Source organism: Nonomuraea sp. ZG12 (assembly GCF_052068115.1).
Taxonomy (GTDB): domain Bacteria; phylum Actinomycetota; class Actinomycetes; order Streptosporangiales; family Streptosporangiaceae; genus Nonomuraea.
The window spans coordinates 959,311-1,042,062 of the sequence record NZ_JBQHCW010000002.1; the positions used below are offsets into that span (position 1 = coordinate 959,311).

The 82,752-nt window shown below is 71.4% G+C and carries 67 protein-coding genes (1 of these 67 only partly in view); 35 read left to right on the forward strand and 32 right to left on the reverse strand.

Features of this window, described 5'->3' with window-relative positions:
- Nucleotides 1-767, reverse strand: the 5' portion of a protein-coding gene (locus ACTMTF_RS11490; RefSeq protein WP_441110574.1) for an alpha/beta fold hydrolase. 469 nt of this gene lie to the left of the window's left edge; 767 of the gene's 1,236 nt are visible here — the first part of the coding sequence; it begins with the start codon at nucleotides 765-767; its stop codon lies beyond the left edge, outside the window.
- A gap of 128 nt (nucleotides 768-895) precedes the next feature.
- Between ACTMTF_RS11490 and ACTMTF_RS11495 the strand changes: the two genes are divergently transcribed.
- The 4 genes from ACTMTF_RS11495 (at nucleotide 896) to ACTMTF_RS11510 (ending at nucleotide 5,722) form a co-directional block, all read left to right on the forward strand.
- Nucleotides 896-1,990, forward strand: a complete 1,095-nt coding sequence (locus ACTMTF_RS11495) for a M20 family metallopeptidase (RefSeq protein WP_441110642.1) — start codon at nucleotides 896-898, stop codon at nucleotides 1,988-1,990.
- Between the two features lie 73 nt (nucleotides 1,991-2,063).
- Complete coding sequence (locus ACTMTF_RS11500) at nucleotides 2,064-3,038, forward strand: aldo/keto reductase (protein WP_441110575.1); 975 nt, start codon at nucleotides 2,064-2,066, stop codon at nucleotides 3,036-3,038.
- A 103-nt stretch (nucleotides 3,039-3,141) separates the two neighbouring features.
- Nucleotides 3,142-4,197, forward strand: a complete 1,056-nt coding sequence (locus ACTMTF_RS11505) for an LLM class flavin-dependent oxidoreductase (RefSeq protein ID WP_397008974.1) — start codon at nucleotides 3,142-3,144, stop codon at nucleotides 4,195-4,197.
- 16 nt (nucleotides 4,198-4,213) lie between these two features.
- The gene (locus ACTMTF_RS11510; RefSeq protein ID WP_441110576.1) at nucleotides 4,214-5,722 is read left to right on the forward strand and encodes an AMP-binding protein; all 1,509 of its coding nucleotides are present in this window, start codon (nucleotides 4,214-4,216) and stop codon (nucleotides 5,720-5,722) included.
- 49 nt (nucleotides 5,723-5,771) lie between these two features.
- Here ACTMTF_RS11510 and ACTMTF_RS11515 read toward each other — a convergent pair whose 3' ends face one another.
- Genes ACTMTF_RS11515 through ACTMTF_RS11535 form a run of 5 tightly spaced genes read right to left on the reverse strand, consistent with a single transcriptional unit; the run spans nucleotide 5,772 to nucleotide 11,564 of the window.
- Complete coding sequence (locus ACTMTF_RS11515) at nucleotides 5,772-7,364, reverse strand: class I adenylate-forming enzyme family protein (protein WP_441110577.1); 1,593 nt, start codon at nucleotides 7,362-7,364, stop codon at nucleotides 5,772-5,774.
- Nucleotides 7,361-8,593 (reverse strand): cytochrome P450 family protein, encoded by a 1,233-nt coding sequence (locus ACTMTF_RS11520; RefSeq protein ID WP_441110578.1) that lies wholly within the window; start codon nucleotides 8,591-8,593, stop codon nucleotides 7,361-7,363. Before ACTMTF_RS11520 ends, ACTMTF_RS11515 begins: the two co-directional genes overlap by 4 nt.
- Entirely contained in the window at nucleotides 8,590-9,666 is a 1,077-nt protein-coding gene (locus ACTMTF_RS11525) for an NAD(P)/FAD-dependent oxidoreductase (protein WP_441110579.1), read from the reverse strand. Before ACTMTF_RS11525 ends, ACTMTF_RS11520 begins: the two co-directional genes overlap by 4 nt.
- Nucleotides 9,663-10,607 (reverse strand): hypothetical protein, encoded by a 945-nt coding sequence (locus tag ACTMTF_RS11530; protein ID WP_441110580.1) that lies wholly within the window; start codon nucleotides 10,605-10,607, stop codon nucleotides 9,663-9,665. Before ACTMTF_RS11530 ends, ACTMTF_RS11525 begins: the two co-directional genes overlap by 4 nt.
- A gap of 45 nt (nucleotides 10,608-10,652) precedes the next feature.
- Nucleotides 10,653-11,564 carry a cyclase family protein gene (locus tag ACTMTF_RS11535; protein ID WP_441110643.1) on the reverse strand — a complete coding sequence of 304 codons (912 nt, stop codon included), beginning with the start codon at nucleotides 11,562-11,564 and terminating at the stop codon, nucleotides 10,653-10,655.
- Nucleotides 11,565-11,913: 349 nt separating this feature from the next.
- On the opposite strand from ACTMTF_RS11535, the gene ACTMTF_RS11540 reads away from it, so the two are divergent.
- Nucleotides 11,914-13,128, forward strand: a complete 1,215-nt coding sequence (locus tag ACTMTF_RS11540) for a serine hydrolase domain-containing protein (RefSeq protein ID WP_441110581.1) — start codon at nucleotides 11,914-11,916, stop codon at nucleotides 13,126-13,128.
- A 13-nt stretch (nucleotides 13,129-13,141) separates the two neighbouring features.
- Here ACTMTF_RS11540 and ACTMTF_RS11545 read toward each other — a convergent pair whose 3' ends face one another.
- Complete coding sequence (locus tag ACTMTF_RS11545; RefSeq protein WP_441110582.1) at nucleotides 13,142-13,870, reverse strand: SDR family NAD(P)-dependent oxidoreductase; 729 nt, start codon at nucleotides 13,868-13,870, stop codon at nucleotides 13,142-13,144.
- Between the two features lie 89 nt (nucleotides 13,871-13,959).
- Nucleotides 13,960-14,565 carry an isochorismatase family cysteine hydrolase gene (locus tag ACTMTF_RS11550; protein ID WP_441110583.1) on the reverse strand — a complete coding sequence of 202 codons (606 nt, stop codon included), beginning with the start codon at nucleotides 14,563-14,565 and terminating at the stop codon, nucleotides 13,960-13,962.
- Nucleotides 14,566-14,763: 198 nt separating this feature from the next.
- Between ACTMTF_RS11550 and ACTMTF_RS11555 the strand changes: the two genes are divergently transcribed.
- The 6 genes from ACTMTF_RS11555 to ACTMTF_RS11580 are packed head-to-tail and all read left to right on the forward strand — an operon-like array spanning nucleotide 14,764 to nucleotide 21,975.
- Nucleotides 14,764-16,770 (forward strand): protein kinase domain-containing protein, encoded by a 2,007-nt coding sequence (locus tag ACTMTF_RS11555; protein ID WP_441110584.1) that lies wholly within the window; start codon nucleotides 14,764-14,766, stop codon nucleotides 16,768-16,770.
- Nucleotides 16,771-16,796: 26 nt separating this feature from the next.
- Nucleotides 16,797-17,159: a Zn-ribbon domain-containing OB-fold protein gene (locus tag ACTMTF_RS11560; protein ID WP_441110585.1), complete on the forward strand. Its 363-nt coding sequence runs from the start codon at nucleotides 16,797-16,799 to the stop codon at nucleotides 17,157-17,159.
- Nucleotides 17,156-17,479: a VOC family protein gene (locus ACTMTF_RS11565; RefSeq protein WP_397008952.1), complete on the forward strand. Its 324-nt coding sequence runs from the start codon at nucleotides 17,156-17,158 to the stop codon at nucleotides 17,477-17,479. Before ACTMTF_RS11560 ends, ACTMTF_RS11565 begins: the two co-directional genes overlap by 4 nt.
- 13 nt (nucleotides 17,480-17,492) lie before the next feature.
- Nucleotides 17,493-19,061 (forward strand): class I adenylate-forming enzyme family protein, encoded by a 1,569-nt coding sequence (locus ACTMTF_RS11570; protein WP_441110586.1) that lies wholly within the window; start codon nucleotides 17,493-17,495, stop codon nucleotides 19,059-19,061.
- 36 nt (nucleotides 19,062-19,097) lie between these two features.
- On the forward strand, nucleotides 19,098-21,239 hold the full coding sequence (locus tag ACTMTF_RS11575) for an acetate--CoA ligase family protein (protein WP_441110587.1): 2,142 nt from the start codon (nucleotides 19,098-19,100) through the stop codon (nucleotides 21,237-21,239).
- Nucleotides 21,226-21,975, forward strand: coding sequence for a glucose 1-dehydrogenase (locus ACTMTF_RS11580; RefSeq protein ID WP_441110588.1), 750 nt, complete (start codon nucleotides 21,226-21,228; stop codon nucleotides 21,973-21,975). The genes ACTMTF_RS11575 and ACTMTF_RS11580 overlap by 14 nt, the downstream gene beginning before the upstream one ends.
- A gap of 29 nt (nucleotides 21,976-22,004) precedes the next feature.
- On the opposite strand, the gene ACTMTF_RS11585 is transcribed toward ACTMTF_RS11580, so the two are convergent.
- Nucleotides 22,005-22,664, reverse strand: coding sequence for a PaaI family thioesterase (locus ACTMTF_RS11585; protein WP_441110589.1), 660 nt, complete (start codon nucleotides 22,662-22,664; stop codon nucleotides 22,005-22,007).
- 354 nt (nucleotides 22,665-23,018) lie between these two features.
- On the opposite strand from ACTMTF_RS11585, the gene ACTMTF_RS11590 reads away from it, so the two are divergent.
- Complete coding sequence (locus tag ACTMTF_RS11590) at nucleotides 23,019-25,097, forward strand: CHAP domain-containing protein (protein ID WP_441110590.1); 2,079 nt, start codon at nucleotides 23,019-23,021, stop codon at nucleotides 25,095-25,097.
- Between the two features lie 49 nt (nucleotides 25,098-25,146).
- Here ACTMTF_RS11590 and ACTMTF_RS11595 read toward each other — a convergent pair whose 3' ends face one another.
- On the reverse strand, nucleotides 25,147-25,977 hold the full coding sequence (locus ACTMTF_RS11595) for a TIGR03619 family F420-dependent LLM class oxidoreductase (RefSeq protein WP_441110591.1): 831 nt from the start codon (nucleotides 25,975-25,977) through the stop codon (nucleotides 25,147-25,149).
- A gap of 32 nt (nucleotides 25,978-26,009) precedes the next feature.
- Entirely contained in the window at nucleotides 26,010-26,666 is a 657-nt protein-coding gene (locus tag ACTMTF_RS11600) for a type 1 glutamine amidotransferase domain-containing protein (protein ID WP_441110592.1), read from the reverse strand.
- Between the two features lie 72 nt (nucleotides 26,667-26,738).
- On the opposite strand from ACTMTF_RS11600, the gene ACTMTF_RS11605 reads away from it, so the two are divergent.
- The gene (locus ACTMTF_RS11605; protein WP_441110593.1) at nucleotides 26,739-27,611 is read left to right on the forward strand and encodes a LysR family transcriptional regulator; all 873 of its coding nucleotides are present in this window, start codon (nucleotides 26,739-26,741) and stop codon (nucleotides 27,609-27,611) included.
- A gap of 3 nt (nucleotides 27,612-27,614) precedes the next feature.
- On the opposite strand, the gene ACTMTF_RS11610 is transcribed toward ACTMTF_RS11605, so the two are convergent.
- From ACTMTF_RS11610 to ACTMTF_RS11620, 3 genes are read right to left on the reverse strand one after another with little or no spacing between them, the layout of a single operon-like run.
- The gene (locus ACTMTF_RS11610) at nucleotides 27,615-28,331 is read right to left on the reverse strand and encodes an ABC transporter ATP-binding protein (RefSeq protein WP_441110594.1); all 717 of its coding nucleotides are present in this window, start codon (nucleotides 28,329-28,331) and stop codon (nucleotides 27,615-27,617) included.
- A gap of 23 nt (nucleotides 28,332-28,354) precedes the next feature.
- The gene (locus ACTMTF_RS11615; protein WP_441110595.1) at nucleotides 28,355-31,075 is read right to left on the reverse strand and encodes an ABC transporter permease subunit; all 2,721 of its coding nucleotides are present in this window, start codon (nucleotides 31,073-31,075) and stop codon (nucleotides 28,355-28,357) included.
- Nucleotides 31,072-32,334 carry an ABC transporter substrate-binding protein gene (locus tag ACTMTF_RS11620; RefSeq protein ID WP_441110596.1) on the reverse strand — a complete coding sequence of 421 codons (1,263 nt, stop codon included), beginning with the start codon at nucleotides 32,332-32,334 and terminating at the stop codon, nucleotides 31,072-31,074. The genes ACTMTF_RS11615 and ACTMTF_RS11620 overlap by 4 nt, the downstream gene beginning before the upstream one ends.
- Before the next feature lie 148 nt (nucleotides 32,335-32,482).
- Between ACTMTF_RS11620 and ACTMTF_RS11625 the strand changes: the two genes are divergently transcribed.
- From ACTMTF_RS11625 to ACTMTF_RS11640, 4 genes are read left to right on the forward strand one after another with little or no spacing between them, the layout of a single operon-like run.
- Nucleotides 32,483-33,571, forward strand: a complete 1,089-nt coding sequence (locus ACTMTF_RS11625) for an alcohol dehydrogenase catalytic domain-containing protein (RefSeq protein WP_441110597.1) — start codon at nucleotides 32,483-32,485, stop codon at nucleotides 33,569-33,571.
- A 58-nt stretch (nucleotides 33,572-33,629) separates the two neighbouring features.
- The gene (locus tag ACTMTF_RS11630; protein WP_441110598.1) at nucleotides 33,630-35,123 is read left to right on the forward strand and encodes an ATP-binding protein; all 1,494 of its coding nucleotides are present in this window, start codon (nucleotides 33,630-33,632) and stop codon (nucleotides 35,121-35,123) included.
- A gap of 33 nt (nucleotides 35,124-35,156) precedes the next feature.
- Nucleotides 35,157-35,651, forward strand: a complete 495-nt coding sequence (locus tag ACTMTF_RS11635; RefSeq protein WP_441110599.1) for a cupin domain-containing protein — start codon at nucleotides 35,157-35,159, stop codon at nucleotides 35,649-35,651.
- The gene (locus ACTMTF_RS11640; RefSeq protein ID WP_441110600.1) at nucleotides 35,651-36,304 is read left to right on the forward strand and encodes an ArsR/SmtB family transcription factor; all 654 of its coding nucleotides are present in this window, start codon (nucleotides 35,651-35,653) and stop codon (nucleotides 36,302-36,304) included. The genes ACTMTF_RS11635 and ACTMTF_RS11640 overlap by 1 nt, the downstream gene beginning before the upstream one ends.
- Nucleotides 36,305-36,313: 9 nt before the next feature.
- On the opposite strand, the gene gdhA is transcribed toward ACTMTF_RS11640, so the two are convergent.
- A complete protein-coding gene (gene gdhA / locus ACTMTF_RS11645; RefSeq protein ID WP_397008921.1) occupies nucleotides 36,314-37,657 on the reverse strand; it encodes an NADP-specific glutamate dehydrogenase in 1,344 nt (447 codons plus the stop codon).
- Nucleotides 37,658-37,804: 147 nt separating this feature from the next.
- Between gdhA and ACTMTF_RS11650 the strand changes: the two genes are divergently transcribed.
- A complete protein-coding gene (locus ACTMTF_RS11650) occupies nucleotides 37,805-38,977 on the forward strand; it encodes an OmpA family protein (protein WP_441110601.1) in 1,173 nt (390 codons plus the stop codon).
- Here ACTMTF_RS11650 and ACTMTF_RS11655 read toward each other — a convergent pair.
- Nucleotides 38,958-41,162 carry an MMPL family transporter gene (locus tag ACTMTF_RS11655; RefSeq protein WP_441110602.1) on the reverse strand — a complete coding sequence of 735 codons (2,205 nt, stop codon included), beginning with the start codon at nucleotides 41,160-41,162 and terminating at the stop codon, nucleotides 38,958-38,960. The two genes, ACTMTF_RS11650 and ACTMTF_RS11655, sit on opposite strands and share 20 nt — an antisense overlap.
- 102 nt (nucleotides 41,163-41,264) lie before the next feature.
- Between ACTMTF_RS11655 and ACTMTF_RS11660 the strand changes: the two genes are divergently transcribed.
- Nucleotides 41,265-41,798 (forward strand): TetR/AcrR family transcriptional regulator, encoded by a 534-nt coding sequence (locus ACTMTF_RS11660; protein WP_397008915.1) that lies wholly within the window; start codon nucleotides 41,265-41,267, stop codon nucleotides 41,796-41,798.
- An 86-nt stretch (nucleotides 41,799-41,884) separates the two neighbouring features.
- Complete coding sequence (locus ACTMTF_RS11665) at nucleotides 41,885-42,901, forward strand: hypothetical protein (RefSeq protein WP_441110603.1); 1,017 nt, start codon at nucleotides 41,885-41,887, stop codon at nucleotides 42,899-42,901.
- A 12-nt stretch (nucleotides 42,902-42,913) separates the two neighbouring features.
- On the opposite strand, the gene ACTMTF_RS11670 is transcribed toward ACTMTF_RS11665, so the two are convergent.
- From ACTMTF_RS11670 to ACTMTF_RS11685, 4 genes are all read right to left on the reverse strand, one after another.
- On the reverse strand, nucleotides 42,914-43,600 hold the full coding sequence (locus ACTMTF_RS11670; RefSeq protein ID WP_441110604.1) for a TetR/AcrR family transcriptional regulator: 687 nt from the start codon (nucleotides 43,598-43,600) through the stop codon (nucleotides 42,914-42,916).
- 44 nt (nucleotides 43,601-43,644) lie between these two features.
- On the reverse strand, nucleotides 43,645-45,714 hold the full coding sequence (locus ACTMTF_RS11675) for a protein kinase domain-containing protein (RefSeq protein WP_441110605.1): 2,070 nt from the start codon (nucleotides 45,712-45,714) through the stop codon (nucleotides 43,645-43,647).
- A gap of 107 nt (nucleotides 45,715-45,821) precedes the next feature.
- Nucleotides 45,822-47,435 carry a protein kinase domain-containing protein gene (locus tag ACTMTF_RS11680; protein WP_441110606.1) on the reverse strand — a complete coding sequence of 538 codons (1,614 nt, stop codon included), beginning with the start codon at nucleotides 47,433-47,435 and terminating at the stop codon, nucleotides 45,822-45,824.
- Nucleotides 47,436-47,455: 20 nt separating this feature from the next.
- Nucleotides 47,456-48,265, reverse strand: coding sequence for a TIGR03619 family F420-dependent LLM class oxidoreductase (locus ACTMTF_RS11685; RefSeq protein WP_441110607.1), 810 nt, complete (start codon nucleotides 48,263-48,265; stop codon nucleotides 47,456-47,458).
- A 90-nt stretch (nucleotides 48,266-48,355) separates the two neighbouring features.
- Between ACTMTF_RS11685 and ACTMTF_RS11690 the strand changes: the two genes are divergently transcribed.
- From ACTMTF_RS11690 to ACTMTF_RS11705, 4 genes are read left to right on the forward strand one after another with little or no spacing between them, the layout of a single operon-like run.
- Nucleotides 48,356-49,603, forward strand: a complete 1,248-nt coding sequence (locus ACTMTF_RS11690) for an LLM class flavin-dependent oxidoreductase (RefSeq protein WP_397008903.1) — start codon at nucleotides 48,356-48,358, stop codon at nucleotides 49,601-49,603.
- Nucleotides 49,600-50,469 (forward strand): TIGR03619 family F420-dependent LLM class oxidoreductase, encoded by an 870-nt coding sequence (locus ACTMTF_RS11695; protein WP_441110608.1) that lies wholly within the window; start codon nucleotides 49,600-49,602, stop codon nucleotides 50,467-50,469. Before ACTMTF_RS11690 ends, ACTMTF_RS11695 begins: the two co-directional genes overlap by 4 nt.
- Before the next feature lie 16 nt (nucleotides 50,470-50,485).
- Nucleotides 50,486-51,295 carry a HipA family kinase gene (locus ACTMTF_RS11700; protein WP_441110609.1) on the forward strand — a complete coding sequence of 270 codons (810 nt, stop codon included), beginning with the start codon at nucleotides 50,486-50,488 and terminating at the stop codon, nucleotides 51,293-51,295.
- Complete coding sequence (locus ACTMTF_RS11705; protein WP_441110610.1) at nucleotides 51,292-51,669, forward strand: DUF3037 domain-containing protein; 378 nt, start codon at nucleotides 51,292-51,294, stop codon at nucleotides 51,667-51,669. The genes ACTMTF_RS11700 and ACTMTF_RS11705 overlap by 4 nt, the downstream gene beginning before the upstream one ends.
- A 6-nt stretch (nucleotides 51,670-51,675) precedes the next feature.
- Here the strand turns inward: ACTMTF_RS11705 and ACTMTF_RS11710 are convergent, their stop codons facing one another.
- The 4 genes from ACTMTF_RS11710 to dxr form a co-directional block, all read right to left on the reverse strand.
- Nucleotides 51,676-52,518, reverse strand: coding sequence for a GNAT family N-acetyltransferase (locus ACTMTF_RS11710; protein ID WP_397009786.1), 843 nt, complete (start codon nucleotides 52,516-52,518; stop codon nucleotides 51,676-51,678).
- Between the two features lie 36 nt (nucleotides 52,519-52,554).
- Nucleotides 52,555-54,144 carry an alpha/beta hydrolase gene (locus ACTMTF_RS11715; RefSeq protein ID WP_441110611.1) on the reverse strand — a complete coding sequence of 530 codons (1,590 nt, stop codon included), beginning with the start codon at nucleotides 54,142-54,144 and terminating at the stop codon, nucleotides 52,555-52,557.
- 343 nt (nucleotides 54,145-54,487) lie between these two features.
- Nucleotides 54,488-55,657, reverse strand: a complete 1,170-nt coding sequence (gene ispG, locus ACTMTF_RS11720) for a flavodoxin-dependent (E)-4-hydroxy-3-methylbut-2-enyl-diphosphate synthase (protein ID WP_397008893.1) — start codon at nucleotides 55,655-55,657, stop codon at nucleotides 54,488-54,490.
- A 39-nt stretch (nucleotides 55,658-55,696) separates the two neighbouring features.
- Entirely contained in the window at nucleotides 55,697-56,887 is a 1,191-nt protein-coding gene (gene dxr / locus ACTMTF_RS11725) for a 1-deoxy-D-xylulose-5-phosphate reductoisomerase (protein WP_397008891.1), read from the reverse strand.
- 187 nt (nucleotides 56,888-57,074) lie between these two features.
- Between dxr and ACTMTF_RS11730 the strand changes: the two genes are divergently transcribed.
- The gene (locus ACTMTF_RS11730) at nucleotides 57,075-58,100 is read left to right on the forward strand and encodes a peptidase (protein WP_441110612.1); all 1,026 of its coding nucleotides are present in this window, start codon (nucleotides 57,075-57,077) and stop codon (nucleotides 58,098-58,100) included.
- Between the two features lie 55 nt (nucleotides 58,101-58,155).
- Entirely contained in the window at nucleotides 58,156-59,415 is a 1,260-nt protein-coding gene (locus ACTMTF_RS11735; protein WP_441110613.1) for a trypsin-like serine peptidase, read from the forward strand.
- Nucleotides 59,416-59,426: 11 nt separating this feature from the next.
- On the opposite strand, the gene ACTMTF_RS11740 is transcribed toward ACTMTF_RS11735, so the two are convergent.
- On the reverse strand, nucleotides 59,427-62,015 hold the full coding sequence (locus tag ACTMTF_RS11740) for an NACHT domain-containing protein (protein ID WP_441110614.1): 2,589 nt from the start codon (nucleotides 62,013-62,015) through the stop codon (nucleotides 59,427-59,429).
- Nucleotides 62,016-62,049: 34 nt separating this feature from the next.
- Nucleotides 62,050-63,477, reverse strand: coding sequence for an aldehyde dehydrogenase family protein (locus tag ACTMTF_RS11745; protein WP_441110615.1), 1,428 nt, complete (start codon nucleotides 63,475-63,477; stop codon nucleotides 62,050-62,052).
- A 232-nt stretch (nucleotides 63,478-63,709) separates the two neighbouring features.
- Between ACTMTF_RS11745 and ACTMTF_RS11750 the strand changes: the two genes are divergently transcribed.
- Nucleotides 63,710-64,336, forward strand: a complete 627-nt coding sequence (locus tag ACTMTF_RS11750; protein WP_397008881.1) for a TetR/AcrR family transcriptional regulator — start codon at nucleotides 63,710-63,712, stop codon at nucleotides 64,334-64,336.
- 75 nt (nucleotides 64,337-64,411) lie between these two features.
- Here ACTMTF_RS11750 and ACTMTF_RS11755 read toward each other — a convergent pair whose 3' ends face one another.
- Nucleotides 64,412-66,355 (reverse strand): PucR family transcriptional regulator ligand-binding domain-containing protein, encoded by a 1,944-nt coding sequence (locus ACTMTF_RS11755; RefSeq protein ID WP_441110616.1) that lies wholly within the window; start codon nucleotides 66,353-66,355, stop codon nucleotides 64,412-64,414.
- A 91-nt stretch (nucleotides 66,356-66,446) separates the two neighbouring features.
- Here ACTMTF_RS11755 and gabT point away from each other — a divergent pair, with 91 nt between their 5' ends.
- Together gabT and ACTMTF_RS11765 are read left to right on the forward strand one after the other, a co-directional pair.
- Nucleotides 66,447-67,775, forward strand: a complete 1,329-nt coding sequence (gabT, locus tag ACTMTF_RS11760) for a 4-aminobutyrate--2-oxoglutarate transaminase (RefSeq protein ID WP_441110617.1) — start codon at nucleotides 66,447-66,449, stop codon at nucleotides 67,773-67,775.
- A gap of 231 nt (nucleotides 67,776-68,006) precedes the next feature.
- The gene (locus ACTMTF_RS11765) at nucleotides 68,007-68,183 is read left to right on the forward strand and encodes a hypothetical protein (RefSeq protein ID WP_397008875.1); all 177 of its coding nucleotides are present in this window, start codon (nucleotides 68,007-68,009) and stop codon (nucleotides 68,181-68,183) included.
- A gap of 134 nt (nucleotides 68,184-68,317) precedes the next feature.
- Here ACTMTF_RS11765 and ACTMTF_RS11770 read toward each other — a convergent pair whose 3' ends face one another.
- Genes ACTMTF_RS11770 through ACTMTF_RS11780 form a run of 3 tightly spaced genes read right to left on the reverse strand, consistent with a single transcriptional unit; the run spans nucleotide 68,318 to nucleotide 72,278 of the window.
- Nucleotides 68,318-69,442: a hypothetical protein gene (locus ACTMTF_RS11770; RefSeq protein WP_441110618.1), complete on the reverse strand. Its 1,125-nt coding sequence runs from the start codon at nucleotides 69,440-69,442 to the stop codon at nucleotides 68,318-68,320.
- Nucleotides 69,443-69,498: 56 nt separating this feature from the next.
- A complete protein-coding gene (locus ACTMTF_RS11775; RefSeq protein WP_441110619.1) occupies nucleotides 69,499-71,004 on the reverse strand; it encodes a CoA-acylating methylmalonate-semialdehyde dehydrogenase in 1,506 nt (501 codons plus the stop codon).
- A complete protein-coding gene (locus ACTMTF_RS11780; protein ID WP_441110620.1) occupies nucleotides 71,001-72,278 on the reverse strand; it encodes an aspartate aminotransferase family protein in 1,278 nt (425 codons plus the stop codon). Before ACTMTF_RS11780 ends, ACTMTF_RS11775 begins: the two co-directional genes overlap by 4 nt.
- Nucleotides 72,279-72,582: 304 nt before the next feature.
- Here ACTMTF_RS11780 and ACTMTF_RS11785 point away from each other — a divergent pair, with 304 nt between their 5' ends.
- Nucleotides 72,583-72,852 carry a WGxxGxxG family protein gene (locus ACTMTF_RS11785; RefSeq protein ID WP_441110621.1) on the forward strand — a complete coding sequence of 90 codons (270 nt, stop codon included), beginning with the start codon at nucleotides 72,583-72,585 and terminating at the stop codon, nucleotides 72,850-72,852.
- 214 nt (nucleotides 72,853-73,066) lie between these two features.
- The gene (locus ACTMTF_RS11790; protein ID WP_397008865.1) at nucleotides 73,067-73,777 is read left to right on the forward strand and encodes an alternative oxidase; all 711 of its coding nucleotides are present in this window, start codon (nucleotides 73,067-73,069) and stop codon (nucleotides 73,775-73,777) included.
- Between the two features lie 6 nt (nucleotides 73,778-73,783).
- On the opposite strand, the gene ACTMTF_RS11795 is transcribed toward ACTMTF_RS11790, so the two are convergent.
- A complete protein-coding gene (locus ACTMTF_RS11795; RefSeq protein ID WP_441110622.1) occupies nucleotides 73,784-75,235 on the reverse strand; it encodes an MFS transporter in 1,452 nt (483 codons plus the stop codon).
- Between the two features lie 55 nt (nucleotides 75,236-75,290).
- Here ACTMTF_RS11795 and ACTMTF_RS11800 point away from each other — a divergent pair, with 55 nt between their 5' ends.
- From ACTMTF_RS11800 to ACTMTF_RS11810, 3 genes are all read left to right on the forward strand, one after another.
- A complete protein-coding gene (locus tag ACTMTF_RS11800; protein WP_441110623.1) occupies nucleotides 75,291-75,992 on the forward strand; it encodes a TetR/AcrR family transcriptional regulator in 702 nt (233 codons plus the stop codon).
- Nucleotides 75,993-76,005: 13 nt separating this feature from the next.
- On the forward strand, nucleotides 76,006-77,625 hold the full coding sequence (locus tag ACTMTF_RS11805; protein ID WP_441110624.1) for an AMP-binding protein: 1,620 nt from the start codon (nucleotides 76,006-76,008) through the stop codon (nucleotides 77,623-77,625).
- A gap of 65 nt (nucleotides 77,626-77,690) precedes the next feature.
- A complete protein-coding gene (locus ACTMTF_RS11810) occupies nucleotides 77,691-79,310 on the forward strand; it encodes a PucR family transcriptional regulator (protein ID WP_441110625.1) in 1,620 nt (539 codons plus the stop codon).
- Here ACTMTF_RS11810 and trpS read toward each other — a convergent pair.
- Nucleotides 79,307-80,269 (reverse strand): tryptophan--tRNA ligase, encoded by a 963-nt coding sequence (gene trpS, locus ACTMTF_RS11815; RefSeq protein WP_441110626.1) that lies wholly within the window; start codon nucleotides 80,267-80,269, stop codon nucleotides 79,307-79,309. The two genes, ACTMTF_RS11810 and trpS, sit on opposite strands and share 4 nt — an antisense overlap.
- A gap of 299 nt (nucleotides 80,270-80,568) precedes the next feature.
- Between trpS and ACTMTF_RS11820 the strand changes: the two genes are divergently transcribed.
- On the forward strand, nucleotides 80,569-82,047 hold the full coding sequence (locus ACTMTF_RS11820) for a phosphodiester glycosidase family protein (RefSeq protein ID WP_441110627.1): 1,479 nt from the start codon (nucleotides 80,569-80,571) through the stop codon (nucleotides 82,045-82,047).
- Nucleotides 82,048-82,752 lie beyond the last annotated feature (705 nt).

The window sequence follows — 82,752 nt, forward strand, 5'->3', positions numbered from 1 at the left end:
GCGTCGGTGAGGCGGTCTCCGCGCCACGCCTCCTCCAGCTGCCAGTGCAGGCGCTCGGATCCGTCGCCGGTGCCCAGCTTCTGGCCCAGCATCCGGAACCGTTCGACGGTGAGGCGGTCGCCGTCGGGCAGCGGCACCTCCTCCGCCGCCAGGTGCTCGGCGATCCGCGTGGCCGTGGCCTCGTCGCCCGGATAGCGGTGGTAGTGGCGCCGGACCTTGGCGCGGACCCGGTCGTAGGTGCGGATGTAGACGTCGTCGGCCGTGGCGTCGAGGCCGGGCAGTCCGCCGGTGATGTGGCAGGCCTTGAGGCCCTCCGGCGCCTGGGAGAGGTAGGTGAGGGTGACGAAGCCGCCGTAGCTCTGGCCCCAGGTCTCCCATGTCCGGACGCCGAGCGCCTTCCTGATGAGCTCGCAGTCGGCCACGATGGCGTCGGCGCGGAAGTGGCGCAGGTAGGCGGCCAGCTCGGCGTCGCTCCCCGTCGCCGTGGCGGCGGTGATCGGGGTGCTGCGGCCGGTGCCCCGCTGGTCGAGCAGGAGCACCCGGTGCGTCTTCAGCAGGTGCCGCCAGCGCCCGGGGCCGGTCAGCCGGGGCGACGGGTGACCGGGGCCGCCCTCCAGGTAGAGCGCCCACGGCAGGTCCCCGCGCACGGCGGGGTCGCGCACCTCGCGGGCGAACACCTCGATGGTGCGGCCGCCGGGGTCGGCGTGGTCGAGCGGCACGGTGAACACATGGTCGGCGACCGTCAGGCCGGGCATCGTGACTTTCACCTTGAGGACCTTACGCGGTCGGCCCGGTCCGCCGAGGGTTCGTATCCTGGGAGTTCAGCACATCGCTCGGCCCCCCCGGAAGGATCCTCGTGTCAATCACCGACTGGACCCGGCAGGCACTGCCCGCCATGCTGGACGACCTCAAGGCCCTGGTGGAGCTGGAGACCCACAGCTATGACAAGGCCGCGCTCGTCCAGGGACTGCGCGGGGTGCGCACGCTGGCGGCGGAGCGGCTCGGCACGCCGGACGACGAGGTCCTGCACGACGGCGGCCAGTACGGTGACGTACTCGAGCTCACCTACCACGGGACCGCGCCCGGCACGGTGCTTATGATGTGCCACTACGACACGGTCTGGCCCATCGGCACGCTCGCCGGGTGGCCGTTCACGGTGGCGGACGGCAAGGTGTCCGGCCCCGGCGCGTTCGACATGAAGTCGGGCCTGGTGCAGGCCGTCTGGGCGCTGCGCGGGCTGCGCGAGCTCGGGCTGCCGCATCCCGGGGTGCGGTTCCTGTTCAACGGCGACGAGGAGATCGGCAGCCTGGTCTCCCGGCCGCACATCGAGGCCGCCTGCGCGGACGCCCTGGCCTGCCTGGTGTTCGAGGCGTCGGCGCACGGCGCGTTGAAGACCGCGCGCAAGGGCGTGGGCATCTTCGACGTGACCGTCACCGGCGTCGAGGCGCACGCCGGGCTCGACCCGACGGCGGGCGCCAGCGCGATCCACGCGCTGGCCGAGCTCGTCACCCGGATCGCCGCCGCGGGCGCGCCTGAGCTCGGCACCACCGTCAACGTGGGCCTGATCAGCGGCGGCACCGGGCGTAACGTGGCGGCGGGCATCGCCACCTGCGGCGTCGACGTGCGGGTCACGGACTTCGCCGAGATGGGCCGCATCGACGAGATGTTCGCGAGCCTGCGGGCCGCCGACCCGCGCGTGACGGTCACCGTCAACGGCGACTGGAACCGGCCGCCCATGACGCCCAACCCGCTGTCCCAGCGGCTGTTCAAGGAGGCGCAGGCCACCGCGGCCGGGCTCGGCTGGACGCTGGAGGAGACGGCGGTAGGCGGCGCCAGCGACGGCAACTTCGTCTCGGCGCTGGGCCGGCCGGTGCTCGACGGGATGGGCGCGGTGGGCGACGGCGCGCACGCGCGGCACGAGCACGTGCTGGTCGAGCACATCCCCGACCGCACGGCGCTGACCATCGGGCTGATCTCGGCGCTCGCCTAGCCCTGGCGTCGGGCAGCCCTGGGCGACGGGGCAGTATGTCACCCAGTACAACGCGTCGTTGAAGGGGCATTTCTTGAGATACGAACGCCAGCCGTACCGCAGGTGTGGCCGTAGTGGTCTGCTGCTCCCGGCGGTCTCACTCGGTCTGTGGCACAACTTCGGCGAGGGCAAGCCGCTCGAAACCCAGCGTGCGATCATGCACAAGGCACTCGACCTGGGCATCACGCACTTCGACATCGCCGACCGCTACGGCCCGCCGATCGGCGCGGCCGAGGCCGCGTTCGGGCGGATCTTCCCCACGTCGCTGCGCGACGAGGCGGTGATCACCACCAAGGGCAGTAACCCCATGTGGGACGGCCCTTACGGCAAGGGCAACTCCCGCAAGCACCTGCTGGCCACCCTCGACCGGTCGCTGGCCCGGCTCCAGCTCGACTACGTCGACATCTTCTACCTGCACCGCGACGACGAGGACACGCCGCTGCAGGAGCAGGTGGCCACGCTCGACCACATGGTCCGCACCGGCCGCGCCCTGTACGTCGGCGTGTCGAACTTCTCCCCCGAACGCACCGCCGAGGCCGCCTCGCTGCTGCGCGAGCTGGGCACACCACTGCTCGTGCACCAGCCCCCCTACTCGATGCTCAACCGGCGCATCGAGGACTCTCTGCTGGACGTGCTCGAACAGGAGGGCATGGGCTGCGTCGTCTACTCGCCGCTCGCGCAGGGCCTGCTGACCGACCGCTACGTGAACGGCATCCCCGCCGACTCGCGCGCCGCCGAAGGGCGTTTCCTCACCGCCGACCGGGTCACGCCGGAGGTGCTGGCCTTCGTCGGTGAGCTCTCCCGGATCGCCGCCGCACGCGGCCAGTCCGTGGCCCAGCTCGCCCTGGCCTGGGCGTTGCGCGACCCCCGCGTCACCTCGGTGCTCGTCGGCGCCTCCAGCCCCGAGCAGCTGGAGACCAACGTGGCCGCCGTCGACCGCCTCGACTTCACCGCCGAGGAGCTCGTGGCCATCGAGCAGGCCGCCAAGAAGGCGGGCGTCCCGGCGTAGGGCGTGCCCGGCCGCGCAGCCGGCCGGGCGCTCCTAGGAAAGGCCGCGAAGCGCGTGGTAATGTCCCAAGCGAGCGCTTGGTTCCCCGCTGAGAGGCCGCCGCATGAAGTTCTCCACCTTCCACCTGTTCCACCGGTTCGACGGGCAGAGCTTCAAGGACGTCTACGACTACCACCTGGAGCTCATCGAGCTCGCGGAGGAGCTGGGCTTCGACGGGGTACGGCTGGCCGAGCACCACTTCCGTGACTACGGAGTGGTGCCCAACCTGTTCACCATGCTCGCCCACGCCGCCGCCCGCACCTCCCGGCTCCGCCTCGGCACCGGCATCGTGGTCCTCCCCCTGCACGACCCGATCCACGTCGCCGAGGAGGCCGCCCTGGTCGACGTGCTCTCCGGCGGGCGGCTCGACCTGGGGATCGGGCGGGGATACCAGAGCTTCGAGTTCGAGGGGTTCGGCATCGACCTGGCCGAGGCCCGGGACCGGTGCAACGAGGCCCTGGAGGTCATCCTCGGGCTCTGGACGCGGGAGACGTACCAGCACGAAGGGAAGTTCTACCGGACCGGCGCCGAGGTGTCGCTCGCGCCCCGGCCCGTGCAGGACCCCCACCCGCCCGTCCACGTCGCGGCGGTCTCCCCCGAGACCGTCACCCTGTACGCCGAACGCGGGCTGCCCATCCTCGCCGACCCGGCGGCGCCCTTCCGCAAGGTCGTCCAGGCGGCGCGGACCTGGCAGGAGACGGCGGCGCGCGCCGGGCACCCGCCGGGCGCGGAGCTCGTCGTCGCGCGCAGCGTGTACGTGGCGCCGAGCGTGGAGGAGGCCCGGCGGGACCAGGCCAGGTTCGAGGCGGCCTTCGACCGCTCGCGCATCTTCAACGAGCGCAGCGCCCCCATCGACCCCGCCACCGGCCGGGCCGCGCAGGGCTTCGAGTACTACCAGGACCGCTACCTCAAGGGCGGCACCGTCTCCGCGGACTTCCGCTGGGAGCAGCTGGAGGTCATCGGGGATCCGGCGCGGGTCATCGACCAGATCACCCTGCTGCGCGACGCCGGGTTCGCCAACCTGCTGTGCGACTTCGGCAGCACCAGGCCGATGCCGGTGGAGGAGATGAAGAAGGTCATGCGGTTCTTCGCCGCCGAGGTCATGCCTGCGTTCGCCTGAGCCCCTTGGAGGAGAGATGCCGCACAGCTTGTCCCTCTCGGACGTCCTCGCCGAGCACGCCCGCAGCCGCCCCCAGGTGACGGCCGCCGTGGACGGCGACGTACGGCTCACCTACCCCGACCTCGACGCCCGCGTCACCCGCCTCGCGGACGCCCTGTCCACCCGCGGCGTCGCCGCCGGCGACCGCGTCCTGTGGCTCGGCCAGAACTCCCACGCCGTCCTCGAACTCCTCCTCGCCTGCTCCCGACTGGGCGCCGTCTTCTGCCCGGCCAACTGGCGCCAGTCCGAGGACGAACTCCGCTTCATCCTCGACGACCTCGCCCCCGCCGCCGTCATCTGGCAACCCTCCGAATCCACCACCCCCCTCCACACCGCAGCGACCGGCGCACCCGGTGCGGCGGTTTGGGTTCGGGCCGGGGAGGAGTATGAGGCGCTGGTCGCCGGTGGGGCATTGCGGGACTTTCCGCAGGTGGAGGACGGGGAGCCGACGCTGGCCCTCTATACGGCGGCCTTCGGGGGGCGGCCGAACGCCGCCCTGCTCAGCAGCGCGGCGCTCCTGGCGCACAGCATGTCGCTGATGGTCGTCCGGCAGATGGAGCCCGGCTTCATTTTCCTCAACAACGGGCCCCTGTTCCACGTGGGCACGATGATGTTCTGCCTGGCGACCTTCCAGATCGGCGGCACGAACGTGTTCACCCCGGCGTTCGAGGCCGAGGAGGTGTGCCGGTTGATCGACGCCGAGCGGGTGACGCAGGCGTTCCTGTTCGGCCAGATGATCGACGCGGTGGCGGCGGCGAACGCGGCGGGCAAGTACGACCTGTCGTCGCTGAGGTTCGTCTCCCATTCCAGGGAGTGGGACGAGATGATCACCGTGGACGACTCTCCGTGGTGCCGCTCCAAGATGGGCGGGTACGGCCAGACGGAGGCGGGCGGGATGCTGACCTTCCTGGGGCTGGCTCCCGGCGCGGCGGGGTTCGCGGGCCGGCCCTCGCCGCTGGTCCAGGTTCGCATCCTGGGGCCGGACGGGGTGGAGGTGCCGCCGGGCGAGGTGGGCGAGATCTGCGCCCGCGGCAAGACCCTCTTTTCCGGATATTTCGCCCGGCCCGAGCTAAATGCCGTTAAGTCGGCGCACGGCTGGCACCACACCGGCGACCTGGGCCGCCGCGAGCCCGACGGCACCATCACCTTCATCGGCCCCCGCCTCCGCATGATCAAGTCCGGTGCCGAGAACATCTACCCGGCAGAGGTCGAACGCGCGCTCAAGACCCATCCCGGGGTCGCCGACGCCGCCGTCATCGGCGTCCCCGATCCCACCTGGCGCCAGGCGGTCAAGGCCGTGATAGCCCTCGTCCCCGGCGCCGAGGCCACCCCCGAGGACATCGTGGCCCACGTCAGGTCCCAGCTCGCGTCGTACAAGAAACCCACCCACATCGCCTTCGTGGACTCCATCCCCAAACACGGCTTCACCCCCGACTACGACACCCTGGACGCCGCCCACGGCGGCGGCAACTACCCCGGCACCTGATCCGGCCAGGAGCACCGCCGCCGCAGGTCAGGAGCGGCGCCGCCGCAGGTCAGGCAGGCCCGGCGGCAGAGGCGCCGGGCACGTGCTGCGCCACGAGCGGCTGGAAGTGCGCCAGCAACGCCGCCTTGTCCGGCTTGCCGGCGGAGGTGCGCGGTAGCTCTTCGACCACCCACAGGTGTCCGGGCTCGCAGGACGGGCCGAGCGAGCGGCGGACCAGGTCGCACAGCTCCCGCGCGTCCACGGCAGGAGTCCCCGACCCCACGCGCGGAGATCGCGGCTCCTCCCCCTGTGCGGGCGACGACGCGTCCCGGTCCCGCGCCTCCGGGGTCGCCGGAGGGCGGGTGTCCACCTGAACCACCGCGCCGGTCACCGGGTGGCCGTCCGGGCCGTGCAGGGCGATGACGGCCGCGTCGGTGACGGACGGGTGACCGGTCAGGGCGTGTTCGATCGGGTAGGCGTGGACGCCGGGCGGCAGCCCGCTCTCCACCCGGTCGACGAGGAACAGGTAGCCGCCGTCGAGCCGGCCCAGGTCGCCGGTGCGGACCCAGCCGCCCCGCAGGGCCTCGGCGGTGCGCCGGGGATCGTTCACGTATCCGGTCATGACCTGCGGCGAGCGCACCCACACCTCGCCGACCTCACCGGCCGGGACCGGCACCGAGGCCGCGTCGCGGACCTGTAGCTCCACGCCGGGCACGGCGCGGCCGACGGAGGTGAGCAGGCCGGGGTTGGCGTGGTCGGCGGGCGGGAGGGCGGTGACGAATCCGGCCTCGGTCAGCCCGTAGGTCTGCATGAGCGCCGGGCCGAGCCGCCGGGCCGCCTCCCAGGTGCGCGCCGGGACCGCCGCCGCGCCGCCGTACAGCATGAGAGGCACGCTGCCCGGTTCGTCCGGGATGCGGCGGGTGAGGGTGTAGAAGGGGAACGGCGGGCCGGCGAGCACGTGCGTGGCCCGCTCGCGGGCGATCACCTCCCATTCGCGCCCGATCTCCCCTTCGTCCACGAGCAGCGCGGTGCCGGCGGCGGCGAGAGTCCACTGGGCCATCAGGCCGGGCAGGTGGTGGCCGGGCCACACCAGCAGCCGCCACGGCCAGGTGCCGAACATGGCGCGGGCCGCGTCGAGATGGGCCACCTCGGCGCGGTGGCTGTACGCGACGGCCTTGCGGTCGCCGGTGGTGCCGTTGGTGAAGGTCACCGACGACAGGTCCTCGGGCCGGGTCGCCGGCAGGGTCACCGGCCGGTCGCCCGTGGCGGCCAGCAGGTCGTCGAAGGAGCGGTGGACGGGCACCGGACAGGCGGCGAGCAGCCGCTCGGCCTCCTCCTGGCGGTCAGGCTCGTACAGCAGGGCCGTGGCGCCGAGCGCGCGCATGGCCTCGGCCGCGACCTCCACGGGGAGTCCGGGCAGCACCTGGACGGCGGGGCAGTCGAGCGCGAACGCCACGAGCCGGCCGATGACGGACTCGGGCCCCCTGCCGTTCAGGAAGGCGATGGCGTCGCCGGGCCGCACGCCGTGGGCTTCCAGCGCGCGTGCGGCGCCGGACACCATCGCCAGCACGTCCTGTCCGGTCAGCCGCCGCGAGCCGCGCACGAGCACCTCGCGCGGGCCCGCAGCGCGCAGGCCGTCGATGATCGCCTGGCCGAAGCTCATCCGGACCTCTCACCGAGCAGTACGGGCAGGCTCCTGGTGCTGTTGCCCACGACCGTGCCGAGTGGGCGGGTGCCGCTGTCCGGCCCGGCCAGCGTCATCCCGGGATAGGCGTCGAACAGCGCGGCCAGGGCCACCTCGCCTTCCAGCCTGGCCAGTGGCGCGCCCAGGCAGAAGTGGGTGCCGTGGCCGAAGGACAGGTGTCCCGGCTGCGGGGCGGCCACGTCGAAGCGGTCGGCCCGTTCGCCGTACTGGTCCGGATCGCGGCCGGCCGAGGCGAAGCAGGCCACGACCGCCTCGCCCTTGCGCAGCCGGACCCCGTCGATCTCCAGGTCCCGCACCGCGTAGCGCATCGGGAAGTGCGCGACGGGCGAGTCCCAGCGGAGCGTCTCCTCGACCACCGCGCTCCACGGCCGCTCACCGCGCAGGACGAGGGCGAGCTGGTCGGGCCGCGTCAGCATGGCGCGGGTGGCGTTGGTGAGCAGGTTGACGGTCGTCACGTGCCCGGCGATGAACAGCAGCTCGATCGTGTCGAGCAGCTCGGATCTGCTGAGCCGCTCGCCGTCCTGCTCGCGGACCGCGATCAGGTCGCTGATCAGGTCCTCGTCCGGGGTGCCGCGGCGCACCTCGATGACCTCGTCGAGCAGCTCGTACAGGGCGGCCCGGTGACCGCTCACGTCGTCGGGGCCGTCGCCGACCCTGGCGGCCACGTCGGTGAGCTCGTGCAGCTGCTCCCGCATGCTCTCCGGGATGCCCATGAGCTCGGAGATGACGTCGCGCGGCAGTGGGTAGGCGAAGTGCTGCCGGATGTCGACGGGCCCCGGCGGCAGCTCCGCGAGCGCGTTGACCACGTCCGCGGCCATCTTGACGACCCTCGGGCGCAGCTCCTGCACCCGGCGGGCGGTGAACGCCCTGATCAGCGGGGTGCGCAGCCGCCGGTGCGCCTCGCCCTCGGAGTTCAGCATGGACGTGTCCGAGGTGATCTTGCCGACGGCGGTGGCCATGGAGACGGCGGCCCGTCCCTCCGGGTCCCAGTGGCTCACATCCCTGGACAGGTCCGGGTGGGCGAGCACGGCCGCCAGCGTGGCGTAGCGGGTGGCCGCCCAGGCGCGTACCCCGTCGACCTCCACCGGGACCAGTGGCCCGAGCTCGCGCAGCCGCCTGTTGTCGGCGTGCACGTCGGGAGTGGCGGGGTCGAGAGTGAATTCGGCGTGCCGGCAGTCCATGGTCATCCCACCCTTTCCGGCGTCGCGGCCAGTGTGGCGATGTCGAGCCACGGGTCCTGGCCGAGGTAGAGGTCGCGGACCAGCTCACCGGCCGCGGGCGCGTTGCACAGGCCGTGCCCGGAGAACCCGGCCGCGTACAGGAACGCGGGCGGCCCCTGGCGGTGGCCGATGAAGGCGGTGCGATCGGGGCTGGCGTCGCGCGCGCCGGTGAACGCCGTGTGCAGCCCCGCTTGTGCCAGGCTCGGGTACGTGGCCGCCAGCTGAGCGGCCACGCCGGCGCGCCAGGCGTCCCTGTCGGGACCCGGGTAGCCCATGCCGATCAGCATCCGGTCTCCGCGCAGCCGCATCAGCAGACCGCTGGCGGCGTGCAGGGTGACCGGTATGTCGGGCATGGGCGGCAGCGGGTCGGTGAGGAGCAGTTCCTGGATGATCGGCTCGGGGAGCGGCAGGTCCACGCCCGCCGAGCGGGCCAGAGGAGCCGACCAGGCGCCGGCGGCGCAGACCACGGCATCGGCCGTGAGCGCGCCGGACCCGGTCTCCACCCGGCCCCTGTCCGCGTCGATGGCGGTGACCGGGCAGCCGGTGCGCAGCCGCGCCCCCGCCCGCCTGGCCGCCTCCGCGTAGCCGCTGACGATCGCGGCGGTGTCGGAGATGTACGCCTGGGCCGACCAGGCGGCGGCCAGCAGCGGCAGGTCGCCCCCGATGAGCGGGTTGAGCCGCCTGGCCTCGTCCGTGTCGATGAGCTCGACCTCCACCCCGGCGGCGCGCTGGGCGGGCAGGTCGGCCTCGAACGCCGTCACCTGGTCCTGCTCGGTGAACAGCACGAGGTAGCCGACCTGGCGCAGCGGCAGCCCGGGGAAGTCGTGGTAGGCCCGCAGGCTGCGTACGGCCAGGGCCGAGCTCACCGGGTTGCCCGCGAAATAGGCGCGCACCACGTCGGCGGTTGCCCGCGACGCTCCGGAACCGAGCGTGCCGCGTTCGAGCAGCACGGTGTCGACGCCGGCCTCGGCCAGGTGGCAGGCGATCGACAGGCCGATCACCCCGCCACCGACGACCACGACCCGGCCCTGACCGGTCACGCGAACGCTCGCACGCGCCGCAGGTGGTCACCCACCTGCCAGGGGAACAGATGCAGGTTCCACCCACCGAGGCAGTTGAGGTAGAGCGCCATGTGCGCCATGAGCGCGATGAAGTCGTCCCGGTCGTCGATCCGGTCGAGGCAGTCGAACAGCCTGCCGGTGAAGGCCCACAGCGTCTGCAGGCCGCAGTAGCCGAGGAACTCCGCGGGCGTCTTGGCCAGGATGCGGGCCATCTGACGCAGCGACTCCATCGGCATGTCCTCGTAGGCCGCCCTGACCAGGCCGCCGTAGCAGGCGTAGCCGAGCGGGCGGGTCTCGCCGTTGACGAACAGCAGGGTCGTCAGGACGGTCTCGTAGCTGCCCGCGCAGGACGGGATGCGACCTTCGTGCAGGTCGACCAGCTCCTCGGGCGGCGCGAGCCAGATCCGCTCCGTCTCGGCGTGCACGTCGGCGATCAGGGCGTCGACCTCCGGGTCGGCCACGCTCAGCCGGGGCAGGCGGTGGCCGCTGTCCTCGCCCGCGCGCCTGACCTCGGCGATGACGGGCTTCTTGGTCCGGTAGACGGCTTCCCAGACCGCACGACCGGCCTCTCCCAGCACGTCGAGGTCCGCCTCGACGATCTGGCCGATCGGGGTGGCGGGCATGGGCTCGGTCAGCTCGCCGTACTTGATGCCGAGGTGCTGCAGGCGCGAGGCGAAGATCGTGCCGTCGGGCACCGTGCGGCGGTCCACCGCGTAGGTGGACGGCCGGTGCAGGAGGTCGTGGATCGGAGCGACGTGGTAGAGGTGGTGGCCCGCCACGAGGGCGTGGCCCTGCAGGCTGCGGTACGGCAGTGCGTCCCACAGGCTCTGCGCGAGAGCGGCATTGCGCTCGTCCAGCTCAGCGGTGACGGCCATGCCCAGGCCGGGCCAGCCGATTTCTACGCGTCTCGAAGTAGTCACAGTATGTGATGCTACCAACGCAAATTGTGACAATCGGCAGGGGGGTCACAATATGACCAGCGGATTCACCGGACTGCCTGTGCCACCTTCGATCCGGAGCGGCGCCACCACGAAGACGAAGTCCGTACGGCCCGAGGCGCTCAGCTCGTCCAGCCAGAGCATCTCGATCAGGTGGATGCCGTGCCGGTGCAGCAGGATGAGGTGCAGGTCGTCCGCGAGCGGCTCGGTGGCGAGTTGACGGGCGTCGAGGCCGCCGATCGCGGCGTTGTCGGAGGCCACCACGGCGACGTCGCGCGCGGCCAGCCAGCGGCCCGCGGCCGGTGACAGCCCCGGCTGCCCGGACCAGTACTCCTCCGGCGAGCGCTCCCAGACGCCCGGCCAGCCGGTGCGCACGATCGCCACGTCCCCCGGCCCCGGCTCGGGGCCCACCTCCTGGAGGAGCTCAGCCGTGATGCGGAAGTCGGCGGGCAGGTGCTCCAGCCCCAGGTGGCGGGGCACGTCGAAGAGCACGCCCCGGGCCACCACCCCGCCCACCCGCTCGATGCCGCACCGGCCCGCGCCGTAGGAGCGTACGCGGGCGGCCGGATGGGCGTTGTAGAGTTCGTCGCCCGACCACATGTGGCACAGCGCGTCCATGTGCGTGGTCGTGCCGTGGTGGGTGACGATCAGCGCGTCGTCGGCCACCCGCAGGCCGGCGCCCACCGGCTTGGTCCCGGCCGCGTAGTCGCCGCCGTCCACGGACATGAAGTGCTGCGGCAGCGGGCGGCCGCGCAGGTGCGGCACGGTCGTGGGGGCCGGTGACGAGGTCGAGCCCCTGATCGGCATGGCGAGGCTGAGCACCCGTCCCTCGGTCGCGCTCGCCAGCGCGGCCAGCACCACCGGCGGGGTGAGCAGGTTCAGCGTCCCGCGCTGGTCCTCCGGGCCGAACCGGCCCCAGTTGTTCGGCTCGCCGCTGATCACAGTCCGACTCTCGCACCCCATGGACCCGGCGACCAGCCCTGAACGCGACAAAGGCCCCTGATCGCCTGTCGCGGCGACCAGGAGCGCGTTGCCGCCTAGTCCTGCACCTGGACGGTCCCGATCCGTGGTGGCTTGGCGGTGAACAGCACGTCATCGCAGTCGCAGTTGCCGCAGCCTGGAGTCATCACACCTCCTTCCCGAGCGAGCTTCCCGAGCGAGGCCACACCCAGCGTAAGCCCGCATATCACGCCCTGGAGGGCCACACTTCACAGACCAGACGTGGCCTTCTGTGCGGATATGGCCGGAATTGTTAGGCTCGGCAGCCCAGTGAGTTTCCGGAGGTTCCATGTACTGCGATCCCCGTTTCTCCCGCGTGCGCGAGGTCTTCGCACGGCAGTTCGCCGAAGGGCTCGAACTGGGCGCCGCGTTCGCGGTCCACCTGAACGGCGAGCTCGTCGTGGACCTGTGGGACGGGGTCGCCGACGGGCGCACCGAGCGCCGCTGGCAGCACGACACCCCGGCGTTCGCCTACTCCTGCACCAAGGCGCTCACCGCGACGGTCCTGCTGCAGCTCGTCGAGCGGGGACTGGTGGACGTCTCGGCGCCGGTGGCGGACGTCTGGCCGGAGTTCGCCGCCGAGGGCAAGGCGTCGATCACCGTCGAGCACCTGCTCACCCACCAGGCCGGGCTGCCGGTGCTCGAGGAGCCGGTGCCGGTGGAGGAGTTCGAGGACCAGCCGGCCATCGCGGCCAGGATCGCGGGCCAGGCGCCGATCTGGGAGCCGGGGTCCGCGCACGGCTATCACGCGCTGACGTACGGGTTCCTCGTCGGCGAGGTGGTGCGCCGGGTGACCGGCAAGTCCGTCGGCGACCTGGTGGCGGCGGAGATCGCCGGGCCGCTGGGGCTGGATCTGTGGGTAGGGGCGCCGGACGACGTGATCGAACGCGCCGCCCGGATCAAGGGCCCCGACCGCCGCTCCGGCACGGTCACCGCGGTGCCGGAACAGGCCGCCGAGAAAGCCGCCCAGGCCGCCACCGGGGACACCGCTGGTGACGCTGCTGGTGAAGCCGCCGGTGACGTGTTCACCCGGATGGCCGCCGCCGGGCGCGACCCGCAGAGCCTCATGAACCGCGCCCTCGGCAACCCCAGCATGCGGCTGCTCGACGGCGGCGCCAACAACCCGGTCATCCTGCGCGCGGGCTGGCCGGCCGCCGGTGTCGTCACCACGGCCGCCGGCCTCGCCGGCTTCTACCGCGCGCTGGTCGCCGGCGAGCTCCTGCGCCCCGAGACGCTGCGCGAGGCCATCCGCCCGCGCGCGACCGGCCCCGACAGGGTCCTGTACGTGGACAGCTCGTTCGGGTTGGGCTACATGCGCCCGGCGATGACGTTCCTGTCGCCGTCCCCGAGCGCGTTCGGCCACAGCGGCGCGGGCGGATCCCTCGGCCTGGGCGACGTCGAGCACGGGCTGGCCGCCGGCTACGTGATGAACCGGATGGCCGACGCCGTCTCCGGCAGCATGCGCGCCTACCACCTGATCCAGGCCGTGTACGAGTCGCTGTAGTCGGTGCCTGCCGTCAGTGCATGGTCACGCCGCCGCTCACCGACAGGGTCTGGCCGGTGAGGTAGGCGGCGCGATCGGTGCACAGGTAGGCGACGAGCCCGGCCACGTCGGCGGGGGTGCCGAGGCGGCGCAGCGGGACGCCTCGGGTGATCTTCTCGACCAGGCCGGGCCGGTCGGCGCTCACCTGGCGCAGCATGGGGGTGTCGGTGGGACCGGGGCAGACCACGTTGGAGGTGACGTTCGCCCGCGCGGCCTCCCGGGCGAGCGTCTTGGCCAGGCCGAACAGACCCGACTTGGTCGCCGCGTAGGCCGCCTCGCCACCGGAGCCCGCCCTCGCGCCGTCGGAGGAGACGAACACCAGCCGCCCCCACCCCGCCGCCAGCATGCCGGGGAGCAGGAGCTGGGTGAGCAGCATCGGGCCGCGCAGGTTCACCTGCCACATCAGGTCCCAGCCGGCCGGGTCGCTGGTCGTGAACGGCTCCACGATGGAGACGCCCGCGTTGTGCACGAGGATGTCCACCTGGCCGGCGGCGGCGGCGAAGCCCTCGATGGAGGGAGGCGAGGTGAGGTCCACGGCCAGCGCCGACGCGCCCGCGAGCCCGGCCGCGACCTTCTCCGCGCCCGGCAGGTCCACGTCGGCGACGATCACCCGCGCGCCGAGCGACGCCAGGTCGGCGGCGATGGCCGAGCCGATACCACCCGCTCCCCCGGTCACCACGGCCACCCGCCCACCCAGCCCCATCCCACCCAGTCTCATCCCACCCGACCCCGTACCACCCGGCTCAGTACCACCCGGCTCCGTCCCGCCCAGCCCCATTTCACCTGGCCCCGTCATCGGGTGGCTCCCGCTTTCCACTCCTCGACGAGGGTCGCGGTGGTGGTGCGGGTGGCCAGGAGGCTGATCGTGTGCTTCAGTACGGCCTGCGCGTAGTCCTCCGGGATGCCCGCGACCGCGTCGGTGACCACCGTGACCCGGTAACCCAGGTTGACCGCCTCCAGGGCCAGGCCGGGGATGCCGAGGTTGAGCGAGACCCCCGCCGCGACCACGGCCGAGACGCCGAGGGAGCGCAGGGTGGTGTCGAGCGCGGTTCCGGTGAACGGGGAGAACCCGTGGTGACGCCTGCTCTCCAGGTCACCCTCGCCGCGCAGCTCCGGCAGCACCTCCACCGGTGGAGTGCCGTCGAGCAGGTGGGCGGGGTCCTTGAGCAGGGCGACGATGAACGGGCAGTTGCCCGTGTGGGAGCCGGCCCGGTCGGGGCGGAAGGCGGCGGTGCAGTGGATCACCGGCATCCCGGCCGCCCTGGCCGCCTGGAGCAGGGTCGCGGTGTTGGCGATCACGTCGTGACGCCGGCACGCCTCCACCAGGTCCGGAAATTTCGTCAGATCGCCGACAACGCCCCTCTGCATCTCCATGACCAGCACAGCGGTCTTCCCCACCCGAAGTCCCCCTTAGCCGAGCGCTTGCTTGGTCATGAGCGTACGCGCGAGGACCACCGTCCGGCTATATCCCGATTACTTCGTACGAAATATCCGCAGTCGTGACAACCGGAACCCCGGGTGAGACCGTCGAATGCATGAGGCGCCGGCAACTGGTCCCTGGTCGACGCAAGAGGCGCCATCAACGGGGGGTTCGGATTGGTCCCTGGTTACCGCGACGTACGCCAGCTCGGGGAGGGCCGCACCGGCCGCGTGTTCCTCTCCACCTACCAGGCGACCGGCGCCTACGTGGCCGTCAAGTACCTCAACGCCACCCTGCGCAGGGACGCCGAGTTCATGCGCCGCTACCGCGCGGACGCCGCCGCCTTGGTAGAGCTCGACGACCCGGCGGCGGTCAAGCTGCACGAGTACGTCGAGACGTCCTCACGTGCGGCCGTGGTGATGGAGCTGGTCGACGGGGTGTCGCTGCGCGCGCTCCTGGCCGAGCACGGCCCGGTCAGCCCCGAGGCGGGGCTCGCGCTGCTCAAGACGGTCCTCAACGGCCTGGCCGCCGCCCACGAGAAGGGCGTGGCGCACCGCGACGTCCGGCCGGAGAACGTGTTCGTCCAGGCGGACGGCGCCTGCAAGCTGTCGGACTTCGGGATCGTGGTGCACGTGGAGGAGCCGGGCGTGCCCGCGGGCAGCCCGGCGTACATGTCGCCCGAGCTGTGGACGCTCGGCGCCGCCGGGCCGCCCGCCGACCTGTACGCGGCCGCCTGCCTGCTGTTCGAGGCCGTCCGGGGGCGGCCGCCCTACCAGGCCGACGACGTCCCCGGCCTGCGTGACCGGCACCTGGTGGAGCCGGTGCCGGTGGAGATCGTCCCCGACCCGCTGCGCGGGCTGCTCAGTCGCGGGCTGGCCAAGGACCCGACCGCCAGGTACGCCTCGGCCCGGCAGTTCGCCGCCGAGCTGGAGCGGGACGCCGAAGCGGGGTACGGACCGGACTGGGAGAAGCGGGGACGGCGGAACCTCGCCGAGCCGGCCACGCTGCTCGCCCTGCACTTCCCCCTGGCCAGGCCGGACTCGGCGGGCCGGACGGATCCAGTGGCGGGCCGGACGGGCCGGACGGGATCGGTGGCGGGCCGGGCGGGCTCGGTGGCGCGCGGCGCCTCCCGCCTGCGCCGCGTGCCGCGGTGGGTGCCCATCTGGCCGCCGTACCTGTGGGTGGCGTGGGCCACGGTCGCGGCGCTGGCCGCCACGCTGATGATGTCGGGCGGCCGGCTGCCGCCGAGTCCGGGCACGGTGCTGCTGCCGCCGCCGGAGAGCACGACGGAGCCCACCGACCCCGAGCCCGACGACCCGGCGCAAACCTCGGCGGACTCCAGGCCCGACACCCCGGCGAGAACCTCGGGAGAGGACGAGCCCGGCACCCCCGCCGATGCCTCGACCGACTCCATGCCGCCCGATCCCACGGGAGCCGCCCCCACCCCCGGCTCCCCCACCACGCCCCCGGCGACGAGCGCCTCCGCGACGCCGACCGGGCGGCGGAGTGCCGGGGCGACGCCGCGTCCGGCCGTTCAGGCGGCGGGCATCCTGTCCTGGAGCGGCTCCGAGGGCTCGGTGCGCGTCACCGCCGACGGCCCAGGACAGGTACGCCTGCGCATCTCGTACATGCGACGTGACGGCGACGGCCCGGCCCGTGAGATGGCGAGCGAGACACGCACGCTCACCGGCCGGACGAGCTACACCAGCGCGGTGCGGCGCGACCTGGGCGCGGTGGCGTGCGGCGAGCGGGCGCACCTGGCCATCGTGGCGATGACCGAACCGGCGGCGGCCAACGGCCCGCAGATCAGCGAGGTGACCGTGACCGGCCCGGACTGCGCCACACCGAGCGCCACCGGCCACCCCACGTCCGGCCACCCCACCCCCGGCGGCCAGAGCCCCACCGGCACCCCACCCGCGTCCCAGGCCCCCGCCCACCGCCCGGCCACCGAAGCGCCTCCCGCCACCCGCCCTTCTGCGGCCCCGATCCCCGCCCGGCAGCACTACCCCACCACCGCGCAGTCCTCGCTCAACCCGATTCCCCATGGGGATCCCCTCACGGCCTCCACCCGACAGCCGTCCCCGACCGCCGAAGCGCCCCCGCCGCGCAGCCCTTGTCCGGACCCGATTCCCGACGCCCCGGACCCGGCCGGGGAAGTCGCTTCCCCGGAGCTTGTCGGGTAACCAAGCGTGCGCTAGCTTGGCAAGCGATGAGCGGTGACATCTCGGCCTACCGGGCCGCCTGCGCGCGCGGCGAGCTGCTCGTCCAGCGCTGCACCTCCTGCGCCCGCCGGGTGCACCTGCCGGAGCCGCGCTGCCCCTGGTGCGACGGCGACGAGCTGGCCTTCGAGCCGGTGTCCGGCCGGGGCGTGGTGCACACGTTCACCGTCGTGCACCGCTCCTTCGTGCCCGCCTACCGGGGCCGCGAGCCGTACGTGCCCGCGTGGGTGGACCTGCCCGAGGGGGCCCGCGTGTTCGGGCACGTCGTAGGGTGCCCGCCCCAGCAGGTCCGGATCGGGATGCCGGTGCGGGTGACGTTCGTGGACGACCTACCGCACTGGAGGCCCCTGTGAGGCTCGGCAACGTGCTCATCCCCGTCACCGACCTGGACCAGGCCATCGCGTTCTACGGGCTGCCGGTGAAGTTCCGCGACGGTGACAGGTTCGCCGCGCTGGACGCGGGCGGGGTGACGGTGGCGCTGGCCGGGCCCGCCGAGCACGTCACCGCCTCGGCCGCGCCCTCGTACAAGGTGGACGACGTGCCGCTGGCCGTACAGGAGCTGGAGGCGCGTGGCGGCGAGGTGGTGCGCGCGCCCGAGAGCGGGCCGCACGAGACGCGCGCCGTGCTGCGTGACCCCTCAGGAAACGTCTTCGTGCTCTATTCGCCCCTCTGACCTGGAGGCCCCCATGGCGCGATCACCGTACGGCAACTACGGGCACGCGATCCTGACCGCCGGCGCGATGCGCGCGCCCGGCCAGGTGGCGCTCACCTACTGCGGCGAGCGGAGCTTCACCTACGGCGAGCTCGACCGGATCGTGAACCGGCGCGCCCACGCCCTGCTCACCGCGGGCGTCGTCCCCGGCCGGCGGGTCGCGGCCCTGCTGAACGAGACCCTGCACGTGGCCGAGGTCTACCTGGCCCAGGCCAAGATCGGCGCGATCACCGCCGCGCTGAACCCGTACTGGCCGGCGGACACGCTGCGCGCCGTCGTCGAGCACTCCCGGTGCACGGCCTTCGTGTACGACTCCACGGTGGAGCGGGTGGTGGCCGAGATCAGGCCGTCGCTGCCGGGCGTGACCACCTGGATCAAGGTGGGCGGCCCCGACGCGGACGCGGTCGACCTGGACGCCCTGTCGGCGACGGCCTCGGCGGAGCCGCCGCCCCTGGGAGGCGGCCACGACGACCCGCTCGCCCTGTACTACACCTCCGGCACCACCGGGCTGCCCAAGGCGGTCGTCCACACGCACGCCTCGTGCCTGGCGACGGCCCAGATCTGGCTCGACGTGCCGCGCTCGGCCGAGTCGGTGTTCGGCACCGGCGCCATCATCTGGGGCATCGGCTTCCCCGCCATCGTGGGGCCCGCCCTGTACGCCGGGATGCGGCTCGTGCTGGAGCAGGACTGGGGTCCGGCCAACTTCCTCACGGTGGTGCCGAGGGAACGGGTCACGCATGTCTCGCAGATCCCGTCGTTCTACGCGGCCCTGCTCGGCTCGCCCGGCCACGAGGGCGTGGACCTGTCGTCCCTCCGGGTCATCATGCTGGGCGGCGAACCGCTCACGCCGGCCATGCTGGAACGGATCAAGCATCGCCTCCCCGACGCCGCCGTCTACGCCTACTACGGCCAGACCGAGGCCCCGTACACCTGCATGGGCCGGGTGGACGACGGCTCCACCCCGCTCGGCTCGTCCGGCCGGGCCCGCACCGGCAACGCGGTCCGGGTGACGGACCCGGCGGGCGAGCGGGTCATCGGCGAGGCGGGCGAGATCAACCTCGCCGGTCCGCACCGGATGGCCGGCTACGACGGGCTGCCGGACAAGACCGCGGAGGTGCTGCGCGGCGACTGGTACGTCGGCGGTGACCTCGGCACCCTTTCCCCGGACGGGGTGCTGCGGGTGCTCGGGCGGCGCGAGGACGCCATCCTCAAGGGCGGGGCGTGGACGCAGCCGGCGGAGATCGAGGACGCGGTCACCGCCCTCGACGGCGTCGCCGAGGCGGGAGCGGTGGGCGTGCCCGCGCACGCCGAGGGCCAGGAGGCGGCGGAGCAGCGCATCCTGCTGGCGGTCGTGGCGCGCGCCGGGCACACCCTGGACGCCGCCAAGCTGGCCCTGTCCCTGGCCGACACCCTCCCTGCGCACCAGCGGCCCGACCACATCGTGATCGCCGACGCCCTCCCGCACTTCGAGGACGCCTCCGGCGGCCCCGGCAAGCTGCTCCGCCGGGAGATCCGCGACCAGCACGGCCACCTGCTCGGCTGACCCGGCCCCGCGGTTTCCGGCCGGCAAGGAGGTTCCATGAGGGAGCACGAGGTCAAGGCACTGCTCCGGAGGGCAGGGGTACGAGTTCCGCGCGGGATCGTGGTGGCCGACGTCGGTGCTGACTTCGCTTTCCAGGATGCGACGGACCTGGCGGAGCCGCTGGTGCTCAAGGCGTTCGGGCCGGGGCTGACGCACAAGTCGGATGCGGGCGCGGTGGTGCTCGGGCTCGGCAGAGGGCAGGTGGCCGGGGCCGCCGCCGCGATGGCCGCGCGGCTGGACGAGCAGGGGATCGCCGCCGACGGGTTCCTGGTGGAGGAGCAGGCGGGCGCGGGCGTGGAGCTGATCGTGGGGCTGGTGCGCGATCCCGGGTTCGGACCGGTGCTGCTCGTGGGGCTGGGCGGGGTGCTGGCGGAGGTGCTGCGGGACACCGCGTTGCGCCTGTGCCCGGTGTCGGAGAAGGACGTGCGGCACATGATGGCGTCCCTGCGCGGCGCCGCGCTGCTGCACGGTCACCGGGGCGAGCGGCCGGTGGACCTGGAGGCGGTGGTCACGCTCCTCATGACGATCGGCGGGCCCGGCGGGCTGTGGGAGCGCCTGGACCTCGGCGAGTTCGAGCTGAACCCGGTCATCGCCACGGCGTCCGGCGTCACAGCGGTGGACGCCCGCTATCTCCCGGCCCGCAACGCTTCGCCCGCACCCCCGGTCCACCGCTCGGGTGCCGCACACGTCCCGCCGTGGGCGTCTGAGTCCGCGCCGGTCGACGGCGGGTTCGAGGCGCTTTTCGAGCCGGCGGCGGTGGCCGTGGTCGGGGCCTCCACGACCAGGCCGAACTTCGGCAACATGTTCCTGGAGTTCTACAAGGCGACCGGCGTCCCCCTGGTGGCCGTCCATCCGCGGGCGCGTGAGGTCGCCGGGGTGCCCGCCGTGCGGTCGCTGGCCGAGGCCGGCGTGGACTACGCGCTCGTGGCCGTACCGGCTGAGAAGTGTGCGGAGGTGGTGCGGCAGGCCGGCGGCGTGGCGTTCGTGCAGGTGATGAGCGGCGGGTTCGGCGAGGCGGGGCGGCCGGAGCTGGAGCGGGAGCTGCTCGCCGCCGCGGGGGCGGCGGGGACGCGGCTGCTCGGGCCGAACTGCATGGGCGTCTACTGCCCGCGCGGCCGTCAGACGTTCGTCGGCGGTGGGCTGGGGGCGGCGGGGACGGTCGCGCTGATCTCGCAGAGCGGCGGCCTGGCCGGGGAGGTGATCAAGGTCGGGGAGCGGCGCGGGCTGGCTTTCAGCCGCGTGGCGACCGTCGGGAACGCCGTCGACGTCACCCCGGCGGAGCTGCTCCGGTGGCTGTCGCGGGACCGGGAGACGCGCGCGGTGGGACTGTACCTGGAGGATCCGCGCGACGGCCGGGCCCTGTACGAGGCGCTGGCCGGCGCGGGGATGCCGGTGGCGCTGCTGGTCGGCGGCCGGACCGAGCAGGGGCAGCGGGCCGCGGCCTCGCACACGGGCGGGCTGGTGAGCCGGTCGCGGATCTGGGAGGCGGTCGCCGACCAGGCCGGGGTCACGCTGGTCAACAGCCAGGACGAGCTGATCGGCGCGCTGGCGTACTTCCAGGCGCACGGCTCGCGGACACACCTCCAGGGGGACGGCCCGCAGGCGTATCTCCAGGCGGACGGCGCGCGAGCGGCGGCGGGGGACGGGACGCTGGTGATCGGGCCGAGCGGCGGGGCGGGTGTGCTGGCGGCCGACGCGTTCGCGCGGGCCGGGGTGCGGCTGGATCCGCTGCCGGACGCGCTGCTGAGCGAGCTGCCGCGCCTCGGGGTCCACGCCGGGGGCAATCCGCTGGAGATCCCCGTGGGGCCGCGTGGGCGGGCCGAGCTGGTGCGGGAGGTGATCGGCGTCGCCGTGCGCGGCCGGCCGTACCGCGACGTGGTGGCGCACGTGAACGTGCAGAGCTTCTTCACCTACGGCACGGCGGCGGAGCCGCTGCTGGCGTACGCGCGGGCGCTCGCCGGGGCGCAGCGCGAGCTCACCACCCGGATCACGCTGGTGACCAGGAACGGCGAGTGCGCCCCCGCCGGAGTCGAGGACGAGATCGGGGCGATCATGACGGCCGCGGGGATCCCCGTGTACCGATCGATGGAGGCGGCGGCGGTCGCCGTGGCGGCGGGAGGGCGTTGTGGGACTGCTTGACGGGAAGGTGGCGCTGGTCACCGGCGGGGCGCGGGGCATGGGCGAGGCGCACGTGCGGCTGTTCCTGCAGGAGGGGGCGCGCGTGGTCTTCGGTGACGTGCTCGACGAGGAGGGCAAGGCGCTGGCGGAGGAGACCGGGGCGACGTACGTGCGCCACGACGTCACCAGCCCGCGGGAGTGGGAGCACGCGGTGGCGACGACCGTCAGTCTGTACGGCGCGCTGGACGTCCTCGTCAACAACGCCGGGATCCTGAAATTTCGGCGTATCAGCGATATGTCGCTAGATGACTTCGACCGTGTCATCAGTGTCAACCTCAGGGGCACCTGGCTGGGGATCAAGTCGGTGATCGAGCCCATGAAGGCGGCCGGCCGGGGCTCGATCGTGAACATCTCCTCCATCGAGGGCTTCATCGGCGCCGAGGGCCTGTCCGCCTACTCGGCCTCCAAGTTCGGCATCCGCGGGGTCACCAAGTCGGCGGCCCGGGAGCTGGCCAGGTTCAAAATCCGCGTCAACTCGGTGCATCCGGGGGCGATCAACACCCCGATGGTGCTGGACCCTGAGCTGGCGGCCGAGGTGGACGCGGAGACCTTCGTGAAGTCGATGGTCATCAAACGGTTCGCCAAGCCGGTCGAGGTCTCGCACGTGGTGGCGTTCCTGGCCTCGGACCGGTCGAGTTACTGCACGGGCAGCGAGTTCACGGTGGACGGCGGACTGCTCACCGGCGCGGGTTACTGACCCGTACGAGCCACTGACCCTTGTACGGGCTACTGACCTGTGCGGGCGCCGCCGTCCGGGAGGCCGCGCGGCCCGTCGCCCCGCAGCCAGGCGGCCGGCGTGACGAACAGGCCCGTCGCCTCCACCAGCAGGGTTCCGTCAGGCAGCGAGATGCGGCCGTCCGACCAGCTCTTACGGCCCTCGGCCCGGGTGTGCTCGGCCGTCGCCACCACCGGCGTGCCGTAGGGCACCGGCGCGCGGTAGGACATGGTCAGCGTCGCCGTCACGCCCGCGTACCCGGCCACGGCGGCGGCCTGGCCCAGCATGTGGTCGAGCACCATGGCGGTGATCCCGCCGTGCACCCCGCCGGGCGGGCCCTCGTGCAACGGCCGGAACGCCACCTCCGCCCGCACCCTTCCCTCCGCGACGTGCTCGACCACGAGCGGGAACGCGAACGGGTTGCCCGCGCCGATGACGGCGTTGCCCAGGGTCCGGACGGTGCCGTCGGCGCGGATCTCGAAAGGATGCGGAGACGTACGGCCGGCCGCGTCGAGCCGCTCGGTCAGCGCGCGCAGCTCGGCGGTGACGGCGGCCAGCTCCTGCTCTCCGACGCCGGTCATGGCCACGGCGTCCATGAGCTCCCTGGTCTGCGCGGCCAGGGCGCACAGCGCCTCGACCCGGGATTCGCTGATGGTCGCCTCGATCGTCATGCCTGGCATCTTAGAACAAGGTTCTACATGCGACCTCTTCCGGTACGTACAGCGACGGAACGACAACGGAGTGAGGTAGTTCAACGGTTTTGGTAGATCTTTTTTGCGTTGAATCACCTTTGTCGTGATATTTCCGTAATACTACTGACCTGCGGCTTCCTGCATGGAACGGGCATGGCCTTCCCTTGACGCGTGCTTGACCTGCCTTTACGTGCCGGTAGCCTCTCGCATCACGGATGACAACAGGTCTCCGGTTTTGTCACAAGCGTCCCGGGTCACCCCGGTACCCCAGGCTGCGCGGACGAAACCGGACTCGCTCGGAAGGGTTGCCCCCACACTTCCATGACCCCTGAGATGAAGAAGTTCATCGAGCTGCTGGAGAACGAGCTCGGCTACGCGGAGAAGGCAAGCGCGTACACCAAGTTCGGCAGCTGGTACGGCAAGAACGTGGAGTTCGACGCCGACTACACCCACGCTCCCTGGTGTGACATGTTCCTCTCCTGGGCCGCGCACAAGCTCGGCTACGAGGAGTGGATGGGCCAGTTCGCCTGGACCGTCGCGCACGCCAAGTGGTTCAAGAAGCAGGACGCCTGGGGCACCAAGCCCGAGCCCGGCGCCTTCGTCTTCTACGACTGGAGCGGCTCCAACAGCATCGGCCGGATCGACCACGTGGGCATCGTGACCCGGGTCGAAGGCGGCCGGATCTTCACCATCGAAGGCAACATCGACGGGGGCGTCGCCAAGCGCAAGGAGCGCGACACCAGCAAGGTCGTCGGCTACGGCTACCCGTGGAAGATCAAGGAACGCCTGGACGCCAAGAAGTCCATGCGCGAGGGGCACTACGCGGCCGACCACCCCGGCAGCCACAAGCCTGGCACGCTCCAGCTGCCCGAGCAGTTCCGCTCGGAGATCCCGTTCCTGGAGACGGAAGAGCAGGCGAAGACGCCGCTTTCGGCGCCGAAGAGCACCGCCAAGAAGAAGACCGGGCAGGCCGAGGCGCCCGCCCCCAAGCCCTCGCCCAAGACCGCCGCCAAGGGTGCGGACCCCGCCCCCGTATCCGGCACGGCCTCGTCGCCGGCGGTGCCCAAGAGCGGCAAGCACGCCAAGCACTCCGCCGCCGACACCAGCGCGGTGACCACCGGCCCCATCCCCGTGATCACGGACGTCGCCGCCTCCTCGCCGCCGCCCGCCGCCGTACTCGGATCCCCCGCCATCCTCACCTCCGCCCTGGTGGCCACCCTGGCGATGCTGGCGATCACCAAGACCAAACGCCTGCGGCTGCGCCCGGCCCTCGCCGCGGCCCCCGCGCCGGCCCCGGCCCACCGCCGTCGCCGTAAGGCCGCCGGACGCGTCACCGCCGAGCGTCCGCCGCGCCGGAACGCCGTCGAACTCACCGGCCCGCACCGGCCCCTCCTGGACGGGCCCCTCCTGGACAGGCCCCTTCCGGACGCCGCCGAGCCGGTCGGCGCGCTCAGGTCGCTCCAGGAGACCGTCGTACCCGCGTTCGAGACGATCGTCATTCCCGAGGCGACGAGCGAGTTCAGCGCGTTCTCCCGCTCAGGATCGTTGAGCGGCTCCCCTCGCACGCCGGAGACCACCGGCCCTCTCGAACTCTTCCCCCGCAGGCTGGATGCCACCGGCCCCATCAGGCCCTACGTGCGGCGGACGACGAACGCCACCGAGCCCGCCACCGCGGCCCGCCGCTTCGAGCCCTTCCCCCTCGCCCCCCGAACACCTGCCCGGCCCGAGTCCCGCACCGGCCACACCACCAGCGGATTCGAGCCGTTCCCGCACACCCGCCACGGGGCGAGCGAGTTCGCGCCCTTCTCCCGCACCAGGCCCGCACCGAGCGGAGGCGAGCCGCGCACCCTGTATGCGACGAGCAGCGGCGAGCCGTCGCCCCACGCCCGGGTGAGCGGGTTCGAGGCGTTCTCCCGCACGCCGGGCGCGGCGAGCGAGTTCGACGCCTTCACCCCCAACGCGGCGTCCTCGCGCGCCGGCGCGACCGGATCCGCCTCCCGCCGCGAGCACCCCTCCGGCGCCTACTCCGGCCGGCGGCGCGGCCGTGAGCACCCGGCGGAGGGCCTGACAGGCTTCGCCACGGACGCCTCCCCGCGCGGCCGCCGCCACCGCCCGTCGGCCGTCGACCGTCAGTTCACCGAGCCGTTCACCCAGGACACCCCGCTCCGCGGCCGCCGCCACCGCTCCACCTCCCCCACGCCCTCCAGACCCACCCATCCCACTGACCCGGCCACCTCCAGGCCCGTCCACCTCACTGACCCGACCATGGCCATGGCAGGCGCGCCGCTGTCGGAGACCTGGCCCTCGCCGTCCGACGACGCATCCAGCGCGGCCCCCCAGCACCCGCGCCCCCAGACCCCCACCCACGGCACCCGCCGCCCAGGCTCCCGCCGAGGCCGCCACCGCGCCTGACAGCCCGGCAGCAACACGAAACAGCGGGCCGGACCCCCGCAGGCCATGCTCACGGTTCAGGAGTGAGGTCGTGGTCGGCGGCGAAGGCCGTCAGGGCGGTGACCGCGTCCCGGGTGCGGGTCCAAGGGCGGACGATGAGCCGGTCCACCCCCAGGGCCGCCCACGACCCCACCTCGTCCGGCGAGGACAGCTCGTAGGCGTGGGCCGTGACGGACGCCGCCCCGCCGAGCGCCTCCAGCCGCCGCAGCTGGGGAGTGATCGTCTCCAGGGTGTGCGGCATGCTGATCCACCCGTCGCACAGCCGAACCGCCCGGCGCAGCGCGGCGGCCGACTCGCCGCCGGCCAGGATGGGCAGCTGGTGCTGGACGGGCTTGGGCTCGAACGCCACCTCGGGAAAGGCGTAGAAAGCCCCCGAATGCTCGACCAGAGGCTCGCTCCACAGCCGCCTGACCACCTCGATGGCCTCGTCGAGCCGCGCCCCCCGTGAGTGGAAGGGCACCCCTGCCGCGTCCCATTCGCCGCGATACCACCCGGCTCCCACGCCGCAGATCGCCCGCCCGGAGGAGACCGCGTCGAGGGTGGCGAAAGCGCGGGCCGACACGAACGGGTGCCGCAACGCCAGCAACTGCACCGCCGTACCCAGCCGGACGCGGGTGGTGAGACCGGCCAGGAAGCACAGGTACGCGGGCGCGTCGTACAGCGGCGTGGACGGCCTGATGGCGGGTTCCGACGAGCCGGGGTAGGCGGCGAGCGACAGGTCGGCGGCGAACACCAGATGCTCGGGCAGCCACACGGACTCGTACCCGAGCTCGTCGGCGGCCACCGCCACGTCCTTCCACGCGGCCGGATGGATGAGCCCGAGCGGCACCCCGAATCGCATGGGCCAAACCTAGCAAACGCTTGGTCGACAAGCTATCGGAGCAGCTTCACGACCTCCTCGGCCAGGGGAGCGGCGCTGGCCGGGTTCTGGCCGGTGGCCAGGCGTCCGTCCACCACCACCTGAGCCTGCCAGTCCGGCCCCGGCTCGTGCCGCGCCCCCCTGCCCACCAGGGCGTCCGCCAACAGGAACGGCACCACGTCCGCCACCCCGGCGGCCTTCTCCTCGTCGTTGGTGAAGCCGGCCACCCGCTTGCCGGCGACCAGGTACGTACCGTCGGAGAGCGTCAGGTTCACCAGCGCGGCGGGCCCGTGGCAGACGGCCGCGACCACACCGCCGCGTTCGTACACCTCCCGCCCGACCCGAGCGACATCGGGATCGCGAGGAAAGTCCCACATGGTGCCATGCCCACCCGCGTAGAAGACGGCGTCGTACCGCGAGGCGTCGAGCCCCTCAAGCCGGGGCGTGTCCCGCTCCCCGACGGCGGCGAGGAAGTCCACCTGCGCCGGGTCCTGCGGATCGAACCCGTCCTGCGGCGCCCGCCCGCCCCGGACACTGGCCACCTCCACCTCGAACCCCGCGCGCCGGAACACCTCCCACGGATGCGCCGCCTCCGACACGTAGTAGCCGGTCTTCCGCACCCCTCCCAGGTCGTCGTGGCTGGTCAGAACGATCAGTATGCGCTTGTCCATGCCCCCAGCATGCCCCCGTCCAGGCATCACCCACCAATAGCGGCAAACGCCCCGAGCCATCAGAATACTGATGTGTCCCTCTCGCTGGATCTGCTCAGGACGTTCCTCTCGGTGCACCGGACCGGCTCCATCACGGCCGCCGCCCAGACCCTGGGCCTCTCCCAGCCCGCCGTGACCGCCCAGGTCAAGTCGCTGGAGGCGGCCTTGGGCCGGCCGCTGTTCGACCGGCTGCCGCGCGGCGTCGCCCCCACCCCGGCCGCCGACGAGCTGGCCCGCCGCGTCGCCCCGGCGCTGGACGCCCTCGGCGCGGTGGTGGGCGAAGAGCTGCCGGCCGAGCGAGCCGTGCACCTCGGCGGTCCGGCCGAGTACATCTGCGAGCGGGTCGTGCCGCTGCTCACGCCGCTGGTCCGCGACGGCGTGCGGCTGCGCGTCAGGTTCGGCCTGTCCGACGACCTGCTCGCCGACCTCGCCGCCGGACGCCTCGACCTGGTCATCTCCACCATCCGCCCGCGCCTGCGCGGCGTGCGCGCCGAGCCGCTGTACGACGAGGAGTTCGTCCTGGTCGCCGCTCCTGACCTGCTCGTACGCCTTCCGCACGACGAACGGGCCGACCTGGCCCATCTCCCCCTGATCGCCTACGCCGAGGACCTGCCGATCATCCGGCGCTACTGGCGCACGATGTTCGGCAGACGCCCCACCGCCACCGCCCAGGTGGTCATCCCCGATCTGCGCGGCGTGCTGAACGCGGTGCTGGCCGGCCTGGGCGTCTCGGTGCTGCCGTCCTACCTGTGCGACCGCGACCTCGCGGCGGGCCGACTGGTGGCGCTGGCCGAGCCGGAGGTGCCGCCCATCAACACCGGCTATCTGGCGATCCGCTCGGGCGCCCAGGCCGACGCCACCGTGGCCCGCGTCCACGCCCACCTGTCCGAGGGCCTGCGCGGCTGACCCTCATCCCAGGTAGGCGGCGCGTACGGCAGGGTCGTCACGGACCTGGTCCGGCGGGCCCGACGCGATCGCCCTGCCCAGGTCGAGGACCACGAGCCGGTCACAGGCGCCCATGACGAAGCCCATGTCGTGCTCGACCAGCAGCACGGTGGTGTCCAGGGCGGCGACCACCTCGGCCAGCCGGGCGGTCTGGTCGGCGTCCAGCCCCGAGGTGGGCTCGTCGAGCAGCAGCAGGCGCGGCCGGTCGGCCAGGGCACGGGCGAGCTCCACGAGCCTGCGCCGCCCCACCGGCAAGGCGGCGGCGTAGGCGTCGCGCACCTTGGTCAGCCCGCACAGCTCCAGCACCTGCGCCACCCGCAGCCTGCGCTCACGTTCGAGTCGCCGTCTGGCGGGCCATCCGGCCAGGTCGGCGAGGAGCCCGCCACCTCCGCCGCGCCATTCGAGCGCCGCCAGCACGTTGTCCGCCACGCTCAGCCGCCCGAACACCTGCGGCCGCTGGAACGTCCGCCGCACCCCCAGCCGCGCCCTCCGCACCGCCGAGAGCCCGGTCATGTCCGCGCCGCCGACCCGCACCCGCCCAGCGTCCGGCCTGCGCAATCCCGTCACCACGTCGAACAGCGTCGTCTTGCCCGCCCCGTTCGGCCCGATGACCCCGCAGACCTGCCCCTCGGGCACCTCGAACGACACCTCCGACAGCGCGCTGACCCCACCGAAAGCCACCGAGACACCCTGTACGTCCAGCATCACGTCGCCCCCAGGTAAGCGGCGGTCAGGCGGTCGCCGTCCACCTCGGCGCGCGGGCCCGTCCAGGTGACGCGGCCGAGTCGCATGAACGCCACCCGGTCGGCGATCCGCAGCGCCTCCGTGGCCTTCTCCTCCACCAGGAGCAGCGCCACCCCGCGCTCCCGCAGCTCGGCGAAGAGCTCGAAGATCTGCTGGACGACCAGCGGCGCCAGGCCGAGCGACGGCTCGTCGGCGATCAGCACCCGTGGCGGCCGGACCAGCGCCGGGGCGAGGGTGAGCAGTTGCTGCTCGCCACCGGACAACGCCCCCGCCGGGACGGCCCGGCGCTCGGCGAGCCGTGGCAGGCGCTCGTACACCTGGGCGGGGTCGGGCAGCCAGGTCCGCAGGTTCTCCTCCACGGTCAGGCCGGGGAACACGCCCCGGCCCTCGGGGGCCAGCAGCACGCCCGCCCGCGCCCTGCGGTACGCGGGCCAGTCCGTGATGTCGGCGCCGTCGAGCAGCACCCGCCCGCTGGTGGCGGGCAGGTCCCCGGCCGCGACGGCACAGGCGGTGGACTTCCCCGCGCCGTTCGCCCCGAGCAACGCGACCGCCTCCCCCGGCCGTACGACCAGATCCACGCCACGCAGCACCGTGCAGTCGGCGTACCCGGCCACGACGTTCTCCAGCCGGAACAACTCCTGAGCCCCGCCGCCGGACACCTCCGGCCGCGACCGGCCGACGACCCGGCCCACGCGCGCCACGGGCACCCGATGTTCCGGACCCACCGGCCGCTCCTGGTCCGTCGAAGCCTCCGGCCCCACCTGCCCCACCTGCCCCACCTGGCCAGCCGGCGCCGACCGGCGGGTGCGGCGGCGGTGGCGGGCTTCGGCGAGTTGGGCCAGCACGCCGTCCGGGTGCTTGGCGAGGATCATGCCGCCCGCCCCGAACAGGATGGCCCCCACGTGCGCCGACACGTCCCAGGTGGCCAGCAGCTCAGGGAAGACGACGGCGATCAGCCCGCCGAGCACCGCCCCGCCGATCCGCCGCACGCCCTGCAGCACCACGACGGCCAGCCAGACGAACCCGGAGAAGGCCGGCAGATCGGTGGCCGTGATCGAGCCCTTGGAGATCGCGTACAGCACCCCGCCGAGGCCCGCGATCGCGGAGGCGAGCACGAAGAGGAGGATCTTGGCACGCGGGGCGGACAGCCCCGAGGTGACGGCGGCCGCCGGCGCGGACCGGACCGCCAGAATGGCCCGCCCAGACGCCGATTTTTCGAGATTTTTCACGAGAAGCCCGACAACCCCGATGAGCACGAGCAGCACCACCACCCGCACCCGCGGATCGGATGTGTCGGCGAACCCGAAGCCGAGCGCGGGCAGCGGCCACCCGATCGTGCCGTTGCTGAACGCGTCCACCTGGAACAGCACCTGGTCGGCCAGGAGTGCCAGCGCGAGCGTGGCCAGCGTGAGCACCCGCCCGCCCAGCCGGAGCGCGGGCAGCGCCACCAGCAGCCCGACCGCGCCGGCCGCCAGCACCCCCAGCAGGATCGCCGCCAGGAACGGCAGCCCGGAGGCGAAGGCCCACCCGCAGGTCAGCGCGGCCATCGCGGCGAAGGACGCCTGCGCCAGGTTCACCATCCCGCCGATCCCGGTCACCACCACGAAGGAGCAGAAGATCAACGCCAGCACCAGCCCCTGGGCGGCGATGCCCACGTAGTACTCGGGCCCGGTGAAGGTGAAGCCCAGCAGCGCGACCAGCGCCACCGCCCACGGCAGCCTGCGCCGCCACAGCGGCACCCCGGCGAGATGGTCGGGCGGCGGCGCGTCCTCGGCGGTGCTTCCCGCGACCCGCTCCCGTGACCTGTTGAGCAGCACCAGCCCGGCGAACAGCAGGATGACCGGCACCGCCGTCCGCAACCCGGTGATCTCTTCGAGGAAGTCGGTGTATCCGGCGACCAGGTTCTGCACCACGCCCAGCGCGAGCCCGGCGGCGAACGTCCACGGGATCGACCGCAGCCGCCCGAACACCGCCGCCGTCGCCGAGGCGAACAGCAGCACCGTGTACGCGGTGGCGTCGAGCCCGACCACCGAGACGGCCAGCACCCCGGCGAGCCCGGCCAGGCCCGAGCCGAGCGTCCAGGCCAGGGCCGAGGTGGCGGCCACGTCGACGCCGCGCAGCGTGGCCAGCCGCCTCCGGTCGACCGAGGCCCGCATGCGCAGGCCGTACGGAGTGTGCCGCATGAACGCCCACAGCCCGGCGGCGGTGACCACCGAGAAGGCGAAGGTGATGAGCTGGTCGGTGTCCAGGCGTACGCCGAGCGGTTCGAGGCCCACGGCGGGGTGCGGGCCGATGCCGCGCGGCAGCGCGGTGGCGTCCGCGGCCGGCAGCCCGAGCAGGTCCACCACGAGCAGGCCGAGCGCGGGCAGCGCGATCGTGAGCCCGATCGTGCCGACGATCTGCGCGGTCTCCCCCGCCTGGGCGAGCCCGGCGAACATGGCCCGGTGCAGCAGGTAACCCAGTGCGGGCGCGAACAGGGCGACGGCGATCAGCGCGGCCAGCCAGGCGGGCAGCCCCAGCGCCACGTTGAGCTGGTAGAACACCAGCGCCGTCAGGAACCCGATGGCGCCGTGGGCGAAGTTGAACACGCCGGTCGCCGCGTACGACAGGGTCAGGCCGGCGCCCATGATCGCGAAGATCGCGCCGGTGACGAGCCCGCTGAGGACGTAGCCGACGATCATTTCAGCGGCACGTTGTCGAAGCACTTCATGCTTCTGGCCACCTGGAACGCGCCGCCCTCCAGCTTGACCAGGGCGCCGCAGCCGTTCGGCTCGGTGTGGTCCTTCGGGTAGCGGATCCGGCCGAAGCCCGGATTGTCGTAGGCGTAGGAGCCGTTCGCGGTGGCCAGGAACTTCTCCCTGGTCAGATCCTTGCCGGTCCTGTCCAGCAGGTCGAGGAAGATGTCGGCGGCCCAGTAGCCGATGGCCAGGTGCTGGGTCAGCGTGGCGCCCGGCGCCACCTTCTCGACGTCCGCCCTGAGCCGGGCGATCTCCGGAGCGTCGGACTCGAACGGCTCGAACATGGGCGCGGCGATCACGCCCTCCAGCGCCTGCGCGCTCGCCGGGTCCTTGAGGATGGCGGCGTCGTAGCTGGTGGCGTCGGTGAGCACACCCTTGTAGCCGGCCCGCTTCAGCGCCGAGTACAGCCCGACGTTGAACTTGGTGCCGGCGATCACCGACACCACGACGTCGGGCGGACCGCCGTCATCCGACGTCATGATCTTGTTCACGTACGGGAGCCAGTCGGGCGGCGGCGCGGCGCCGGGCAGGCCGGAGTTCACGCCGGCCAGCTCGAACCCGGCCGCGGTGAACGACTGCGAGATCGTGGTGCCGCCGTACTTGCTGCCGCTGGAGTCGGAGGTCTGCACGTACACGCTCTTGCCTTCGGAGCCGCCGAGCAGGTCCGCCATCTGCCTGCCCCACCACGTCTGGGAGCCCGCGCCCGGCTTGGGGGCCAGGCAGCCGTTGTAGCCGAACCCGGTCTTCGTGCCGCACCACTGCGGCCCGGTCGCCCAGCCGAACCACGGCACGCCCTCCCGCTCCAGGAAGGCGGCCCCGCCGAAGTTCGGCGCGTGCACCGGCACCAGGGCGAAGACCTGGTCTTTCTGTACGAGCTTCTTCGCGGCGGCATCGCCCTTGGCCGCGTCCTGGCCGTCGTCCTCGGCGCCGAGGAAGTCGATCGTGCGCCCGTGGACGCCGCCTTCGGCGTTGGCCCGCTCGAACCTGGCCTTGGCGCCGAGCTCGGCGTCCTTGGTGGAGTAGCCGCTGGCGCTGGTCTTGGTGAGCACGCCGCCGATCCTGACCGTGGAGTCGGTCACCCCGGGCGCGTTCCCGCCCGGCCCGGCGGTCCCGCCGCCGCTCCGCTCGGCCGCGCAGCCGGCCAGCATCCCGGCCGCCGCCAGCGCCGCCACGCTCCGCCGTACCGCGTGCTGTCGCCGCACCTTCGCCTCCCCGCATACGGGCGGGCTAGATTTTGGCCTAGCGCTCGCTTGGTTTTGCGTCAGCGTAAGTTTGCCGGGAAGGGGTGTCAACGCCTCGTCGCCCGAGCAACCGCTTGTTAGAGATCGGTGGCCGGGCTAGCGTGGGCGCATGCTGATGCGCGCGGCCGTGCTGACCGGTTTCCACGCCCCGCTGGAGGTCCGCGACGTCGAGATCGCCGACCCGGGCCCCGGCGAGGTCAGAGTCCAGATCAAGGCGTCCGGCGTGTGCGGCTCCGACCTCAAGGCCATCGACGGAAAGAGCCCGGTCGTCTCCCGCCTGCCGTTCATCCTGGGCCACGAGAGCGCCGGCGTCGTGGAGAGCACCGGCCCCGGGGTCACCGCCGTCAGGCCCGGCGACCACGTCATCATCGCCATGAACGGCCCCTGCGGGAAGTGCCGGAGCTGCGGCGCGGGCCGCTTCCACCTGTGCTCCGGCCGGGACCGGATGACCGCCGTCATGGGCGGCCCGCCCCGCGTCACCCTGGACGGCGAGCAGGCCCGCCGCTTCATCGGCATCGGCTCGTTCGCCGAGTACGCCGTCGTCGGCGAGGCCATGTGCGTGCGGATCGCCCCCGACGCCCCGTTCGACGCCATGTGCCTGCTGGCCTGCGGCGTCGTCACCGGCGTCGGCGCCGTGCTCAACGTCGCCCGGGTCTCCCCCGGCTCCACCGTCCTGGTCGTCGGCTGCGGCGGCGTCGGCCTGAACGTCGTCCAGGGCGCCGTCCTCGCGGGCGCCACCACGATCATCGCCGCCGACGTGGCGGAGCCGAAGCTCAAACTCGCCGAACGCTTCGGCGCCACCCACACCCTCACCCCCGCCGATCTCCCCTCCCAGGTGGGCGACCTGGTCAAAGGCGGCGTCGACTACGCCTTCGACGCCACCGGAGTGCCCGGCGTGCTCGCCCAGGCCTTCGCCGCCACCCAGCCGGGAGGCGCCACGGTCATGGTCGGCAGCCCTCCGGCCGGCCACCCGATCGAGCTCGACCCCGGCCTGCTGTTCGCCTCCCGCCGCCTCATGGGCACCCAGGGCGGCAACGCGGCCCCCCACCGCGACCTGCCGATGCTCGCCGAGCAGTACCGACGCGGCCGCCTCGACCTCGACGGCCTCATCACCGAACGCCTGCCGCTGACCCAGATCAACGAAGCGGTCACCCACACCCGCCAAGGCACCGTCGCCCGCACCGTCATCGTCTTCTGAGCCCGATCCACTGAAGTACAGTTCACTGAAACGTACTTCAGTGCACGCGGAGTCGCTCATGGTAGCCAGCAAGCCCACCTACATCTTCGATCGCGACTGGGAGTGGCAGGCGCTTACGGAGTTCGCCACCGGGACTCAGCCGGAGGTGGCTTTCGGGGTGGTGAGCGGGCGGCGGCGGCAGGGAAAGACCTTCCTGCTCCGCGCGCTGGCCGAGGAGCTCGGCGGCTTCTACTTCGAGGCCACCGAGGGCACCGACATCGAACTGCTCCGGCTCTTCGGCATGACGCTGGGGCAGCGCACCGGCTCCCCTGTGGGCCTGCCCTTCGCGGACTGGCGGGACGCGCTGACCTTCATGTTCTCACTGCCCGGCGAGCGGCCCATGCCGCTGATCATCGACGAGTTCCCGTACCTCATGAAAGCCAATCCCGCCCTGCCCTCCATCCTCAAGCAGGAGATCGACCTGCGCGGCCGGACGCATCGCGGCGCGAGTCAGGCCAGGCTGCTGATCTGCGGCTCGGCCCTGTCCGTCATAGGCAAGGTGCTGTCCGGCCAGGCTCCGCTGCGCGGCCGGGCACGGTTGGAGCTCGTCGTCCAGCCGCTGCCGTTCCGCGAGGCCGCCGAGTTCTGGGAGCTCGGAGATCCAAGGCTCGCGGCCATGGTGCACGCGATCGTCGGCGGCACCCCTGCCTACCGGCATGAGTTCGTGGCCTCGGACACGCCCCGGTCGGTGGAGGACTTCGACGCCTGGGTGGTCCGCTCCGTGCTCGACCGGCGGCGCCCCCTCTTCCGGGAGGGCCGGTATCTCCTCGCCGAGGAGGCGGACATTCGCGACCCGGCCCTCTACCACTCGGTGCTTGCCGCCATCGCGCAGGGCAACCACACCTGGGGGCGCATCGCGGGGCACATCGGTTATAAATCCTCTGACATCACTCATCCGCTACGTGTGCTGGAAGACTGCGGACTGGTGGTCAAGGAGCGGGACGCGTTCCAGTCCAACGCCACCTGCTACCGGATCGCGGAGCCGATCATCGCCTTCTACCAGGCGATCATGCGTCCCGAGTGGGCCGCCCTCACCACCGGGCACGCCTCCCAGGTCTGGGAGCGGGCTCGCGGGCGCTTCTCCTCCGCGATCATGGGCCCGCACTTCGAGACACTCTGCCGAGAGTTCGCCTCACGTTACGGCGACGACCTGTTCGGCCCCGTCGGCGAGGTCGCCGCGGGCACCGTGACGGATCCCGGCAGCCGCGGCAAGAAGGAGCGCAAGATCCAGATCGATGTCGCGGTGCTCTCCCCCGCCTTCGCCGGTGAGCCGAGAAAGGTGCGCTCTCTGGGCGAGGCGAAGTGGGGGGAGGTAATGGGGCTGCGGCACCTGGACAGGCTCCGCCAGGCGCGTGACCTCCTGGAGGCCAAGGGCTACGACACGAGCGAGACCGTGCTCGCCTGTTACGGCGGCGCGGGCTTCGACGAGGAGTTGACGGCGGCCGCCCGGTCCGACGCGGGGGTCCTGCTCGTGGATCTCCCTACTCTTTACGGGTCGGCCATGAGCCGCTAATCTAAAGAACAATAGAAAATCAGAGGAGGCGGCATGTCCTATCCTCCGGCCCGTTACCTGGGTGAGAGCGGCGAGAGCAGTGGTGTGCTCCGGCCGGCCGTGCAGGCGCCGGACCTGGTGATGAGCCCCGGCGGCACCGAGGTGCACTACCTGAGCACCGGAGCCTCCACCAACGGCGCGTTCGGGCTCTACCGGTGGGAGATGGGGCCGAAGCCCGGCGGGGCGAGCCCGCACTTCCATCGGGGCATGACCGAGTCCTTCTACGTCCTGTCCGGCAGCGTCCGGCTCTACGACGGCACCACCTGGGCGGACGGCACGCCGGGTGACTTCCTGTTCGTGCCCGAGGGCGGCATCCACGCCTTCCGCAACGAGTCCGGGGAGCCGGCGACGATGCTCATCCTGTTCACGCCGGGAGCGCCCCGCGAGGGCTATTTCGAGGAGCTCGCCGACATCAACACCACCGGCCGGCAGCTCAGCGACGAGGAGTGGACCGAGCTGTTCCGACGCCACGACCAGTTCATGGTCTGATGCCCGACTTCCCGGAAGAGCCGATCTACCAGCAGCTCGCCCGCATCGGCAAGGCGCTGTCCAACCCGGTCCGGCTGCGCCTGCTCGACGTGCTCGACCAGCGTGAGCGTACGGTCGAGGAGCTGTCGGAGGAGGCGGGCGTGGCGCTGAAGAACACCTCGGCCCAGCTCCAGCAGCTCCGCGCCGCGCACCTGGTGACCAGCCGTAAGGAAGGCACCCGGGTCCACTACCGGCTGGCCGACGAGCGGGTGTCGCGCTTTCTCGGCCACTTCCAGGGCTTCGCCCACGAACGGCTCGCCGACCTGCGTGACGCCGTCGAGGAGCGGCTCGGGTCGTTCGAGGCGGTGTCGGTCGCCGAGCTGGCCGCGCGGCTCGCCGAGCCGGACACGGTGGTGGTGGACGTGCGCTCGGCCGAGGCCTACGCCGAGGGGCACGTGCCGGGCGCGGTGTCGGTGCCGTTGAAGGAGCTGCGGGACCGGCTGGGCGAGCTGCCCGGCGACACGGAGATCATCGCCTACTGCGGCGGCCCGTACTGCGTGGTCTCGCCCCGGGCGGTGGAGATGCTGCGCGCCCACGGCTACCGGGCGCGGCCCCTGGACGGCGGCCTCACCGGCTGGCGCCGGTCGGGGCGCGCCGTCCAGGGGTCCGGTTAGGTCAGGCCCCTAGATCAGACCAAGGGAAAGCATGGCGTCGGCGACCCGGCGGAAGCCGTCGATGTTGGAGCCCGCCACGTAGTTGCCCGGCATGCCGTACTCGTCGGCGGTCTCCACGCAGCGGCCGTGGATGTCGCGCATGATCTCCCGCAGGCGGAGCTCGGTGGCCTCGAAGGTCCAGGAGTCGCGGCTGGCGTTCTGCTGCATCTCCAGCGCGCTGGTGGCCACGCCGCCGGCGTTGGCGGCCTTGCCGGGGCCGAAGGCGACGCCCGCCTCCAGGAAGATCTTGATGCCTTCGGGGGTGGTGGGCATGTTCGCCCCCTCACCGACGGCCACGCAACCGCCCTCGACCAGCTTGGCGGCGTCGCGGCCGGTGATCTCGTTCTGCGTGGCGGACGGCATCGCCACCTCGCAGGGCACCTCCCACACGCTGCGTCCCGGCACGAACGTGACGTGCTCGCCACGACGGGCGGCGTAGGTCTCCAGACGGCCGCGCTCGACCTGCTTGATCTGCTTGAGCAGCTCCAGGTCGATGCCCTTGTCGTCGACGACGTAGCCGGAGGAGTCGGAGCAGGCCACCACCCTGCCGCCGAGCTGCTCGACCTTCTCGATGGCGTAGACGGCGACGTTGCCGGAGCCGGACACCACGACCGTCTTGCCGTCGAAGGAGGTGCCGCGCGCCTTGAGCATCTCCTCCACGAAGAACGCGCACCCGTAGCCGGTGGCCTCGGTGCGCACCTGGGCGCCGCCGTACGACAGCCCCTTGCCGGTGATGACGCCGGACTCGAAGCGGTTGGTGATGCGCTTGTACTGGCCGAACATGAAACCGACCTCGCGCCCGCCGACGCCGATGTCACCGGCGGGGACGTCGGTGTACTCACCGATGTGGCGGTAGAGCTCGGTCATGAAGCTCTGGCAGAACCGCATGATCTCCCGCTCGGAGCGCCCCTTGGGGTCGAAGTCCGAGCCGCCCTTGCCGCCGCCGATGGGCAGGCCGGTGAGGCTGTTCTTGAAGATCTGCTCGAACCCGAGAAACTTGACGATCCCCAGGTAGACCGACGGGTGGAAGCGCAGGCCGCCCTTGTACGGTCCCAGCGCGCTGTTGAACTCGACCCGGAAGCCGCGGTTGATGTGCACCTCGCCGCGGTCGTCCTCCCACGGCACCCGGAAGATGATCTGCCGCTCGGGCTCACAGATGCGCTCGATGATCTTCGATTCAGCGTATTCCGGATGCTTGCCGAGGACCGGACCGACGCTCTCAAGGACCTCGCGCACAGCCTGGTGGAACTCGATCTCCCCGGGATTGCGCCGAAGGACGTTGTCATAGATCGCTGACAGCTTTTCGTGCAACACCGAATTCCCCCAGTTCACGTACCGTTACATTCCTCACTTTAAGGGGCGGCAATGAGTGAGATGTATCCGGGGCGGCTGACTATGCGCATTCTGAAGGTCGCTCTTCTACCATCGGCCTCCTGCCCCTGATCCTGAGGAGGTTCGCACATGCGCATCGCGGTCACCGTCGGCACGATGGTGCTGACCCTCATCCTCGCCTCGTGCGGGTTGACGTCGAGTCCCCAGGTCGGAGGCGGGGGCGAGGAACGGCAGGTGCCCACCGGCCGGACGGCGGCCACCCCGCCCGCCCAGCCCGGCGGCCCGTCTCCCGGCGTGACGCCCACCGGTCCCGAGCCCACCGATTGCCCGAACGGCGAGCTCATCCCAGCGGTGGAGATCCCCGCCGTGCACTCCGACCCCGTGGTGATCCCCGAGGCGAAGATCGGCGGCGAGATCATCCCGGCGGTCACCATCCCCGGGGTGGACATCCCGGCGCAGCGGATCCCCGCCCAGTGCACCGAGATCAAGCCCGCCCCCGGCGGCTGCCTGGGCGCCGCCTCCATCCCGCCGGCGATGATCCCCGCCGTGGAGATCCCGCCGGTCGAGATCCCCGGCGTGGATGCGGGCGGCGTCAAGCTGGAGCCCGTCCGCACCGACGGTCGCAAGGCCGGGGCCAAGCACGTCGAGGGCCGGTCGACCCCCGAGGTGTGCCAGGTCAAGCCGAAGGCCGGCCGGCTGGTGCCGTTCGTGATCCGGCCCTTCATCATCCGGCCGTTCGTGATCCGCCCGTTCATCATCCGGCCGTTCATCATCCGGCCGTCGGCGTGCAACGCGCAGAACGAGTGTGTGCCGGCCGTCGAGGTGCCCGCCGTGGAGGTGCCCGCCGTCGAGATCCCCAGCGTGGAGATCCCCTCGGCCGAGCTGAAGTCGTACGAGGTCGGCAAGAGCGAGGTGTTCGAGGGGGACGGCTCGATCGCCTACGCGCTCGAAGCGGACGTGCTCTTCGACTTCGACAGCGCCGCCGTCAAGCCCGCCGCCGCGGCCTCGCTCAAGCGGATCGCCGCGCAGATCACCGAGAAGGCCGCCGACGGGGCGACCGTCCGGGTGGACGGCCACACCGACGCGCGGGGCGACGTCGCCCACAACCAGCCCCTGTCCGAACGGCGGGCCGCGGCCGTCGCCGACTGGCTGGCCACCGAGGGCGGCCTGGACCGGTCACTGCTCAAGGCCACGGGCTACGGCGAGACCAAGCCGGTGGCGCCGAACACCAAGCCCGGCGGCGCCGACGACCCGGCGGGCCGGGCGAAGAACCGCCGGGTGGTCATCTCCGCCCGGACATGACGGTCAGCGGTGGGCGGGCCGGGGCCGGGGAGTCCTCGTCCTCGTGCCCTTCCACCGACAGGTTCGGCAGCAGCCGGTCCAGCCAGCGCGGGCACCACCAGTTCCACCGCCCCAGCAGCACCATGGTCGCCGGCACCAGGAAGCCCCGGATGATGGTGGCGTCCACCGCGATGGCCGCAGCCAGCCCCACCCCGAAGGTCTTCACCATCGGGTCGGGATAGGCGATGAACGCGGTGAAGACGGCCACCATGATGAGCGCCGCCGAGGTGATCACCCTGCCGGTCGACCCCAGCCCTTCGGCGACCGAGCGCGCGTTGTCCCCATGCTTGAGGTACGCCTGCCGTACCGCCGTGAGCAGGAAGACCTCGTAGTCCATCGACAGCCCGAACAGCACCGCGAACAGCATCAGCGGCACATAGCTCTCGATGGGCACGGAGAAGAAGATCGTCTGAAGGTACGACCCGTCCACCGGCGCGTCCATGCCCACCAGGCCACTGCCCAGCCCGATGGAGAACACCAGCGCCAGCGCCCCGAAGGCGGACCCGAGGGAGACGAGGTTCATCAGCGCGGCCTTGATCGCGACGATCGGCGCCCGGAAGGCGAACAGCAGCAGCAGCGCGCTGAGCAGCACCACCACGCCGATGACGAGCGGGGTGCGCTCGGCCATCCGGTCGGCCGCGTCGGTGAGCCCGGCCACCTCGCCGCCGACGTGCACCTCCGCGCCGTCGACGGCCAGCCGCCGGATCTCCCTGACGACCTCGGCGGCCCGGGGATCGCTGGGCGCGTACTCGGGCACGGCCTGGATCAGCACGGCGTCGCCGGACGCGTTCCACTTGGGCTCCGAGACATGGGCGACGCCGTCCACGGCCTCGATCTCGCCGCTCAGCCGGTCGGCGACGGCCTCGGAGCCGGTCACCTTCGCCACGACGGTCAGCGGCCCGTTGCTGCCGGGGCCGAACCCGGTGGCCATCAGCTCGTACGCCCGCCGGGAGGGCTCCCCCTTCGCGCCGTACCCCTCGTCGAGCGAGCCGAGCTGGAGCGCGAGGGCGGGTGCGGCGAGCGTGGCCAGCACGAGCACGCTGCCCAGCAGCACCGTCCACGGCCGCCGGGCCACCCAGGCGCCCAGCCCGCCCCAGCCGGACGATTCGGGCCGGCGGCCGAGGAAGGGCACCTTGAGCGCGTTGACCCGGTGCCCCAGCAGGCCGAGCAGCGCGGGCACCAGCGTGACCGAGGTGAGCACGGCGGAGACGACCGAGATGCCGGTGATCCAGCCGAGCGTGCGCAGCAGCGGGAAGCCGCCCAGCATGAGCGCGCTCAACGCGATGATCACGGTGCCGCCGGCGAACACCACCGCCCCGCCGGAGCTGGCCACCGCCCTGCGCACCGCCTCCTGGACCGGCAGCCCGGAGGCGAGCAGCCTGCGGTGCCTGGACAGCAGGAACAGCGCGTAGTCGATGCCGACGCCGAGGCCGATCATCGTGGCCATGATGCCCGCCTGCTTGGGCACGTCGACGACGTGGCCGAGCAGGCCGATCACGCCCAGACCCGAGGCGACGCTGACGAGCGCGGTGAAGATCGGCACCAGCGCGGCGGTGAGCGTGCCGAACGCGAAGATCAGCACCAGCAGGGCGCACACCACGCCGATGATCTCGCTCGGTCCTGTCTTGATCTCCTTGTCGGCCGGGGTGGAGCTGTCCGCTGGGACGACTTCCAGCCCCGCCCGCCTGGCCGGCTCGGCGGCCGCCGACAGGGCCTGGGTGTTCTCGGCGAGCTTGGTGCCGTCGTGCCCTGCCATCCGTACGGCGATCAGGCCGATCCGCAGGTTGGCGGCGACGCCGCCCCTGCGGTAGGGCGAGTCGACCTGCACGACGTGCGGCAGGGCGCGCAGGTCCGCGACGGTCCGCTCCACGGCCCGCTTGGGCCCGTCGTCGGTGAGCGGGCCGTGCGGGGAGTAGATCACCAGTTGTACGGTGCCGCCCTGGTCGTATCCGGGGCCGAAGCCGTCGCGCATCAGGTCGTGGGCGCGCTGCGCGTCGGTGCCGGGGATGCTGGCGTCGTTGCTGACCGGGCTGCCCAGTACGATGCTGCCGCCCATCAGGGCCGCCGCGGCGATCACCCATAAGGCCAGGACGAGCCGGCCGTGGCGGGCACACCAACCGCCCAACCGTCCCAGAAAGCGCGACATCGCCCGTTGCCCCCTTTATCACGCCCGTCCTGTACGGTCGTTCAGGCACTACGATAAAGCCAGATATATCGGGGAGGCTGTATCACCCATGGAAATGAGACGATGACCACAGCCGACGACACCCGCACCCGGATCCTGACGGCCGCACGAGCCCTGTTCGCCGAGCGCGGCTACGCCCTCACCTCGCTGGCCGACATCGCCGCAGAGGTGGGGCTGACCAAGACGGCCGTCGCCTACCACTTCCACCCGAAGGACCGGCTGGCCGCCGAGCTGCTCGCGCCGGCCGCCGAGGACATGCTGACGCTGCTCGGCACCGACTTCGCCGGTGACCGGCGGGCGACGGTGGAGGCCCTGGTCACCTTCATGGTGCGGCACCGCGCGGTGAACCGCCTGCTCATGGAGGACATCGGCAGCGCCGACGACGCCCCGCCGGGTTCGCCGGGCGAGGCGATCAGGGCCTTCCGCGACGAGCTGCTCGCCAAGCTCACCGGCCCCGACCCGGACGACGAGACCCGCCTGCGCGGCTGGTCCGTGCTGGGCGCTCTGCAGTGGGGCACCGCACAGACCATGGACCTGCCCGAGGAGCGGGTACGCGAGTCACTGCTGCGCACGGCCCTGGCCATCGAGGACCTCTAGGGCGACCGCCCGAGTCTCGACGGTCTTGACACCTTTACTGCTACGTTTGGGCGCTTTAGTCCCATTGATGCGGAAAGGAGTCCGAGGTGCGGCGATACAGCGGGCTCGTCGGCAGCGTGATCGCAGGATGCCTGGTCGCGGGGTGCTCCGCCCTGCCGGGCCTGAGCAGCGGGGCGGAGCCGGCGCCGAGCACGCCCGCCCGGAGCGCGACGGCCACCCCTGCGCCCGGCCTCTCCGAGCAGGAGGCCACCGCGATCATCAAGGACTACATCGACCGGAACAACGTCGCCAACAAGGCCCGAAGCGACAAACTGCTGGCGGAGTACGAAGGCGGCTCCAGCCTGGCCATCGACAAGGCCGCCTACTCCTCCAGCCGCATCCTGCACAAGACGACCGAGTACCAGCCCTTCGGCTACACCAAGCCGACGTTCTACCCGTCGACCGGCGGCGAGCGACCCTGGCTCCTGACCCTGGCGCACTGGCAGCGTAAGAAGGACATCGCGAAGGAGGCCACGTACCTCCTGTTCACCCGCGAAGGGGACGCCTGGCGGCAGGTCTACTCCCCCGACACCTTCGACGGCACCTCCCCCGAGGAGCTGCCGGCCATCGCGAAGGACGCCTCGGGGGCGGCCACCGAGGTCGGTCAGGACGACACCGGCCTGGTGATGTCACCCGCCGACTTCGCCGCGAACTACGCCGCCCATCTGGCGGGCAAGGGCGCCAAGGCGGCGAAGACCAGGTTCGCCGCCGACAGGCTCACCACCAACGCGGCGGCGAAGCGCCGGGAGATGACCAAGTTCGCGCGCGTCAGCGAGGTCACCCGCACCACCCGCTACCCGTCGTACGCCGTGCGCACCTCCGACGGCGGCGCCCTGGCCTTCACCACCCTCCAGCGGACCCGGCGCTACGACGTGCGGCAGGGGCCGGAGAAGTACTACGTCTTCCAGAAGGACAGCGGGCTGCTGCGGGGCAAGTACTCGACGTACATGAAGGCCACGGATCTGGTGCAGGTGGTGGCCCACATCCCGCCCAAGGGGGCCGAGCCGGCCCAGATCAAGGTGCTCGGGTCGTACTCCGGCCTGGTCGCGGGCAGCGGCCGCTGAGCGGCCCGGACGTCACGAGGCGGAGCTCGCCCTGGCGGCGCTCATCAGGTGGTGCAGCCCGATCGGAGCCGCCGGCGGCAGCGGCGCGGGCGGGTCGGCCGGATGGGCGCGGAAGGCCTGCAGCAGCAGGGCCGCGAGCCTGCGGGACGTGGCCAGCGCCGCCTCGGCCGTGTCCGCGACGATGCCGCCGTTGGCCATGATCATCAGCGTCAGGTCCTCGTCCGCGAAGTCGGCGCGCAGCTGCCCGCAGGCCTTGGCGCGCCGCGTCAACTCGGCGAATCTCTGCTCGGCACCGGCGCGCACGCCCTCGAAGTCAAGGTTGTCAGGAAACGCCGAGACGAACGCCGCCGTGAACCCTCTGTCCACGGCCTGCATGGCGCAGATCTTCTCGACGACCGTGCAGAACCCGCGCCATGGGTCGGGATCGGCCAGGGCGTCGTCCACCACCGACGCGCACGCCTCGATCTGATCGGCGAAGGCCGCGGTGACCAGCGACTCCTTGGTGGGGAAGCGGCGATAGAGGGTCGCCACCCCCACCCCGGCCCGCCGGGCGATCTCCCGCATGGTCACGTCTATCCCGCGCCTGGCGAACGTCTCCCGCGCGACCTCGAGGATGCGGTTGCGATTGTGCAGCGCGTCGGCCCGCAGCGCCTGCGGCTCGGCGGGGACGCCTGCCATCAGAGAAGCCCGAGCGGTCATGCCGCCCACCTTACCGCCGACCGGACTTCGTGTTCCGGTTCCGCTCATGGGGTTTCCGATGGCGGCTCGGGGCTGAAGGTCGTGGTCGGGGATGGGTCGGTGGGGTCCTCGGCCGAATCGGAGGGGGCGCCCACGGTGACCACGACGGTACTGCCCGGCTTGGTGCAGATGCCCGGCTTCAGCGACTGGGCGATGGCCAGGTTGATCTGCGACTGGTCCTCCACGACCTGGCGGCGCATGGTCACGGCGAAGCCGGCCGTGCGGAGAGAGGCACGGGCGTTGGCGCGGGACTGGCCGACCACCGACGGCACGGTGACGCCGTGCCGGGCGACGTCGAGCGCCACCGGCGCGCCGCCCGAGACCCGCGCGCCCGCCTTGGGCGTGCTGGACAGGACCCGGCCGTCCGCGTCGGCGGCGCAGGTGGTGGTGATCGCGCCGACCTTCAGGCCGGCGCCGGTCAGTGCGGCTTCGGCGGAGGTACGCCGCATGCCGGCCAGGGCGGGGACCTTGAGGCCCGCCGACACCTGGAGCGTGACCGTGGCGCCCTTGGACACGGCGGTGCCGGGCCCGGGGTCGCTGCTCAGCACGCGGCCGATCTTCTCGGCGGAGTCGGCCGAGGCCACCTCGCCCGCGACCAGACCGGCTCGCCGGATCGCCCTGACGGCGGCGGTCCGGCTCAGGCCCGCCAGCGAGGGCACCGTGACCTGCACGGGGACCTGCACGGGCCTGACGGTGGGCGGCGGGTCGTCGGGCGGAGGTTTGCGTGGTCTGCCGCTCTTCATCGGGGTGGATTCGTCCACCGGGGAGACGGTCGCCACCGGCCGGTCGTCGGCGGCGGAGGGCTGCGTGCCTCCTCGCGCGGGCGGAACGACCTGGTCCAGGTTCGGCGCCAGCAGGGTGACCACCACGGCGGCGCTCACCAGCAGCGCGCCGGCCACGGCCGCTCCCGCCCGGCCCAGCGCCTGCCGGGTACGCCACCGCTTCGGAGGACCGGAGTCCGGCGCGTCTGCCAACCGGTACGCGAGATGCGCGCCCGTCGCCTCGGGCTCGGCCAGCGGAACGGCCCCGGCCGCACCCCCACGCCCCGCCTCACCCGAGTACGGACGGCCAAGCCCGGCCGCACCCCCACGCCCCGCCACGTCCGAGTACGGACGGCCGTGCCCGGCGTCACCTCCCCTCCTCCCCACACCCTGCGGAAGGGGGTGCGGGCCGGCCTCGACTGTGCCTGGGGTGGCGTCAGGAACCGCCTCCCGGCTCGGGGGTGTGACCCGGAGGATGTGGGCCGGCGGGGAGCGCAGCACCTCGGTCGGCGCCCCGCCCGACTCCCCCAGCAGCGCGAGCAGCAGATCCCTGCTGGTGGGCCGGTTCCGCGCGTCCTTGTCCAGGCACGCCTCGACCAGCTCCCGGAGCTGCCCCTCCAGACGGCCCAGCTCGGGCTGCGCCGTGAGGATGCGGTGCAGCACCGGCGCCACCGAATCCTGCCCGAAGGGCGCGCTGCCGTTGGCCGCGAAGCACATGCTGGCGCCCCACGAGAACACGTCCACCGCCCCCGTGACCGCCGACGCGGTGATCTGCTCGGGCGCCATGTAGGCGGGCGTGCCGACCCCCCTGCCGCTCACCGTCGCCGCCGCGTCGAGCGCCTTGGCAAGCCCGAAGTCGATCACGCGGGGACCGTCGGGGCCGAGGAGCACATTCTGCGGCTTGAAGTCGCGGTGCACGATGCCCGCCCGGTGGATGGCGGTGATCGCGGTCGCGGTGCCGACCGCGAGCCGTTCGAGAGCGCCGCCACGACGCGGACCGGCGAGCATGACCTCACGGGCCAGCGACGGCCCGTCGACGTACTCGCTCACGATGTACGCCCGGTCCTCGTCGAACCCGGCGTCGACCACCTGGGCCGTGCAGAACCGGGCTACGTGCTTGGCCAGCTCCACCTCGCGCAGGAACGCGGCCTGTTCGTCGCCCACCGGCCCATGCAGCAGCTTGACCGCATAGGTGTCCTCCTCCCGAGTGCCGAGGTACACCACACCCTGTCCGCCCTCGCCCAGGCGCCCGCCCAGCTCATATCCGCCGATTCGCCGCGGGTCCCCCGTCCGGAGCGGCTGCGCCACTGGCACGGGGTCGCCTCCCCTCGCCGCCACCCCATTACCCCTCCACTGAAGGCAACCGGTGCCGGAGAGTCAACGGCGGCCGGGCCATCGCCGCCTGACCGTGACACTCCAGGTCAGGAGGTGCGCGAGACCCTGCCCGAGTAGGTGACTTCCTGCTCACCTTCGCGAATGACCGATATGGCCATCTGGTTCGCCTTGGCGGTCGGCAGCATGCGGAGCGTTCCCGGATGGCACTCCTCGCCCCGGACCCCGCCGAGCTCGAACACCAGCGCTCCCCCGGCCGGGCTGAGCAGCCCGGAGCAGTGCAGGTCGGCGCCCCAGCGCATGCTGGACTCGCGCCCGTCCGCCAGCCGGATCTCGACCGGGAACACGCGCTCGGCGCTCGGATGCTCGGCCGACCCGGTCCAGAGGCCGTCGGTGGCGCCCTGCCCGTCCGCGCGCTGCGACCAGAGCACCACGCCGGCGACCCCCAGGGTGAGCGCGGCGGCCGTGGCGGCGAGCCGCCGGTACCTGCTTCGTACCGACGACCACACGCCAGGCCGCTCGGGCAACGGGCCGGACTCGGGCAACGGGCCGGGCTCAGGCATGGAGCCGAACTCGGGCAACGGGCCGGGCTCGGGCCGCACGCTGGGCTGCGGGCGCGTAACGGAAGCGACGGGCGGCGAGGGCAGGCCCGGCGGCGCAGACGCGGCCGTGTCCACGAGCGCCGCCAGCGCGCTCCGGGCGCCGGTGCTGCGGGTACTGCCGGAGTTGAGCACCCGCCAGTCGACGGTGGCGAGAGGGTCGGGGTCAGCGCTGCCCGGAACAGGGAGTTCAGGGGTGGTGACGCCGATGGCGGAAGGTCCGGGGGTGGCGGCGCCGATGGCAAGCGGGTCGGTGGTGTCGATGGCGGCGATGGCGCCGGTGGAGAGGACGTCGCGGCCGGTCAGGTCGTGGTTCAGCAGCTGGCGGAGCACCTCTTCGGCGTCCGGCCGGTCACCCGGCTCGGGTGCCAGGCAGGCGTCGACGAGCTCGCGCAGCCGCCCGGTCAGCGTGCCCAGGTCCGGCTTGCCGTACAGGATCCTGGCGAGAACCTCCTGGTGGGTCCCGGCGGTGAAGGCGTGCCGGCCGTTGGCGGTGTAGGCGACGGTCAGCGCCCAGGCGTACAGGTCGGCGGGTGGTCCGGCGGGCTCGCCCTTGATCCGCTCGGGCGCCACGTAGGCGGGGGTGCCGATGGGGAACAGGCCGGTGGTGACGGTGCTGCCCATCGGCCGGGAAATGCCGAAGTCGATCACTCGCGGGCCGTCCAGGCTGAGCAGCACGTTGCCGGGTTTGAAATCGCGGTGCACGACCGCGGCACGGTGGATGGCGCCGAGCGCGGTGGCGGTGCCGATGGCCAGGCGGTGCAGGGAGCCGCCGGTGCGCGGGCCCTTGGCGATGATGTGCTCGGTCAGCGAGATGCCGTCCACATACTCACTGACCAGGTAGGGCTGGTCGCCTTCGAGATCGGCGTCGAGGAGCTGGGCGGTGCAGAACGGCGCGACCCTGCGTACGGCCTCGACCTCGGCCCGGAACCTGCGGCGGACCGCCTGATCACTGGACAGACCGGCGTGCAGGAGCTTGATCGCGACCTGGGTGCCGTCGCCGGTGTGACCCAGGTAGACGACGCCCTGACCGCCCTGGCCGAGTCGTGCCGAAAGCCGGTACGTGCCCAGGCTGCGCGGGTCAGCGGCACGGAGGTCGGACATAGGCCTACATTATGCAGCTATCACATGAATCGGGCGTAAGTATCGAGCTGCCGGAGTACCACATCCGCCGGGGCACTGGCCACGGCGAGCACGGTCTCCTCGATGCCCAGCTCAGCAAGGTAGCCGAGCTTCTCGGGCGTCGGCAGCGTGCCGAACGGGATGACCCGGGCCATCGGCCGCCCGGCCTTCTCGCAGGCCTCGCGCAGGGCGGGCAGCGCCAGCTTGATCCCCTTGCCGCCGATCGGCATCCAGCCCTCGGCGTACTCGGCGACGTGCGCGAACAGCTTGGGCCCCGCCGCGCCGCCGACGTACACGGGCGGGCCGGAGATCGGCTTGGGCCACGACCAGGACGGCTCGAAGCCGTCGAAGGCGGCCACGTCGTCCCGCCACAGCGCCCGCATCGCCAGCACGTGCCGCCGCGCCACCTCACGGCGGGAGTGGTACGGCACGCCGTGGTTGGCGATCTCCTCCACGTTCCAGCCGAAGCCGACGCCGACCACGACCCGGCCGCCGGACAGGTGGTCCAGGGTGGCGATGGCCTTGGCGGTGACGATCGGCTCCCGCTGGGCGGCGAGCAGGATGCCGGTGCCGAGCCGCAGCTTCTCGGTCACGGCCGCGGCGAAGGACAGGGCGACCAGCGGATCGTAGGTGCGTTTGTACTCCTCGGCCAGCTCGGCGTCACCGTTGGCCGGGGGCGTGCGGCGGGAGACGGGGATGTGGGTGTGCTCGGGCAGGAAGAGAGAGGAGAAACCGCGCTCTTCCGCGGCCCTGGCCAGCTCGTGGACGGGCATCGACCGATCGGTGGCGAACATCGTGAGACCCAGCCGCATGAGATCCTCTCATTCAACCAAGCGATTGCTCGGGAAAGATTTCTAGAGTAGCTTGCCGAAGAGACATGCCCCGCGGAAAGAGGTCTCCCGGTGAAGTTTTCCATCTTTCTGAATCCGCAGATCCCCGGCTCCGGCTACGCGGCCGAGGAGAACGCCAAGGCCAGGCGGCCCATCGGGCGGGACACGGAGTCGTACCAGAAGCTGCTGCACGAGGTGCGGGAGATCGCCGTGCACGCGGACCGGATCGGGTTCGACGCCCTCATGATGACCGAGCACCATTTTCATTCTGAAGGCATGGAGTTCTCGGTCAACCCGTTGATGTTCCTCACCGATCTGGCCGCCAGGACCGAGCGGATCCTGCTCGCGCCGCTCGGCATGGTGCTGCCCGCCTGGGACCCCATCAGGGCGGCGGAGGACGTGGCCCTGCTGGACCAGTTCTGCAAGGGGCGGTTGCGGCTCGGCGTGGCCCGCGGCTACCAGAACCGGTGGATGAACGTCCTGGGCCAGCGCTGGCAGGCCGCGGCGGCCCGGTCCGACGGCTCGGCGTCCGACACGCGCAACTTCGACGTGTTCGGCGAAGTCCTGAAGATCATGAAGATGGCGTGGACCCAGGAGACCCTCCGCTACAAGTCCGACGTGCTGGACTACGAGGTGCCCTACCCCTACGACGGCATCGAGGGCTGGCCGGCCGTCGAGTGGACCAGGACGTTCGGCGCACCCGACGAGATCTCCGACGACGGCAAGGTGCAGGCGATCTCCGTCTGCCCGAGGCCGTACCAGAACCCGCATCCCGAGCTGTGGCAGCCCTTCACCATCTCCGACCGGTCGGTCATCAGGGCCGCGCAGGAGAACATCCTGCCCTGGCTGTTCACCCCCGACCCCGACGACCACGCCGCCAAGGCCAAGCTCTACCAGGAGGAGTCGGCCAAGCAGGGCCGCGACTACAAGCTGGGCGAGCACACCGGCATCCTCAAGATCGTCGGCATCGCGGAGACCACCGAAGAGGCGATCAACACCTACGGCCGCAACATCCCCAAGGACTTCGCCGCCTTCTTCGGCCCGTTCGGCTACCTGGAGGTGCTGCGCAAGAAGGAGGACGAGAAGCACCGGCCCATCTCCCCGGAGAAGGGCGACGCCAAGCGGATGCGGGAGGTGGAGATGGCGCTGTTCGGCACGCCGGACGACGTCAAACGCGGCATCCAGCGCATGCTCGACCGGATGCCCGATCTGGAGTGGTTCGGCCTCTACATGCAGGGCCAGCAGGGCGTGCTCCCGCTCGACACGGTCAAACGCAACCTCGAACTGTTCGCCACCAAGGTCATCCCGGAGTTCCAGTGAAATTCTGGCTGGGCGCCTCCTTCGCGCCGACCGACCAGTTCACCGAGCTCGCCCGCGCCGCCGAGCGCTGCGGCTTCGACACGCTCACCCTCTCCGACCACCTGTTCTACGCCGACTTCGACTCGCCGTACCCCTACTCCAAGACCGGCAGGCCGCGCTGGACCGCCGAGACGCACTGGCCCGACGTGTGGGTGACGATCGGCGCGATGGCGGCGGTGACGAGCACGCTGCGTTTCGCGCCGAACGTCTACATCGCCCCGGCCCGCGACCTCGTGACCGTGGCCAAGCAGGTGTCCACGGCGGCCGTGCTGTCGGACGACCGGGTGTCGTTCGGCGTGGGGGTCGGGTGGTGCAAGGAGGAGTTCGTCGCCACCGGGCAGGATTTCCACACGCGCGGGCGCAGGCTGGACGCGATGCTCCCGGTGCTGCGCGAGCTCTGGGCCGGGCAGACCGTCACGCTCGACGGCCTGCCCGCCCTGTCCATCTCACCCACACCTCGGGTACGCGTTCCCGTGCTGGTCGGCGGGGACAGCGAGGCCGCGCTGAGGCGGGCGGCCCGGACCGGCGACGGCTGGATCGGCAACCGCGTCTACACCGAGGAGCAGCTCGACACCGTCCTGACCTCGCTCAGAGGGCACCTGGACGAGCACGGCAGAACCGGCCCGTTCGAGATCATCGCGGCCCTGGCCGTCATGCCCGACGCCGGCACCTACCGCCACTTCGCCGCCAAGGGCGTCACCGGCACTCTGGCGGCCCCCTGGTGGCTGGCCACCCCTGAGGAGAAGGCCGAGCACGGCGAGGACACCCTCGCCCTCAAGATCGCCACCATGGAGCGCTTCGCCGAGGAGGTCATCGCGAAGATGTAGGCGGTAGCCTCGTGGCGTGCTGGAAGAGATCGCGGCCACGCGTTACGTGACGCCGCTACGCGAGGGCGGGTCACTGCCCGGAGTGGTCGAAGCCGATGATCTCGGCACCTACGTGGTGAAGTTCCGGGAGGCCGGCCAGGGGCGGCGCGTCCTCGTCGCGGAGATCATCTGCGGCGAGCTGGCCCGGCGGCTCGACTTCAGGACCCCCGAGCTCAAGGTCATCGACCTCGACCCTCAGCTCGGCATCCGCGAGCCGGACGAAGAGGTGCAGGACCTGCTCAAGGCCAGCACCGGCCACAACCTGGCCGTCGACTTCCTGCCCGGCGCGCTCGGCTTCGAGCCGCTCGCCTGGGCGCCCGACCCGGCGTTCGCCGCCCGGCTCATCTGGTTCGACGGCCTGATCCACAACATCGACCGCAGCTGGCGCAACCCCAACCTGCTGCTCTGGCATCGCGACATCTGGCTGATCGACCACGGGGCCGCGCTCTGGTTCCACCACAACTGGCGCACGGCCGACCCGCTGCGGGCGTTCGACGCGAGCGACCACGTGCTCGCGCCCTTCGCCGCCGACCTGGAGGCCGCCGGGGACGAGCTGCTCGCGCTGATCACTCCCGAGCTGCTGGAGACCGTGACGGCCTTGGTGCCCGACGAATGGCTCGACGACGAGCCCGGCTTCGACTCCGCGCAGGCCGTACGGACGGCGTACGTCGAGCATCTCCTGGAACGGGCGCGCGGACCGCGCGCCTGGCTCACCCGCACAGAGCCGAAAACGCAGCGGCCCGGCCCGGGGTCGGTCGGCGCGTTCTGGCGGGGAAGCCGCGCATGAGCAGGGACGTCTACGAGTACGCCGCCATCCGCGTGGTGCCCAGGGTCGAGCGCGGCGAGCTGATCAACGCGGGCGTGCTCCTCTACTGCCAGCCGCGCGGCTACCTCTGCGCTCAGGTGGAGCTCGACGCGCGGCGGCTGCACGCCCTCGACCCCACCGCCGACGTCGAGTGCGTACGGCAGGCGCTCGGCGCCTACGAGCTGGCCTGCGGCGAGGAGTCCGGTCCGCTGGCCGGGGAGTCGCTGGGCGGCAGATTCCGCTGGCTGACCGCGCCACGCAGCACGATCGTCCAGGCCGGCCCGGTCCACGTCGGGCTCACCACCGACCCCGAGGCGGAGCTGGCCCACCTGTTCGGCAAGCTCGTCCGCCTGTGAGAGGTCTCAGAAGAGCACGGACATGAAGGTGTCGACCTCGGTGAAGCCCACCTTGCGGTAGACCGCCCGCGCCGAGCTGTTGTAGTCGTTGACGTACAGGGTGACCACGGGGGCGAAGCAGGCGAGCGCGGCCTCCACCACCGCCGCCATGCCCGACACCGCGTAGCCCCGCCCGCGCAGCTCGGGGTGCACCCAGACGCCCTGGACCTGGCAGGCCTGCGGGGTGACCGCGCCGATCTCCGCCTTGAACACCACGCGCCCGTCCTCGATGCGCGCGTACGACCTGCCGATGCGGATGAGCTCGGCCACCCGCGTGCGGTAGAGGGTGCCACCGTCGCCGAGGTTGGGCGAGACGCCGACCTCCTCGGTGAACATGGCCACACAGGCCGGGAGCAGGACGTCGAACTCGTCCGGCTTCACCCTCCGCACCAGCGGGTCGGCGAGCACGGGCGCCGGACGCGAGGTGGCCATGACCGGCTGCGCCCAGCGGATCGCGCGGGCCTGTCCCCAGTGCGGCTCCAGCCGCTCCCACAGCTGCCCGACCGCCTCGACGGGCCCCACGATGGACGAGCATCGGCGGCCCTGCCGTCGAGCGCGGTCGGCGAACGCGTACACCGCCTCGGGGCCGGCGTTGACCGGCACGAGGTTCGCTCCGGCGTAGCAGAGCGCGGTGAGGGCGCCGCGCGGCCCGAAACCCCACATCTGGCCGCCGAGCCGGGCCGGATTGAGCCCGACGCTCTGCACCCGGGAGGAGACGAAGACGTTCGCGACCGGGTCGGTGTCGAGCAGAGCGAGCACCTCGTCCCGGTCGCTGTCGTCGAGGACACGCGACGCCGATGTACGCAGCATCACATGGTCAGACTACGCGAACGGCAATCGATTAGCTCATCTCGCAAGCACCTCGGTGAGCCTTTCGTGACCTGGCGCCCTTCCTGACACCATGTGCGTCGCCGGCCGGGGCTTCGGCACCGCCTGGCAGCGCGTTCCGTGCGGCGGCACCGTGCCGTCGGTGAGATAGGCGAACAGGTGGCGGTCCACGCACCGGTTGCCGCCGAGCGCCACCCCGTGGTTGCCGCCGGACTCCACGACCATGCGCGCGGTCGGGAAGTGCCTGCGCAGATTCACCGCCCCCAGGTACGGAGTCGCGGCGTCACCGCGCGACTGGAGCATCAGGATCGGCGGAAGACGCCGGGATCCCCGCACCTCCACCGGCGTGCCGCCCTTCACCGGCCAGAACGCGCACGGCGCGTTGAACCAGGCGTTCGGCCAGGTCAGGAACGGCGCCCAGCGGTGCACCCTGGTCATGTCGGCCCGCCACTTCGCCCAGTCACGCGGCCAGGCGGCGTCGCGGCACTGGGTGGCGAGGTAGACGGCGTAGCCGTTCTCGTCCTCCGCGTCGTTCTTGCCGTGCTTGTCGTAGGCGGCGATCAGCGGCTTCGGGTCGCCCTTGCCGACGTAGGCGGACCAGGCGGCGGCGAGCTCGGGCCAGACCCGGTCGCTGTAGCCGCCCACGGTGAAGACGTCGTCGAGCTCGCTGGCGCCCACCACCCCGCCCGCCGGCCGGTCGTGCAGCCGGGCGCGCATCGCGTTATAGGCGAACCTGGCCTGCCTGGTCGTGCTGCCGAGCCCGTAGACGTTGTGGTGTCCGGCCGTCCAGGAGAGGAAGTCGCGGTGCCTGTTCTCGAACGCCCTGTCCTGCTTCAGGTTGGCCTCGTACCAGACGTCCTCGGAGTCGACGGCGCTGTCCAGGGCGAGACGCTTGACCCGGTCGGGGAAGAGCGTGGCGTACACCGATCCGATGTAGGTGCCGTAGGAGTAGCCGAGGTAGCTGATCTGCTCCTCGCCGAGCGCGGCGCGGATGACGTCCAGGTCCCTGGCGACGTTCTCGGTGGTCATGTGCGGCAGCAGCCACGACCAGAGGTTCCCGCACCGGCTGGCGTAGTGGGCCGCCCGGCTGAGCAGGACGTTCTCCTCGCTGACGCTGCGCGGGACGGCGTCAGGACGCGGCGCACGGTAGTAGACCTCCGGGTCCACGCACCGCAGCGTCGGCTGGCTCGCCCCGACGCCGCGCGGGTCGAACCCGACCACGTCGTAACGCTTCCTCAGCTCCGCCGGCAGCATCGCGGCGACGTAGCGGGCCAGCGTGCGCCCGGACGCACCGGGACCTCCCGGATTGACCAGCAGCGTGCCGAGGTGGTTGCCGTCCCGCGACGCCGTACCCTTGACCCGGTTGATCGCGATCTTGATCGAATGTCCCATCGGCTCGCGATGGTCGAGCGGCACCCGTACGGTGGCGCACTCCGTCGCCACGGCCGCGGGCTCGCCGCCTCCCTCCTGCTCGCAGGGGCCCCACCGCACGCTCTCGGCGAGGCTCGGCTGCACGGCGGGACCCCGCGCCACCTCCGCCACCGCGATCGGCACCACCCCGACGACCAGCACTGCGGCCCCGGCAACCAGCCCGACAACCCTTTTCACCCGGCTCCTCCCCCAATTCCTTAGGCGAGGAGATACTGCCGTAAGTAGCGGCGTGATGACGGTGCGTATGGAGAAAATCTTGCCGTTCCGAGATCACCCCATGGCCGGGGCCGCGCGCCAGACGACCGACTCCGGCCCCTACCGGGGGTCGGGGACGAGCAGGACAACGGCACCTCGGGCGCCTCGGGGCTGGTGGCGAGCAAGGCGTCGTCCGTCCCGATACGACCGACGACGTCCACGGCTCGCCGCCGTTGCGGCTCCGCGGACTCGCCGCCGTAGGAAGTCCGCGGACTCGCCGCCGTTGGGGCTCCGCCGGCTCGCCGCCGTTGGAGAGACCCGCCGGTCAGCCGACGGTGACCTGCGCGCCCGGGGCCTCGTCGTCGTCCAGGTCGACGTCGACGCCCATCTCCTCCGCCAGGCGCAGCGCCTCTTCGATCAGGGTCTCCACGATCTGCGACTCCGGGACGGTCTTGATGACCTCGCCCTTGACGAAGATCTGCCCCTTGCCGTTGCCCGAGGCCACACCCAGGTCGGCCTCGCGGGCCTCACCGGGGCCGTTGACGACGCAGCCCATGACCGCGACCCGCAGCGGCACCTTCAGCCCTTCGAGGCCGGCCTGCACCTGCTCGGCCAGGGTGTAGACGTCCACCTGGGCACGGCCGCACGACGGGCAGGAGACGATCTCCAGGCCGCGCTCGCGCAGGCCGAGCGACTCCAGGATGGCCGCGCCGACCTTGACCTCCTCGACGGGAGGCGCCGACAGCGAGACCCGGATGGTGTCACCGATGCCCTCGGCCAGCAGGGCGCCGAACGCCACCGCGGACTTGATCGTGCCCTGGAAGGTGGGACCGGCCTCGGTGACGCCGAGGTGGAGGGGGTAGTCGCACCTGGCGGCCAGCAGCCGGTAGGCGTTGATCATGACGACCGGATCGTTGTGCTTGACCGAGATCTTGATGTCGCGGAAGCCGTGCTCCTCGAACAGCGAGCACTCCCACAGCGCGGACTCCACCAGCGCCTCAGGGGTGGCCTTGCCGTACTTCTGCAGCAGCCTCGGGTCGAGGGAGCCCGCGTTGACGCCGATCCTGATCGGCACCCCGTGGTCGGCCGCCGCCTTGGCGATCTCGCCTACCTTGTCGTCGAATTTCTTGATGTTTCCGGGGTTGACGCGCACGGCCGCGCAGCCCGCCTCGATGGCGGCGAACACGTACTTCGGCTGGAAGTGGATGTCGGCGATCACCGGGATCTGCGACTTCCTGGCGATGATCGGCAGCGCCTCGGCGTCGTCCTGGGACGGCACGGCGACGCGCACGATCTGGCAGCCGGAGGCGGTCAGCTCGGCGATCTGCTGAAGGGTGGCGTTGATGTCGGCGGTGACCGTGGTGGTCATCGACTGCACGGAGACCGGCGCGTCGCCTCCCACGGGCACGTTACCGACCATGATCCGGCGGGAGTGGCGGCGTTCGGCGAGCGGCTTGGTGCGGACCGTCGGGATGCCGAGTGCTACAGAAGACATTTCAACCCTTGAGTTCGACGACGCTATCAGTCTATGGAGCTAGCGGGACTGCCCAGCTGTGAGTTCGGACGCACGGGCGCGGGCCCAGGCGTCCGCGGCGAGCACCTCGTCAACCGATCCGGCGGCGGTGACCTGGTGCTCCTCGACGACCTTGGCCACCGTGTCGACGATCGCCAGGAACGGCAGCCCGCCCCGGATGAACGCCTCCAGGCACGCCTCGTTGGCCGCGTTGTAGACGGCGGGGGCGGTGCCGCCCGCGCTGCCGACGTGCCTGGCCAGCGCGACGGCGGGAAAGGCGGTGTCGTCGAGCGGCTCGAAGGTCCAGGTGTGGGCGGTGGTCCAGTCGATCGCCCTGGCGGCCCCCGCGACGCGCTCGGGGTGGCCGAGCGCGAGCGCGATGGGCAGCCGCATGTCGGGCGGACTGGCCTGAGCGATGGTCGAGCCGTCGACGTACTCCACCATCGAGTGGATGATCGACTGCGGGTGCACCACGACCTCGATCCGGTCGAAGCCGAGGTCGAACAGCAGGTGCGCCTCGATCACCTCCAGTCCCTTGTTGACCAGGGTGGCGGAGTTAATGGTGATCATCGGGCCCATCGACCAGGTGGGGTGGGCCAGCGCCATCTCGGGGGTGACGTCGGCCAGCTCCGCGCGCGTCCTGCCCCTGAACGGCCCGCCGCTGGCGGTGACGACCAGCCGCCTGACGGCGTCGGGGTCGTAGCCCTGCGGCCCGGAGGCCCACAGGCACTGCTGCAGCGCCGAGTGCTCGGAGTCGACCGGCAGGATCTGGCCCGGCTTGGCCAGCCGCTTGACCAGCGGGCCACCGATGATCAGCGACTCCTTGTTGGCCAGTGCGAGGGTGCGGCCCTCCTCCAGCGCGACCAGCGTGGAGGTCAGCCCGAGCGCGCCGGTGATGCCGTTGAGCACGGTGTCGCACGGCCAGGCGGCCACCTCCGCGACCCCTTCGGGACCGGCGAGCACGACAGGGTTCGCGCCGTGCGCGGCGAGCGCCTCCTTCAGGGCGGGCACGGCGGCGGGATCGGCCACCGCGACCACCTCGGCGCCGGTGGCCGCCGCCTGCCCGGCGAGCAGCTCGATCTTGCCGCCTCCGGCCGCGAGCCCGGCGACCTTGAACCTGGCGGGCTCGGCGGCGATGACATCGAGGGCCTGCGTGCCGATCGAGCCGGTGGAGCCGAGCACGACGACGGAGCGGGGGATCTGTTGACGCACCCGTCCATTGTCGCCGCTGCCACGGGCGGCCGGACACCGGGTGGCCGCTTGGACAACGTCTGGGACCCCAGGTATTCCAGTTAATAAATGCCCAAATATCGCTATATCCGAATGCATCGATTGCGAGAAATCGGGATATTGGCGCCGCTACCTTCCAAGCTCCGATTCGGTCCCGGGAAGGTATGTAATGCGCCGCGAAGTCGCTCTGCTCTCCATCCTCACCCTCACCGCCGGGGGCGCCCTGTTCCCGGCCTCTCCCGCCCTCGCCCATCAGAAGCCCGAACGCCAGACACCTGAACGCCAGGCTCCGGAACCGGCCCAGCGAGCCGCCGCCGACTCCGCCGGCGAGCGCGACGCCGTCCTGCAGTTCTGGACCCCGCGGAAGATGGCGACGGCACGGCCCCTCGACGTGCCCACGGCCAAGAAGGGAGTCAGGCTGACCGCGAGCTCCTCCCGGCCGAGCACCGGCGCCGCGTGGAGCACGCCGCCGACCGCCGCGGCAGGCGTACGGCTGAAGCGCGCGCCCAACAGCGGCGGCTCCCCGTGGACCGGCGCGGGCGCGGTCGTGAAGACCACCGGACGGGTGTTCTTCACCACCCAGGGCCGCAATTCCTCCTGCTCGGGCTCGGCCGTGACCAGCCAGAACAAGAGTGTGGTGCTCACCGCCGGCCACTGCGTGAAGCTCGGCGGCGCCTTCCACACCAACTGGGTCTTCGTGCCCGGCTACGACGCGGGCGCCCGTCCACACGGCACCTGGGTGGCCACCCGGCTGCTGACCACCCCGCAGTGGAACTCCGGTGAGGATGTCAACTTCGACGTCGCCGCCGCCGTGGTGGCCCCCTTGGCGGGCAAGGCGCTGACCGACGTGGTGGGCGGCCAGGGGGTGGCCTTCAACCAGGCCAGACGCCGGCAGATGTACGGCTTCGGCTACCCGGCGGCCGCGCCGTACGACGGGTCCAAGCTGATCTACTGCAGCGGCCGCGCCTTCGACGACTTCCTGCTGTCCAGGAGTCTCGGGCTGACCTGTAACATGACCGGCGGTTCGAGCGGTGGTCCATGGATGCTGAATTTCGACGAGTCGACGGGACTCGGGACACAGAACTCCGTTAACAGCTTCAAATACAACTTTGCTCCGAATTGGATGTTCGGCCCATATTTCGGGACAGAGGCCCAAGCGGTCTATCAAGCCGCGCAGGGTGCCGACGCACTCTGAGTTTTTTACTGAAAGTAGTCACATAAACACATGTCGTAGTGCACACTCGGGGGTCATGACCGTGAGCACCCCCTTGATCGCGGCCGTGCCGCTCGTCGCGGGTCTGCTGGGCCCCGCTCTCATCGGTGCGACCTCCGAGCAGCACCTCGGCCACGCGCCCGAGACCGCCCAGACGACCGCCCAGGCGGCCACCCCCGAGGCGGCAGCCCGTAAGGCGGCAGCTCCCGGGACGACGGCCCGAAGGACGGCGGGCGGCGGCGACGTCATCGAGCACGTGGCCGCCCGTGGCAGCGCCGACCACCAGCGGGTGCTCGACTACTGGACCCCTCAGCGGATGGCCGACGCCCTGCCGATCAGCCTGCTGGACATCGTGACCAAGGGCGACGGCCTGCTGAGCGGCCTGACCGGCAAGGCCGGCCTCGGCACCGCCCCCGACCTGTCCAACGGCACCCTGTCCAGCGTCCCGCTCGCGGGCACCTCACGATCCGGGGACCACCGCGACGACGGCACTGAACAGACGGGACAGGCCGGGCAGGCCGGGCAGGCCGGCCAACCTGGACAGTCCGGGCGGGCCGGACAGCCTCACCAAGCCGGGCAGCCGCGTCACCAGTCGGCCAGGCCACTGACCACCACGGCGGGCTCCCGCTGGCCGATCGGCGGCGCGGTGACCAAGACCACCGGCCGTGTCTTCCTGACCATGGCCGGGGCCGACTTCGTCTGCTCGGCCAGCACCGTGAACAGCGCGAACCGCGACCTGGTCGTCACCGCCGGCCACTGCGTCAAGGACGGCAAGGGCGAATGGGCGGAGAACTGGACGTTCGTCCCCGGCTACGGCGTCAGCGGCCGCAAGCCGTACGGGCAGTGGACGGCACGCCGGATGTTCGTCGCCGGGCCCTGGTCACACTCGGCCGACGACAGCTACGACGTGGGCATGGTGGCGCTGAACCCCTCGGGCGGCAAGCACGTCGCCGACGTGGTGGGCACCCAGCGGATCGCCTTCAACAGCGCGCGCGGCGGCCACGCCTACGGCTTCGGCTATCCGGCCGACCCGCCCTACGACGGCGAGCACCTGGTCTACTGCGCGGGGCGGCTGCGCGACGACCCCTATGGCGACACCCGCGACCAGGGCCTCGGCTGCGTCATGACGGCCGGGTCGAGCGGCGGCCCGTGGATGTCGGCCTTCGACGCCGCCACCGGCAAGGGCACGATCACGTCGCTGAGCAGCTTCAAGTACAGCAACGACCAGCGCACGATGTACGGCCCCTTCCTCGGCGACACCGCCAAGAAGCTCTACCTGACGGCCGAACGAGCCTGAGCGGCCTGCGGTCAGGTGCTGCGGTGCGCCTGCTGGTGGGTGCGCAGATCATCCATGTAGAGAGCCAGCAGGGCGCCCTCGTCCGCCAGTGTGGAGAACATGACCTGCCGGCGGAGCTGGGCGATCGAGAGCAGCTTGTCCACACCCGCCCACGACCAGCTGAACGGCCCCGGCTCCCACAGCTCGTCCAGCGACAGCTTCAGGTGCAGCTCGCGTATGTCGTCCTGGGACCACACCGGGCGCACCGCCACCAGATCCACCAGGCTCTGCCACTCGGCCAGCGCGCACTGCGAGCGCCAGAGCAGGGAGTAGCTGCGCCACTCGGTCACCACGTCCTCGTGCCCGGGCATGAACTCGCTGGCCCGCAGCTCGGGCGCGCACGCCAGGGCGAGCACCATGAGGTTGGCCGAGTAGTAGGCGTACCTGCGGTGCGGGCCGGCGATCCACGGCCGGTAGGCGGCGATCGAGGAGTCCTCCCGCGCGTCCAGCTCCCTGAACAGCCGCAGCACCACGGCCCGCCACCGCTCGCCGTCGTGCACCAGCTCCTGCAGGAACGCCACCACGGGCAGCCGCGAGGAGATCGTGGCCCAGGACAGCAGCGTGCGCAGCAGCCCGTCGTGAACCCCGGTGAGCGCCAGGCTGGACTCCTGCGCCACCAGTTCGCCCATCAGCGAGGCGAGCAGCCGGGCGATGAGGAACTCGCCGAAGGTGGCGTGCAGGAACTCGTAGGTGTGCAGCACCTCGTCGTCGCGGACCGCCTGGGCCCGGTGCACGAAGAAGGACCGGGCGAGCGCCTCGTGCCCGGCGCTGAGCGGTGTGGCGAGCCCGGGTGTCCGGCGCTGCTCGGGCAGCAGCACGTCCAGGTCGGCGTCGACCTCCTCGGTGGTGGCCCACTGCCGCCCCCGGTTGAACATCGACGCCGCCACGAACGACAGCCGCAGCAGTTCGCGCTCCACCAGCCGCCCCACCTGGTCGGGCGGGTGTCTCTTCTCCAGCGCGCGCTCGGCGAACCTGGTCATCAGCCGCTCGTACAGCTCCGCCTGTCCCAGTGTGCGGGTCTCACGGCGCAGCGCGTTGCCGTCGGCGTCGTAGAAGGCGAGCATGAGCAGCAGCAGCGGCTGCCTGGCCAGGTGCCGCTGGGTCAGCGCCACGTCGAGGGTGAAGGGCTCCAGCCCGGCCGCCGAGAAATAGTCGGCGTTGACCGCGTTCCACACCTCCAGCCACGTCCGCATGGCGGTGGTGCCGAACGGCTCCAGCCGGGCGACCACCGTGCCCTCGGGCAGCCCCGCCCTGTTGGCGACGGCGGTACGTGAGGTGACGATGACCGCGACCGCCCGGCCGGCGTCGGCCTCGCGGTGCTGGAAGCGGGCCACCTTCATCAGATAGTCCGACTGGCGCACCCCCGTCGCCTGCAGTAACTCGTCGAACCCGTCGAGGATGACGACCGGCAGCGCCCCGTTCGCCGACCTGGAGATGGCGGGCCACTCCTGCCGCTCGCCGCTCAGGTGGTAGACGGCCTGCTCGATCTGCTCCTGGATGCCGGCGGTGGCCGACACCTCGCGCAGCGGGACCCGTATCGGCAGGAAGGGGGCGTCGCGCAGGCGCGCGGCGAGCACCTTGCTGAGCACCGACTTGCCCGACCCCGGCTGGCCGAGCACGATGAGCGGCACCTCGCCGGCCGCCGAGGCCGTGAGGAATCCCGACAGGAAGACGGGCAGGTCGGAGCGGAGCTCGTGCCCCTCCCACCACTCCTCCACGCTCGGGTCGTCACCGGGGGCGATCTCCGCCGCCCTGAAGCGCGGGGTCACGTACGCCTGGGCGAGCGTCGGCAAGCGCATGCCGATCGGCAGGTCGCCGGTCTCGGCGATCGGCCGGACCAGCGCCGCCTGGTGCAGCCGGTCGAGCGTGGCCAGCCGTCCGGACAGTGTCTCGCCGGACGCCACCAGGGAGATGAGCCGTTCGAGCTCGGCCATCCCGGCCAGGCTCGGCTGGTGGTCGGCGATCCCCGCCCAGAAGGCGAGCTCCGGCACGTCGTGGGCGAGGGAGCGGTAGCGGTCGGTGTAGCGGAGCACGGCCCGCTCGACCAGCTCCTCGCCGTAGGCGGCGGCCGTCCGCTGCCGGGCGTGCTCGTCGAGCCGCGCCCAGAGGTCCAGCTCCTTGACGAAGGCGAGCAGCTGCCCGCCCAGCGCGAGGTAGTAGCCGCGGATGGCGGCCACGGCCTGGGCGAACGGCCGGTGCGGCGCTGGGCAGAGCGGCGCGGCCAGGTCCCAGAAGTGCCCGACGTCCCTTTGAGGGACTTCCAGCCCGCTCTGTGCGAAGGGCAGGTCCAGGGTGCCGAGGGCCTCGAAGTAGGCCGTCACGACGAGGACGGCGTGCGCGGCCTCGAACCGGTCCGTACGGGAGCGCCAGGTGCTGCCCGGCCGCCAGTCGCGCCAGCCGGCGAGCAGGTCGATCCCCACTTTGACCAGCTCGTTCCTGGCCTCCAGCACTCCGCCGACGGGCAGGAGCGGGTCACTCGCGGCGCCCTGAAGGGCGTCGAGCACCGGGTCCGTGCCCCCTAGGGAGCGCACAGCATCGACGTATCGGTACTTCTCTCCCATAGACGTTCATCGTCGCACAGGGCGACCTTTTTGCTCAGAGGGAAATTCCCGTCAGAACCATCACCTTCTCGTAAGTTAGATCATCCATCGCCGACCGCAGCCCTTCGCGCCCGATGCCGGAGTCCTTGACCCCGCCGTAGGGCATCTGATCGGCTCGATAGGAGGGCACGTCACCGATGATCACGCCGCCGACCTCCAACTCCCGGTTGGCCCGGAAGGCCGCGTCCAGCGACCGCGTGAACACGCCGGCCTGCAGGCCGTACCTCGAGTCGTTGACCATCGCGTAGGCCTCGTCGATCGAGGCGGCGCTCTGCAGCACCATGACCGGCCCGAAGACCTCCTCGCTACGGACCTTGGCGTCGCCCGGGACGTCGGCGAGGACCGTGGGCGCGAACGTGGCGCCCTCCCGGGTGCCGCCCGCGAGCACCTTCGCGCCCGCGTCGACGGCCTCGCGCACCCACTCCTCCACCCGCTCCGCGGCGGCCTCCGAGACCAGCGGGCCGACCTGCGTCTTCTCGTCGGCCGGGTCGCCCGTGACGAGCCCGCCGACGGCCGCCAGCAGGCGCTCCACGAACGCGTCGTGAACCGGCCGCTCGACGATCACCCGCTGTACGGCGATACAGCTCTGGCCCGCCTGGTAGTTGGAGTACAGCGCGATGCGCTGGGCGGCCCAGTCCAGGTCGGCGTCGGCCAGCACCACGGCCGCCGCGTTGCCGCCCAGCTCCAGCGTCACGTGCTTGCGCGGCACCTGGTCGGCGATGGCGTAGCCCACCGGCGCGGAGCCGGTGAAGGAGACCACGGGCAGCCGCGGGTCGTCCACCAGCGCGCCAGCTCGCTCATTGGGGATCGGCAGCACCGAGAACATCCCGGCGGGCAGCTCGGTCTCGGCCAGGATCTCACCGAGCACCAGCGCCGACAGCGGAGTGGCCGGGGCCGGCTTGACGATGATGGGCGCGCCGACCGCGATGGCCGGGGCGACCTTGTGCGCAACCAGGTTGAGCGGGAAGTTGAACGGGGTGATCGCCAGCACCGGCCCGTAGGGCACGCGGGAGACGTAGGCCAGCCGGCCGGTGGCAGCGGGCTCGGTGTCGAGCCGCTGCACGTCACCCGACCAGCGGCGGGTCTCCTCGGCGGCGAAGCGGAAGGTGGCAACGGCCCGGCTCACCTCGCCGCGCGCCCAGACGATCGGCTTGCCGTTCTCGGCGGTGATCAGATGGGCGATCTCGTCGGCCCGCTCGGCCAGCCTGCGCGAGACGTGGGCCAGCGCCTCCGCCCGCACGTGCACGGGAAGCGCCGCCGCCTGCGCGCTCACTGCGTGAGCAGCGGCGACTGCCTCCTCCACGTGCGCGTCGCTCGGCACGGAATGCCGGCCGACCGCTCGACCGTCGTGGGGATTGGTCACGGTCAGCTCGGCGTCGCCGGTGGCGGGGCGCCCGGCGAGCCAGAAGGTACGCACGTCCATACCCATGACGTTATGCCAAGCCGAAGGAGGGGGACTTACACCAGGGTGCACAAGAGTGCTCTCTGGCCCCTCCGTTAAGTACAAGCCCGTTTGTATACCCACCATGTAACAGAAGTAGGCCTAATTCGGGATGTTTACCATGCGGGGCGGTTTGAAGGTTCTCCGCCATGGCTAAGTCACGGATGCGGGTCCCTCAGCGCGGCGGGGCCCACGAACAGAAAGGCGTGGGCCCATGACCTCCTCGGCGCCGCTTGGGCTTCAAGGCGCCTACCTGTTGGGCGAACGGGCCGGCCATGACGAGCTACGTTCCAGATTGCTGGACGTCGCCGTGAACCTGCTGATCAGCGATGGTCCCGACAGTCTGACTATGCGCCGGATCGCCACCGAGGCCGGATGCACCACGACCGTCATCTACACGATGTTCGGCAACCGGGAGGGCCTCGCGGAGGCTCTCTATCTGGAGGGATTTGAGCGCTTTCGTCGCTTTCTCGAAGCGGCTCCGCAGCGCAGGGACTCCCTCGAACACCTCCGGGCACTCTGTCCCGCCTACCGCCAGGCCTGCCTGGCGGAGCCCGGCTACTACAGCCTGATGTTCGAGCGGGCGATCCCCGGCTTCGAACCCAGCGAGCGGGCCAGGACCCTCGCTCGCGCGGCACTCAACATCTTCGACCGGGTGATCGCCGACTGCATCTCCGCCGGGCACCTCATCCCCACCCAGCCCCGCAAGATCGCGGACGCGCTGTGGGCGGCGGCCCAGGGCGCCATCAGCCTGGAGCGGGCGGGACACCTGCGCGACGGCCGCACCTACGAGGCCGTAACGACGGCGACCATCTGCTGCTACCTGGTCGAGAAGAACTGACGCCCGCGTGGCGCTGTCCCCAGCGCCACGCGCCAGCGCCGTACTGCCTCCAGCACCACGCGCCAACGCCGTACGTCAGCGCCGCGCCGCCTCCAGCGCGAACCACAGCTCGGCACGCACGCCCGGATCGTCGAGATCGCACCCCAGCAGCTCGGTCACCCGCTTCATCCGGTACCGCAGGGTGTGCCGGTGCACGCCGAGCCGCTGCGCGGCCGCGTCCCAGTGCCCATTGCTGTCCAGGTACGCCCGCAACGACGCGATCAGATCGGCCCGCGGCCCGTACGCCACGAGCGGAGCCAGCCGTGCCGCCGAGAACGCCCGCGCCGCGGCCGGTTCCAGCAGCGCCATCAACCCCTGCCCCGCCAACTCCCCGAACAGCACCACCCCACCCCGACCAGCGCCGTACGCCTGACACGCCTGATCGACCCCCGCCCGCAAACCCTGGTACCCGCACGGCGAACTGACCCCGACGCCCCCGCCGACCAGCCCCGCCACCTGCCTCCCCGCCTGCTCCCCCACCAGCACGACCACCCCGGCCCGCCGCCCAGCCCCCGTAGCAGCGCCATCCCCGGCCCGCTCGGCTCCTTTGGCGAGGCCGCCTCCGGCCCGCTCGGCTCCCGTGGCAAGGTCGCCTCCGGCGCGCCGCTCTCCCGCCGAGGCGGGTCCTTCGCCGGGCCGCTCGTCTGACCGAACTTCGGGCAGGGCGGCTCCCGCCTCCGGCCCGAGGCGTGCGGCGAAAGCCACCGCCTCCACCTGCTCCAACGCCTCCTCGCCGACGGCCAGCACCACGAACGGCTCCTCGGGCAGCCTCCTACCGACCGGCCCGAGCACCGCCCGCGCCTCCCCCTCCGCACCCGGCGCGCCGGACAGAAGCAGACGCAGTACGGCGTCACGAAGGCGCCGTTCGGCCTCCAGTTGGGCCCCGCCCTGTTCCAAGGCCAGAGTGAGCAGCGATCCAGCGGCGTTGACCACCGTGTGCGCCACGGGCGAGAAGGCCCGCGCCACCCCGACGGCGAAGAACCCCCGCGGCCGCACCCCACCCCCGAGAGGCTGCACCACGATGTGCTCACCGGGCCCGGCCAAAGCCAAGCTCGCCGGAAACCGCCGCCCACTCCCCCGCACCCCCGCCGAGGCCTGCGCTCCCGCCGCCACCCGCACTCCGGAGGCCCCAACCGCAGAGGTCACACCCAGCCCCGGCCCTACTGTCCCGGAGGTCACACCCGCCCTTACCGCCGCCGTCCCCGGCACATCTGACATTCCCGCAGCGCCCACAGTGCCCACCGCACCCGCCGACCCCGCCATACCTGCTGAGTCCGTCGCGCCCGCTTCACCCGCTTTATCCCCTGCGGTCGCCGTACCCTCTCCGCTCGCTGCGCCCGCTTCACCCACCGCTCCGAGCGTCCCCACGCTCCCCGCCCCCGGCGGAGGGTCGGCCGTTCGGCCTGCGGTGAGGAAGCGGGTGATCTCGGCCGTGACCACGGCGGCCTCGGCGCCAGGGGTGGCGTGTCGTACCTGGCCGGACTCGTCCAGCAGGATCGCCCAGCCGCCGGTCTCCTTGGCCAGCCGGTCGATGACCGCGTGCATGCCCTCGGGGCGCAGGGCGGCGCGGGTGAGCCGGCCCTGGGCGGCGAAGGCGCGGGTGATCTCGTCGTACTGCTCGGCGGCGAGCAGCTCGCTGACCAGCTTGCCGATCGCGATGAACGGCGTCTCGCGCGGCACCTCCAGCAGCGGCAGCCCCGCCTCGGCGGCGGCGGTCACGAGCCCGGCCGGGATCTCCTCGTGGAAGAGTCCGACACCGAAGCCCAGCCCGGCCACCCCCCGAGCCACCAGCCGGGCGACATATCCGGGAAAATCGTCCCCCAGCCGCATCCCAGTGGTGAGCAGCAGCTCATCCCCCTCCAGGAAGGGGGCCGGATCCTCCAGCTCGCTGACCGCCACCCACCGCACGACCGAGTCCAGCCCGCCGGCGACCGGCACGAGCCGCATCCGCCGCACCACGGTCCGCAAGGAAGGCGCCATCGATTTTTATCCATTCCGGCAGAGATAACCCCTTATAGTCTGACATATCGACATATCGGAGCTGAGAGGCGGCCACCGTACCGTCAAGCTCATGAGCATTCCTCAGGAGCGCCGCCTCGTCACCACGATCCCCGGCCCGAAGTCGCAGGAGCTGCTGGCCCGCAAGCAGGCGGCCGTCCCACCCGGCATCGGCGTCACGCTGCCCGTCTTCGTGACCCGCGCCGGCGGCGGCGTGGTGCAGGACGTCGACGGGAACTCACTGATCGACTTCGGCTCCGGCATCGCCGTGACGAACGTGGGCAACGCCGCGCCCAAGGTGGTGGAGCGGGTCCAGCGGCAGGTCGCCGAGTTCACCCACACCTGTTTCATGGTCACGCCGTTCGAGTCGTACGTCGAGGTGTGCGAGAAGCTCAACGAACTCACCCCCGGCGACCACGAGAAGCGGACGGTGCTCCTCAACAGCGGCGCCGAGGCCGTGGAGAACGCGGTCAAGATCGCCAGGCACGCGACCGGCCGGCAGGCGGTCGTCGTGTTCGAGCACGGCTACCACGGCCGCACCCTGCTCACGATGACGCTCACGGCCAAGAACATGCCGTACAAGCAGGGCTTCGGCCCGTACGCGCCCGAGGTCTACCGGGTGCCGCTGGCCTACCCGTTCCGCTGGCCTACCGGCCCCGAGAACTGCGCCGAGGAGGCGTCGGCCCAGGCCATCGACATGATCACCAAGCAGATCGGCGCGGAGAACGTCGCCGCCGTGGTGATCGAGCCGATCTCCGGCGAGGGCGGCTTCATTGAGCCGGCCAAGGGGTTCCTGCCGAGGATCGCCGACTTCTGCCGCGCCCACGGGATCGTGTTCGTGGCCGACGAGGTGCAGACGGGCTTCGCCCGCACCGGTGACCTGTTCGCGTGCGAGGACGAGGGCGTGGTGCCCGACCTCATCTGCACCGCCAAGGGCATCGCGGGCGGGCTGCCGCTGGCGGCGGTGACGGGGCGCGCGGAGCTGATGGACCGGGTGCACGTGGGCGGGCTCGGCGGCACGTACGGCGGCAATCCGCTGGCCTGCGAGGCGGCGCTGGGCGTGCTGGAGACCCTCGCCGAGCAGGACCTGGTCGCCAAGGCGCGGCGGATCGGCGAGATCATGCTGCCCAGGCTGCACGCGCTGCGGGAGCGCTTCGACGTGATCGGCGACGTGCGGGGGCGCGGCGCGATGATCGCCATCGAGCTGGTGATGCCCGGCTCGAAGGAGCCGAACCCGGCGGCCGTCCAGGAGATCGTCAAGCGCTGCCACGCGGAGGGGCTCCTGGTGCTCACGGCGGGCACGTACGGCAACGTGCTGCGCTTCCTGCCGCCGCTGGTGATCGGTGAGCCTCTGCTGGAGGAGGGCCTGGGCATCCTGGAGAAGGCCATCGCCAGTCTGTAGAAAACCTGTCGAATCGGGCATCCGGCTTGTGGCTGGATGCCCGATTTGTTGATGTAACACGTCCTGTCCGTGGAGAGAATTCACTCTGACTTGACGCGCACCTGGACGATCACGGATGCGGTCAGGGTTATAACGGATCCGGTATGAGGACGGACGATCGCTGCGGGGAGCGTGATGAACTGGGGTCCGATCAGAACTGCACGGGACATGTTGACGTTCGACCCTGAGGGCATGAGCGCCGCGCAGCGCGAAGGCGACGCCTGCGTCGTCTGCCAGAAGAGGTGGCCGCGACCTCGGGTCCGCGTGGGCCGCTTTCCTGACGACATGGCGGCGCTGGCCTGCGCCGACTGCGCCGAGGCGCTGCTCCCGGAGCCGCTGGCCACCGTGGTCGCCTTCCCTTCACGCTGAGCCGGCGAGAAGACGAGCCGGACAAGAGCGAGACGCCTCGGGGCGGGGGGAAGGCCCGAGGCGTCTCAGCAGGTCGCACCCAGCGGGGGACGGGTGCGCCCGCGGCACTTCAGGTGGGGATGACCAGACCCCACTCATTTCATAAGTTCGCGCCACCTTTCGGTCCAGGCGTTGTAATCAGTGCATTCCCCATCTGGTGGCAGGCAATCCCCGGGAGGACGCACGGCGAAGGCGATGTGGTCCAACCGGTATGACTTGGTCGTCGCGCCGTACGCCTTGCACACGTCTCTGGCCCGGCCCTTGCACGCCTGGGTGTTGGCGGGGGCCAGCCCGAGCCACGCGGCGGCGTCGCGCTGGGAGCCGGCCTCGGCCATCCGGTTGAGCCAGCGGTAGGCGCAGTCGGTGTCGGTGACGTTCGCGGCGAGCATCCACGAGTCGACCCACCCGGTGGTCTTGCGGGTCTTGACGGCCTTGACCGGGATCTTCGCCTTCTGGAGCAGCAGGCGGTGGTAGGGCGTGGCCTGGGCGTAGTCGACCGATCCGGTGGCGAAGCCCTTGACCAGGTCGAGGTCGTTGGTCCAGTAGGCGCGGTCGTCGTAGCCGGTCAGCCGCTCGGCCGCCTCGTCGAGCTGGGAGGCGGTCAGCTCGAAGGGCCGCTCCACCGCGTCGTCGGCCAGCGCGGCGTCGGCGAGGGTCAGCGGGCTGTCCTTGAGCATGACCCGGTCCGAGCGGAGCACCTCACCCAGGCCGCCGCCCCTGACCCTGCGGGAGTCGTACAGGAACTCGTGGAAGCCCCACAGGAACGGCACCCCGTGCACGGCGTCGGTCTTCGCGTCGGTCATCAGCTCGCGCAGCGGCTTGGCCAGGTCGCCGTAGTCGTCGATCTTGGCCGTGTCGATGGGCTGCACCTGCTTGGCCTCGATCATGGCGGCCGCCAGCGCGGGCCCGGCCGAGATGACGTCATAGGACCGCTCGCGAAGCCTGGCGGCCATCTCCTCGGGCGTCCGCACGGTGTCGAGGCGGGCGACCCGGCAGCCGGTCTCCTTCTCGAAGGGACCGGCCCAGTTGGCCTGCGGGCTGGTGCCGCCGTACTCGGCGTAGCCGCGGTAGGTGAGGATCTGCAGTGTGCCGTCGCTCTGCGTGGGGCTGGCGCTGGGTGAGACGCTGGGGGACGGCTTGGGTGACGGCCCCGCCGCGCCCGTCGTGGCGATCAGGGCCGCGGCGGCGAGCGCCACGGCGGGGATGCGAGGGCGATACACGTCCCGAGCCTACCGGCGACGGCGCGGAGGATTGATCCTCCCCCGCGCCGCGCCGGTCACTTGCTGGTGGGGAACCCGAGGTTCACGCCGCCGTGGGAGGGGTCGAGCCAGCGGGAGGTGACGACCTTCCCCTGGGTGTAGAAGTGGACGCCCTCGGTGCCGTGCATGTGCGTGTCGCCGAAGAGCGAGGACTTCCAGCCGCCGAAGCTGTAGAACGCCATCGGCACCGGGATCGGCACGTTGATGCCGATCATGCCGACCTCGACCTCGTTCTGGAAGCGCCGGGCGGCGCCGCCGTCGTTGGTGAAGATCGCCGTGCCGTTGCCGAACTCGCTGCCGTTGATGAGCTCCAGGCCCTCTTCGTACGATTCGACGCGCACGACCGACAGGACCGGGCCGAAGATCTCCTCCAGGTGCACCCGGGAGCCCGCGGGCACCTGGTCGAGCAGCGTGGGGCCGAGCCAGAAGCCGGGCGTCCGAGCCGCCGCGCCACCGCCGCGCACGGCCGTCTCGCGGCCGTCGACCACCACCTTGGCGCCCTCCTCGACGGCCAGGTCGAGGTAGGAGGCGACCTTGTCGCGGTGCGCCTCGGTGACGAGCGGGCCCATCTGCGACTCGGGGTCGTCGCCGGGGCCGATGGTCAGCTGCCCGACCCGCTCGGCGATCTTGCGTACCAGCTCGTCGGCCACCGGCTCCACGGCCAGCACCACCGAGATCGCCATGCAGCGCTCGCCGGCCGAGCCGAAGCCCGCCGACACGGCCGAGTCGGCGACCAGGTCGAGGTCGGCGTCGGGGAGCACGAGCATGTGGTTCTTGGCGCCGCCGAGCGCCTGCACCCGCTTGCCGTGCGCGCTCCCGGTCTCGTAGACATAGCGGGCGATGGGGGTGGAGCCGACGAAGGAGACGCCGCGCACGTCGGGGTGCTCCAGCAGCCGGTCGACCGCGACCTTGTCGCCCTGCACAACGTTGAAGACGCCGTCGGGCAGCCCGGCCTCCTGCCAGAGCCGCGCCATGAGCAACGACGCGGACGGATCCTTCTCCGAGGGCTTGAGGATGAACGTGTTGCCGCACGCGATCGCGACCGGGTACATCCACATCGGCACCATGGCCGGGAAGTTGAACGGCGTGATGCCGGCCACGACGCCGAGCGGCTGGCGGATCGAGTAGGAGTCGACCCGGGTCGAGACACCTTCGGAGAAGCCGCCCTTGAGCAGGTGCGGGATGCCGCACGCGAACTCCACGACCTCGATGCCGCGGCTTACCTCGCCCAGCGCGTCGGAGTGCACCTTGCCGTGCTCGGCCGAGATCAGCGCGGCCATCTCGTCGCGGTGCGCGTACATGAGCTCGCGGAACGCGAAGAGCACCTGTGCCCGCTTGACCAGCGAGGTGGCCCGCCAACCGGGGAACGCCGCCGCCGCCGCGGCGACCGCCGCGTCCACGTCCGCGACCGACGCCATCGCGACGCTGCCGCTGACCTCACCGGTGGCCGGGTTGAAGAGCTGGCTCGTACGGGGGTCGCCGTCGACGAGTGCTCCGTTGATCCAGTGGTTGACTGACTTCACTGAGCTGCCTCTGCGTTGATGGTCTCAAGTGCGCTGACGATGATCTCCAGGCCCTGGGTGGCCTCGGCGACCGAGAGCGTGAGCGGCGGCGCCATGCGGATGGCCGTGCCGTACAGGCCGCCCTTGCCCGCGAGCAGGCCCGCCTTCTTCGTCTCCTCCATGAACCGCGCGGTCTGCGCGGGGCTGTCGAGCTCGACGGCGAACATCAGGCCCTTGCCGCGCACGTCGCGGACGATCGGCAGCCGTAGGGCGGCCTCGCGCAGGCCGTCCAGGATGATCTTCCCGGTCCTGGCGGCGTTGGCCTGCAGGTCGTGGTCGAGCACGTAGTCGAGGGTCGCGTTGGCGGCGGCCATGGAGATCGGATTGCCGCCGAAGGTGGACAGGCCGACGGCGGGCAGGCTGTCCAGCAGATCGCCGCGGGCCACGATGCCGCCGACGGCGAAGCCGTTGCCCAGCCCCTTGGCGAAGGTCATCATGTCGGGCGTCACGCCGTGGTTCTGGATGCCGAAGAACGCGCTGCCGGTGCGGCCCCAGCCGGTCTGCACCTCGTCGGAGATGAACAGGATGCCCTGCTCGTCCAGCACCTCCTTGTAGGCGGCGAACAGCCCGTCCGGAGCCATCGTGAACCCGCCCACACCCTGGATCGGCTCGGCGATCAGCGCGGCCACGTCGGCGGCGACGGCGGTGGCGAGCACGTGGCGCAGGTCGTCGACGCAGGCCGCGATGTAGTCGGCGTCGGACAGCCCCTTGAACTGGGTCAGGTGGCGGTCGGTGCCGTGCAGGAAGTGCGCGTTCAGCGGGGAGAGGGAGTTGTTCTTCCAGGACCGGTGGGAGGTGACGCCCACGGTGCCGAAGCTGCGCCCGTGGTAGCTCTGCCGCATGGCGAGCACCTGGTCGCTCTTGCGGGCGTAGGTGGCCAGCAGCAGCGCGGTCTCGTTGGCCTCGGTGCCGGAGTTGGTGAAGAAGACCTTGGCGTCGGGGATGCCCGAGAGCCTGGCGATCTTCTCGGCGAGCTCGACCTGCCCGCGCAGGAGATAGACGGTGCTGGTGTGCACGACGCCGGTGGCGAGCTGTCGTTCGACCGCCTCGCGCACCTCGGGGACGTCGTAGCCGATCATGTTGGTCAGGATGCCGGCGAAGAAGTCGAGGTAGCTCTTGCCGTCGGCGTCGACGACATGGTTGCCCTTGCCGCTGACGATCTCGATGGGCTCGTTGTAGTTGAGGCTCACCCAGTTGGGGATCACTGCCCTGTGGCGCGCGAGAAGCTCGGACATGTCTTGAGTATCCCGGTTATCCGGCGACGACCCCAACCTCAAGATGTCGGCGCAGGCGGAAATTGTCTTACACACTGTTACTCACGCTTCCACTAACCACACCTGATGACGATATGTCCTGTCATAAGCAGGAGACTCCAGGGGCCAGAGCAAGAGGTTTGAGCCAAGTTCGCGATGGTATGGGTAGGTCTAGCAGGAGATATGTGGGAGATCGCCCCGTTAGGGGGAAGCCTTCTGGGGAACCGTCCAGGAGACGCAACAGGCGGTCTCCGCGGTCGTGAGGCCGCCAGATCGGGGGAACCCAATGCGCAAGATGCTCACGGGCCTGGGGCTGGCCTTCTTCCTGACGCTCGCCCCGGCCGCCGCCGCCACGGCGGACACGGTGACCGCACCGGTCGCCCAGAGCCAGGTCAACCCATCACCTCAGCCGCAGCAGCGCGACGAAGGCGGCGGCAACGCCGGCCTGTGGGGCCTGCTCGGCCTGCTGGGTCTGCTCGGCCTCGCGGGCATGCGCAAGCAGAAGAGCCACGTCGGCACGGCCGAGCACATGACCAACCGCCCGCAGCGCCCATAGGCAGGGCGCGGTGAACACGCGGTCCCCGCACGGGGTAGCCCGAGCGGGGATCCGCCACGTCCCCTAGGGGAACGCCCGTCCCCCTGGGGACGTACGCCGGCAGACGGGCCTACGCCGCGGGAGGCACCCGAGAAGCCCTCCAGCGGCCGACGACCGGCATGGTCCCGGTCGAGCACCATCAGGTCATCGAACGAACGACCTGAGGAGACCGGCCATGACGATCACCACCGACTTCACCGCCCACCGGCGCACCGAGGCGCCGTCCGGGCCGCCTAAGCTCGACCGCGAGCAACTCCGCCGCGCCCAGCAGGACACGATGGACACCCCGCGGATGGACTACAGCCTGCTGGCCAAGATGATGTTCAAGCCCGTCGACATCCTGTACGGCAAGCAGGGCTCGTACACCAAGTTCGCCATGCTCGAGATCATCGCCCGGGTGCCCTACCAGGCGTGGGAGCGGATGGGCTACTGGGCCGTGCACCGGCACGCCGGCCGCTCGGCGCTGGCCCGCAGGGTCTTCGAGCGGATCGTGGAGGCCCGCGCCGACCAGGACAACGAGCAGTGGCACCTGCTGATCATGCAGGATCTGGTCCAGCGCGCCGGCGACAAGCAGGGCTGGCTCCTGCACAAGGCGGCGCCCTGGATCATCGCGTTCTTCTACTACCACGTGTCCTGGGTGCTGTTCCTGGTCAGGCCGGACTGGAGCTACCGGCTGAACGCCGAGTTCGAGGACCACGCCGAGCATGAGTACATGACCTTCGTGGCGGAGAACCCGGACCTGGACTTCGTCCCCGACCCCGGAACCTACGCCGCGGAGTACGGCCGCTACCGCTCGGTGGCCGACCTGCTCCGGCAGATCGGCCACGACGAGCGTACGCACAAGCTCGACAGCCTGGAGAGCATGCGCGAGCCCCGTGTTCGCTAGCCCGGGTCAGACGCTGACGGGCTCAGGGGCGGCGGCAGGAGCGGCGGGCCGGATGACGATGAGCGCGAGCAGTGCCGCGGCCACGCAGAATCCGGCCCCCACCCATGACCCGAGGTGCACCGCGTCGGTGAAGGCCGCCTTGGCCTGCTCCACCAGGGCCGGCACCTCGATCGCCACGCCGATCGACTCCCTGGCCGCCTCGGGGGCGCCTTCGGGCATGGAGGCGGTGAAGACCCCGGCCAGCACGCTGCCCAGGATGGCGATGCTCATGGCGAGGCCGACCTGCTGCACGGTGTCGTTCATGGCCGAGCCGACCCCCGCGTACTCCAGCGGGATCGCATTCATCAGCGAGGCGTAGGCCGAGGGCCCGGCGAGGCCGCCGCCCACGCCCATGACCACGAGGCCGACGAGCAGCGGCAGGTAGCCGGTGGTCGTCGCCATGACGGCGAAGCCGCCGGCCATGACGAGCAGGCCCGCGGCGATCAGCGTCCGGTTGCTGACCTTCTGCCCCAGCCCGGCGCCGACGCCGTTGAAGATGGCCGCCGCCACCGCGTACGGCAGCAGGGCCAGCCCGGCGCGCATCTCGCCGTACCCGAGCACGAACTGCAGATACTGGGTCAGCATGAGCATCACGGCCCCGGCCCCGAACGACATCAGCAGGATGGCGAACGAGGCCCCGCTGAAGTTACGGTTCCTGAAGAGCTGGAGCGGCAGCATCGGATGCTCCTGGCGGCGCTCCCAGATCACGAAGGCGGTGAGCGTCACCACCGCCACCGCGATGATCACCGGGTCGAACTCACGCTCGATGATCACATAGACGGCGGCGGTCAGCCCGACGATGGACAGCACCACACCCACCGGGTCGAGCTTGCGCCCGGCGCTGTGCGTCTCCGGCATCAGCACCACGGCGGCCACGATCGCGATCACAACGATGGGGATGTTCAGCAGGAAGACCGAGCCCCACCAGTAGTTCTCCAACAGGAAGCCGCCCAGCGTGGGCCCGAGGATCACGCTGATCATCGCCACCCCGCCCCACACGGCCATGGCCTTGCGCCGCTCCTCCTCGTCGAAGACGGTCATCAGGATGGACAGCGTCGACGGCATCATGATCGCCCCGCCGACGCCCATCAGCGCGCGGGCGCCGATGAGCTGCCACGGCTCGGTGACGAACACGGCCAGCACCGACGCGCCGCCGAACAGCACCAGGCCGATGATGAGAAAGAGCCGGCGGCCGTAGCGGTCCGACAGGCTGCCCGCCGTGAGCAACAACCCGGCGAAGGCCAGCACGTAGGCGTCCAGAATCCACTGGATCTCGGAGAATGACGCCCCCAGATCGCTGATCAGCGAGGGGATCGCCAGATTGAGCACGGTGCCGTCCACGGAAAGGACGAGCAGTGCGAGGCACAGGACGCCGAGGATCCACCAGCGGCGGGGATCTCGTACAGTGTTCGATTTCACTCGCACACTGTACGACAAAGCTCGTACGGTGTGCGAGTGCCTTTATCCTGGGGAGGTGACCGGCAAGCAGTTCACCTCCGTCTGGACGCGCGAGCCGCGCCCTGCCAAGAGCCCCGGCCGAAGCCGCGACGAGATCGTCAGGGCGGCCATCGAGCTGCTCGACGCCGAGGGCCTCGAAGGGCTCAGCATGCGCAAACTCGGCGCGCGGCTCGGCACCGGCGCCACCAGCCTCTACTGGTACGTCGCCAACAAGGAGGAGTTGCTGGAGCTGGCCTACGACGACTTCTGGAGCGAGATCACGGTGCCGGAGCCCACTGCGACGACCTGGCGGCAGACCGTCGCGGCCGCCGCCCACGGCATGCGCCGGCTGATCCTGCGCCACCCCTGGTCGGGCGAGCTCATCGGGCGCATGCCGTCACTCGGCCCCAACGCCCTGGCCTTCGCCGCGGTCCTGCGCAGGACCTTCAAGCTCGCCGGATTCGCCGGCCTGGAGATCGACTACGCGAACACGACACTCACCGCCTACGTCTTCGGCATGACCATCCCGGAGCTCGCCTGGAACAAGTCGAAGGCCGACGGCGGCTACGACCCCGACAGCATGCGCGAGGCCGTCACCAAGGCCACCGCCGGCATTCCCGACCTGGCCGAGAGCGTCCAGGGTTCCTGGGATCTCGATCCGGACCAGGTGCGGGAGATGGCCTTCAGTTTCGGGCTCGGCGCGGTGCTTGATGGCCTTGAGGCTCGGCTGGTGACGTAGCAGGATCCGGAGCATGAGCGATTTCCGCGCGGCCCGTGACTTCCTGCTCCACGCCGACTACGACACCGCCCGCCGCGACTTCCGCTGGCCCGAGCTGACGGAGTTCAACTGGGCGCTCGACTGGTTCGACGGGGTGCTGGCCGCCGAGACGCCCGACGCGATCGCCCTCAAGATCACCGGGAAGGTCTCCTACACCTTCGCCGAGCTGTCCGTCCGCTCCAACCGGGTGGCCAACTGGCTGCGCGAGCAGGGCGTCAGGCGCGGTGACCGGGTCCTGCTCATGCTGGGCAACCAGGCCGAACTGTGGGAGTCGCTGCTGGCCGCCATGAAGCTCGGCGCGGTGATCATCCCGGCCACGACGCTGCTGACGGCCAAGGACATCACCGAGCGGATCGAGCGCGGCGGCGTCTCCCACGTGATCGCGAACGCCGCGGACGCGAGCAGGTTCGGCGGCGGGCCGTACACCCGCATCGCGATCGGCGACGCCTACGGCTGGCTGTCCTACCACGACAGCACGCACGCGGCCGAGCGCTTCGTCCCCGACGGCCCCACCCGGGCGGGCGACACACTGCTGCTCTACTTCACCTCGGGCACCACCTCGGAGCCCAAGCTGGTGGAGCACACCCACGCCTCCTATCCGGCGGGCCACCTGTCCACCATGTTCTGGATCGGCCTGCGGCCCGGCGACGTGCATCTCAACGTGTCCTCCCCCGGCTGGGCCAAGCACGCCTGGAGCAACGTCTTCGCCCCCTGGAACGCCGGCGCCACCGTGCTCATCCACGACTACCAGCGCTTCTCGGCGACCGAGCTGCTGCGCGTGCTGCGCGACGAGCGGGTGACGACCTTCTGCGCGCCGCCGACCGTGTGGCGGATGCTCATCCAGGAGGACCTGGCGACGTGGCAGCTGCCGCTGCGCACCGCGGTGGCCGCCGGCGAGCCGCTCAACCCCGAGATCATCGACCAGGTGGCCAAGGCGTGGGGCATCACGATCAGGGACGGTTACGGCCAGACCGAGACCACCGCCCAGATCGGCAACGTGCCCGGCGAGCCGGTCAGGCCCGGCTCGATGGGGAAGCCGCTGCCGGGCTATGAGGTGGTGCTGCTGAACGTGGAGACCGGCGAGCCCGGCGACGACGGCGAGATCTGCCTTCCGCTCGACCGCCGCCCCCTAGGCCTCATGTCCGGATATATCGCTGGATCGGGTGAAGCGATGAGAGACGGGCACTATCACACGGGTGATGTCGCCACCCGGGACGCCGACGGCTACATCACCTACGTGGGCAGGACCGACGACGTCTTCAAGGCCTCCGACTATCGCATCTCACCGTTCGAACTGGAGAGCGTGCTGCTGGAGCACGAGGCCGTGGCGGAGGCGGCCGTGGTGCCCGCCCCTGATCCGGTACGACTCGCCGTACCGAAGGCGTATGTGACGCTCGCGCCCGGGTTCGAGGCCGGCGAGGTTACGGCGCGGTCGATCTTCGAGCACTCCCGGCGTGAGCTCGCGCCGTTCAAGCGGCTGCGCAGGCTGGAGTTCGGCGAGCTGCCGAAGACGATCTCCGGCAAGATCCGGCGCGGGCAGCTCCGCGACCAGCCGGCCGGGCGCGAATACCGGGAGGACGACATCTTGAAGTGATCAGCTTGCACTCTGTCAGTCGGCCTCGCTCCGTTCTTACAAAATGATCGGATAGGCTCGCCCATGTGCTGCCCACCATCGCCGACATTCTCGTCCTGGAAAGCGTTCGCCGGGGTAACCCGGCCGTCGTCGCGGGCGCGGACCGGCTCGACACCAAGGTGCGGTGGGTGCACGTCGGCGAGATCGCCGACATCGCGCAGCTGCTGCGCGGCGGCGAGCTGGTGCTCACCACGGGCGTCGCCCTGCCCGACGACCCGGGCAAGCTCACCGACTACATCGTCGAGCTCTCCTCCGTCGGCGCCTCCGGGCTGATCGTCGAGCTGGGCCGCAGGTTCGTCCGCGAGCTGCCCGCCGAGGTGGTCAAGTGCGCCGAGGAGCACGGGCTGCCGCTGATCGTGCTGACCCGCGAGACGCCGTTCGTGCAGATCACCGAGGCCGTGCACGCCCGCATCATCGACATCCAGCTTGAGGAGCTGCGCGCCTCGGAGCAGCTGCACGAGGTGTTCACCGAGCTGTCGGTGGAGGGCGCGTCACCGGCGGAGGTGCTGGCCCAGGTCTCCCGGCTGTCCGGCCGCCCGGTGCTGCTGGAGAACCTCGCCCACCAGGTGCTGGCCTGTGAGTCGGCCGGCCGCGACACCGGCACGCTGCTGGCCGGCTGGGAGAGCAGGTCGCGGGCGGTGGCCCCGGCCGAGCGCACCGCCTACGACGCCGCGTCCGGCTGGCTGGTCACCACCGTCGGCGCCCGCGGCCAGGACTGGGGCAGGCTGATCCTGCTGTGCGAGGCCAAGCCCTCGCCCCGCGACCTGGTGCTGGCCGAGCGCGCCGCCACCACGCTCGCCCTCGGCCGCCTGCTGGAGCGGCACCAGGAGTCCCTGGAGCGCCAGGCGCACGGCACGATCATCACCGGCATCCTCACCCACGCCTACGCCGACCCCGATGAGGCCGCCGCGCGCGCCCGGGCGGTGGGCGTGCCGCTCACCGGCCGCAAGCTGGTCAGCGTTGTCATCCGCCCCACCGACGCGCTCGACCAGGCACTCGACGGGCAGGCCGAGCTCGGCGAGCTGGCCGAGGCGACCGCCGCCGCCTGCCGCGACGCCCGGCTGCCGGCCCTGGTGGGCGCGCTCGACCAGGACCGGGTGGGCGTCCTGCTGCCCCTGCCGCCCCGCACCAGCCCCGAGCCGGCGCTGACCGCGCTCGCCGAGCGGCTGCGCGCGCTGTGGAAGCCCGGCGCCTCCTTCGTGCTGGCCGCCGGCTCCATGGTCGAGTCCATCAGGGACGTACGACGCAGCTTCCTGGAGGCGGAGCAGGTGGCCGACGTGGCCGTCCGCCAGCCGGACGGCAGGCCCTACTATCGCCTGCCCGACCTGCGCCTGCGCGGACTGCTGCACCTGCTGCGCGACGACGCCAGGCTGCAGACGTTCGCCGAGCGCGAGCTGGGCGCGCTGCTGGCGCACGACGCGCAGCGCGGCGGCGACCTGACCCGGATCCTGCGCATCTATCTGGACGCCGGCCGCAACAAGGCGGTGGCGGCCCAGAAGGCGCACCTGTCGAGGCCCGCCTTCTACGACCGCCTGCGCCGCCTCGAACGCATCCTCGACACCGACCTGGACGACGTCGAGTCCTGCCTGTCGCTGCACGTGGCACTGCTGGCCCTGGAGTCCTTCCGCAGAGACAGCAGCCGCTAGAACTTCATCGCGTCCCTGACCTCGTCGAGCGTCGTGATCGCCCGCTCGCGCGCCCGCTCGTTCCCCTCGGCCAGCGCCGCGTGCGCCTCCTCCGCCGTGTGCTCACGCCGACGCCGCCTGATCGGGCGCAGGAAGTCGTTGACCGCGTCCGTGACCAGCCTTTTCAGCGCCGCCGCGCCGCCGTACCCGATCTCGTCGGCGAGCTCCCGCTGCGGGCGGCCGAGACACAGCGCCGCCAGTGTGAGCAGATTGGCCACCTCCGGGCGGTCCTGCTCGTCGAAGGTGATCAGGCGCTCGGAGTCGGTGCGCGCCTTGCGGATGAGAGCCGCGGTCTCGTCCTCGGTGGCCGACAGCGGGATCGCGTTGCCCCGGCTCTTGCTCATCTTGCCGCCGTCCAGCCCCTTGACCAGCGGGCCGTCACCCATCATGGCCTCCGGCACTGGGAAGACCTCGGCGTAGCGCTCGTTGAACCGCCGCGCCACCAGCCGGGTCATCTCCACATGCGGCAACTGGTCCCGGCCCACCGGCACCAGCGTGCCCTTGCAGAACAGGATGTCGGCCGCCTGGTGCACCGGATAGGTGAACATCAGCCCGTTGACCGCCTGCTGACTGCTGTGCGCGATCTCGTCCTTCACGGTCGGGTTGCGGCTCAGCTCCGCCACCGACACCAGACTCAGGAACGGCAGCATCAGCTGGTTGAGCTCCGGGATCGCACTGTGCCGGAAGATCGTCACCTTCGCCGGGTCGAGCCCGACGGCCAGATAGTCCAGGAGCAGATCGGTGACGTTCCGCTGGATCTCCCCCGGCCGATCCCTGTCGGTGATCACCTGGTAGTCGGCGATCAGAACATACATCGGGTACGTGTCCTGCAACGCGACACGGTTGGCCAGCGAGCCGAAGTAGTGGCCGAGATGGAGCGGCCCGGTCGGGCGGTCTCCGGTGAGAACGATGTGGTCCATGTCGAGCTCCTCCTCAGGTCATGCCGTCCTGAGGAAACCCACGCGCGGGGGCCGTCCCGAGGACGGCCCGTGCAGGTGAAAGTCAGCGGCCGTCTCGCGGCCACCACCACATGCACATGCGCTTCATGCATCCCATTGTAGATGGACGACGCCCTTTGTCGGTGAATCATCAAAGGCACCACCTCAACCTGGTGTCGATCTCGTAACCACTCCAACCGATTGGCGTGTTTCGCTGCGTTCGCGACCTTGATCTCGTCAGGATAGGGCCGGTCTGTTTTCTGCCGCCCTCTGGAGTTTTCATGTCTCGACGCACCCTTGTCGTCGGCCTGGCCGTGGCCGCGACGCTCACGGCATCCACCGTGCCAGGCGCCGCCGCCGAGGAGCAGGTGGCGGTGAAGTTCCCGTCGACCAAATTCCCGCTCGGCGTACGATCCGCGCCGACCAAGACCATGACGGCCGTGGCCAAGGGCATCGACCTGTACGACGTGAAAGCGGGCACCTCCACCGACGGCTACACGGTGACCGTGCTCATGCCGAGCGGGCGTGACTACGGCAAGTTGGAGACCGCCCAGGCCAAGCTCGCCGAAGTGGAGGCCACCGGGGAGATCGCCAGCCTGCAGAAGGTGGTGCGTCCCCAGGTCGCCGACGCGCCCGCCGAGGAGGTCTACATGGTGCGGGTCGGCCTGTGGACGCTCAAGGACAAGGCCAAGGCCGACAAGATGGCCAAGAAGCTCAAGAAGGCCGGCCTGAAGGTGAAGACCGACTACCTCGGCGACGACGGCCTCGAGACCACCGGCCCCTGGGACGTCAAAGTGGTCATGATCGACTCCAGGATGTTCCGCGGCAGCTATGCCGCCTCCCTCGGCACCAGCGTCGCCAAGCGCGAGACCGTCTCCTCGATGGCCAAGGCGCGCGGCGCCATCGCCGCCGTCAACGGCGGCTTCTTCAACATCCACACCGCCAAGGAGTTGCGCGGCGAGCCCGTCGGCGCCTCGGTGGTGGCCGGCAGGCTGCTCAGCGAGGCCGTCCCCGGCCGCTCCGCCGTGGTCATGAGCGGACGCACGGCCCGCATCACCGAGCTCAAGTCCACCGTCACCGTGATCTCCGAGGACGGCGCCCGGCTCCCCGTGAACGGCGTCAACCGCATGGCGGCGACCGACGAACTCGTCCTCTACACCGAGGAGTACGGCGCCAAGACCCCCGCGAACGACGGCTCCGACGTGGTCATCGACGCCAACGGCAAGGTCGTGACCCTGCGCGCCTCCGGCGCCGCGGTCCCCAAGGGCATGCGGGTCCTGCACGGCGCGGGCATCGCCTCCGACTGGCTGAACGAGCACGCCTGGGAGGGCTGGACCGTCAAGGTCGACACCAAGCTGACGGACCTGCGCACCAAGAGAAACCTCAAGCTCACCCCCGACCTGAACGTGGTCGCCGGCGGCGTCGGCCTGGTCCGCAACGGACAGGTCACGATCACCGCGAAGCGTGACGGCCACGACTCCATGAACATGATCCTCCGCCGCCACCCCCGAACCCTGGTCGGCACCACCCGCAACGGCAGCCTCATCCTTGCCACCATCGACGGCCGCCGGCCCGGGGTCACGGTGGGCGCCAACTTCGTCGAGGCGGCCCAGTTCATGCGCTGGCTCGGCGCCACCCAGGCGATCAACCTCGACGGCGGCGGGTCCACGGCGATGGTGGTCGGCAAGAAGGTCGTCAACCACCCCGCCGACGGCCGGGAACGCGCGGTGGGGGACGCGTTGCTGGTCCTGCCCAAGTAGTCGTCGCCGAGGAGGCTCCTCAGAGCGCGAAAGCTCCTCAGAGCAAAGGCTCGCCAGCCGAAGGCCCCGGAGACGCAGTCTCCGGGGCCTTCGGTCACCCATGCCTCGGTGGTTCAGCACGGCGGGACCGGCGTCCCCTGCGGTGAGTGGCTCATCCTGGACATGCCACGGCCTCCCCCTTCACGGTGCAGCCCATTCCGCTTCCGTGCCATCGGGTGAACTGCCGGTTGGGGCCAACTTCGCACGGTCGGGCGAACGGGGCGATGAGGTCCTCTCCGCGCGGTTGCACGAACGCTCTTCTACGCTCTTGCTGGTACGGCTCGATCCGCCTGCTCACCATCTGCGTATGCCGGTGAAAGGCGATCGGGTGCCCTTTCAGCAGAAGGGCGTCAACGCCATCGGGGCGACATGACACCGAGCTCCATCTGGCCGGCAAGCCGTTCGAGCTATGGGGAAGTTTGACGACATGAGGGTTGGCCTTCCTCGGCAGACGCCATGCACGCTGATCGCGGTACGTCCAGCATCACCATCGACGCCGACCGCCGTCGAGACACGACCACTCGTGCCGACTTAAACGCAAAAAAGGGGGTTCCGCACCCGCAGGTGTGGAACCCCCTCCAAAGCAGGAAGGGCCCCGACAGCCAAAGTGTCGGAGCCCTACCTGAAAGATTGTCCGGCGGTGACCTACTCTCCCACACCCTCCCG

Coding starts and splice junctions, on each gene's coding strand:
- ACTMTF_RS11495 (WP_441110642.1), top strand. CDS start 896: ATGCTGGACGACCTCAAGGCCCTGGTGGAGCTGGAGACCCACAGCTAT.
- ACTMTF_RS11505 (WP_397008974.1), top strand. CDS start 3,142: ATGAAGTTCTCCACCTTCCACCTGTTCCACCGGTTCGACGGGCAGAGC.
- ACTMTF_RS11510 (WP_441110576.1), top strand. CDS start 4,214: ATGCCGCACAGCTTGTCCCTCTCGGACGTCCTCGCCGAGCACGCCCGC.
- ACTMTF_RS11515 (WP_441110577.1), bottom strand. CDS start 7,364: ATGAGCTTCGGCCAGGCGATCATCGACGGCCTGCGCGCTGCGGGCCCG.
- ACTMTF_RS11520 (WP_441110578.1), bottom strand. CDS start 8,593: ATGACCATGGACTGCCGGCACGCCGAATTCACTCTCGACCCCGCCACT.
- ACTMTF_RS11540 (WP_441110581.1), top strand. CDS start 11,914: ATGTACTGCGATCCCCGTTTCTCCCGCGTGCGCGAGGTCTTCGCACGG.
- ACTMTF_RS11545 (WP_441110582.1), bottom strand. CDS start 13,870: ATGGGGCTGGGTGGGCGGGTGGCCGTGGTGACCGGGGGAGCGGGTGGT.
- ACTMTF_RS11560 (WP_441110585.1), top strand. CDS start 16,797: ATGAGCGGTGACATCTCGGCCTACCGGGCCGCCTGCGCGCGCGGCGAG.
- ACTMTF_RS11570 (WP_441110586.1), top strand. CDS start 17,493: ATGGCGCGATCACCGTACGGCAACTACGGGCACGCGATCCTGACCGCC.
- ACTMTF_RS11575 (WP_441110587.1), top strand. CDS start 19,098: ATGAGGGAGCACGAGGTCAAGGCACTGCTCCGGAGGGCAGGGGTACGA.
- ACTMTF_RS11585 (WP_441110589.1), bottom strand. CDS start 22,664: ATGACGATCGAGGCGACCATCAGCGAATCCCGGGTCGAGGCGCTGTGC.
- ACTMTF_RS11590 (WP_441110590.1), top strand. CDS start 23,019: ATGAAGAAGTTCATCGAGCTGCTGGAGAACGAGCTCGGCTACGCGGAG.
- ACTMTF_RS11595 (WP_441110591.1), bottom strand. CDS start 25,977: ATGCGATTCGGGGTGCCGCTCGGGCTCATCCATCCGGCCGCGTGGAAG.
- ACTMTF_RS11600 (WP_441110592.1), bottom strand. CDS start 26,666: ATGGACAAGCGCATACTGATCGTTCTGACCAGCCACGACGACCTGGGA.
- ACTMTF_RS11615 (WP_441110595.1), bottom strand. CDS start 31,075: ATGATCGTCGGCTACGTCCTCAGCGGGCTCGTCACCGGCGCGATCTTC.
- ACTMTF_RS11625 (WP_441110597.1), top strand. CDS start 32,483: ATGCTGATGCGCGCGGCCGTGCTGACCGGTTTCCACGCCCCGCTGGAG.
- ACTMTF_RS11630 (WP_441110598.1), top strand. CDS start 33,630: ATGGTAGCCAGCAAGCCCACCTACATCTTCGATCGCGACTGGGAGTGG.
- ACTMTF_RS11635 (WP_441110599.1), top strand. CDS start 35,157: ATGTCCTATCCTCCGGCCCGTTACCTGGGTGAGAGCGGCGAGAGCAGT.
- ACTMTF_RS11640 (WP_441110600.1), top strand. CDS start 35,651: ATGCCCGACTTCCCGGAAGAGCCGATCTACCAGCAGCTCGCCCGCATC.
- ACTMTF_RS11650 (WP_441110601.1), top strand. CDS start 37,805: ATGCGCATCGCGGTCACCGTCGGCACGATGGTGCTGACCCTCATCCTC.
- ACTMTF_RS11655 (WP_441110602.1), bottom strand. CDS start 41,162: ATGTCGCGCTTTCTGGGACGGTTGGGCGGTTGGTGTGCCCGCCACGGC.
- ACTMTF_RS11660 (WP_397008915.1), top strand. CDS start 41,265: ATGACCACAGCCGACGACACCCGCACCCGGATCCTGACGGCCGCACGA.
- ACTMTF_RS11670 (WP_441110604.1), bottom strand. CDS start 43,600: ATGACCGCTCGGGCTTCTCTGATGGCAGGCGTCCCCGCCGAGCCGCAG.
- ACTMTF_RS11680 (WP_441110606.1), bottom strand. CDS start 47,435: ATGTCCGACCTCCGTGCCGCTGACCCGCGCAGCCTGGGCACGTACCGG.
- ACTMTF_RS11685 (WP_441110607.1), bottom strand. CDS start 48,265: ATGCGGCTGGGTCTCACGATGTTCGCCACCGATCGGTCGATGCCCGTC.
- ACTMTF_RS11705 (WP_441110610.1), top strand. CDS start 51,292: ATGAGCAGGGACGTCTACGAGTACGCCGCCATCCGCGTGGTGCCCAGG.
- ACTMTF_RS11710 (WP_397009786.1), bottom strand. CDS start 52,518: ATGCTGCGTACATCGGCGTCGCGTGTCCTCGACGACAGCGACCGGGAC.
- ispG (WP_397008893.1), bottom strand. CDS start 55,657: ATGTCTTCTGTAGCACTCGGCATCCCGACGGTCCGCACCAAGCCGCTC.
- ACTMTF_RS11730 (WP_441110612.1), top strand. CDS start 57,075: ATGCGCCGCGAAGTCGCTCTGCTCTCCATCCTCACCCTCACCGCCGGG.
- ACTMTF_RS11735 (WP_441110613.1), top strand. CDS start 58,156: ATGACCGTGAGCACCCCCTTGATCGCGGCCGTGCCGCTCGTCGCGGGT.
- ACTMTF_RS11740 (WP_441110614.1), bottom strand. CDS start 62,015: ATGGGAGAGAAGTACCGATACGTCGATGCTGTGCGCTCCCTAGGGGGC.
- ACTMTF_RS11745 (WP_441110615.1), bottom strand. CDS start 63,477: ATGGACGTGCGTACCTTCTGGCTCGCCGGGCGCCCCGCCACCGGCGAC.
- ACTMTF_RS11750 (WP_397008881.1), top strand. CDS start 63,710: ATGACCTCCTCGGCGCCGCTTGGGCTTCAAGGCGCCTACCTGTTGGGC.
- ACTMTF_RS11755 (WP_441110616.1), bottom strand. CDS start 66,355: ATGGCGCCTTCCTTGCGGACCGTGGTGCGGCGGATGCGGCTCGTGCCG.
- gabT (WP_441110617.1), top strand. CDS start 66,447: ATGAGCATTCCTCAGGAGCGCCGCCTCGTCACCACGATCCCCGGCCCG.
- ACTMTF_RS11765 (WP_397008875.1), top strand. CDS start 68,007: ATGAGCGCCGCGCAGCGCGAAGGCGACGCCTGCGTCGTCTGCCAGAAG.
- ACTMTF_RS11780 (WP_441110620.1), bottom strand. CDS start 72,278: ATGTCCGAGCTTCTCGCGCGCCACAGGGCAGTGATCCCCAACTGGGTG.
- ACTMTF_RS11785 (WP_441110621.1), top strand. CDS start 72,583: ATGCGCAAGATGCTCACGGGCCTGGGGCTGGCCTTCTTCCTGACGCTC.
- ACTMTF_RS11790 (WP_397008865.1), top strand. CDS start 73,067: ATGACGATCACCACCGACTTCACCGCCCACCGGCGCACCGAGGCGCCG.
- ACTMTF_RS11805 (WP_441110624.1), top strand. CDS start 76,006: ATGAGCGATTTCCGCGCGGCCCGTGACTTCCTGCTCCACGCCGACTAC.
- trpS (WP_441110626.1), bottom strand. CDS start 80,269: ATGGACCACATCGTTCTCACCGGAGACCGCCCGACCGGGCCGCTCCAT.
- ACTMTF_RS11820 (WP_441110627.1), top strand. CDS start 80,569: ATGTCTCGACGCACCCTTGTCGTCGGCCTGGCCGTGGCCGCGACGCTC.